Source organism: Devosia sp. CN2-171 (assembly GCF_049354815.1).
GTDB lineage: Bacteria > Pseudomonadota > Alphaproteobacteria > Rhizobiales > Devosiaceae > Devosia_A.
Genome location: NZ_CP186479.1, coordinates 3,255,366 through 3,368,257, shown reverse-complemented (window position 1 = coordinate 3,368,257; position 112,892 = coordinate 3,255,366). Strand labels below are relative to the sequence as shown.

General features: G+C 65.2%; 110 protein-coding genes, 1 tRNA gene, 2 pseudogenes and 1 riboswitch (2 of these 114 cut by a window edge). Of the genes and pseudogenes, 61 read left to right on the top strand and 52 right to left on the bottom strand.

Features of this window, described 5'->3' with window-relative positions:
- The 4 genes from ACOYW5_RS16715 to ACOYW5_RS16700 form a co-directional block, all read left to right on the top strand.
- A protein-coding gene (locus ACOYW5_RS16715) for a S41 family peptidase (protein WP_423066024.1) crosses the window boundary here: on the top strand, positions 1-591 show its 3' end. It extends 756 nt beyond the left edge of the window; 591 of the gene's 1,347 nt are visible here — the last part of the coding sequence; the start codon falls outside the window, past its left edge; the stop codon is at positions 589-591.
- 106 nt (positions 592-697) lie between these two features.
- Positions 698-1,822, top strand: coding sequence for a divergent polysaccharide deacetylase family protein (locus ACOYW5_RS16710; RefSeq protein WP_423066023.1), 1,125 nt, complete (start codon positions 698-700; stop codon positions 1,820-1,822).
- The gene (locus ACOYW5_RS16705) at positions 1,822-2,346 is read left to right on the top strand and encodes an RNA pyrophosphohydrolase (protein ID WP_423066022.1); all 525 of its coding nucleotides are present in this window, start codon (positions 1,822-1,824) and stop codon (positions 2,344-2,346) included. Before ACOYW5_RS16710 ends, ACOYW5_RS16705 begins: the two co-directional genes overlap by 1 nt.
- Positions 2,347-2,412: 66 nt before the next feature.
- Positions 2,413-3,102 (top strand): aspartate/glutamate racemase family protein, encoded by a 690-nt coding sequence (locus ACOYW5_RS16700; RefSeq protein ID WP_423066021.1) that lies wholly within the window; start codon positions 2,413-2,415, stop codon positions 3,100-3,102.
- A gap of 43 nt (positions 3,103-3,145) precedes the next feature.
- Here ACOYW5_RS16700 and ACOYW5_RS16695 read toward each other — a convergent pair whose 3' ends face one another.
- From ACOYW5_RS16695 to ACOYW5_RS16645, 11 genes are all read right to left on the bottom strand, one after another.
- Positions 3,146-5,455: a methyl-accepting chemotaxis protein gene (locus ACOYW5_RS16695; RefSeq protein ID WP_423066020.1), complete on the bottom strand. Its 2,310-nt coding sequence runs from the start codon at positions 5,453-5,455 to the stop codon at positions 3,146-3,148.
- A 167-nt stretch (positions 5,456-5,622) separates the two neighbouring features.
- Positions 5,623-7,431, bottom strand: coding sequence for a methyl-accepting chemotaxis protein (locus tag ACOYW5_RS16690; protein WP_423066019.1), 1,809 nt, complete (start codon positions 7,429-7,431; stop codon positions 5,623-5,625).
- A 253-nt stretch (positions 7,432-7,684) separates the two neighbouring features.
- Positions 7,685-9,706: a methyl-accepting chemotaxis protein gene (locus ACOYW5_RS16685; RefSeq protein ID WP_423066018.1), complete on the bottom strand. Its 2,022-nt coding sequence runs from the start codon at positions 9,704-9,706 to the stop codon at positions 7,685-7,687.
- 95 nt (positions 9,707-9,801) lie between these two features.
- Positions 9,802-11,775 carry a methyl-accepting chemotaxis protein gene (locus ACOYW5_RS16680; protein ID WP_423066017.1) on the bottom strand — a complete coding sequence of 658 codons (1,974 nt, stop codon included), beginning with the start codon at positions 11,773-11,775 and terminating at the stop codon, positions 9,802-9,804.
- Between the two features lie 16 nt (positions 11,776-11,791).
- Complete coding sequence (locus tag ACOYW5_RS16675) at positions 11,792-12,388, bottom strand: hypothetical protein (protein ID WP_423066016.1); 597 nt, start codon at positions 12,386-12,388, stop codon at positions 11,792-11,794.
- Between the two features lie 361 nt (positions 12,389-12,749).
- The gene (locus ACOYW5_RS16670; RefSeq protein WP_423066015.1) at positions 12,750-13,172 is read right to left on the bottom strand and encodes a F0F1 ATP synthase subunit epsilon; all 423 of its coding nucleotides are present in this window, start codon (positions 13,170-13,172) and stop codon (positions 12,750-12,752) included.
- A gap of 65 nt (positions 13,173-13,237) precedes the next feature.
- Positions 13,238-14,779: a F0F1 ATP synthase subunit beta gene (atpD, locus tag ACOYW5_RS16665; protein ID WP_423066014.1), complete on the bottom strand. Its 1,542-nt coding sequence runs from the start codon at positions 14,777-14,779 to the stop codon at positions 13,238-13,240.
- Between the two features lie 18 nt (positions 14,780-14,797).
- Positions 14,798-15,673 (bottom strand): F0F1 ATP synthase subunit gamma, encoded by an 876-nt coding sequence (locus tag ACOYW5_RS16660; protein ID WP_423066013.1) that lies wholly within the window; start codon positions 15,671-15,673, stop codon positions 14,798-14,800.
- A 56-nt stretch (positions 15,674-15,729) separates the two neighbouring features.
- Positions 15,730-17,262 carry a F0F1 ATP synthase subunit alpha gene (gene atpA, locus ACOYW5_RS16655; RefSeq protein WP_423066012.1) on the bottom strand — a complete coding sequence of 511 codons (1,533 nt, stop codon included), beginning with the start codon at positions 17,260-17,262 and terminating at the stop codon, positions 15,730-15,732.
- Positions 17,262-17,822: a F0F1 ATP synthase subunit delta gene (locus tag ACOYW5_RS16650; RefSeq protein WP_423066011.1), complete on the bottom strand. Its 561-nt coding sequence runs from the start codon at positions 17,820-17,822 to the stop codon at positions 17,262-17,264. The genes atpA and ACOYW5_RS16650 overlap by 1 nt, the downstream gene beginning before the upstream one ends.
- 260 nt (positions 17,823-18,082) lie before the next feature.
- The gene (locus tag ACOYW5_RS16645; RefSeq protein WP_423066010.1) at positions 18,083-20,251 is read right to left on the bottom strand and encodes a primosomal protein N'; all 2,169 of its coding nucleotides are present in this window, start codon (positions 20,249-20,251) and stop codon (positions 18,083-18,085) included.
- 125 nt (positions 20,252-20,376) lie between these two features.
- On the opposite strand from ACOYW5_RS16645, the gene ACOYW5_RS16640 reads away from it, so the two are divergent.
- The 3 genes from ACOYW5_RS16640 to lpdA all read left to right on the top strand — a co-directional run bounded on the left by ACOYW5_RS16640 (position 20,377) and on the right by lpdA (position 23,247).
- Positions 20,377-20,859 (top strand): VOC family protein, encoded by a 483-nt coding sequence (locus ACOYW5_RS16640; RefSeq protein ID WP_423066009.1) that lies wholly within the window; start codon positions 20,377-20,379, stop codon positions 20,857-20,859.
- A 60-nt stretch (positions 20,860-20,919) separates the two neighbouring features.
- Entirely contained in the window at positions 20,920-21,678 is a 759-nt protein-coding gene (locus ACOYW5_RS16635) for an SDR family oxidoreductase (RefSeq protein ID WP_423066008.1), read from the top strand.
- Between the two features lie 162 nt (positions 21,679-21,840).
- Positions 21,841-23,247, top strand: coding sequence for a dihydrolipoyl dehydrogenase (gene lpdA / locus ACOYW5_RS16630; protein WP_423066007.1), 1,407 nt, complete (start codon positions 21,841-21,843; stop codon positions 23,245-23,247).
- A 64-nt stretch (positions 23,248-23,311) separates the two neighbouring features.
- Here lpdA and ACOYW5_RS16625 read toward each other — a convergent pair whose 3' ends face one another.
- On the bottom strand, positions 23,312-24,196 hold the full coding sequence (locus ACOYW5_RS16625) for a LysR family transcriptional regulator (RefSeq protein ID WP_423066006.1): 885 nt from the start codon (positions 24,194-24,196) through the stop codon (positions 23,312-23,314).
- A 94-nt stretch (positions 24,197-24,290) separates the two neighbouring features.
- On the opposite strand from ACOYW5_RS16625, the gene ACOYW5_RS16620 reads away from it, so the two are divergent.
- The gene (locus ACOYW5_RS16620; protein ID WP_423066005.1) at positions 24,291-24,581 is read left to right on the top strand and encodes a hypothetical protein; all 291 of its coding nucleotides are present in this window, start codon (positions 24,291-24,293) and stop codon (positions 24,579-24,581) included.
- Here the strand turns inward: ACOYW5_RS16620 and ACOYW5_RS16615 are convergent.
- Entirely contained in the window at positions 24,578-25,558 is a 981-nt protein-coding gene (locus ACOYW5_RS16615) for a DMT family transporter (protein ID WP_423066004.1), read from the bottom strand. The two genes, ACOYW5_RS16620 and ACOYW5_RS16615, sit on opposite strands and share 4 nt — an antisense overlap.
- Positions 25,559-25,784: 226 nt before the next feature.
- Positions 25,785-26,711 carry a tyrosine recombinase XerC gene (locus tag ACOYW5_RS16610; protein ID WP_423066003.1) on the bottom strand — a complete coding sequence of 309 codons (927 nt, stop codon included), beginning with the start codon at positions 26,709-26,711 and terminating at the stop codon, positions 25,785-25,787.
- A gap of 222 nt (positions 26,712-26,933) precedes the next feature.
- Between ACOYW5_RS16610 and ACOYW5_RS16605 the strand changes: the two genes are divergently transcribed.
- The 4 genes from ACOYW5_RS16605 to ACOYW5_RS16590 all read left to right on the top strand — a co-directional run bounded on the left by ACOYW5_RS16605 (position 26,934) and on the right by ACOYW5_RS16590 (position 28,566).
- Positions 26,934-27,251: a hypothetical protein gene (locus ACOYW5_RS16605; RefSeq protein WP_423066002.1), complete on the top strand. Its 318-nt coding sequence runs from the start codon at positions 26,934-26,936 to the stop codon at positions 27,249-27,251.
- A 70-nt stretch (positions 27,252-27,321) separates the two neighbouring features.
- Complete coding sequence (locus tag ACOYW5_RS16600; protein ID WP_423066001.1) at positions 27,322-27,987, top strand: L,D-transpeptidase; 666 nt, start codon at positions 27,322-27,324, stop codon at positions 27,985-27,987.
- A 132-nt stretch (positions 27,988-28,119) separates the two neighbouring features.
- Positions 28,120-28,326 carry an acid shock protein gene (locus ACOYW5_RS16595; protein ID WP_423066000.1) on the top strand — a complete coding sequence of 69 codons (207 nt, stop codon included), beginning with the start codon at positions 28,120-28,122 and terminating at the stop codon, positions 28,324-28,326.
- Positions 28,327-28,359: 33 nt separating this feature from the next.
- Positions 28,360-28,566, top strand: a complete 207-nt coding sequence (locus tag ACOYW5_RS16590; RefSeq protein WP_423065999.1) for a hypothetical protein — start codon at positions 28,360-28,362, stop codon at positions 28,564-28,566.
- Between the two features lie 78 nt (positions 28,567-28,644).
- Here ACOYW5_RS16590 and odhB read toward each other — a convergent pair whose 3' ends face one another.
- The 9 genes from odhB to ACOYW5_RS16545 all read right to left on the bottom strand — a co-directional run bounded on the left by odhB (position 28,645) and on the right by ACOYW5_RS16545 (position 40,128).
- Positions 28,645-29,994, bottom strand: a complete 1,350-nt coding sequence (gene odhB, locus ACOYW5_RS16585) for a 2-oxoglutarate dehydrogenase complex dihydrolipoyllysine-residue succinyltransferase (RefSeq protein ID WP_423065998.1) — start codon at positions 29,992-29,994, stop codon at positions 28,645-28,647.
- Between the two features lie 148 nt (positions 29,995-30,142).
- Positions 30,143-33,139: a 2-oxoglutarate dehydrogenase E1 component gene (locus tag ACOYW5_RS16580; protein WP_423065997.1), complete on the bottom strand. Its 2,997-nt coding sequence runs from the start codon at positions 33,137-33,139 to the stop codon at positions 30,143-30,145.
- 157 nt (positions 33,140-33,296) lie between these two features.
- Positions 33,297-34,205, bottom strand: coding sequence for a succinate--CoA ligase subunit alpha (gene sucD / locus ACOYW5_RS16575; RefSeq protein WP_423065996.1), 909 nt, complete (start codon positions 34,203-34,205; stop codon positions 33,297-33,299).
- 15 nt (positions 34,206-34,220) lie between these two features.
- Complete coding sequence (gene sucC, locus ACOYW5_RS16570; protein WP_423065995.1) at positions 34,221-35,417, bottom strand: ADP-forming succinate--CoA ligase subunit beta; 1,197 nt, start codon at positions 35,415-35,417, stop codon at positions 34,221-34,223.
- A 27-nt stretch (positions 35,418-35,444) separates the two neighbouring features.
- Positions 35,445-35,996: a hypothetical protein gene (locus ACOYW5_RS16565; protein WP_423065994.1), complete on the bottom strand. Its 552-nt coding sequence runs from the start codon at positions 35,994-35,996 to the stop codon at positions 35,445-35,447.
- Positions 35,997-36,024: 28 nt separating this feature from the next.
- Positions 36,025-36,987 carry a malate dehydrogenase gene (mdh, locus tag ACOYW5_RS16560; protein ID WP_423065993.1) on the bottom strand — a complete coding sequence of 321 codons (963 nt, stop codon included), beginning with the start codon at positions 36,985-36,987 and terminating at the stop codon, positions 36,025-36,027.
- A 100-nt stretch (positions 36,988-37,087) separates the two neighbouring features.
- On the bottom strand, positions 37,088-38,236 hold the full coding sequence (gene zapE / locus ACOYW5_RS16555; RefSeq protein ID WP_423065992.1) for a cell division protein ZapE: 1,149 nt from the start codon (positions 38,234-38,236) through the stop codon (positions 37,088-37,090).
- Positions 38,237-38,304: 68 nt separating this feature from the next.
- Positions 38,305-38,916, bottom strand: a complete 612-nt coding sequence (locus ACOYW5_RS16550; RefSeq protein ID WP_423065991.1) for an AprI/Inh family metalloprotease inhibitor — start codon at positions 38,914-38,916, stop codon at positions 38,305-38,307.
- Between the two features lie 126 nt (positions 38,917-39,042).
- The gene (locus ACOYW5_RS16545; RefSeq protein WP_423065990.1) at positions 39,043-40,128 is read right to left on the bottom strand and encodes an acyltransferase family protein; all 1,086 of its coding nucleotides are present in this window, start codon (positions 40,126-40,128) and stop codon (positions 39,043-39,045) included.
- Between the two features lie 98 nt (positions 40,129-40,226).
- On the opposite strand from ACOYW5_RS16545, the gene ACOYW5_RS16540 reads away from it, so the two are divergent.
- Genes ACOYW5_RS16540 through ACOYW5_RS16530 form a run of 3 tightly spaced genes read left to right on the top strand, consistent with a single transcriptional unit; the run spans position 40,227 to position 44,129 of the window.
- Positions 40,227-40,952, top strand: a complete 726-nt coding sequence (locus ACOYW5_RS16540; RefSeq protein ID WP_423065989.1) for an ABC transporter ATP-binding protein — start codon at positions 40,227-40,229, stop codon at positions 40,950-40,952.
- Positions 40,949-43,489, top strand: coding sequence for an ABC transporter permease (locus tag ACOYW5_RS16535; RefSeq protein WP_423065988.1), 2,541 nt, complete (start codon positions 40,949-40,951; stop codon positions 43,487-43,489). The genes ACOYW5_RS16540 and ACOYW5_RS16535 overlap by 4 nt, the downstream gene beginning before the upstream one ends.
- Positions 43,490-43,523: 34 nt before the next feature.
- The gene (locus tag ACOYW5_RS16530) at positions 43,524-44,129 is read left to right on the top strand and encodes a hypothetical protein (protein ID WP_423065987.1); all 606 of its coding nucleotides are present in this window, start codon (positions 43,524-43,526) and stop codon (positions 44,127-44,129) included.
- A gap of 75 nt (positions 44,130-44,204) precedes the next feature.
- Here ACOYW5_RS16530 and ACOYW5_RS16525 read toward each other — a convergent pair whose 3' ends face one another.
- Complete coding sequence (locus ACOYW5_RS16525) at positions 44,205-44,993, bottom strand: outer membrane protein (RefSeq protein ID WP_423065986.1); 789 nt, start codon at positions 44,991-44,993, stop codon at positions 44,205-44,207.
- A gap of 213 nt (positions 44,994-45,206) precedes the next feature.
- Here ACOYW5_RS16525 and ACOYW5_RS16520 point away from each other — a divergent pair, with 213 nt between their 5' ends.
- Positions 45,207-45,494 carry a DUF6471 domain-containing protein gene (locus tag ACOYW5_RS16520; protein WP_423065985.1) on the top strand — a complete coding sequence of 96 codons (288 nt, stop codon included), beginning with the start codon at positions 45,207-45,209 and terminating at the stop codon, positions 45,492-45,494.
- 32 nt (positions 45,495-45,526) lie between these two features.
- Here ACOYW5_RS16520 and ACOYW5_RS16515 read toward each other — a convergent pair.
- Positions 45,527-45,602, bottom strand: a tRNA-Ala gene (locus ACOYW5_RS16515).
- 127 nt (positions 45,603-45,729) lie between these two features.
- Complete coding sequence (locus ACOYW5_RS16510) at positions 45,730-46,767, bottom strand: SDR family oxidoreductase (protein WP_423065984.1); 1,038 nt, start codon at positions 46,765-46,767, stop codon at positions 45,730-45,732.
- A gap of 92 nt (positions 46,768-46,859) precedes the next feature.
- Between ACOYW5_RS16510 and ACOYW5_RS16505 the strand changes: the two genes are divergently transcribed.
- A complete protein-coding gene (locus ACOYW5_RS16505; RefSeq protein ID WP_423065983.1) occupies positions 46,860-47,399 on the top strand; it encodes a TetR/AcrR family transcriptional regulator in 540 nt (179 codons plus the stop codon).
- Between the two features lie 19 nt (positions 47,400-47,418).
- Here ACOYW5_RS16505 and ACOYW5_RS16500 read toward each other — a convergent pair whose 3' ends face one another.
- Positions 47,419-48,432, bottom strand: coding sequence for a Gfo/Idh/MocA family protein (locus ACOYW5_RS16500; protein ID WP_423065982.1), 1,014 nt, complete (start codon positions 48,430-48,432; stop codon positions 47,419-47,421).
- 204 nt (positions 48,433-48,636) lie between these two features.
- Between ACOYW5_RS16500 and ACOYW5_RS16495 the strand changes: the two genes are divergently transcribed.
- Both ACOYW5_RS16495 and ACOYW5_RS16490 read left to right on the top strand, forming a co-directional pair.
- Positions 48,637-49,014: a DUF6152 family protein gene (locus tag ACOYW5_RS16495; protein ID WP_423065981.1), complete on the top strand. Its 378-nt coding sequence runs from the start codon at positions 48,637-48,639 to the stop codon at positions 49,012-49,014.
- 3 nt (positions 49,015-49,017) lie between these two features.
- On the top strand, positions 49,018-49,458 hold the full coding sequence (locus ACOYW5_RS16490; RefSeq protein ID WP_423065980.1) for a hypothetical protein: 441 nt from the start codon (positions 49,018-49,020) through the stop codon (positions 49,456-49,458).
- A gap of 3 nt (positions 49,459-49,461) precedes the next feature.
- On the opposite strand, the gene ACOYW5_RS16485 is transcribed toward ACOYW5_RS16490, so the two are convergent.
- Entirely contained in the window at positions 49,462-50,655 is a 1,194-nt protein-coding gene (locus ACOYW5_RS16485; protein ID WP_423065979.1) for an NAD(P)/FAD-dependent oxidoreductase, read from the bottom strand.
- Between the two features lie 197 nt (positions 50,656-50,852).
- On the opposite strand from ACOYW5_RS16485, the gene ACOYW5_RS16480 reads away from it, so the two are divergent.
- From ACOYW5_RS16480 to ACOYW5_RS16465, 4 genes are all read left to right on the top strand, one after another.
- The gene (locus ACOYW5_RS16480; RefSeq protein ID WP_423065978.1) at positions 50,853-52,148 is read left to right on the top strand and encodes a phenylacetate--CoA ligase family protein; all 1,296 of its coding nucleotides are present in this window, start codon (positions 50,853-50,855) and stop codon (positions 52,146-52,148) included.
- Positions 52,149-52,482: 334 nt separating this feature from the next.
- Positions 52,483-53,523 (top strand): aspartate-semialdehyde dehydrogenase, encoded by a 1,041-nt coding sequence (locus ACOYW5_RS16475; protein ID WP_423065977.1) that lies wholly within the window; start codon positions 52,483-52,485, stop codon positions 53,521-53,523.
- A 381-nt stretch (positions 53,524-53,904) separates the two neighbouring features.
- Complete coding sequence (locus ACOYW5_RS16470; RefSeq protein ID WP_423065976.1) at positions 53,905-54,777, top strand: EamA family transporter; 873 nt, start codon at positions 53,905-53,907, stop codon at positions 54,775-54,777.
- Positions 54,774-55,226, top strand: coding sequence for a GNAT family N-acetyltransferase (locus ACOYW5_RS16465; protein WP_423065975.1), 453 nt, complete (start codon positions 54,774-54,776; stop codon positions 55,224-55,226). The genes ACOYW5_RS16470 and ACOYW5_RS16465 overlap by 4 nt, the downstream gene beginning before the upstream one ends.
- 11 nt (positions 55,227-55,237) lie before the next feature.
- On the opposite strand, the gene ACOYW5_RS16460 is transcribed toward ACOYW5_RS16465, so the two are convergent.
- Positions 55,238-55,870 (bottom strand): carbonic anhydrase, encoded by a 633-nt coding sequence (locus ACOYW5_RS16460; protein WP_423065974.1) that lies wholly within the window; start codon positions 55,868-55,870, stop codon positions 55,238-55,240.
- 74 nt (positions 55,871-55,944) lie between these two features.
- Between ACOYW5_RS16460 and ACOYW5_RS16455 the strand changes: the two genes are divergently transcribed.
- On the top strand, positions 55,945-56,154 hold the full coding sequence (locus tag ACOYW5_RS16455) for a DUF1737 domain-containing protein (protein WP_423065973.1): 210 nt from the start codon (positions 55,945-55,947) through the stop codon (positions 56,152-56,154).
- 138 nt (positions 56,155-56,292) lie between these two features.
- Positions 56,293-56,514, top strand: coding sequence for a hypothetical protein (locus tag ACOYW5_RS16450; protein WP_423065972.1), 222 nt, complete (start codon positions 56,293-56,295; stop codon positions 56,512-56,514).
- A 188-nt stretch (positions 56,515-56,702) separates the two neighbouring features.
- Here ACOYW5_RS16450 and ACOYW5_RS16445 read toward each other — a convergent pair whose 3' ends face one another.
- Entirely contained in the window at positions 56,703-57,278 is a 576-nt protein-coding gene (locus ACOYW5_RS16445) for an NUDIX domain-containing protein (protein ID WP_423065971.1), read from the bottom strand.
- Positions 57,279-57,439: 161 nt separating this feature from the next.
- Between ACOYW5_RS16445 and ACOYW5_RS16440 the strand changes: the two genes are divergently transcribed.
- From ACOYW5_RS16440 to ACOYW5_RS16395, 10 genes and pseudogenes are all read left to right on the top strand, one after another.
- Positions 57,440-57,652 carry a hypothetical protein gene (locus tag ACOYW5_RS16440; RefSeq protein ID WP_423065970.1) on the top strand — a complete coding sequence of 71 codons (213 nt, stop codon included), beginning with the start codon at positions 57,440-57,442 and terminating at the stop codon, positions 57,650-57,652.
- A gap of 148 nt (positions 57,653-57,800) precedes the next feature.
- A complete protein-coding gene (gene sdhC / locus ACOYW5_RS16435) occupies positions 57,801-58,187 on the top strand; it encodes a succinate dehydrogenase, cytochrome b556 subunit (protein ID WP_423065969.1) in 387 nt (128 codons plus the stop codon).
- A 5-nt stretch (positions 58,188-58,192) separates the two neighbouring features.
- Entirely contained in the window at positions 58,193-58,576 is a 384-nt protein-coding gene (sdhD, locus tag ACOYW5_RS16430; RefSeq protein ID WP_423065968.1) for a succinate dehydrogenase, hydrophobic membrane anchor protein, read from the top strand.
- Positions 58,577-58,580: 4 nt separating this feature from the next.
- Complete coding sequence (sdhA, locus tag ACOYW5_RS16425; protein WP_423065967.1) at positions 58,581-60,389, top strand: succinate dehydrogenase flavoprotein subunit; 1,809 nt, start codon at positions 58,581-58,583, stop codon at positions 60,387-60,389.
- 1 nt (position 60,390) lies between these two features.
- Positions 60,391-61,065, top strand: coding sequence for a hypothetical protein (locus tag ACOYW5_RS16420; RefSeq protein WP_423065966.1), 675 nt, complete (start codon positions 60,391-60,393; stop codon positions 61,063-61,065).
- Positions 61,062-61,491, top strand: a pseudogene (locus ACOYW5_RS16415) (DUF3052 domain-containing protein). Before ACOYW5_RS16420 ends, ACOYW5_RS16415 begins: the two are co-directional and overlap by 4 nt.
- 14 nt (positions 61,492-61,505) lie before the next feature.
- A complete protein-coding gene (locus ACOYW5_RS16410; RefSeq protein WP_423065965.1) occupies positions 61,506-61,796 on the top strand; it encodes a hypothetical protein in 291 nt (96 codons plus the stop codon).
- A gap of 8 nt (positions 61,797-61,804) precedes the next feature.
- On the top strand, positions 61,805-62,131 hold the full coding sequence (locus ACOYW5_RS16405; RefSeq protein ID WP_423065964.1) for a hypothetical protein: 327 nt from the start codon (positions 61,805-61,807) through the stop codon (positions 62,129-62,131).
- Positions 62,132-62,140: 9 nt separating this feature from the next.
- Positions 62,141-62,923: a succinate dehydrogenase iron-sulfur subunit gene (locus tag ACOYW5_RS16400; protein WP_423065963.1), complete on the top strand. Its 783-nt coding sequence runs from the start codon at positions 62,141-62,143 to the stop codon at positions 62,921-62,923.
- The gene (locus ACOYW5_RS16395; protein ID WP_423065962.1) at positions 62,920-63,144 is read left to right on the top strand and encodes a hypothetical protein; all 225 of its coding nucleotides are present in this window, start codon (positions 62,920-62,922) and stop codon (positions 63,142-63,144) included. Before ACOYW5_RS16400 ends, ACOYW5_RS16395 begins: the two co-directional genes overlap by 4 nt.
- Before the next feature lie 4 nt (positions 63,145-63,148).
- Here ACOYW5_RS16395 and ACOYW5_RS16390 read toward each other — a convergent pair whose 3' ends face one another.
- Complete coding sequence (locus ACOYW5_RS16390) at positions 63,149-64,039, bottom strand: carbohydrate kinase family protein (RefSeq protein WP_423065961.1); 891 nt, start codon at positions 64,037-64,039, stop codon at positions 63,149-63,151.
- Positions 64,039-64,956 carry a pseudouridine-5'-phosphate glycosidase gene (locus ACOYW5_RS16385; protein ID WP_423065960.1) on the bottom strand — a complete coding sequence of 306 codons (918 nt, stop codon included), beginning with the start codon at positions 64,954-64,956 and terminating at the stop codon, positions 64,039-64,041. The genes ACOYW5_RS16390 and ACOYW5_RS16385 overlap by 1 nt, the downstream gene beginning before the upstream one ends.
- 618 nt (positions 64,957-65,574) lie before the next feature.
- On the opposite strand from ACOYW5_RS16385, the gene ACOYW5_RS16380 reads away from it, so the two are divergent.
- From ACOYW5_RS16380 to ACOYW5_RS16360, 5 genes are all read left to right on the top strand, one after another.
- Positions 65,575-66,675 (top strand): polyamine ABC transporter substrate-binding protein, encoded by a 1,101-nt coding sequence (locus tag ACOYW5_RS16380; protein WP_423065959.1) that lies wholly within the window; start codon positions 65,575-65,577, stop codon positions 66,673-66,675.
- Positions 66,676-66,798: 123 nt separating this feature from the next.
- Positions 66,799-67,941 (top strand): ABC transporter ATP-binding protein, encoded by a 1,143-nt coding sequence (locus tag ACOYW5_RS16375; protein WP_423065958.1) that lies wholly within the window; start codon positions 66,799-66,801, stop codon positions 67,939-67,941.
- Complete coding sequence (locus ACOYW5_RS16370; RefSeq protein WP_423065957.1) at positions 67,938-68,900, top strand: ABC transporter permease subunit; 963 nt, start codon at positions 67,938-67,940, stop codon at positions 68,898-68,900. Before ACOYW5_RS16375 ends, ACOYW5_RS16370 begins: the two co-directional genes overlap by 4 nt.
- Complete coding sequence (locus tag ACOYW5_RS16365) at positions 68,900-69,712, top strand: ABC transporter permease subunit (RefSeq protein WP_423065956.1); 813 nt, start codon at positions 68,900-68,902, stop codon at positions 69,710-69,712. Before ACOYW5_RS16370 ends, ACOYW5_RS16365 begins: the two co-directional genes overlap by 1 nt.
- Positions 69,713-69,832: 120 nt before the next feature.
- Positions 69,833-69,981, top strand: a riboswitch (FMN riboswitch).
- Positions 69,982-70,139: 158 nt separating this feature from the next.
- Positions 70,140-71,117: a DMT family transporter gene (locus tag ACOYW5_RS16360; protein ID WP_423065955.1), complete on the top strand. Its 978-nt coding sequence runs from the start codon at positions 70,140-70,142 to the stop codon at positions 71,115-71,117.
- 193 nt (positions 71,118-71,310) lie between these two features.
- Here ACOYW5_RS16360 and ACOYW5_RS16355 read toward each other — a convergent pair whose 3' ends face one another.
- From ACOYW5_RS16355 to ACOYW5_RS16340, 4 genes are all read right to left on the bottom strand, one after another.
- Positions 71,311-72,420: a Gfo/Idh/MocA family protein gene (locus tag ACOYW5_RS16355; protein ID WP_423065954.1), complete on the bottom strand. Its 1,110-nt coding sequence runs from the start codon at positions 72,418-72,420 to the stop codon at positions 71,311-71,313.
- A gap of 120 nt (positions 72,421-72,540) precedes the next feature.
- Positions 72,541-73,449: a sugar ABC transporter substrate-binding protein gene (locus ACOYW5_RS16350; RefSeq protein WP_423065953.1), complete on the bottom strand. Its 909-nt coding sequence runs from the start codon at positions 73,447-73,449 to the stop codon at positions 72,541-72,543.
- A gap of 83 nt (positions 73,450-73,532) precedes the next feature.
- Complete coding sequence (locus ACOYW5_RS16345; protein ID WP_423065952.1) at positions 73,533-74,546, bottom strand: ABC transporter permease; 1,014 nt, start codon at positions 74,544-74,546, stop codon at positions 73,533-73,535.
- Positions 74,547-74,554: 8 nt separating this feature from the next.
- The gene (locus ACOYW5_RS16340; protein ID WP_423065951.1) at positions 74,555-75,331 is read right to left on the bottom strand and encodes an ATP-binding cassette domain-containing protein; all 777 of its coding nucleotides are present in this window, start codon (positions 75,329-75,331) and stop codon (positions 74,555-74,557) included.
- Between the two features lie 233 nt (positions 75,332-75,564).
- Here ACOYW5_RS16340 and ACOYW5_RS16335 point away from each other — a divergent pair, with 233 nt between their 5' ends.
- A complete protein-coding gene (locus ACOYW5_RS16335; protein ID WP_423065950.1) occupies positions 75,565-76,410 on the top strand; it encodes a MurR/RpiR family transcriptional regulator in 846 nt (281 codons plus the stop codon).
- 157 nt (positions 76,411-76,567) lie between these two features.
- Here the strand turns inward: ACOYW5_RS16335 and ACOYW5_RS16330 are convergent, their stop codons facing one another.
- Both ACOYW5_RS16330 and iolG read right to left on the bottom strand, forming a co-directional pair.
- Entirely contained in the window at positions 76,568-77,392 is an 825-nt protein-coding gene (locus tag ACOYW5_RS16330) for an SDR family oxidoreductase (protein ID WP_423065949.1), read from the bottom strand.
- Between the two features lie 224 nt (positions 77,393-77,616).
- Entirely contained in the window at positions 77,617-78,603 is a 987-nt protein-coding gene (gene iolG / locus ACOYW5_RS16325; protein ID WP_423065948.1) for an inositol 2-dehydrogenase, read from the bottom strand.
- Between the two features lie 155 nt (positions 78,604-78,758).
- On the opposite strand from iolG, the gene ACOYW5_RS16320 reads away from it, so the two are divergent.
- The 6 genes from ACOYW5_RS16320 (at position 78,759) to purU (ending at position 85,578) form a co-directional block, all read left to right on the top strand.
- Positions 78,759-80,639, top strand: a complete 1,881-nt coding sequence (locus tag ACOYW5_RS16320) for a bifunctional 5-dehydro-2-deoxygluconokinase/5-dehydro-2-deoxyphosphogluconate aldolase (RefSeq protein ID WP_423065947.1) — start codon at positions 78,759-78,761, stop codon at positions 80,637-80,639.
- A gap of 35 nt (positions 80,640-80,674) precedes the next feature.
- Entirely contained in the window at positions 80,675-82,519 is a 1,845-nt protein-coding gene (iolD, locus tag ACOYW5_RS16315; RefSeq protein ID WP_423065946.1) for a 3D-(3,5/4)-trihydroxycyclohexane-1,2-dione acylhydrolase (decyclizing), read from the top strand.
- 33 nt (positions 82,520-82,552) lie between these two features.
- The gene (gene iolE, locus ACOYW5_RS16310; protein ID WP_423069482.1) at positions 82,553-83,470 is read left to right on the top strand and encodes a myo-inosose-2 dehydratase; all 918 of its coding nucleotides are present in this window, start codon (positions 82,553-82,555) and stop codon (positions 83,468-83,470) included.
- Between the two features lie 14 nt (positions 83,471-83,484).
- Positions 83,485-83,721 (top strand): hypothetical protein, encoded by a 237-nt coding sequence (locus ACOYW5_RS16305; protein ID WP_423065945.1) that lies wholly within the window; start codon positions 83,485-83,487, stop codon positions 83,719-83,721.
- Positions 83,702-84,499: a 5-deoxy-glucuronate isomerase gene (gene iolB / locus ACOYW5_RS16300; RefSeq protein ID WP_423065944.1), complete on the top strand. Its 798-nt coding sequence runs from the start codon at positions 83,702-83,704 to the stop codon at positions 84,497-84,499. The genes ACOYW5_RS16305 and iolB overlap by 20 nt, the downstream gene beginning before the upstream one ends.
- A gap of 227 nt (positions 84,500-84,726) precedes the next feature.
- Positions 84,727-85,578: a formyltetrahydrofolate deformylase gene (purU, locus tag ACOYW5_RS16295; protein ID WP_423065943.1), complete on the top strand. Its 852-nt coding sequence runs from the start codon at positions 84,727-84,729 to the stop codon at positions 85,576-85,578.
- Between the two features lie 127 nt (positions 85,579-85,705).
- Here purU and ACOYW5_RS16290 read toward each other — a convergent pair whose 3' ends face one another.
- The gene (locus tag ACOYW5_RS16290) at positions 85,706-86,584 is read right to left on the bottom strand and encodes an SDR family oxidoreductase (protein ID WP_423065942.1); all 879 of its coding nucleotides are present in this window, start codon (positions 86,582-86,584) and stop codon (positions 85,706-85,708) included.
- Between the two features lie 121 nt (positions 86,585-86,705).
- On the opposite strand from ACOYW5_RS16290, the gene ACOYW5_RS16285 reads away from it, so the two are divergent.
- Together ACOYW5_RS16285 and ACOYW5_RS16280 are read left to right on the top strand one after the other, a co-directional pair.
- Positions 86,706-87,101, top strand: coding sequence for a winged helix-turn-helix transcriptional regulator (locus ACOYW5_RS16285; protein ID WP_423065941.1), 396 nt, complete (start codon positions 86,706-86,708; stop codon positions 87,099-87,101).
- A gap of 181 nt (positions 87,102-87,282) precedes the next feature.
- A complete protein-coding gene (locus ACOYW5_RS16280; RefSeq protein ID WP_423065940.1) occupies positions 87,283-88,224 on the top strand; it encodes a DMT family transporter in 942 nt (313 codons plus the stop codon).
- 13 nt (positions 88,225-88,237) lie between these two features.
- Here the strand turns inward: ACOYW5_RS16280 and ACOYW5_RS16275 are convergent, their stop codons facing one another.
- The 4 genes from ACOYW5_RS16275 to ACOYW5_RS16260 are packed head-to-tail and all read right to left on the bottom strand — an operon-like array spanning position 88,238 to position 92,168.
- Positions 88,238-89,278: a sulfate/molybdate ABC transporter ATP-binding protein gene (locus tag ACOYW5_RS16275; protein WP_423065939.1), complete on the bottom strand. Its 1,041-nt coding sequence runs from the start codon at positions 89,276-89,278 to the stop codon at positions 88,238-88,240.
- Positions 89,279-89,292: 14 nt separating this feature from the next.
- The gene (gene cysW, locus ACOYW5_RS16270; RefSeq protein ID WP_423065938.1) at positions 89,293-90,186 is read right to left on the bottom strand and encodes a sulfate ABC transporter permease subunit CysW; all 894 of its coding nucleotides are present in this window, start codon (positions 90,184-90,186) and stop codon (positions 89,293-89,295) included.
- Positions 90,179-91,132, bottom strand: a complete 954-nt coding sequence (gene cysT, locus ACOYW5_RS16265) for a sulfate ABC transporter permease subunit CysT (RefSeq protein ID WP_423065937.1) — start codon at positions 91,130-91,132, stop codon at positions 90,179-90,181. The genes cysW and cysT overlap by 8 nt, the downstream gene beginning before the upstream one ends.
- Positions 91,133-91,136: 4 nt before the next feature.
- Positions 91,137-92,168, bottom strand: coding sequence for a sulfate ABC transporter substrate-binding protein (locus ACOYW5_RS16260; RefSeq protein ID WP_423065936.1), 1,032 nt, complete (start codon positions 92,166-92,168; stop codon positions 91,137-91,139).
- A gap of 518 nt (positions 92,169-92,686) precedes the next feature.
- Here ACOYW5_RS16260 and ACOYW5_RS16255 point away from each other — a divergent pair.
- From ACOYW5_RS16255 to ACOYW5_RS16235, 5 genes are all read left to right on the top strand, one after another.
- The gene (locus ACOYW5_RS16255; RefSeq protein ID WP_423065935.1) at positions 92,687-93,937 is read left to right on the top strand and encodes an ABC transporter substrate-binding protein; all 1,251 of its coding nucleotides are present in this window, start codon (positions 92,687-92,689) and stop codon (positions 93,935-93,937) included.
- A gap of 74 nt (positions 93,938-94,011) precedes the next feature.
- The gene (locus tag ACOYW5_RS16250; protein ID WP_423065934.1) at positions 94,012-94,887 is read left to right on the top strand and encodes a carbohydrate ABC transporter permease; all 876 of its coding nucleotides are present in this window, start codon (positions 94,012-94,014) and stop codon (positions 94,885-94,887) included.
- Positions 94,884-95,780 carry a carbohydrate ABC transporter permease gene (locus tag ACOYW5_RS16245; protein ID WP_423065933.1) on the top strand — a complete coding sequence of 299 codons (897 nt, stop codon included), beginning with the start codon at positions 94,884-94,886 and terminating at the stop codon, positions 95,778-95,780. The genes ACOYW5_RS16250 and ACOYW5_RS16245 overlap by 4 nt, the downstream gene beginning before the upstream one ends.
- Positions 95,781-95,787: 7 nt before the next feature.
- Positions 95,788-96,828 carry a LacI family DNA-binding transcriptional regulator gene (locus tag ACOYW5_RS16240; protein ID WP_423065932.1) on the top strand — a complete coding sequence of 347 codons (1,041 nt, stop codon included), beginning with the start codon at positions 95,788-95,790 and terminating at the stop codon, positions 96,826-96,828.
- Positions 96,829-96,882: 54 nt separating this feature from the next.
- The gene (locus tag ACOYW5_RS16235; RefSeq protein WP_423065931.1) at positions 96,883-98,787 is read left to right on the top strand and encodes a glycoside hydrolase family 127 protein; all 1,905 of its coding nucleotides are present in this window, start codon (positions 96,883-96,885) and stop codon (positions 98,785-98,787) included.
- Between the two features lie 154 nt (positions 98,788-98,941).
- Here the strand turns inward: ACOYW5_RS16235 and ACOYW5_RS16230 are convergent, their stop codons facing one another.
- The gene (locus ACOYW5_RS16230; protein WP_423065930.1) at positions 98,942-99,742 is read right to left on the bottom strand and encodes an N-acyl amino acid synthase FeeM domain-containing protein; all 801 of its coding nucleotides are present in this window, start codon (positions 99,740-99,742) and stop codon (positions 98,942-98,944) included.
- A gap of 152 nt (positions 99,743-99,894) precedes the next feature.
- Positions 99,895-102,225, bottom strand: a complete 2,331-nt coding sequence (locus ACOYW5_RS16225) for a putative bifunctional diguanylate cyclase/phosphodiesterase (protein WP_423065929.1) — start codon at positions 102,223-102,225, stop codon at positions 99,895-99,897.
- A 284-nt stretch (positions 102,226-102,509) separates the two neighbouring features.
- Between ACOYW5_RS16225 and ACOYW5_RS16220 the strand changes: the two genes are divergently transcribed.
- Positions 102,510-102,800, top strand: coding sequence for a 4a-hydroxytetrahydrobiopterin dehydratase (locus tag ACOYW5_RS16220; protein WP_423065928.1), 291 nt, complete (start codon positions 102,510-102,512; stop codon positions 102,798-102,800).
- A 49-nt stretch (positions 102,801-102,849) separates the two neighbouring features.
- Here the strand turns inward: ACOYW5_RS16220 and ACOYW5_RS16215 are convergent, their stop codons facing one another.
- Positions 102,850-103,179, bottom strand: a complete 330-nt coding sequence (locus tag ACOYW5_RS16215) for a nuclear transport factor 2 family protein (RefSeq protein WP_423065927.1) — start codon at positions 103,177-103,179, stop codon at positions 102,850-102,852.
- Positions 103,180-103,239: 60 nt separating this feature from the next.
- Here ACOYW5_RS16215 and ACOYW5_RS16210 point away from each other — a divergent pair, with 60 nt between their 5' ends.
- The 3 genes and pseudogenes from ACOYW5_RS16210 (at position 103,240) to ACOYW5_RS16200 (ending at position 107,200) form a co-directional block, all read left to right on the top strand.
- Positions 103,240-104,244 carry a zinc-dependent alcohol dehydrogenase family protein gene (locus ACOYW5_RS16210; protein ID WP_423065926.1) on the top strand — a complete coding sequence of 335 codons (1,005 nt, stop codon included), beginning with the start codon at positions 103,240-103,242 and terminating at the stop codon, positions 104,242-104,244.
- Positions 104,245-104,405: 161 nt separating this feature from the next.
- Positions 104,406-106,229, top strand: a pseudogene (locus ACOYW5_RS16205) (cation:proton antiporter); the annotation flags it as partial.
- Positions 106,230-106,771: 542 nt separating this feature from the next.
- Entirely contained in the window at positions 106,772-107,200 is a 429-nt protein-coding gene (locus ACOYW5_RS16200) for an RrF2 family transcriptional regulator (RefSeq protein WP_423065925.1), read from the top strand.
- Here ACOYW5_RS16200 and ACOYW5_RS16195 read toward each other — a convergent pair.
- Both ACOYW5_RS16195 and ACOYW5_RS16190 read right to left on the bottom strand, forming a co-directional pair.
- Entirely contained in the window at positions 107,197-108,081 is an 885-nt protein-coding gene (locus ACOYW5_RS16195; RefSeq protein WP_423065924.1) for a phosphotransferase family protein, read from the bottom strand. The two genes, ACOYW5_RS16200 and ACOYW5_RS16195, sit on opposite strands and share 4 nt — an antisense overlap.
- Positions 108,082-108,138: 57 nt before the next feature.
- Entirely contained in the window at positions 108,139-108,300 is a 162-nt protein-coding gene (locus tag ACOYW5_RS16190; RefSeq protein ID WP_423065923.1) for a hypothetical protein, read from the bottom strand.
- 410 nt (positions 108,301-108,710) lie between these two features.
- On the opposite strand from ACOYW5_RS16190, the gene ACOYW5_RS16185 reads away from it, so the two are divergent.
- A complete protein-coding gene (locus ACOYW5_RS16185) occupies positions 108,711-108,881 on the top strand; it encodes a hypothetical protein (RefSeq protein WP_423065922.1) in 171 nt (56 codons plus the stop codon).
- Here ACOYW5_RS16185 and ACOYW5_RS16180 read toward each other — a convergent pair.
- Positions 108,878-109,456, bottom strand: coding sequence for a hypothetical protein (locus tag ACOYW5_RS16180; protein WP_423065921.1), 579 nt, complete (start codon positions 109,454-109,456; stop codon positions 108,878-108,880). The genes ACOYW5_RS16185 and ACOYW5_RS16180 overlap by 4 nt on opposite strands.
- A gap of 105 nt (positions 109,457-109,561) precedes the next feature.
- Between ACOYW5_RS16180 and ACOYW5_RS16175 the strand changes: the two genes are divergently transcribed.
- Positions 109,562-110,305, top strand: a complete 744-nt coding sequence (locus tag ACOYW5_RS16175; RefSeq protein WP_423065920.1) for a GntR family transcriptional regulator — start codon at positions 109,562-109,564, stop codon at positions 110,303-110,305.
- Between the two features lie 2 nt (positions 110,306-110,307).
- On the opposite strand, the gene ACOYW5_RS16170 is transcribed toward ACOYW5_RS16175, so the two are convergent.
- From ACOYW5_RS16170 to ACOYW5_RS16160, 3 genes are all read right to left on the bottom strand, one after another.
- Positions 110,308-110,478 (bottom strand): hypothetical protein, encoded by a 171-nt coding sequence (locus ACOYW5_RS16170; protein WP_423065919.1) that lies wholly within the window; start codon positions 110,476-110,478, stop codon positions 110,308-110,310.
- An 83-nt stretch (positions 110,479-110,561) separates the two neighbouring features.
- Positions 110,562-112,004, bottom strand: a complete 1,443-nt coding sequence (locus tag ACOYW5_RS16165; protein ID WP_423065918.1) for a class I adenylate-forming enzyme family protein — start codon at positions 112,002-112,004, stop codon at positions 110,562-110,564.
- 151 nt (positions 112,005-112,155) lie between these two features.
- Complete coding sequence (locus tag ACOYW5_RS16160) at positions 112,156-112,485, bottom strand: hypothetical protein (protein WP_423065917.1); 330 nt, start codon at positions 112,483-112,485, stop codon at positions 112,156-112,158.
- 313 nt (positions 112,486-112,798) lie between these two features.
- Between ACOYW5_RS16160 and ACOYW5_RS16155 the strand changes: the two genes are divergently transcribed.
- Positions 112,799-112,892: the start of a SulP family inorganic anion transporter gene (locus tag ACOYW5_RS16155; protein WP_423065916.1), read on the top strand. 2,015 nt of this gene lie beyond the right edge of the window; the window shows 94 of its 2,109 coding nt (coding positions 1-94); it begins with the start codon at positions 112,799-112,801; its stop codon lies beyond the right edge, outside the window.

Below are 112,892 nucleotides of genomic sequence, written 5' to 3'. Positions count from 1 at the left end.
CTCGTCGACCAGGCTGTGTCGGTGTCCGATGCGTTCCTCCACCAGGGCGCGGTGGTCCTGACCCGCGGCCGTATCGAGAGCGAAAGCTCGCGCTACGACGCCCGGCCCGACGCGCTCGACGAAAAGCTCGCCGCCGTTCCGCTGATCGTCTTGATCAATGGCGGCTCGGCCTCGGCGGCCGAAATCGTCGCTGGCGCGCTGCAGGACCACAAGCGCGCGACGCTCGTCGGCACGCGCTCCTTCGGCAAGGGTTCGGTGCAGTCGATCATCCCGCTCGGCGCCGACGGTGCCATGCGCCTGACCACCGCCCGCTACTACACGCCGAACAACCGCTCCATCCAGGCCTCCGGCATCCAGCCCGACATCGTCATCACCCAGGACGTGCCGGACGAATTCAAGGGCCGCGACGAGATCATCGGCGAAGCTGCGCTTCCCGGCGAAATCGGCGGCGGCACCGAGGAGAAGGCCACCGTCGGCTCGTCGGTCTATGTCCCGGCCGAGGCCGACAAGGACAACCAGCTGCAGTTCGCCATCAAGCTGATCGAAGGCACCGAGACCAACGCGGCCTTCCCGCCCAAGGCGGCCGGCTGACCAATCAGGGTTAACGCTTCGTTACCCTTTGCCGGTCACACAATGGATGAGGACAGGGCGGCCGATTCGCCGCCCTGTTTGATTCCGGGAACAGGCACCCTCCGCGATGACCGACCTCAGCGCCCCCCTGACCCGCCGTGGCGCCCGCAAGGATAAGGCCGGCGACGCTTCTAGCCATGGCCCGAGGCACATCCCCGTCACCCGCATCGCCCTCGGCCTCGTCGCGCTGATCGCCGTCGGCGTCGCCGCCCGCGTCATGCTGATCGATGATCCCGAAGGTGGCCGGCCCGCCGCCAGCGTGGCCATCGCCTCGACCAGCGCCAACAGCGTCGCGGGAGCCGTCACCGGTCCGAGCGAAGTCACCATTTCCGCCGATCCCGAGATGTTCCCGGCCGGGGTGCCAATCGGCGACGCTTCCGTGGACATCGCCGCGATCGATCCCGCTGCGACTGATCCGGACCTCGTCGAGGAAACCGAGTTCGGCGCCATCCCGCGCATGTCGAGCACTGGCGTCACGCCTTTCGCGGCCTATTCGCGCCCGGCCGTCTCGGGCAGCGGCAAGCCCCGCATAGCCATTGTCGTCTCGGGTCTCGGCCTCAACCAGGAGGGCACGCTCGAAGCTATCGACAAGCTGCCTGAGGAGGTGACCCTCTCCTTCGCACCCTATGGCAAGACGCTCGACCGCACCGTCAGCGTGGCGCGCGCCTCGGGCCACGAGGTCTTCCTCGAAGTGCCGCTCGAACCCTTCGACTATCCCGACAACGATCCTGGCCCGGACACCCTGCTCACCGGCCAGGCGCCGCGCGACAACCTGCAGAAGCTGTTCAACATCATGAGCAGCTTCTCGGGCTATGCCGGCATCATCAACAACATGGGCGCGCGCTTCACCGCCTCGGGCGCCGATTTCGGCCCGGTGATGGAGGAGCTCGGCGCGCGCGGCCTCGGCTATATCGACGACGGCTCCTCCAACCGCTCACTGGCGCCGCAGCTGGCGCAGGCCAACCGCGTGCCCTTCGCCCGCGTCGACGCCATGGTCGATGCCAATCCAGCGCGCGAACCGATCATGAAGGCGCTGGCTGAGCTCGAGAAAAAGGCGAAGCAATCGGGCTCCGCCATCGGCATCGTTTCGGCCTTGCCGGTCTCCATCGAAGCCGTTACCGACTGGGCGGCAAAGCTCGCCGACAAGGACATCGAGATCGTCCCCGCGAGCGCTCTGATGGGAGCCAATTGATGCCCAAGCGCGAGGAAATGCCGTACCGCGATTGCGTGGGCGTCGCTGTGTTCAACGCTCAGGGGCTGGTCTTCGCCGGCCGCCGCAAGCCCGAAGGCAATCCCGAGCACGTGACGGTCAACGATTCCCCCTGGCAGATGCCGCAGGGCGGCATCGACAAGGGCGAGACGCCGGTCGAAGCGGCCTGGCGCGAGCTGTTCGAGGAAACCTCGATCCAGACCGCCGAGTTGATCGCCGAAGCGCCCGAGTGGATCTATTACGACCTGCCCGACGAGGCGCTGGGTATCGCCCTCAAGGGAAAATACCGCGGGCAGCGCCAGCGCTGGTTCGCCTTCCGCTTCACTGGCAATGACAGCGAGATCAACGTCACCTCACCCGGCGGCGGTGCCCACCCCGCCGAGTTCGACAAATGGCGCTGGGAGGAGCTGACGAAGCTCCCCGACCTGATCGTGCCGTTCAAGCGGCAGGCGTATCTCGAGGTGGTGAAGACGTTCGCGCACGTGCCGGCTGGGGTACGGGGCTGAGTTTGCCCGACTGAGGCAGACGGCCAACCCCTTGCCTCCCTCCCCAATCCACGCCAAACCAATCCCATGAAAACCATCGGCCTCATCGGCGGCATGAGCTGGGAATCGACCGCCCACTACTACACCATCCTCAACCGCGAGACCGCCGCCCGCCTCGGCGGCCTGCACTCGGCGCCGGTGATCGTGCACTCGGTCGACTTCGCCCCGATCGAACAGATGCAGCGTGCTGGTGACTGGGACGGCGCCGGTGCCATCCTCGCCGGCATCGCCCGCTCGCTCGAAGCGCAGGGCGCCGGCGTCATCGGTCTCGCCACCAACACCATGCATATCTGCGCGCCGCAGATCGTCGCGGCGCTCGGCGTGCCCTTCGTCCACATCTCGCAGCCCACGGCGGATGCGCTGCTTGCCGACGGCATCGGGAAGGTCGGCCTGCTCGGCACGCGCTTCACCATGGAGAAGCGCTTCTATATCGAGGGGCTGGAGGCGCGTGGGCTTGAGGTGCTGGTGCCCGATGTCGGCATCACCAACCTCAACGGCATCATCTACGAAGAGCTGTGCCTCGGCATCGTGCGCGAGGAATCGCGCCGCACCTATGTCGACGCCATCACCCGGCTCGCCGGCCGCGGCGCCGAAGCGGTGATCCTCGGCTGCACCGAGATCTGCATGCTGATCGACGACAGCGTCAGCCCGCTGCCGACCTATGACACGACGGATTTGCACGCCAAGGCACTGGTGGCGGCGGCTCTGGCAGACTGACTGATAGCGAGGGGGCCGTCTGCATCGGCGATATCTTGGCGGCCTAAGCCGCCCGCTGCATCCCCGCTGCCCCATCCACCTGGAACACATCGACGATCCGGTCGAGCTCACTGGCCTGCGCCTCGGTCTGCTCGATCGCCGCATTGGTCTCTTCGACCAGCGCGGCGTTGTGCTGGGTCATCTCGTCCATCTGGCGGACCGCGGTGTTGACCTCTTCGATCGCCGCTGCCTGCTCCTGGCTGTCGCGGGCGATCCGTTCCATCAGCTGGTTCGACGACCGTGCTGCGCCGAGGATCGCCTCGAGCTTTTCCGCCGCCTCGGCCACCAGCCGCGAGCCGGAATTGACCTCGGCGCCTGACTGCTCGATCAGCGCCTTCACCTCGGACGATGCGCTGGCCGCCGACTGCGCCAGCCGCCGCACTTCCACCGCGACCACCGCAAAGCCCTTGCCGGCATCGCCCGCCCGTGCCGCCTCGACCGAGGCGTTGAGCGCCAACAGGTTCGTCTGGAAGGCAATGTCGTCGATCATCCCGATAATGTTGGAGATCTTCGACGACGAACTGGTGATCCGCTCCATCGCCGCGTTGGCCTGCTGCATGACGGCACCGCCCTGCTCGGCCGCGGCCGTAACGTGCCCGGCCGCCTCGCTGGCCTGGAAGGCGTTCTGAGCGTTCGAGCCGACGGTCGTCGCCAGTTGCTCCATCGCCGCCGAGGTCTCCTCGATCGTCGCTGCCTGCTTGGTGGTGCGTTCGCTGAGATCATTGGCGCCCGACAGGATTTCGCCCGTCGCCGTCTTCAGCCCGCGCGAGGTCTGCTTGAGCTGGCCGACGATCTCGGTCAGGCGCTCGGCCACGGCATTGGTGTCGTTCTTCAATCGCGCGAAGGCACCGCCATATTGGCCATGGACGCGCAGGGTGAGGTCGGTCTGCGCCAGCGCTGCCAGCACTTCACCGGTCTCGCTCAGCCCGCGATCGACAGTTCCGACCAGCGAGTTGACGCTGCCGGCGAGCGCATTGAGCTCCTGATCCGGGAACTCCGCCGCGACCCGGCGCGAAAAGTCGCCCTCGATGGCCGCATCGACCACGTCGCCGAAGGCGCGCTGCAGCTCGGCCATCATTTGGGCCCGCGCGTCCTGGTCGCGAATGATGCGCACGGCTTCCGCTTCGGTCATCGCCGCGACCTGCTTGCCGTTCTGGCGGAACACTTCGACGGCGCGGGCGAGGCTGCCCATCTCATCGACGCGCGCCGTACCGGCGACGGTCACGTCGTAGTTGCCCTCGGCCATGGTGGTGACCGTACGGCTCATCGCCCCGAGCGGCCCGCCGACAAAGGCGCGGATCAGGAGGAACAGTATGCCGCAGGCGACGAGCACGCAGATCGCCGAGAGTGCGAGGATGGTGTTACGGCCTTCCGTGACAGCGGCTTCGAGCGTCGCCACCGGCACCGAGGCGACCACGACCCAACGATCTTCGGTGCCCGCGACATTGAACGGCATCGCCGTCTGTCGCAGCGCCGTGCCATCGGCACCCGTCGTACCGGCGTCAGTCGCCACATTGTCGGCCAGTGCACTGGTGAATACCGCGCTCACCGGATCGGCCGGATCGAGCATCTTGCCGATCATCGCCGGATCGGGATGGGCGACGACGATACCGGTCGCCGACACGATGGTGATGCTGCCGGTGCCGAACGGCTTGATCTCGGCGATGCGCTGGTTGATGTCGTCGAGTGCCAGGTCGACGCCGCCGGTGCCGAGATAGGTGTCGCCGGCCTTGATCGGCTGGCCGAACGACATGATCAGCATGTCCTTGCCGGCAATGGTGTAGCGATAGGGCTCGATCGCGACGACACGGCCCAGTTCCTTGGGCTTCAGATAATAGTCGCCCGTGCCCGGCTGGTCGTAGCCGGTCAGCGGCTCGAGCACGATCTGCCCCGAGCCCCGGTTCCAGTACGGGATGTAGCGACCCGAGGCATCCGTGCCGGGCTTGCCGACCGCCGCAGCGTCGTTGCCGTCGAGCGCGTTGGGCTCCCAGCCCGACCAGGTGCCGATCAGGTTTGTGTTCTTTTCGAGGAACTGCCGGATCGTCGCGTCATAGACGGCGCGATCCTTGATTCCGGCCGCATGCAGCCCCTCGAGCGCCGACACGATCCCCTCGGCAGCGCGCTCACCCTTCAGCAACTCGGCCGAGACTTCGTTGGCGATGCCGCTGGTGGTCTGGGACTGCAGCTCCCGCGTCTGCGTTGCGATGGTGCTGCCGACCTGCTGCACCAGGACAGTCATGCCGACTGCGAAGACCGCCGCCAACGCGGCGCCCCCCAACAGTGCCACCTTGAGGGACAAAGAACGGATGCGCATGCGGGCGACGGCTCCTGCCGAAAAATGTTCTACGGCATAGAACGTGGCCGGCCGTTAAAGAACGGCTAACCACGCCGTCGCCCTGCCAAAAGTTTGTGCAGCCAACCAACCAACGGAAAGCCCGGCTACCTTCCGGCAGCCGGGCTCCGGCAGGAGTTACTCGTCCACTAGAACTCCGCCCAGTCCTGCGCCACGGCGGCGTTGCCGTTGCTCAGATAGCTCTTGGCCGCCACCTTGACCTTTTGCTGCAGCCCCCGCACCGAGCCGGGCTTACCCGTGTCCGGCATCGCCATGTCGGCCTCGCCATCGATCGAGAACACATCGACGATCCGGTCGAGTTCGTTCGCCTGGCCCTCCGTCTGCTCGATTGCTGCATTGGTCTGTTCGACCAGCGCTGCGTTCTGCTGGGTCATCTCGTCGAGTACCCGCACCGCTGAGCTGACTTCCTCGATCGCCGCCGCCTGCTCCTTGCTGGCATCGGCGATGGCCTCGATCAGGCTCGAGCTCTCGCGTGCCGTTTCCAGCATTGCGTTGAGCTTGCTCGCAGCTTCGGAGACCAATTTGGATCCCCCCGCAACTTCGGTGCCCGACTGCTCGATCAGTGCCTTCACCTCGCTCGAGGCGCTGGCTGCCGACTGCGCCAGCCGGCGCACCTCCACCGCAACCACGGCAAATCCCTTGCCGGCATCGCCGGCCCGGGCGGCCTCGACCGAGGCGTTGAGTGCCAAGAGGTTGGTCTGGAAGGCGATGTCGTCGATCATGCCGATAATGTTGGAGATCTTGCCCGACGACGAGGTGATCCGCTCCATCGCCGCGGTGGCCTTCTCCATCACGGCGCCGCCGTCGGTCGCCGTGCGGCTCACTTCCTGCGCCTTATTCGAGGCTTCGGCGGCGCGCGTCGCATTCTCGGCCACGGTTGCCGCCAGTTCTTCCATCGAGGCCGACGTCTCCTCGATCGTCGCCGCCTGCCTGGTGGTGCGCTCGCTCAGATCGTTGGCCCCAGACAGTATCTCGCCGGTTGCCGTCTTCAGCGCCCGCGACGTGGTCTGTAGCGACGTGACGATCTGGGTGATCCGCTCGAGCGAGGAGTTGAACGCCATGCGCAAGCCTTCGTACTGGCCGGTGAACGGGGTATCCACCCGCCCGCCCAGGTCGCCTTCCGCCATGCGCGCCAGCGAGGTTTTGAGCAGGTCGATGATCGCCTCGCTGCGCTTGCGCTCGGTGATGTCGGCGGCAAATTTCACCACCTTCACCGGCCTGCCGGCCGCATCGAACACCGGGTTGTACGAGGCCATGATCCAGACCTCCTTGCCGCCCTTGCCGACGCGCTTGAACTCGGCTGCGATGAACTCGCCGCCACGCAGCCGCGCCCAGAACTGCTCGTATTCGGCACTGGCGCCATAGCCCGGTTCGACGAACATGCGGTGATGCCGGCCCTGGATCTCGTCGAGCCGGTAGCCCAGCGTGTTGAGGAAGTTCTCGTTGGCCGTAACGATCGTCCCGTCGAGTTTGAACTCGATCACCGCCTGCGCCCGGCTGATCGCGGCGACCTGCCCGGCAAGATCGGCCGACCGGTTCTTCTGCTCGGTGATATCGGAGGCAAACTTGATGACTTTGACGGGCTTGCCCGCCTTGTCGAGGATCGGGTTATAGGTCGCCTGCAGCCAGATCTCCCGGCCACCTTTGCCGAACCGGCGATACTCGCCCGACTGGAACTGCCCGGCGCCCAGCGCGCGCCAGAACTCCGCATATTCCGCCGAGCCCGCAAGCTCGGGATCGACGAACATGCGGTGGTGCTTACCCTGGATCTCCTCGAGCGTGTAACCCACGGCGCCAACGAAATTGGCGTTGGCCGCAATGATCGTGCCGTCGAGCTTGAACTCGATCACCGCCTGGCTGCGGTTGATGGCATCGACCTTGCCGCGATCTTCAGAATGCGTACCGCCGGCAAGGCCGGCAAAAATAGAACGTCCCATGGCTTTCTGCCCCCAAAATCGCTTCTGCGAACTAACCGCGCAAAAATCGCACCGCGCCGCTTGCAGAACCCCCAATCCCGGCATGCGCATTAACGCGCGGTACACCATTACTTTCCTGCCCACGCATCCGTGAACAGTTACGACCCGCATAAGCAGAGACGCGTACTCCCGGGATATGGGATCAGGTTTTTCGTTGCGGGAATGGAAAGGGCGCCCGCAGGCGCCCTGGCAACGAACAGAGGCGATGAGTTCCCTAGAACTCGTTCCAGTCGGTGCTGATCGCGGCGTTGCCCTGTGCCAGGTACACCTGCCGGGCGCCGGCCCTGCCGGCAACTGGAGCAGCCGCCGCCCCACCCTCGACGGTGAAGACATCGACGATCCGGTCAAGCTCGGCCGCGCGTGCCTCAGTCTGCTCGATCGCGGCATTGGTCTCCTCGACCAGCGCCGCATTGTGCTGGGTCATCTCGTCGAGCGTACGCACCGCCACATTGACCTCCTCGATCGAAGAGGCCTGCGCCCGGCTCTCGCTGGCGATGCCCTGCAGGAGACCGTAATTGGTGCGCGCGCCCTCGAGCATGGCGCCGAGCTTGCCCGCCGCTTCCGCCACAAGGCGCGATCCGCCCGCCACTTCCGTACCCGACTGTTCGATCAGTGCCTTGACCTCAGACGAGGCGCTGGCCGCCGATTGCGCCAGCCGCCGCACTTCCACCGCAACCACCGCAAACCCCTTGCCGGCATCGCCGGCTCGCGCCGCTTCGACCGAGGCGTTCAGCGCGAGGAGGTTGGTCTGGAAGGCGATATCGTCGATCAGCCCGATGATGTTGGAGATCTTGGACGACGACTGGGTGATTCGCTCCATCGCCTCGGTCGCCGCGCGCATCACCTCGCCGCCCTGCTCGGCCGTCTTCGACACGTCGGCCGCATTGGTACTGGCCGACTCGGCGCGCTTGGCATTCTCGGTGACGGTGGCAGCCAGTTGCTCCATTGCCGCCGACGTCTCTTCGATTGTCGCCGCCTGCTTGGTGGTGCGTTCGCTGAGGTCGTTAGCGCCGGAGAGGATTTCGCCCGTCGCCGTCTTCAGCCCGCGCGACGTGGCGCGCAACTTCGTCACCACCTCGGTCAGCCGGTCGCCGACGGCGTTGGTGTCGTCCTTGAGACGCAGGAAAGCACCCTCGTAGTCGCCCTCCACGCGTTGTGTCAGGTCGGTGTTGGCCAGCGCGGTGAGCACGCCGCCTGTCTCGGTGAGGCCGCGCTCGACGGTTTCGAACAGCCCGTTGAACACCTGGGCGATGCCATCGAGGCTCGGATCGCCGAACATCGGAAGCCGTCCGGTGAAGTCGCCGCGCATGGCGGCACCGGTGTACTGGGTGAGCAACGCGCCCAGCTCGTTGCCGCGCTCGGTCCGCACGCGTTCCTCGGCGGCCGCGGCGTCGCTCTGCGCCGTCATCTGGGCCCGGCCGACGAGAGCGGCGCGGAAATCCGCCAGCACGTCGCCGAGCATCGCCATCTCGGTAACGATGCCGCCATGCTTCGCTTCGACCTCAAGGTCACCGGCAGACAGCCGCTTGAAGCCCGTCGTCATGCCGGCCAGCGGCTTGAGAAACAGGATGTTGGAGAAGATCAGCGTCGCGGCTGCGAGAAGGATGATCATGCCCAGACCGACCAGACTTGCGATGTCGCTCAGGTGGGCGGTCTGCTCGGCGTGCCCCATGAGTTCGGCGTTCGATGCCTCGATCGCATCGGATACCGCGCTCATCTTGCCTTCGAGTGCCTTGAATGCGTCGTTAAAGGCGGGCAACTCCGCCTTTGCTCCGCCCAAATTGCCATCGGCGACGGCGCCGACGACGTGCTCGGCCGAAGCGAGGTAGGCATTGAGCGGCTCGGTTACCGATGCGGCAGCTTCAATCACCGATTGCGGAACGTTGAGGCCGGCCTGCGCCATAACCGCTTCCCGCATGGCGTCGCCGTATTCGGCGATCTCGGCCTTACCCTCGGCAACGCCGTCGGTATTATAGGTGATGCCGGAATACATGGCGCGATAGACCACGCCGCGCAGCCCGTCATGCAGCATATCCGCCGTCATGTGGTGCCGTAGCGAACTCATCATCGCTCCCGACCCGCGCGAGGCCTCCTGGAAGCTCTGCGACACCATGAAGGTCATCGCCGAATAGATGCCGCCGATGAGAACGATCACCACGCCCAGTGCAACGACCACGACCCTCGTGGGGATGCCCTTGCCGAGCATCTTGCGCAAATGACCCAACCCGAACGCCATCTCGAACCTCCTGGTTCTCTGCGCGCCACCGACCGACCCGATAGGCAACGCTTAGGCGCTTATGGTTAATGCGCAGTTGCCAAGTGAGGCCTGGTTCAGAATTCCGCCCATTCGTCGGACTTGATCGCGGTGTTGCCGCGGCTGAGATAAGTCTTCGCGGCAGCCGCGACCTTCTGCTGGATCGCCTTGATCCCCTTGGGCTGCACGATGTCGGGCCCCGGCACGACCTCCGCCTGCGCCCCGAGCGTGAACACTGCAACAATCCGGTCGAGTTCGCTGGCCTGCGATTCCGTCTGTTCGATCGCTGCATTGGTCTCTTCCACCAGTGCCGCATTGTGCTGGGTCATCTCGTCCATCTGCCGGACGGCCGTATTGACCTCCTCGATGGCCGAAGCCTGCTCGCGACTGTCACGGGCAATGCCCTCGAGCAATTCGCGATTGCCACGTACCGCGACCAGCATGGCCTCGAGCTTTGCCGCCGCGTCGGCGACGAGCTTGGAGCCGGTCCGCACCTCGCCCGACGACTGCTCGATCAGCGCCTTGACCTCGGACGACGCACTCGCTGCCGATTGCGCCAACCGCCGCACTTCCACCGCGACCACGGCAAAACCCTTGCCGGCATCGCCGGCCCGCGCCGCTTCGACCGAGGCGTTGAGCGCGAGGAGGTTAGTCTGGAAGGCGATATCGTCGATCAGCCCGATGATGTTCGAAATCTTGGCCGAGCTCTCGGTGATCCGCCCCATCGCATCGTTGGCGCTGAGCATCACCGCCCCGCCCTCTTCGGCCACGAGGGTCACCTGCCCGGCATTGTCCGAAGCGCCGGCAGCCCGCTGCGCATTGGCGAGCACGGTAGTCGCCAGCTGCTCCATTGCCGCCGAGGTCTCTTCGATCGTCGCCGCCTGCTTGGTTGTGCGCTCGGATAGGTCATTGGCACCCGAGAGGATTTCGCCGGTGGCGGTCTTCAGATCGAACGAGGTCTTCTTGAGCTGGCCGATGATACCGGTCAGCTTCTCAGCGACGGTGTTGGTATTGTCCTTGAGCCGGGCGAACTCGCCCTGATACTCGCCCTCGATGCGCCGGCTGAGGTCGGCTCCTGCCAGCGCGGCAAGGACCGAGCCCGTCTCGCCAATCGACCGGTCCATGGTCTCGAGCAGAAGGTTAACCGACCCCGCCAGGCCGTTCAGCTCGGCATCGGCGAAGTCCGAGGCGACGCGCGCCGAGAAATCGCCGGCGACGGCTGCGCCGACGACGGCGCCGAACGAGCCCTGCAGCTCCTGCATCATCTTACGGCGTCTCTCCTCGTCGGCGAGAACCCGCTGGACGTCCGCGTCGGTCATCTCCCGCACCTTGAGCGAGTTTGCCCGGAACACCTCGACGGCGCGGGCCATGTCGCCCAGCTCGTCACGTCGCCCTGCGCCGTCCACCGACACCTCGAGGTTACCCTCCGCCAGCGCCGAGGCAGCACGCGTCAGCCGCGTCATCGGCGCCGTGACGTGACGCATCAGGAACAGCCCCAGCGATGCGATGGCTGCAGCGGCGATACCAATCCCGATCAGTCCATTGACCGCCTGCTGCGACAGGATATCGTCACGATGGACCGTCAGGTCCCATGCCATGGCGAAGCCGCCGATCAGCGCATGTTCCTTGCCAAAATAGGCGGGAAAGGCTGCATAGTGCACGCCGTCCGCAACCCGCGACACCAACTTGGCTCCGGTCACCGCCTCAGCGGCTGCAGCGGCTGCAAGCTCGGACCGCGCCGGGTCGGCGCCGAACAGCAGCAGCGACGTGCCCTGCGCATCCACCGCGCTCGCACCGACCAGCCCGAAGTCCGAGTCCGCTTCGTAGCCTGCCAGCGCTTCGCTGACCGGCTCGAGCTTGGCGAACCGGATGCTGCCGGCAAACTGCTCCGCCAGCACCGCGATCATCTTGTCCTGCTGACCGCTCAGCGTGTTCTCGACGCTTTGCAGGTTGCTCAGCGAACTGAGGAACATGGTCAGGCCGACGACCCCCAGCAGCGTTGCCGCCATGGGGACCAGAATCGCCGGGGCGAGATTGATGCGTATCGCCATCGTCGGCCTCCCCGCGCTAGAGCATCGACAGGTCGACGCCTGCCGTAATCGACCCGATGGGGGCGCCGGTGGCAGGGTCGGTGATGGTGATCGAAACCTGGCTTTGGAACGTCTGGGTCGACTCGTCCTGCTCGACCTCGCCCAGGGCCACCGCGTCGGCGCCCGCGCCGAAGCTCAGCGTGAACTTGTCTTCGTCGCCCTGCCAGTAGTCCGACGTGACGGTCGACTGCGCAGCATTGAGCCCCATTGCATCGGTCGCGAAGATCTCGGTGAACAGGCCGGCGCTCTCGGCCTGGACGCCGGCAAGGTACTTCGAGGCCTCATTGCCGAGCGTCGCATCGATCATCGGCTTGGACGCAGCATCGACCTCAGCACGCCACTGCTTGTCGAGCTCGTCGATCTTGGCGGCGTCGTAGCCGGCCGAAACCTGATTCTGCGCCGAGATGGCTGCGACGAGGACGGGGTTCTGGGCGATCTCGCGCAACTTGCCCTGGGCCAGCGCCGTCAGCGGCTCGGCGAATTCATTGTCCTGCGCGAGGCTCGGGGCCATAAGGCCGAGCGTGCTCATCCCCAACAGGATCGCGGTCGTCAATTTGAGCAGGTTGCGGGTCATCGTGGTCTTTCCTTCTGGAGAGCGGCCTGGGGCCGAGCGAGTGCGTGCTACGGCTCGCTTCGCGAGCCGTGTCGAAAGCTGTGGTCCGGGTTTCACTTTTGGAAGCAGTTCCCCCCGAGCACTGCGGTCGTCCGGCCGCGGCGCAAATCGTCTTCGGTATCTGCATTCCCGATATGGAGAATTACGCAGTTTGCCTTAAAGGATCGTGAATAGCTTCTGGACACGAATTTAGGACATGGGGAGTCAGATTTTGGAGGAGCGCGCTCAACCTCCCTCTCATCGGATGGTGTCGTTGCGGCCACCCAAAGCAAAACGGGCGCCCAAAGGGACGCCCGTCTGAATTCAGTATCTGCAGTCCGCGTCAGTGCGCAGTGCCGGTTCCGACGGAAGCATCGAGCAGCAGGTTGCGCCAGCCGTCGATCTCTTCCTGGAGCCGCATCTCGTCGTCGGCGGTCGAGGCCGCCTGCTGGGCGGTGAGGCCCGCAGCGATCAGGCCCTCGATCTTGGCCTTGTCGAACTCGGCGATGTCCTGCGCTTCCTCTGCGAGGATCGTCAGGCCCTCGGGCGAGACGTCGGCGAAGCCGCCGCGCACATAGTAGACATGGCTGATGCCGGCATTGTTCACCACCGTGACGAAGCCCGGCTTCATCGTGGTCATGAACGGCGCGTGGTCGCCCAGAACGGTGAAGTAGCCGTCGGTGCCCGGCACGGTGACCGACTTCACCGTCTCCGAAAGCAGCAGCTTTTCAGGCGAGACGATCTCGAGTTTGGTGCCTTCAGCCATTGTCCTGCCTCTGGATCGGAACGGAGCCCGCCCTGTAGGGGCGAGCCCGGATGGGGTCGTGAAGCTTAGGCCGCAGCCGCGAGCTTCTGGGCCTTCTTGACCGCGTCTTCCATGGTGCCGACCATGTAGAAGGCGGCTTCCGGTAGGTGGTCGTACTTGCCATCGACGAGGTCACGGAACCCCTTGATGGTGTCTTCGAGCTGCACGAACACGCCCGGCGTACCGGTGAAGGCCTCGGCCACGTGGAACGGCTGGCTCATGAAGCGCTCGACCTTGCGGGCGCGGGCCACGGTGAGCTTGTCCTCTTCCGAGAGCTCGTCCATGCCCAGGATCGCAATGATGTCCTGGAGCGCCTTGTAGCGCTGCAGGATCTGCTGCACTTCGCGCGCCGTGTTGTAGTGCTCTTCGCCAACGATGTTCGCCGACAGCATGCGCGAGGTGGAGTCCAGCGGATCCACGGCCGGGTAGATGCCCTTCTCGGAGATGGCGCGGTTCAGCGTCGTCGTCGAGTCGAGGTGCGCGAACGAGGTCGCCGGAGCCGGGTCGGTCAGGTCGTCGGCGGGCACGTAGATGGCCTGCACCGAGGTGATCGAGCCCTTGTCGGTGGTGGTGATGCGTTCCTGTAGCGCGCCCATGTCGGTGGCGAGCGTGGGCTGGTAACCCACGGCCGAGGGAATACGGCCGAGCAGAGCCGACATTTCGGCGCCCGCCTGGGTGAAGCGGAAGATGTTGTCCACGAAGAACAGCACGTCCTGGCCCTGGTCGCGGAAGTGCTCGGCGACGGTGAGGCCCGACAGAGCCACGCGGGCACGGGCCCCCGGGGGCTCGTTCATCTGGCCGAACACCAAGGCGCACTTCGAACCGGCGGTCGAGCCGTTGTTCTCATGCGGGTCCTTGTTCACGCCCGATTCGATCATTTCGTGGTAGAGGTCGTTACCCTCGCGGGTGCGCTCGCCGACGCCGGCGAACACCGAGTAACCACCGTGGGCCTTGGCGACGTTGTTGATCAGTTCCTGGATCAGCACGGTCTTGCCCACGCCGGCCCCGCCGAAGAGGCCGATCTTGCCGCCACGTGCGTAGGGGGCGATGAGGTCCACGACCTTGATGCCGGTGACGAGAATCTGGGCTTCCGATGCCTGCTCGGTGAAGCTCGGCGCATCCTGGTGGATGCCGCGGCGGGTCTTGGTGACCACCGGGCCGGCTTCGTCCACGGGCTCGCCGATCACGTTCATGATGCGGCCGAGCGTCTCGTCGCCGACCGGCACCGAGATCGAACCGCCGGTATCGACCACGATGGCGCCACGAACCAGACCTTCGGTCGTATCCATCGCGATGGTGCGCACGGCGTTCTCGCCGAGGTGCTGCGCAACCTCGAGCACGAGGCGGCTGCCGTTGTTCTCGGTCTCGAGCGCGTTCAGGATCGCCGGCAGGTGACCGTCGAACACCACGTCGACCACGGCGCCGATGACCTGCGACACCTTACCGGTGACCTTGCCCTCGGTGACAATGGCGGGAGTGCTCGAAGCGGCCTTGCGGGCCGGGGCCTTCTTGGCGACGGGAGCCTTCTCGGTCGCCGGGGCTTTTGCTGCAGTTGCTGCGCGTGCCATCTGTTACCTCGTTCCTGCTTAGAGCGCTTCCGCGCCCGAAATGATTTCGATGAGTTCTTTGGTGATCTGCGCCTGGCGCTGACGGTTGTAGTTCAGCGTCAGCTTCTTGATCATCTCGCCGGCATTGCGCGTGGCGTTGTCCATGGCGCTCATCTGCGCACCGAAGAACGACGCGTTGTTCTCAAGCAGCGCGCGGAACACCTGCACCGAGATATTGCGCGGCAAGAGATCGGCGAGGATCGCTTCCTCGTCCGGCTCGTATTCGTAGTTGAGCGTGTCAACCGAGGCTGTCGCCGCGTCGAACTTGGCGGGGATCAGCTGCTGCGCGGTCGGGATCTGGCTGATCACCGACTTGAAGCGGGCGTAGAACAGCGTTGCGACGTCGAACTCGCCCGCCGCGTACATGGCGAGGATCTTCTCGCCCACCTGCGCGGCGTTGACGTAGCCGATCTGGCGCACTTCGCGGAACGAGATCGTCTCGATGATCTTGTCGCCGAGCGTGCGCTTCAGGATGTCGTTGCCCTTGCGGCCGACGGTGAGGATCTTCACCGTCTTGCCTTCGCCGATCAGCCGCAGCGCCGTTTCGCGAGCGAGACGGGCGATCGAGGAGTTGAAGCCGCCGGCGAGACCACGCTCGCCCGTCGCGACGACGAGCAGGTGCACCTGATCACGACCGTTGCCGGCGAGCAGCGCCGGAGCGTCCTGGCGACCGGCATAGGCTGCGCCGAGTGCGGCCAGCACGTTGCCCATGCGTTCGGCATACGGACGCGCCGCTACGGCCGCATCCTGGGCGCGACGGAGCTTGGCCGCCGCGACCATCTGCATGGCCTTGGTGATCTTCTGGGTCGATTTGACCGAGGCGATCCGGTTCTTGAGGTCCTTTAGCGAGGGCATCGGGCCGCTCTACTCCTGTTGCGAGGCCCCGCGGGACCCCGCCCAATCCTAAGGGCTTACGAGAACGTCTTCTTGAAAGCGTCGATGGCAGCCTTGAGCTTGGCGCGGAGGTCATCCGACAGCGCCTTCTCCTTGGCGATCGCGTTGAGTACATCGGCGTTCTTCGAACGGAGAGCGCTCAAGAGGCCCGCTTCGAACTCGCCGACCTTGTTGACCGGCAGGTCGTCGAGGTAGCCCTGGCCACCGGCGAAGATCACGGCCACTTCCTCTTCCGGCTTCAGCGGCGCGAACTGCGGCTGCTTCAGGAGTTCGGTGAGGCGCGCGCCGCGGTTGAGCAGGCGCTGGGTCGCGGCATCGAGGTCCGAACCAAACTGCGCGAAGGCGGCCATTTCGCGGTACTGCGACAGCTCACCCTTGAGCGAGCCGGCAACCTGCTTCATCGCCTTGATCTGGGCGTTGCCACCCACGCGGGAAACCGAGATACCGACGTTCACGGCCGGACGGATGCCCTGGAAGAAGAGGTTCGTCTCGAGGAAGATCTGGCCGTCGGTGATCGAAATCACGTTGGTCGGGATGTAGGCCGACACGTCGTTGGCCTGCGTCTCGATGACGGGGAGCGCGGTGAGCGAACCCGAACCGTGCTCTTCGTTGAGCTTGGCAGCGCGCTCGAGCAGGCGCGAGTGCAGGTAGAACACGTCGCCCGGATAGGCCTCGCGGCCCGGCGGACGGCGCAGCAACAGCGACATCTGGCGGTAGGCAACGGCCTGCTTGGTGAGATCGTCGAAGGCGATCACGGCGTGCATGCCGTTGTCGCGGAAATACTCGCCGATGGCGGCGCCGGTCATCGGCGCGAGGAACTGCATCGGCGCCGGATCGGAAGCGGTCGCCGCGACGACGATCGAGTATTCCATGGCGCCGGCGTCTTCCAGCACCTTGACGAACTGCGCTACGGTCGAGCGCTTCTGGCCGACGGCGACGTAGATACAGTAGAGCTTCTCGCTCTCGGGCGCGTTGGCCGCGTGCGCCGGCTTCTGGTTGAGGAAGGTGTCGAGAATGACGGCGGTCTTGCCGGTCTGGCGGTCGCCAATGATCAGCTCGCGCTGGCCGCGGCCGATCGGGATCAGCGCATCGATGGCCTTGAGGCCGGTCGACATCGGCTCATGCACCGACTTACGCGGCAGGATGCCCGGGGCCTTCACGTCGACGCGGCGGCGCTCCTTAGCCTTCAGCGGGCCCTTGCCGTCGATAGGGTTGCCGAGCGCGTCGACCACGCGGCCGAGCAGCTCCTTGCCCACCGGTGTATCGACGATGGCGCCGGTACGCTTGGCGACGTCGCCTTCCTTGATGCCGCGGTCATTGCCGAACAGCACGACGCCAACATTGTCGGTTTCGAGGTTCAGGGCCATGCCCTTGATGCCGCCCGGGAACTCGACGAGCTCACCGGCCTGCACGTTGTCGAGGCCGTAGACGCGGGCGATACCGTCACCGACGGACAGCACCTGGCCGACTTCGGACACCTCGGCTTCCTGGCCGAAATTCTGAATCTGCTCCTTGAGGATCGCAGAGATTTCCGCAGCTTTGATATCCATTATCCGACCTCTTTCATCGCGATCTTCATCGCCGTGAGCTTGGTTTTGAGTGATGAGTCGATCATCTGGCTGCCGACCTTGACCACGAGGCCACCGATCAGGCTGGGATCGACGTGTTGGGTAAGCGTGACCGACTTGCCGATCTTCGCTTTGAGGGTATCGGCCAGCGACTTGACCTGCGCGGCCGTCAGCGGCGCGGCGGAGGTCACATCGGCGGCAACTTCACCGCGATGGCCGGCTGCGCGTTCCTTGAACGCCGCGACGATCGCCGGCAGCGCGAACAGGCGCCCGTTGCGGGCAACGACCTTGACGAAATTGCCGACGGTCGTGTGCGCCTTGGCCTTTTCGAGCAGCGCATGCATGGCCTGCGCCTTTTCCTCGGTGTTGATCACCGGGGAGCGGAGGAACCGCGCAAAATCCTGGTTTTCACTGGCAAGAGCAGTGAGCTTGTCCAGCCCCTGCTCGACTGCGGCGACCGAATTGTCGGCCTTGGCGAGATCGAAGAGCGCCGACGCATATGGCCGCGCGATCTGGGAAAGCACTGAATCCTGCGCTGCCAATGCCCCGTCACCCTCGTGCTGCGCAACCCTTGTTCCGGCCAGTTAAGGTCGCCGGAGGCTGCTGTCGCTTATGATTGTTACCCGGAAAAGGCCGAAGGCCCCCGGAATTCGCGCCCCCTCTAACATGCGATGTTGGGCATCGCAAGGCACCGGGACACGAGTCTTTCTGGGAGATTTGTCGCAGGGGAAAAGGGTGGACGGCCATTGCCGTGTTCGACGTCGACTGTCCCACCCGCCGCGTGGGCTTGGAACCACCGTGACTAAAGAAAACTCTGCGGATCGATATCGACCTGGACACGCAGGTTGCCGGTGACTTTCGGGCCCTGATCGAGCCAGAACCGGACATAGCCCGAGAGGTCGAAATCCTTGCCCGATTGGGCCAGGAGACGCACCCGGTGGCGACCGCGGATCATCGAGATCGGTGCGTCCGCCGGGCCGAACAGTTTCAACCCATCCGCCATCGGCGCCGCCGACAGCAGCTGTTTGGCGAAGGCGAACGCTACCGCCTGCTCGTTGGCCGAGACGATCAATGCAGCGAGCCGCCCGAACGGCGGTAGCTGACCCGCCTCGCGCGCCAGCAGCTCATGCCGGTAGAACGCCTCCCGGTCGCCCTTCACCATTGCCTGCATTACGGGATGGCTCGGATGATAGGTCTGGAGGAAGGCCTTGCCGGTCCGGTTGGCCCGCCCGGCGCGGCCGGTGACCTGGGTGAGAATCTGGAACGTCCGCTCCGCCGCGCGCGGATCGCCGCGATCGAGCCCGAGGTCCGCGTCGAGCACGCCGACCAGCGTCAGCTTCTCGAAATGGTGCCCCTTGGCGACGAGCTGCGTGCCGATGATCAGATCGTGCTCGCCGCGCTCGATCTCGTCGAAGCGCTGCTTGAGCTCGTGGTTCGAGCCCATGTCCGACGACAGCACCACCATCCGCGCGCCCGGAAAGCGCGCCGCCGCTTCCTCGGCCACGCGCTCGATCCCCGGCCCGATCGGGGTCAGCGAATCGTCGGTGCCGCATTCGGTGCAGACTTTCGGCGTCCGCATGGTGAAGCCGCAGTGATGGCACATCAGCACGCCGCGGAAGCGGTGCTCGACCAGCCAGGCCGAACAATCCGGACATTGGTACTGGTGCCCGCACGACTTGCAGAGCGTCAGCGGCGCGTACCCCCGTCGGTTGAGAAACAGCAGCGCCTGCTCACCTCGGTCGAGCGTCGCGAACACTTCGCGCGCCAGCTGCGGCGCGATCCACTGCCCCTTCTCCGGCGGCTCCTCGCGCATGTCGATCGCCGTGATGTCGGGCATGCCCGCATCGGCGAAACGCGCGGTCAGCAGCACGTGCTTGTAGCGCCCGATATTGGCGTTGTTCCGGCTCTCGACCGACGGCGTCGCCGACGACAGGATCACCCGCGCCTCGGCAAACTTGGCCCGCACCACCGCCATGTCGCGGGCATGGTAGTTGACCCCGTCCGACTGCTTGAACGCCCCGTCATGCTCCTCGTCGAGGACGATCAGTCCCAGTTCGCGAAACGGCAGGAACAATGCCGAGCGCGCGCCCAGCACCACGCGCACGTCGCCGTTCAGCACGGAGCGCCAGGTCCGCGTCCGTTGCGCCGGCGTCATGTCCGAATGCCATTCGGCCGGCCGCGTGCCGAAGCGCTTGGTGAAGCGCTGCACAAAGGTCGATGTCAGCGCGATCTCGGGCAGCAGAACCAATGCCTGACGCCCGGCGCGGAGGGTATCGGCCACCGCCTCGAAGAACACTTCGGTCTTGCCCCCGCCGGTGACGCCATCGAGCAGCGCCACGCCGAACTGGTCGACCAGCAGCTCGCGAATCTGCGCCAGCGCCACCGCCTGCTCCCCGCTCAATACTGGCGGATCGGCGTCGGGGTTCGGCGGCAGCGCTACCGGTGGCGGCAGTCGCTCGGTTCGCTCGATCGCCCCCGCCTTCTCCAGCCCCTCGATCACCGAAGCGGAAACCCCGGCGGCGCCGACGATCGCCGACTTGGCCCAGGCCTCGCCGTCCATCAGCAGCTCAAGCACCTTTTCGCGCGACTTGGTCAGCTTGTCCGGCGCCGCCCCGGTCGCGCGAAACGCCAAAATCGTCCGCTCCGGCTCAAGCGCCTCGGTCGAGCGCAGCACCGACCGCAGCACCAGGCCCGGCGGCGCGAGGGTGTATTTCGACACCCAGTCGATCGTCTTCAGCAGCTCTTCCGACAGCGGCGGCACATCGTAAATCTGCGCGATGTCCTTGAGCCGGTTATGGGCGTAATTGTCCTTGGGCACGCCCCAGACGACGCCGAGTGTCAGCCGCCCGACCAGCGGCACGGCGACGATCGAGCCGCGCTCGACGCTCATCCCATATGGCACGCGATAGCTGTACGGCCCATCGACCGATACGCTCACCATCACCGCCACGATGTCCGGAAGCTCTGCCATCTGTGCCCGCTTTGTTCACGCTAGGGGCTACAATTGCAAGCGGCAATTGCGACCGGCGGGCTGCTGACGCGTTGTGTCAGCAGCCCCAGCGCAATCTCGACCGGTCAGCATGAAGGAGCTTTGCCATGCCCCACACGATTCCCGCCGGCTATACCACCGTGACGCCGTGGATCATCTCCTCCGATACCGGGCGGCTGTTCGACTTCATCACGGCCGCCTTCGATGGCGAGGAACTCGCGCGAATGAAGAACGACGCCGGCGCCGTAGAGCACGCGGAGATTCGGATCGGCGACGCCGTGGTGATGGCCTTCGACGCGCCGGAGGGCGTCGCGCCGCAACCGGCCTTCATCCGGCTGTACCTGCCCGACGCCCGTGTTGCCTTCGCCAAGGCGATCGGGGCCGGGGCCGTTGAGGTCACCAAGCCCACGCTGCTGGCTTTCGGCGATCGCGTCGCGCGCGTCCGCGATCCGCTCGGCAATATCTGGTGGCTGCAGCAGCATGTCGAGGACGTCTCGGAGGCAGAGATGCAGCAGCGCTGGACCGATCCGAACTGGTCGGCGCCGATGGAATATGTGCAGCACTCGCTGGCCCAGGCACTGCGCACCTGACCAGCGCCTCTATCGACCAACGCTCCTCCCGTGTAGTTTCGGCCTAATGGGAGGAAAATCATGGCCGAACAGGTCCTTGTCGTCACCGGCGGCAGCCGGGGCATCGGCGCGGCAGTCGCCAAGCTCGCGGCTGCGCGAGGCTACGGCGTCGTCGTGAACTATCTCGGCAATGTCGCCGCCGCCGAAGCCGTCTGCGCCACCATCCACGCGACCGGCGGCGAGGCCGTAGCGGTGCGAGGTGATGTCGGACGCGAGGAAGACATCGAGCACATCTTCCTGGCCGCCGACCGCATGGGGCCGCTCAAGGCCCTCGTCAACAATGCCGGCATGATCGCGCCAGTCTCGCGCCTCGACGCCATGCCGGCAGAGCGGATTGCCGAGGTCCTGCGCGTCAATGTACTCGGTACCCTGCTCTGCTCCGCCGCCGCTGTCCGCCGCATGTCGACGAAACACGGCGGATCCGGTGGTGGCATCGTCAATCTCAGTTCCGCCGCCGCCAAGCTCGGTGCCGCTGGCTCCTATCTCGACTACGCTACGTCGAAGGGCGCCATCGACACGTTCACCCTCGGCCTCGCCCTCGAAGTCGCCGGCGAAGGCATCCGGGTCAATGGCGTGCGTCCCGGCATCATTGATACCGATTTCCACGCCCAGGGCGGCGAGCCGGATCGAGCGAAAAAGCTCGCCTCCAGCATCCCCGTCGGCCGCGCCGGCACGGCGGAGGAAGTCGCGCGCTCGATCATGTGGCTATTGTCCGACGATGCCGCCTACGTCACCGGCACGACGCTAGCCGTAACCGGAGGACGGGCTCTCGTTCCGTGACGCACACCGCCGTCGACGACCTACAATTCATGCGGATTTCGCATGCCTCGTGGCAGCTACGGGGTTTCCACCGAAAGCCGGGTAGTCTAACCCGTTTGTCAGCCTTATATCGGCAGCGCTGAGCGCCTCCCACGGCGCCGAACGGAGCTTCTCGGAGACATCATGGCGGACACTTTCGACCTCACGGTAATCGGCAGCGGCCCCGGCGGCTATGTGGCGGCGATCCGCGCGGCGCAGCTCGGGATGAAAGTGGCCGTGGTCGAGAAATGGCCGACCTTCGGCGGCACCTGCCTCAACATCGGCTGCATTCCGAGCAAAGCCCTGCTGCACGCCTCGGAGCTGTTCGAGGAAGCCGGCCACCAGTTCCGCCAGTTCGGCATCGACGTGACGCCGCAGCTGAACCTGAAGCAGATGCTGCAGCACAAGGACGATACCGTCGTCGCCAATGTCGGCGGCATCGAATTCCTGTTCAAGAAGAACAAGATCACCACCTTCCGCGGCTCAGGCTCGATCCCGGCCGCCGGCAAGGTGCTTGTGACGCCGGACAGCGGCGCACCGACGACGATCGAGAGCAAGAACATCATCATCGCTACCGGTTCGGTTCCGGTCAGCCTGCCCGGCATCACTATCGACGAGAACAAGGTCGTCTCCTCGACCGGCGCCCTCGCCTTCCAGGAAGTGCCCAAGCGCCTCCTCGTCATCGGTGGCGGCATCATCGGGCTCGAGCTCGGCTCGGTCTGGGGCCGACTCGGCGCCAAGATACAGGTGGTGGAATTCCTCGACCGGATCCTCCCCGGTCTCGACAGCGAGGCCGCCCGCCAGATGCAGCGCTCGCTGCAGAAGCAGGGCATGGAGTTCAAGCTCTCGACCAAGGTCACGGCCATCGAAAAGCAGGGTGACGGTTCGCTGCGCGCCAAACTCGAACCGGCAGCCGGCGGCGAGGCCACCTGGGCCGAAGCCGATGCGGTGCTGGTTGCCGTCGGCCGCAAGCCCTTCACCGACGGCCTCGGTCTCGACGGCGCCGGCGTGGCGCTCGACGAGCGCGGCCGCGTCCGCATCGACGCGCAGTTCAAGACCAACATCCCCGGCATCTACGCTATCGGCGACGTCGTCGCCGGTCCGATGCTGGCACACAAAGCCATGGACGAGGGCCATGCCGTCGCCGAGATCATCGCCGGCCAGAAGCCGCACATCAACTACGGCACTATCCCCTCGGTGATGTACACGAGCCCGGAAGTCGCCTGGATCGGCAAGTCCGAGGACGAGCTGAAGGCCGCCGGGATCGAGTACAAGACCGGCAAGTTCCCCTTCACCGCCAACGGCCGCGCCAAGGCGATGCTAGCGACGCAGGGCTATGTGAAGATCCTCGCCGACGTCACTACCGACCGCGTGCTCGGCGCCCAGATCATTAGTAAGAACGCCGGCGAGATGATCCACGAGATCGCCGTGCTGATGGAGTTCTCCGGCTCCGCCGAAGACCTCGGCCGCATCACCCACGCCCACCCGACGCTCTCGGAAGCCGTGAAGGAAGCGGCCCTGATGTGCGGCGATGGGGCGATCCACATCTAGTCGCCGACCGCCGGCAGCGTGAGCAACCGATCACCCCCGCGACTGCGGGGGTTTTCTTTTAGCGTCACGCAGACGCCTCCCACGCCCTGGGCGTGTCGCCCCGCAGCAGCGGCGCGCTGGCGATCAGCACCTCCGCCAGCCGAGCGCTCACCCGCCGGATCGGGAGTTCATGCCGCCGGTCGGCATGGGTCACCTGCCACAGCTCGCAACCGAGTTCCGGAATCGGCGCGCCCAGCCGCGCCAGTCGATTGTCGCGATCACCGATGAAGCACGGCAGCACCGTCAACCCGGCACCCGCCGCGACGAAGTCCCGACAGGCCTGCACGTCGTTGGCGCGCACGCCGATCCGGTCGCCGTGATGCGCCTCGAGCCAGCGCGCAGCCGGCGTCCGACCGGCATCCCCGGACATCCCGACGAAAAACCCCGCTTCCACCCCGTTGATGCGCTTGCGGCCGGAGTAGATTGCATGCGCCGCATGACCAAGGTTGCGCTGCGCAAGGTTCGGCTCCAGCGGCCGCTGCATCCTGAGGTCGATATCGGCGGCCCGTCGCCCGACATCCACGTCGTCGAACGTGATGACGAATTCCAGTCGCGCCCTATCCTCGACCTGCCATAGCTCGCCGATCCGGTCGGCAAGGAACGACGCCATCCACGCCCCGACCGAGAGCCGCACTACCGGACCTGACGATGTCCCCTCGCTCCACCCCACGACCCCGCGCATCGCCGCCTCGACTTCCTCGGCCCGCGCCAGCAGATCGCTGCCCGCCTCGGTGAGCGCATAGCCCGCGACCGAGCGTACGAACAGCACCTGCCCGACCTGTTTCTCGAGTGCCGCGATCCGCCTGCCGAGGGTTGGCGCACTTGTGCCCGTCGCCTCCGCCGACGCCCTCAGGCCGCCGAGCCGCGCCACGGTGAGAAACAGCCGAAGGTCGTCCCAGTCGATCTTCATTTCATAAATGAAACATGCGTGCTGATCGTTCTTCTATCGCACATCCAGAGACCTCGCGCAAATGGACATACCTAGGATCAGTGGGAGTGCCAAAATGTCGATCACATGTACCGAAATCGAAACGGACTCTCGTCCCCGCCTGCTGGCCGCCTTGATCGCAGGTATCAGGAACCGGATCGAATACGCTCTGCTCGTCAGCGAACTGCGCGCCTTGAGCCCGCCCCTGCTTGCCGACGTCGGGATCGCCCGCTGGCAGATCCCGGCCTTTGCCCGATCAGCGATCTGGGGCGACCCGCTCGATCGCAGCCTGCCGGTCGACCAGCCGGCGACAACCATTGGCTCCGATACCTGGTGCCGGGCCTACATGATCCGCCTCGGCGGCTAGGCCGTGCTCTCCTCGAGCACCTTCACCTTCGGCTTTTCCTTCCGGGTGAAAAGCCACACCCCGCCCAGCACCAGTGCCGTACCCAGCGCATGATAGACGGTGAATGCCTCGCCGAGGATGAAGATGGCCAACCCCACCGTCACCAGCGGCGAGATATTGCCGATGATCGCCGTGCGCTCCGGTCCGATCAGCCCGATGGCGCCCGAGATGCAATAGGCCGGCACCACCGTCGAGATCGTCCCGATCGCCAGCATCAGCAGAAACCCGTTGCCGGTCACCGCCAGCGCCCCGACGGGGTGAGTAGCGAGGAAATGCGCGATCACCGCCGGCCCGGCCGCGCTCATTGCGATCGAGGTGAACAGCTCAGCCCCAAGCCGGTCGATCAGGGGCTTGGCCATGATCTGGTAGGCCGCATAGGCAACGGCCGACCCGAACACCAGCGCCACGCCGAGCAGCACGTCGTCGCCCTCGATCGCCATGTCATGCGCAAAGATCATCGCGATGCCGGCGTAGCTGACCACCAGCGCGGCTGCCATCGGCCCGGTGATCTTGCGCTTGAAGAACACCGCGCCGAACAGCACGACGAAGAACGGATAGGTGAGGAGGATCAGCCGGTCGAGCTGGGCCGAGATGTAGCCGAGCGCCGAAAAATCGAGATAGCTCGCCACATAGTAGCCGATCACGCCGACGCCCAGCGTCTGCAGCAGCACCGCAGCGGTCAGCACCGGCGGCGCGCCGGCCGGCGTCGCGGCCAGCTTCCGCCGATAAGTGATGATGCCGACGGTGAGAAAGATCGGCACGGCGACGATCATGCGCCAGGTCAGCGTCGTCACCGGATCGATGCCCTCGGCAAGCGCGAGCTTGATGACGATGCCCTTGGTGGCAAAGAACGCCGCGCCGGCAAGTGCCAGCACGAAGCCGGCCCAGGCGTAGTTGCGGTAGTCGAAACGGGCGGAAGGCGCAGTCTCGGAAGACATCTTGGCGGGTCCAGTTTGGGCCCTGCCATCAGATCACCGGTTCATCCCGCGCCTGATGGCGGGGCCGGTGAGCGTCGAAGGGTCAGATACGAGCCGTCGCGTCCCGGTCCCCGAGGGGCCGAAGGCAGATTTTGCCAATAATTAGGATGCAAGCGGACATGACCGGATAGGTACGCTCACGACCATCGGCTGTAAAGTGCGGCGAACGGTGAACGCTCTGTTCGGACTAAGCCCGTGGATGCGCCGCCCGATAGGCATCGAGCAGCCGCTCGGTATCGACCGCCGTGTAGATCTGCGTCGTCGACAGCGACGCATGGCCGAGCAGTTCCTGGATCGTCCTTAGATCTCCGCCTTTGCCCAGGAGGTGCGTGGCAAAGCTGTGCCGCAGCGCGTGGGGCGTCGCCGACGGCGGCAGCCCGAGCGCCCCGCGCAGCTGCTGCATCCGCAACTGGATCAGCCGCGGCGACAGCACCCCGCCCTTCTTGCCGCGGAACACCGCCTCGTCTACGCCCGGCTTGTAGGGCGCGAGCCCGAGATAGCGGTCGATCGCCTGCCGCACTGGTGCGATCAGCGGCACGATCCGCGTCCGACCGCCCTTGCCGGTGACCCGCAGCGCGCTCGCCTCGAGATCGGCGCGCGTCACCGCCAGCGCCTCCGAGATACGTAAGCCCGCCCCATAGCACAGCGAGATCACCGCCATGTCGCGCGCGGCGACCCAGGGCGTGTCCTCGAGCTCGTCCGTCGCCGTGATCGTCGCCTTCGCTTCCAGTACCGTCAGCGCCTTGGGCAGGCCCCGGGTCTGCTTCGGTGTGCGAATGGTATTGAGCGCTTCTGTCGCCAGCACGCCTTCGCGTTCGAGAAAGCCGAAGAAGCTCTTGATCGCCGACAGTTCCCGCGCCAGCGAGCGCGACCCCAGTCCTTCGTTGCGCCGGGCCGCGAGAAAGGCGCGCACATCGGCCGCCCGCAACTCGCCGAGCATGCCGAGCGATGCTTCTCCGCCCATGTGGCCCGCCAGGAACTGCACGAACTGGCCGAGGTCAGAGAGATACGCCTCAAGCGTTTTAGGCGCCAGCCGCCGCACCGCTCCCAGCTCGCGCTGCCAATTGGCGATCTGGGCCGCAAGCCCGGCATCGGGGAACATGGCGTAGGTCATTTCCCGATCCTAGGCCGCGGCACTTAGCACTTTGCTAACCTCTGACGGCATGTGGCGACCTCTTCGCCGCCAGCCTGTCCGTCGGCCTCAAGGGCGCGTTCTAGTCCGGCATTCCGGCCGGTGTTGCCGATCTGCATCACCGGCCGACCACCTCTGCCTCGGCCGCACACACGCGCGTGAGCCGCCCTTTGCCTGCCGCATTCGCGGGCTTATCCGCGATGCATGCATCGGCTGCTCTCCATCCTCACCATCTGCGTCGCGCTTCTGGCTCTCGTCAGCCCGAGCCTTGCGACCGGCCTCTGCGTCGCCCATGGTACGCCGAGCGTCGTCGCTTCGGCGGATGGCAGTTCGGTGCCCCTGCCGAACCCCTGTGAGATGCAGGGCGGCAAGCGCGTGCTCCCGGCCCGGCCGGAGTTTGCCCGCGTCGCGGTTGAGTTGCCGCGCGCCACCCTCGCCCAATGGGCTCGCGGCCTTGCCGACCAGCCCATGCACGACGGGCAGATGCCCGCAGCGGAACTCCCCCCGCCCCGGCTCGGCTGACAGCCGGCCTCACGATCCGCCACTCCTCCCAAGACCCACGCGGCCCCAAGCCGCATATGAGACATTTGCCATGACTGAATTCCTGATCGGCCGCCGCGCGCTGCTCGCCGGCGCCGCCAGCCTCGCCGCCCTTTCGCTCGCCGGTTGCGCCACCAGCGGCACCGCCACCGTCGCCACCGAAACGCCGCGCATCCCCGACGATGTGCTGTCGATGTACGCCGCGCTGCCCAACGAGCGCTTCCCCATCCCGGCCGCACGCATCGACCTCGTCGACCCGCAATACTGGCGCCAGATCGTTTCCGATCCGACCGGTGAACGTCCCGGCACCATTGTCATCGACACCGCCAACCGCTTCCTCTACCTGGTGCGCGACGGCGGCCAGGCCATGCGCTACGGCGTCGGCATCGGCCGCGACGGCTTTGCCTGGTCGGGTCGTGGCGTCATCCAGTACAAGCGCGAATGGCCGACCTGGACTCCGCCGAGTGAGATGATCGACCGGCAGCCGGAGCTGGAACCCTATCGTCAAGGCATGCCGCCGAGCCTCGAGAACCCGCTCGGCGCGCGCGCCCTCTACATCTTCAAGGACGGCCGCGACACCATCTACCGGCTGCACGGGGCAACCGACGCGCGCACCATCGGCAAGGCGATTTCATCGGGCTGCGTGCGCCTCTTGAACCAGGACGTGATCGATCTGTTCGAACGCGTGCCGAGCGGCACGCCCATCGTCGTCGCATGAAGAATCGCGAGCAAAAGCAGCGGCATAGGTGAACCGCAACTGAATGTGCCGGTCGGGCTGGGTTCAAAACCGCCCGACTAGAAGCCGCGTCACACAACGCCGGCTCGGCCGGCCTTTCAGGAACTGAACAGAATGAACAAGCTCATTGCTCTGGTGCTCGTCGGCGCCACTCTCTTCGTCTCGGCTCCGGCTTTTGCCGTCGACACCTCCATCTCGGCCCTCTGCGGCCCGGATGGTCCGGAATCCTACAAGCGCCCCGGCGGCTATTGCGAACAGATCGGCGCCAACCAGTCGCTGCTCGAGAACAAGCGCGAATACAATCCGTACCTCTACATCTGATCGCCTGAGCCACAGGCATAAAGGATCAAGCACATGAACAAGATCATCGCCCTGGTGCTCGTCAGCGCCACTCTCCTCGCTTCGGCTCCGGCTTTCGCCGTCGACACGTCCATTTCCACCCTTTGCGGTCCGGATGCACCCGAGGCCTACAAGCGCCCCGGCGGCTATTGCGAACAGATCGGCAAGAACGAGTCTGAAGCCGCAAAGAGCGAGCATCCGTGGTGGTGGGGCCTGAAGTAAGGCTCTTCCACGAGCCAACGCCTTGAATCAAAAGGGCCCGCAATAAGGGCCCTTCTTTTGTTTGCGTGCAGCACGACCTCAGAGATCGAGCACCAGGCGTTCCGGCGCCTCGAGGCTTTCTTTGACCCGCACGAGGAAGGTTACTGCTTCCTTGCCGTCGACGATGCGGTGATCGTAGCTCAGCGCCAGGTACATCATCGGACGGATGACGATCTGGCCGGCGACCACGACCGGACGCTCCTGGATCTTGTGCATGCCGAGGATGCCCGACTGCGGCGCATTGAGGATCGGTGTCGACATCAGCGAGCCGTAGACGCCACCGTTCGAGATGGTGAAGGTGCCACCCTGCATGTCGGCCATCGACAGCTGCCCGTCGCGCGCAAGCTTGCCAAGCCGGGCAATATCCTTCTCGATCTCGGCGATCGACATCTGGTCGGCATCGCGCACCACCGGCACGACGAGGCCCTTCTCGGTGCCCACGGCCACGCCGATATGGGCGTAGTTCTTGTAGATCAGGTCGTCGCCGTCGATCTCGGCATTGACCGCCGGAATCTCCTTCAGCGCATGCGTCACGGCCTTGGTGAAAAAGCCCATGAAGCCGAGCTTCACGCCGTGCTTTTTCTCGAACAGTTCCTTGTAGGAATTCCTGAGGTCCATCACCGGCTTCATGTCCACCTCGTTGAAGGTGGTAAGCATGGCGGCGGAGTTCTGTGCCTCCTTGAGCCGGCGCGCGATGGTCTGGCGCAGGCGGGTCATCTTCACGCGCTCTTCGCGCACGTCGTCGGCGGCATTCACCGGACCACGCGGCTGGGCCGGAACCGGTGCCGGTTCAGGCGACTTCGCGGACGGAGCAGGAGCCGGCTTGGCGGCGGGTGCAGGAGCAACGGGTGCGGGTGCGGGCGCAGCAGCCACGGCAACCGCCGGCGCTGCAACCGAGGCAGTAGCGGCGACGCCAGCCGGCTTCGCAATCGCCGCCAGCACGTCTTCCTTGAGGATCTGGCCGCGCTTGCCCGAGCCGTTGATGTCGGCCTCGTTGACGCCGCTCTCGGAGATCAGCTTGGCGGCGCTCGGCGCTGGCGCCATGCCGTTGCCGGTCGCCGGCTTGGGCGCAGGCTCCGCGGCGACAGCAGCCGGCTGCGGAACTTCGACAGGCTTGGCGGCAGGAGCGGGGCCCGCCGCGGTAACCGAGCCAGCCGCGCCGATCGCGCCGATCAGCGCGCCGACATTGACCGTGTCACCGGGATTGGCGGCGATCGATTCGAGCACGCCCGCGGCCGGAGCCGGGACCTCGATCGTCACCTTGTCGGTCTCGAGCTCGACCACTGGCTCATCCGCCGCGACTGTGTCGCCGACCTTTTTGAACCACTGGCCGATCGTCGCCTCGGTGACGCTTTCGCCCAGCGTGGGCACCCGGATGTCAGTCGCCATCAGTACGGTCCTTCAACTTGCCGCTTTGGAGCAGGATCGGAAGAGTACGTCCTCTTGCGGTGCGATCCTGCAACCACTTCATTTCGGGTAGCAACTGCGGCCACCCGTGATTCAACAGAATGGCGAGGCCAGCGCCCCGCCACTGTTCTTACTTCGCCAGTGCCTGTTCGAGGAACTGTTGCAGCTCCTGCAGGTGCTTGCGCATCAGGCCGGTCGCCGTCGCCGCCGAAGCCGCGCGGCCCGCATAGATCGGACGCTCGCCGCCACGGCCCATCTGGTCCAGCACCCAGTCGATATAGGGCTGGACGAAGGCCCAGGCGCCCATGTTCTTGGGCTCTTCCTGGCACCAGTAGATCTCGGCGTTCTTGAACCGGTTGAGTTCGTCGAGCAAAGCCTTGGCCGGGAACGGATAGAGCTGCTCGACGCGGAGCAGGTACACATCGTTGATGCCGCGCTTCTCGCGCTCTTCGAGCAGGTCGTAGTAGACCTTGCCCGAGCAGAGGACGACGCGACGGATGTCGCTGTCCGGCGCCAGCTTGACCGAGGTCTTGGGCACGCCCGGAGCTTCAGCATCGTCCCAGAGCAGGCGATGGAAGGTCGAATCCGGCCCGAACTCGATGAGGCCCGACACCGCTTTCTTGTGGCGCAGCAGCGACTTGGGCGTCATCAGGATCAGCGGCTTGCGGAAGTCGCGCTTCATCTGCCGGCGCAGGATGTGGAAGTAGTTGGCCGGCGTCGTGCAGTTGGCAACCTGCATGTTGTCCTCGGCGCAGAGCTGCAGGTAGCGCTCGAGACGCGCCGACGAGTGCTCCGGCCCCTGGCCTTCATAGCCATGCGGCAAGAGCATCACGAGGCCGCTCATGCGGAACCACTTGCGCTCGCCCGACGAGATGAACTGGTCCACCACCACCTGGGCGCCGTTGGCGAAATCGCCGAACTGGGCTTCCCACAACGTCAGCGTGTTCGGCTCGGCCAGCGAGTAGCCATACTCGAAGCCCAGCACCGCTTCTTCCGAGAGCATCGAGTTGATGACCTCGTAGCGCTCCTGGTTTTCAGCCACGTTGTTGAGCGGCGTGTAGGTCTCGTTGTCCTTTTCCTGGTCGTTCAGCACCGAGTGACGCTGGCTGAACGTGCCGCGCTCGACGTCCTGGCCCGAGAGGCGCACCGGGTGCCCTTCGGTGAGGATGGTCGCGAACGCCAGCGCTTCGCCGGTCGCCCAGTCGATGCCTTCACCGCTCTCGATCGCCGCGAGGCGATTGTCCATGAAGCGCTTCACCGTCTTGTGGGCGTTGAAGCTCGCCGGCACCGTGGTCAGGCGCTGCCCGATCTTGGCAAGGTCGATCAGGTCGACGCCGGTATCGCCGCGGCGCGGACCTTCGACGTCGGCGCGCTTCAGGTCCTTCCACACGCCATCGAGCCAGTCAGTCTTGTTGGGGCGGAAATCCTGCCCGGCCTCGAACTCGGTCTCGAGGTTGGCGCGCCAGTCGGCCTTCATCTTGTCGACTTCGTCATTGGTGACGAGGCCTTCGGCGACCAGGCGCTTGGAATAGATGTCGAGCGTCGTCTCGTGGCCGCGGATCTTGGAGTACATCAGCGGCTGGGTGAAGCTCGGCTCGTCGCCTTCGTTATGGCCGAAGCGGCGGTAGCAGAACATGTCGATGACCACCGGCTTGCCGAAGCGCTGCCGGTATTCCGTCGCCACCTTCGAGACGTAAACCACCGCCTCCGGATCGTCGCCGTTCACATGGAACACCGGCGCCTCGATCATCTTGGCCACATCGGTCGGATAGGGCGAAGAGCGCGAATACATCGGCGCCGTGGTGAAGCCGATCTGGTTGTTGATAACGAAGTGGATCGAACCGCCGGTGCGGTGACCCTTGAGGCCAGACAGCCCGAGGCACTCGGCGATCACGCCCTGCCCAGCAAACGCCGCATCGCCATGCAGCAGCAGCGGCAGGACGACCGAACGGTCGGTCTGGCGTGTGTCAGCAATGAACTTGCCATCGACCGCCGAACGCTGGTCCTGCTTGGCGCGGGCCTTCCCCAGCACCACCGGATCGACGATCTCGAGATGGCTCGGGTTGGCGGTCAGCGACAGGTGGACATTGTTGCCATCGAACTCGCGGTCGGCCGAAGCACCGAGATGGTACTTCACGTCGCCCGAACCTTCGACTTCTTCCGGGTAGAAGGCGCCGCCCTTGAACTCGTGGAACAGGGCGCGATGCGGCTTCGCCAGCACCTGGGTCAGGACGTTCAGCCGGCCGCGATGCGCCATGCCGAGCACGATGTCCTTCACGCCCAGCGCGCCGCCGCGCTTGATAATCTGCTCGAGCGCCGGGATCAGCGCTTCCGAGCCATCGAGGCCGAAACGCTTGGTGCCGGTGAACTTGACGTCGAGGAACTTCTCGAAGCCTTCGGCCTCGACCAGCTTGTTGAGGATCGCCTTCTTGCCCTCGGGCGTGAACTTGATCTCCTTGTCCGGCCCTTCCATGCGCTCCTGGATCCACTGCTTGGCTTCCGGATCGGAGATGTGCATGAACTCGACGCCGACCGTGGAGCAGTAGGTCCGCTTCAGGATCTCGAGCATCTGGGGGATGGTCGCGTATTCGAGCCCCAGATAGTTGTCGATGAAGATCTTGCGGCCGTAGTCGGCCTCGGTGAACCCGTAGGCAGCGGGCTCCAGTTCGGGCGCCGGCTCGTCCGCCTTCATCTTCAACGGGTCGAGGTCGGCATGCAGGTGCCCGCGCATGCGGTAGGCGCGGATCATCATGATGGCGTGGATCGAGTCACGCGTCGCCTGCAGCACGTCGATGGCGCTTGGCGCAGGCGCACTCTCGGCCTTGGCCTTCTCGACCACCGCCTTCTGCACCTTGACCTGGATTTCACCCCAGTTGCCGTCGAGTGCTGACACCAGCTCGCCATTGGCGCTCTGTGGCCAGTCGCTGCGGGCCCAGCTCGGGCCCTCGGCATTCTTCTCGATGTCCTGAGGGGTATCTTCAAGCCGCCCGAAATACGAGGCCCAGGTCGGGTCGATCGAATTCGGATCGGTCTTGTAGCGGGCGTATAGCCCTTCGATGTAATCGGCGTTGCCGCCGTAAAGGAAAGAAGAGAGCAAGAACTGTTCGTTCTTTTCTTGTCGGGTCATGTCCGTCGCGGGGCGTTGACCCCGCCATCCTTCTCAAAACGCCCGGGAAGCTGCTCAACCGGGCCAGCATGCACGGGCCTAGATGCCCGTTAAGTCCTTTGTTTGACGTTAAGGCGCGGAACGTTCCCGCGCCTCATCATCGGTTCGTGACCCTCGCTTAGCCTTTTAGGACTTCCGCGAGCGTTTGACCAATCCTTGCAGGTGACTGCGACACCTTTATGCCCGCACGTTCCATCGCGGCGATTTTGTCTTCCGCGCCGCCCTTGCCGCCCGAGATCACGGCGCCGGCATGGCCCATGGTCCGGCCTGCCGGAGCGGTACGACCGGCGATAAAGCCGGCCATCGGCTTCTTGCGGCCGCGCTTGGCTTCGTCGATCAGGAATTGCGCCGCGTCTTCCTCGGCCGAACCGCCGATTTCGCCGATCATGATGATCGACTTGGTCGCTTCGTCCTTGAGGAACAGCTCGAGCACATCGATAAATTCGGTGCCCTTGACCGGGTCGCCGCCGATGCCGACCGCTGTGGTCTGGCCGAGACCGGCATTGGTGGTCTGGAACACCGCCTCATAGGTAAGCGTGCCGGAGCGGGAAACAATGCCCACCGAGCCCTTCGAAAAGATCGAGCCCGGCATGATGCCGATCTTGCACTCTTCCGGCGTCAGGACGCCCGGGCAGTTCGGGCCGAGGAGCCGCGATTTCGACTTCTCGAGCCGGGCCTTCACCCGCACCATGTCGAGCACCGGGATGCCCTCGGTGATGCAGACGATCAGCGGAATTTCCGCATCGATCGCCTCGATGATGGCGTCGGCTGCACCCGGAGGCGGCACATAGACCACCGAGGCATTGGCGTTGGTGCGCTCCTTGCCTTCGGCGACCGAAGCGAACACCGGCAGCGTCGCGCCGCTATCGAGCCCCGACGTCCAGATTTCACCGGCCTTCTTGGGGTTCACACCGCCGACCATCTTGGTGCCGTAGTAGGCGAGGGCCTGCTCGGTATGGAACGTACCGGTCTTGCCGGTCAGCCCCTGTACCAGGACGCGCGTGTCTTTGTTGACGAGAATGGACATTGCTCGGTTCCTGGCTCAGCGGTTCTTCACGGCGGCGACGATCTTCTGCGCCGCGTCGTCGAGGTCGTCGGCGGAAATCACGTCGAGCCCGGACGAGTTGAGGATGGCCTTGCCTTCCTTGACATTGGTGCCCTCGAGGCGAACCACCAGCGGCACCTGCAGTCCGACTTCCTTCACCGCCGCGATCACACCTTCCGCGATGATGTCGCAACGCATGATGCCGCCGAAGATGTTGACCAGGATCCCTTTGACGGCCGGATCGGCGGTGATGATCTTGAACGCCGCCGTCACCTTCTCCTTGGAAGCGCCGCCGCCCACATCGAGGAAGTTGGCGGGCTCCGCGCCGTAGAGCTTGATGATGTCCATCGTCGCCATGGCTAGGCCGGCGCCGTTGACCATGCAGCCGATATTGCCGTCGAGCGCCACATAGGCGAGGTCGAACTTCGACGCCTCGATTTCCTTGGCATCTTCCTCGCTGAGGTCGCGCAGCGGCTTCAGCTCTTCATGGCGGAACGAGGCGTTGTTGTCGAAGCTCATCTTGGCATCGAGCACGCGGATATGCCCGTTGGTCATGACGATCAGCGGGTTCACTTCGAGGAGGCTCATGTCCTTCTCGACGAAGGCCCGGTAGAGGGCGGGGAACACCAGCGCCGCGTCGACACGTGCCGCGCCTTCGAGCTTCAGCGCATCGCTGAGCTTTTCGACATCGTCGGTGGTGACGCCGGTGGCCGGATCGATGGCGACGGTGATGATCTTGTCGGGCGTGTCATGCGCCACGGTCTCGATATCCATGCCACCTTCGGTCGAAACGACGAAGGCCACGCGGCCGACCGAGCGATCGACCAGCAGCGAGCAATAGAGCTCGCGGGCAATGTCGGCGCCATCTTCGATGTAGAGGCGGTTCACCTGCTTGCCGGCCGGGCCGGTCTGCTTGGTGACGAGCGTGTTGCCGAGCATTTCCTTTGCGTTGGACGCAACTTCCGCCGCCGACTTTGCGAGGCGCACGCCGCCCTTGGCGTCGGGCGGAAGTTCCTTGAACTTGCCCTTGCCGCGGCCGCCGGCATGGATCTGGCTCTTCACCACATAGAGCGGGCCCGGCAGTTGCGCCGCCGCGGCCTCGGCTTCACTGGGCGAAAAGATCGCGACGCCCTTGGCCACCGGCAGGCCATAGGTTGCGAGCAGTGCCTTGGCCTGGTGTTCGTGGATGTTCATGCCGCTCCTTTGCCTCCGGTCCGAGGCTTATGAATTTCTTCCGGTGAAGCCCCGGACCAGCTCGCTGGCGCCAGGGGCGATCACCACGGGGTCGATTGCGCAATCGAACGTTGGCGCCATCGCGCCGATGCCGCGGGCGATGCCGTTGGCCTGCTCCAGCTTGGCGTCAACCACGCCGATCACGCAGCCATCCTGCGATTCCGTATTGACGCGCGAGATCACCAGTGCCTGCGCCTCGCGGCCGTCGACGCTGATGTAGTAGCGAATGATCGCCGCCTCCGGGACACCCATCGCATTGGTCAACCACTCGACGGTATCGCCGATACTGTTGAAGGCCGAGAACGTCTCGAAATGCTCGCCCTTGAACCCGAAATCGACATCAAGCCGGGCATCGCCCTCCGACACGAGAACGTCGAGCCCGTCATGTCCGGGACAGACCATGTCGGAACCGCCATCCTCGTAGGTCTGGATCACCTTGCAGCCCGCATCGTCGATCTTGGTGTAGACGCTCGCCGCGCCAGCGTCGCCGCTGATTGCGGCGGCAAATGCGAAGGTCAGCAGGGCGATTGCGAAGCGCATGGTGGCCTCTCGAGCGATCGTTCGGATCTCACGCCAGCTTCGGCGCGATCTTCTTGCATGCCTCGATCAGCCCGGCGACCGCGGCCACCGACTTGTCGAACTGCTTCTGCTCCGAACCCGAGAGCGAAATCTCGACCACCTTCTCGACGCCACCGGCGCCCAAGACGATCGGCACGCCCACATAGGTGCCCTTGACGCCGTATTCGCCCTTGAGGAAGGCGGCGGCCGGCAGGATGCGCTTCTTGTCCTTGAGGTAGCTCTCGGCCATCTCGATGGCCGAAGCCGCCGGGGCGTAGAAGGCCGAGCCGGTCTTCAGCAGCCCCACGATCTCGGCGCCGCCGTCACGGGTGCGCTGGATGATCGCCTCGAGCTTTTCCTTGGTCAGCCAGCCCATCTTGACGAGGTCGGGCAGCGGGATGCCGGCAACGGTCGAGTAGCGCGCCAGCGGCACCATGGTGTCGCCATGTCCGCCGAGGACGAACGCCGTGACGTCCTCAACCGAGACTTTCAGCTCTTCGGCGATGAAGTAGCGGAAGCGGGCGCTATCGAGCACGCCGGCCATGCCGACGACGCGGTTGGCGGGGAGGCCCGAGAACTTCTGCAGCGCCCACACCATCGCATCAAGCGGGTTGGTGATGCAGATGACGAAGGCTTCCGGCGCATACTTGGCGATGCCGGCGCCCACCTGCTCCATCACCTTGAGGTTGATTTCGAGCAGGTCGTCGCGGCTCATGCCGGGCTTGCGCGGAACGCCCGCGGTGACGATGACCACGTCGGCGCCGACGATGTCCTTGTATTCGGAGGTGCCCTTCAGCGAGGAATTGAAGCCTTCAACCGGGCCGGACTGGCTGAGATCGAGGGCCTTGCCCTGCGGCACGCCGTCCATGATGTCGAACAGGATGACGTCGCCCAACTCTTTGGTCGCGGCCAGAAGTGCCAATGTGCCACCAATCTGTCCCGCACCGATCAGAGCGATCTTCTTGCGCGCCATCCACGAACCCCGTTTTGCTTATGCTGGAAATTGCGCGCCCCTATTAACCCTCCCGGGTGACGGGGGCAAGTCAGCCGTTGGGCGGTAACGCGCCTGTTTGTTACGGAACTTGAGGCGCCTCGGTTTCCCGATGCGCCGCCGCGAGATACTCCGCCGACTGCATCTCGATGAGCCGCGACACGCAGCGGGCGAACTCGGCGCGGGTCTTGTCGTCCTGCCCCAGCTCGTCGAGCGGCACCGCGAAGCTGGCGGCGAGTTTCACGCCGCGGTCGTAGAGCGTATCGACGAGCAGGATGAAGCGCTTGGCCGCGTTCGAGCTCAGCCGGTCGAACTTCGGCACATGGTCGATCATCAGCGCCTCGAAGGCATGGCTGATCCGCACATAGTCACGCGCGCCGAGCGGCTTTTCGCAGAGCTCGGCGAAACCGAAGCGCGCCGCTCCCATCGCTGCATGCGGCACGACGATGGTGCGTCCGAGGGAGACGATCGATGTGGGCTCGCCCGCCTCGCCGCCGGTGAGTTTCAGCCACAGCCGGTCCATCGCCGCATCAACCTCGGGCCCGCGGCCGAACTGATAGACGGCCTCGCCCTCGAACTTCAGCCGCCGGTAGTCGGTCGGCCCATCGAGTTCCACCACATCGACATGGCGCTTCAACTCGGCGATGAATGGCAGCACCAGCTGGCGGTTGAGGCCGTTGAGATAGAGGTCGTCCGGCCGCGTGTTGGAGGTCGCAACGATGGTGACGCCAGCCTTGAACAGCCGCTCGAACAAGCGCCCGAGCAGCATGGCATTGGTGATGTCCTGCACCTGGAACTCATCGAGGCAGAGCAGCCGCACCTCATCAATCAGCGGCTTCACCACTGCCGCCACCGGATCGGCATCTTCGGCCTGGCCCTGACGGGACTTGCGGAATGTCGCGATCGCGGCATGCATCTCGTCCATGAATTCATGGAAATGCACACGCCGCTTCTTGCTGGTGGGCGCGAGCGAGAAGAACAGGTCCATCAGCATGGTCTTGCCGCGCCCGACCTGACCGACAAGATAGACCCCGCGCACCGGCGGGGGGCCGCCGAACAATCCCGACAGCAGCCCGCGCGAGCCGTTCTGGCCAAGAAGCTCGGTCGCCACCCGGTCGAGAGCGGAGGCCGCACGCACCTGTAGCGGGTCATGCGAAAGCGCGCCGGCCTTGGTCAGCGCGTTCAACCTGTCGGTGACGGGGGTGCCAACGGGCGCTTTCCGCCGACTCATGCAGGGGGCTCAGCTAGTGGGATCAACGTCTCGCCGTTCGAGCACGCAACCGCCTCGAACGCAACGGCCTACCCGACCAGTGAAATGCCCTGGCCGCCGGCCAGCGTGCCGATGAAGCGGTTGCCCGAGAGGATCAGCGAGGCGACGATGTCGTTGTTCTCGTCGAACAGCTGCACCTGGTTGCCGACCAGCTGCCAGCTGGCAACAACCGTGAGCCCCGCCAGCGAGCAGCCCGGCGTCGAGGCGCGGAACCGCGAGGTACCGGTCTTTGCCGTCTGCGTCAGGTTGAGCTTGCACTGCTCGGTGCCGGAAACGACCGTCCAGCCACCAAGCAGCTTTTCGACCGTCAGCCCGGTGCTGAGATCACGGCTCGACGTGGTCGGAGCCCCGCCCGCGCCACCCAGAGTCGCGAACGAACCGTCGGCCGAGGCGACCAGCGCCGGCTGGCCGATCTGGCCCGGCGCCAGCGGAGCCGGCGCACCGAGCGACGCCTGCTGCACCTGCGTGCCCGGCAGCGCATTGAGATCGGAACTCGCCACCGGCGTATTCTGGATGGGCGTGATGGTCTCGGCCGACGCAATGTTCCTGGTGGTCACCGCACTTGAGGCACAGCCGCTCAGAACCAGCGCCACACCGGCGAAGACCGCAAAGGAAACGCTCGCGCGCTTCGAACTCGTCATCGGCCCTGCTCCGCCAATGGTTAAGAATAGGTGACCGGCGATACAGCCTCGAACCCAAAGCCGTCAACCGCCAAAGCCCCGCTTGTCCTATATCGGCACCAATGTGGCGGAGTTAGGGACGGGCGTCTACTCGGCCGGGGCGAGCGCCGAACGAGCCGGCTTCCGTCGTCGCATCAGGCCGAGCAGCGGCCGTTCCATATAGAGGTGGACGAGCAATCCGAGGCCGGTCGCGAGCACGACAGCGGTACCGACCATGCCGAGATAGCTCACCGTCCCATCCGGCAACAGCCGTGAGCCGAGGCCGACCACGCCGCCGATAACGAACATGTGGGAGAGGTAGGTCGCGTAGGAGGCATCGCCCATCAGTTCGAGCCAGTTCCAGCGCGGCAGCAACCGCTCGAAATGGAGGCCGCCAACCAGCAGTGCCAGCGCGGTCAGCAACAGCCCGACAAAGGACGGCGCTGTTTCGACCGGGTTCTGCTCGAGCCCAAACGCCACGATCGCACCGGCCGCGCCCACGGCAAGAACGGTGTAGGCGGCCCAGCGCCTCAGCTTCGCCAGCCTCCCGTCGATATGCAGCAGCCCAACCCACGCACCCGCCGCGAAGGCCAGGAGCGCATGGCTGGTGTAGAACTGCAGCACCGGGTTGCTGGGGCGGAACAGCGCGCCGAACAGATAGAGCGCGAGGAAGGCCACGGTCAGCACGATGACGCGCTGCCGTGCCGCGACCCCGCAGAGAACCGCGAACACCAGGTAGAACAGCACCTCGTAGTTCAGCGTCCAGCCAAGGCTCAGGATCGGGCTGGTGCCGCCGCGCCCCGGCGCCTCGTGCGGCAGGAACAGCATCGAGAGGATGTAGTGTGGCCAGGTGAATACCGTGCTCTTGAACAGCAACGGCAGGAACAGCGCCAAAGCGGCCGCAAGCGTCGTGAAGATCCAGTAGAGCGGCACGATGCGGGTGGCGCGGCGCTTGAGGAAGTCGAGCGGCGCGAACGTCCCCAGGCCCGAGATCGCCACCATGATGAAGCCACTGATGACGAAGAACAGGTAGACGCCGAACTCACCCAGCCGCGCCTGCACAGCCAGCGGCGTCGCCAGCGGATGCGCCGCCGCATGGGCGATCACGACGAGAAACGCCGCGAGCCCGCGCAGGTACTGTACCGAATAGAGCTTGCCGTCCATGCCGTGGCCCCGGTTTTCGGGACGAGCCATAGCACTGCCGCCCGCTCCCCGGATGCGGACTCCAGCGGTAGGGTTAAAGGCAAAACCCACCGTCTCCATTGAACCTCGGCGCCATTGGACTATTTCCATTGAGACTGCGCACCAACCCCGGCCCCCTCATGCCCGCCCTCGTCGTCGACGCCAAAGCCGTCAACCTCAGCCTCAAGAGCGGCGGCGAACCGCTCCACATCCTCAGGGATGTCGACCTCAGGCTGGCCGCTGGCGAGGTGGCAGCCATCGTCGGCCCCTCCGGCAGCGGCAAGACTTCGCTGCTGATGGTGCTCTCCGGCCTCGAACAGGCGACGGGCGGCTCGATCACCGTCGCCGGGACCGAGATCACCAGGCTCAATGAGGATCAGCTGGCCGTCTTCCGGCGCGATGCGCTCGGCATCCTGTTCCAGAACTTCCACCTCATCCCCTCGCTCACCGCGCTGGAGAACGTCGCCCTGACGCTCGAGATCGCCCATCCGGCCATGCCCTGGGCAACGGTCCGCGACCGGGCCGCGGCGGCCCTGACCGATGTCGGCCTCGGCGCCCGCCTCACCCACCTGCCCAGCGCCCTCTCGGGCGGCGAACAGCAGCGCGTCGGCCTCGCGCGCGCCATGGTCGGCGAGCCCGGCCTGCTGCTGGCCGACGAGCCGACCGGCAATCTCGACCAGGAAACCGGCGCCCATGTCATCGAGCTGATGTTCGGGCTGGCGCGCAAACGCGGCACCTCCATCCTCCTCATCACCCACGACCCGCAACTGGCGATCAAGGCCGATCGGCAGCTACACATGAGCGAAGGCCACCTCACCGAGCGGGTGCCGGCTTGAGCTGGCTTGCCGGCTGGCTGCGCGTCGCCATCCGCGACCTGCGCGGCGACCTTCGCCGCTTCGCCATCCTCCTCGCCTGCCTCGCGCTCGGCGTCGGCACCATCACGCTTGTCGGCTCGGTCGGTGCGGCGCTGCAATCGGCCCTGCTGAGCGATGCCCGCACCCTGCTTGGCGGTGACGTCGAGGCGACGCTCTCCTACCGCGCCGCCGAACCGGACGAACGCACCCTGTTCGAAAGCCTCGGCAAGACCGCCGAAATCATCGAAGTCCAGGGCCGCGCCGATGGCGGCAGCGGGTCCGCTTTCCTCGCAATCCGCGCCGTCGATGCCAACTATCCGCTGCTCGGCGACGTCACCATTGACGACGCCACCGCACCGCTCCCCGAGCTGCTCGCCGAACGTGAGGGCCGCTACGGCCTCGTCGCCGATGGCCTGCTGCTCGACCGGCTCGGCCTGAAGCTGGGCGACGACGTCACCATCGGCGATGCCCCGTTCACCCTCACCGGCATCCTCGGCAAGACCCCCGACCAGGTTACCGCCGGCATGCAGTTCGGCCTTTCCGTGCTGATGTCGGTCGATGCCGTCAACGCCACGGGCATCCTCAAGCCCGGAGTCCTGGCCAGCTGGCGCTACAAGATGCTGCTCGATGGCGGCACCTTCGAAACGGCCAGGGCAACGATCGATGCCCGCTTCCCCGAGGCCGGCTGGAAGGTCAACTCGCCCCGCGACGCCACCGCCGATCTCAGCCGTTTCTTCGATATCTTCGCCCGCTTCCTCACCATCGTCGGCTTGTCCTCGCTCCTCGTCGGCGGCGTCGGCGTCTCCAATGCCATCGCCGCCTATGTCACCGAGCGCCAGCGTTCCATCGCCACCATGAAGGCGCTGGGCGCCACCGGACCGCGCATCCTCTTTCACTTCCTCACCCAGGTGCTGCTGCTGACCCTGGTCGGCATCGTCCTCGGGCTGATCCTCGGCACGTTCCTCGCCATGGTGATCCTGCCGATCCTCGGTGGCCTGCTCGGCATCGCGATCCCTGCCGTCGTCGATGTGCCGACGCTCTGGACCGCCGCCGGCTTCGGCCTCCTCACCGGCTTCGCCTTCGGCTACCTGCCGCTGGTGCGCGCCGAACGGCTGCGGCCGGCCCTGCTGTTCCGCTCGGCCGGCGCCGCCGCCGAAGGGGGCCTCACCCGCCGCGACCTGCTCCGTCCCGAGCTCTGGCTGCCGCTCGGCCTTGCCATCGCCGCCATCTATGCGCTGGCGGCGCTGACCACCAACCGTCCGCTGCTCGTCCTCTGGTACGCCATCGGCGTCCTCGCCGCCTTCGCCATCCTGCGCGGTGCCGCCTGGCTCCTGCAGCGCCTGCTGAAGCTCGTGCCGCCGCTGCCCAACGCCGGGTTGCGCAATGCCATCAAGGCCATCCACCGCCCCGGCGCCCCGGCCCCCGTGGTGATCCTGTCGCTCGGCCTCGGCCTTGCACTCCTGCTGCTGATCGCCCTGATCGACGGCAACCTCCGTCACCAGCTCGACCGCGAGTCGATCCCCAACGCCCCGAGCTTCATCTTCATGGACCTCTTCGACGACGAGGTCGCGGCGCTCAAGGACTTCACCATCAACGACAAAGGCGTCGAGCTCTTCTCCGATCTCCCCATGGTCACCGGCGCGATCGAGGCGATCAACGATGTGCCGGTAAAGGAGCTGAACCGCACCCCGCCGCCCGAATTCGCCTTCGTGCTCGACGGCGAAATCCCGCTCACCGCATCGGAAGCGCTGCCCGACAACTCATCGATCACCGAAGGCAGCTGGTGGCCGCCCAATATGACCGGCGACTCGCAAGTCTCGGTGTTCCAGCGTTTGAAGGAACCGCTGGGTTTGAAGCTCGGCGACACCCTTACCTTCCGCATCTTCGGCGAACCGGTTACGGCGAAGATCGGCAGCTTCCGCGACTATGCCTGGCGCTCGGGCAGCGTGAATTTCGGCTTCGTCCTCTCTCCCAACGCCCTCGAAGCCTTCCCGCTCAGCTATCTCGGCCTGCTCAAGGCCGCCCCCGGCCAGGAGCGCGACGTAGGACAGCGGCTGGTCGCGGCATTCCCCGACCTCCTCTTCATCCCGGTCGGCGAAGCGCTCGAAACCTTCACCGCCATTCTCGCCAACGTGACGACTGCGGTCGAAGTGATCGGCGGCCTCGCCGTGGTATCCGGCGTGCTGGTCCTCGCCGGCGCCATGGCCGCGGGCCGCCGCCAGCGCGAGTCCGACGCTGTGGTGATGAAGGTCCTCGGCGCCACCCGTGGCGACGTGCTCCGCGCCTTCCTCGTCGAGTACGGCATGCTGGGCCTCTTGTCCGCCGTGCTCGCCTCGCTCCTCGGCCTCGCCGGCACCTGGGCCTTCGTCGAGTATGTGCTGGAGATCGACTTCTGGGTCGACCCCATGCTGATCATCTGGGTTGCGGCGGGGACGATCGCACTGGCCATTATCGTCGGTATGGCGACCACCTGGTCGGCTCTATCGACAAGGCCGGCGACCTTCCTGCGTGAGGAGTGATGAGTTAGTTTCCGCGGCAGACCGGAGTCCGACTATGCGCCGAATTCTCCTTGCCGCCTGCCTCCTCGCCACCCCCACCCTCGCGCAGGAACCGCAGATCGAGGAAGTCCGCGCCGCCTGGGCCGCCTGCACAACCCTGCTCGAAGCCGCCCCCAATGACTGGACCGGCTGGCGCCGCAACTTCGACGGCGGCTATGCCGATCATTTCGAGTTCCACGATGGCGGCGAGGGCGCCGCCTCGGTGCTCGTCCAGACCTGGCTGATTGACGCCATCGCGACGCAGAAGGATACCTCCTGCTACCGACCCGACGGCACCCTCGCCTTCCTCTATTCCGAGCTGACCTCGCCCAACATGGCGGAAGGTGCCACCGGCCCCGCCATCACTCGCGAAGGCCGGCTGTATTTCTCCGATGATGGGCGCCTGCTCGGCATTTTGAAACGCATCACCGAGAACGGCGCTGAAGTCGCCTCCTTCGACAACGACCGCTACCAACTCGCCCGCGGCTGTGGTCTCACCACGCCGCACGCGACCACCGCCGACGTGCGCGCCCGCCTCGTCTCCGAACTCGGCGACATCGAAGGCACCCGTGGCAAATTCGAACTCGAACCGCTCGACTGGTGCGAGCTGGAAGTGGAGTGACGCCACAAAGCATAACCCCGCCACGTTCCCGTGACGGGGTTTTGCCAACTCCCTCGGGGAGGCCTCCCGCGGAAATCAGAACTTGAACGAGATACCGCCCTGCACGCTGAACAGCTTGGGACCGGTCACGATGATATTTTCGCCGTCATTGGGCACCTGGTCGGTCGAGCGCGTTTCCCCGAATTCGGTGTACCGGGCTTCCGCCCTGACGATCACGTCGTCCGTTACGGCGTAGGCGCCGCCGATACCGACGGTGTAGCCGATCAGATTCAGCGGATGGCTGAAATCGAACTCGCGGTAGGGATCTTCTTGATTGCCCTCTTCCCCGTAGATGCGATGGGTGTCGAGTTGCGCCTGGCCGTAGGCGATACCGCCGGTAACGTATGGCATGAAGCGGTCCACGGCGAAGCCGACCTTCAGGCGTGTCGAGCCTTCCCAGAGCAGGTCGAAACTTGTCGTCTCGCCTTCGCGGCCATCGTACACTTCGTCATCGAAGGCATCATAGTAGTTGAAGCCCGCGCTACCCTCGACGCCGCTCCAGTTGATGTCCGATTCCGCGCCAAGCACGAACGCGCCGAACTGGTGATTGTAGCCGATATGGCCGCCGATCTCCCAGCCGGAGATATCGGGCTCCGAATAGTACCGGCTGCCGGGAAAGCCGCAGTCGTCGACGATGACGCAGAAGGCTTCATCGGTCCGCACCGTGCCCCAGGCCATGCTGCCCTGTGCGCCGATATAGAGGCCGGTCCAGTCGAACAGGTCCTCCTCGACGACAACGGCCGGAATTTCTTCGATCAGATCGGCCGCATAGACCGGACCGGCGAATGCTGCGATCAAAGCCGCGGCCAGGACAGTTTGCTTCATGACAAGAACCCCCTTCAAAGGCTGTTGAACGCAATCTAGTCGCAGATTCGCGGGATTCCTGTCACATTTTTGCAACCAATACAGTAATCATTGGAACTTAGTCAGTTTTGACTATGTACTTAGAGCAGAACAATCCACCATCATGTTTGAATACTTTGGCACCTCTATTGGCGACAAACCTCATCAATTACGATGACATGCCGGGAGAGGTGCGTGAGGAGGCGAAAGGACAATCCCATTGCAGTGACATGGGAGGGGAGAGCCAAGAACCTGTTGAAGGGAGAGCTCAAGCGGCGCGGCATCTTCTACGCCGAACTGGCACATCGACTCGAAGCGCTCGGCATCCACGAGACCGAGCGGAACCTCACCAACAAGATCAGCCGCGGCGGCTTCAGCGCCGCCTTCCTGCTTCAATGCCTCGATGCCATCGGAGCGCGGGACCTGCACCTCGACGCCACAAGCCAGCGCGACCTCGAGGACACACCTGGCGCCCGCGACTGACTAAATCACAACCGATGCTGGAAAGATCGAAGTGGTGGAGCTGAGCGGAATCGAACCGCTGGCCTCATCATTGCGAACGATGCGCTCTCCCAACTGAGCTACAGCCCCGCTTCGATGCGGCGGTTATTAGCCAATCCGGAAGCGTTGGGCTAGTGGTTTTTTCTGATCCGCCTGACGCCTCCGACCTGCTCTGACCATCACTCTACGCGCTGTGCGCTCGAGGGGGGATAGGGCGTCAGGCCTTGACCAGCCCCTGGGCGAAAAGGCTCTGCGCCGTGGCCACCGTGGCATCGGCCCCGGCGATGGTAGGACGCCCGATCAGGGCGCGGCCTGGGTCGCCGTTGACCCGGCGAACGCTGCCGAGCTCGATCGTGTTGTCGCGGATTTGTCGGTCGAACAGGGCGACGAGGCGCACTAGCCAGTTGGGCAGCTCGAAGCGCGGGGTGCGGAGGCCGGGACGGTCGAGCCCGGTGCGGATCGCCTCCGCCATCTCGAACAGGCTCATCTCGCGGTCGGCGAGGATGAAGCGGTGGCCGCCGGCGGCGGGGTGGGTCATCGCCGCCACCTGCGCCGCAGCGACGTCGCGGACGTCGATGACCGAGAAGCTCATCTTCGGGGTGCCCGGCATGGAGCCGTCGAGCAGCCGGATGGCGAGCTGCGCCGAGGTGCCCGGGTCCTCGTCGAGCAGCGGCCCCATGATGGCGCCGGGATTGATCACCGCCAGCCGCTCGCGCGCCCCAAAACCTTCGGCGATGCGCCAGGCCTCCTGCTCGGCGCGGGTCTTAGATTCCTGGTACGGGGTGAGATGCGGGCTCTTGAGATTGCTCCAGTCGGCCTCGGTGAAGGTGCGCGCCGGCTCGCCTTCGTGGCCGTAGATGATCGCCGCGATCGAGGAGGTGAGCACTACACGCTCCACCCCTGCAGTAAGCGCGGACTGCGTCGCGCGGCGCGTCCCCTCGACCGCCGGGCGGATCAAGTCGTTCTTGTCCTTCGGCTGCTCGATGACGAAGGGCGAGGCGACGTGCTGGACATAGCGGCAGCCCTCGACGGCCCTCTCCCAGCCCTTGTCCGACAGCAGGTCGAGCTCGACCAGTTCGAGCCGTGTGAGGTCGGCGCCATGGGACGCGAGCGTCTGGCGCACCTTGTCGGCTTTGCCGAGGTTGCGCACCGAGCCGCGGACAAAATAGCCTTGCCGCAGCAGTTCGAGAGCGACATGGCCGCCGAGAAAACCGGAAATGCCGGTGAGAAGAACGCGGTCAGATGTGGTAGGCATCGGATATCCCTCCGTGCTAGAACTGAACGAAATGTACGTACTTCGTTCAGTTCGTTCAATAGCTGGGCGGGTTTTTCTTTTCGGGGGCCGGATTGGCGGAAAGCGGAAAGCGGGCGGAGATCCTCGGGGCGGCGAGACAGCTGGCACTGCGGCACGGGCTGGCCGGCGTGACGATGGAGGCTATCGCAAGGGAGGCCCGCGTCGCCAAGCCTACACTCTATAAGTACTACGGGGACAAGTCGGCGGTGTTCGCGGCGATCGTCACCGAATTGCTGGTCGACCTGCACGGGCTATTTGCCACGGCGCTTGCCGGCCCGGGCAGCGTCAGCGATCGCATCGCCGCGGCGCTGACGGCCAAATACGCCGCCGTCACTGACTTCATGGCCGGCTCTTCGCATGCCGACGAGCTCTACAACGAGCACGACCGGCTATCGGCGCCGCAGCTCGAGGTCGCCGAGAGCGCAATGGATGCGGCGGTGGTGCAGGAGCTCGAGGCCGCGGGCGTGAAAGATGCCGCAGCCGTGGCCCGCGTGGTGATCGGCGGCGCCTACGGGATCTTCCGGCGGGCCCGGCCAGGCGAAGAGATCGGGCCGGCGATCAGGCTATTGGTGGAGCGGGTGGTAGGGAAGTAGGGCGCGGCCCGCTTGGCGCTCAAACCTCGGCCCACCCACCAACCTTCTCGCTGGCGAAAACGGCGTCGATCACCTTCATCGACTTGATCGCGTCCTCGACGCCCCACTCCATCGGCTTGCCCTCGAGCACGGCGCGGCAGAAGGCGTTGGCCTGCTCGGTATACTGGTCGCAGGGCGCGATGATTTCGCGACGGGAGAGGCTCCCGTCCTGGGCATAGCCGGTGTCGACGAGGATGGCGGTCGCCTTGTCCTCGGGCGCGTTGAACGGGATCAGGATTTCGATCCGCCCCTTGGTGCCGATCAGTTCGACCGACTGGCTGCCGACCGACTGGGTCGAGCAGATGAAGCTCGCCTGTTTGCCGCCGCCGAAATCGAGGATCACCGAGGCCAGCCGGTCGGTCTTCATCACCGGGTCGCGGTCGATCAGCGATACGGCGCGCTTGGGCTCGGCCTCGAACAGGAAACGCGACGCCGTGATCGGGTAGCAGCCGATATCGTAGACCCCGCCGCCGCCGATATCGGCCTGGTTGCGCACGTTCGTCGGGTCGGTGAGGAAATAGGTGAAGATGCCGCGCACGGCGCGCAATTCGCCCAGCTCGCCCGACCGCGCGATCTCGCGGGCCCGGTGCCATTGCGGGTGGTGGCGTACCATGAAGGCCTCGTAGAACACGATGTTCTTCGGGATCTGCCGCAACTGCTCCGCCTCCTTGGCGTTGAGCGCGATCGGTTTTTCGCAGAGCACATGCTTGCCGGCCTTGGCGGCGGCGAGCGTCATCGGCACGTGCAGGTGATTGGGCAGCGGGTTGTAGATGGCATCGACATCGGGGTCGGCGAGCAGTGCTTCGTAGGAGCCATGGGCCTTGGCCCTGCCGGTCAAACCGAGCCCGGCGATATACTCCTCGGCCTTCGCCACATCGCGCGACGCGACCGCCACCACATCGCTCAGCGGCGACTTCAGGATCGCCGGCGTCACCTTCTTGAGCCCGATATTGGCCGTGCTGAGAATGCCCCAGCGCACCTTCTTCAGTGCCATGATTTTCTCCCTCATTTTGGGCGAACCTAGCGGATGGTCAGCGGCGCTGCCATACTACTTACGCAACTCCACCACGCCGATGAACGGCTTCTGAACGGCAGAAACGTCGTGGGTTCCCTCGATCAGGCGATTGTGACTCCCCCCGCCTTGGCCAGGCCGGCCATCGCGCCTAGTCTTCGCTCTCTCAAACGGCAGGAGGACCCGATGCGGCTTCGCACACTGCTCCTCGGCATGGCGCTCGGTCTCGCGGCCCCGGCGCTCCCCGCCCTCGCCCATCACGGCTGGGCCTGGACCGAGAATGGCCTCTTCGAGCTCACCGGCATCATCAAGGCGGTCTATGTCGGCAATCCGCATGCGAGCCTCGACGTCGACGTCGAGGGCGAGACCTGGCGGGTCGAGCTCGCGCCGCCCGGCCCCACCATGCCCGCCGGCTTTACGGAGACCAGCGCCAAGCCCGGCGATGAAGTCGTAGCGCTCGGCAACCGCTCGATCGACCCCAACGAAAAGCGCATGAAGGCGGTGCGCATCACCGTGGATGGCAAAGTCTTCGACGTCTATCCCGCGCGCGTGCCGGCCAACTAGCCGATGGAGGCAGCGCTTGTCGCCATCGAGCGATCTCCGCTGGTCGCAGCGTTGCGCACCTCCTTCTTCGTCTACCCCGCGATCAGTGCGCTGCACATCCTCGCCGTCGGTGTGCTTCTGACCACCGTGCTGCTGATGGATTTTCGCGTGCTCGGCGCAATCCGGAGCCTGCCCGAGGCAGCCTTTGTCCGCCTGCTGCGGCGGGTCGCGCTCACGGCATTCGCCGTCGCGATCCTCAGCGGCATCGCCCTGTTCTCGGTGCGCGCCAGCGAATATGCGGCCATGCCGCTTTTCCTCGCCAAGCTGGGGCTTATCGTGCTGGCCGGCGCTAATTCCGTCGCCTTCGGCCTTGGCGGAGGACCGCTGCGAAAGCCGCTGGCCGCCTTCTCGTTCCTGCTCTGGCTCTCTGTCCTGATCGCCGGCCGCTTCCTCGGTTTTGTATAGGCCCTAGGCCGCCTGTCCCGCTGCCCAGCCGCTGGCCCAGGCCCACTGGAAGTTGTAGCCGCCGAGCCACCCGGTGACATCGACCGCTTCGCCGATGAAATAGAGCCCGGGCACGGTGCGCGCCGCCATGGTGGTCGAGTCGAGCCCGTCGGTGTCGATGCCGCCCAGCGTCACTTCCGCCGTGCGATAGCCTTCCGAGCCTGTCGGCTTGATGGTCCAGCGCCGCAAAGCGTCCTCGATCTTTTGGAACGACTTGTCGGAAATGTCGCCCATCATCGTGGTGATGCCGATATCCTCGGCGAGGATCTGCGCCAGGCGCTTGGCGAAGTGCTGCGACAAGACGGTCTGCAGTTGGACCTTCGGCGTATTGGCTCGGGCCGCGCGCAGGATCTCGCCGAGATCGCCATTGGGGAAGAGATCGATGACAATGGCGTCGCCCTCGCGCCAGTAGCTCGAGATTTGCAGGATCGCCGGCCCGGAAAGTCCGCGATGCGTGAACAGAAGCGCCTCCTCGAAACCCTTCTTGCCGACCGAGATGCGGGTCGGATCGACGGCGATGCCGCTCAGTTGCGCCATCCACTCGAGCACACGCGGCTCGAACGTCAGCGGCACCAGCGCCGGCCGCGTTTCCGTGACCTTCAGCCCGAACTGCGTCGCCAGCTGATAGGCGAGGCCGGTCGCCCCCATCTTGGGGATCGACTTGCCGCCGGTGGCAACGATCAGGTTCGGCGCGGTGAACGACGCATCCTCGGCATTGACCGTGAACACCCCATCGGCGTGGGTGACACCCGCGATCACCGTTTCGAGCCGCAGCACGGCGCCGGCCTTGCGCAGCTCGGCCAGCAGCAGGTTGACGATCTGCCGACTCGACCCGTCGCAAAACAGCTGGCCCAGCGTCTTTTCGTGGAACGGGATCGAATAGGCGTCGACCAGTTCGATGAACTTGTCGGGCGTGTAGCGGGCGAGTGCCGAGAGTGCGAAGCGCGGGTTCTGCGACAGGAACCGGTCGCGGCCGGCCTTCACCGTGGCGTTGATATTGGTGAAGTTGCAGCGCCCGCCGCCCGAGATGCGGATCTTCTCGCCGGCATCCTTGGCATGATCGAGCACGATCACCTTGCGGCCGCGCTTGCCAGCCTCGATCGCCGCCATAAGCCCCGCCGCGCCGGCGCCGAGGACGATGATGTCGTATTGGGTCATGGCGTGGGGGAATACACGGGCCGGGCGATGGTGGATAGTATGCAAGGTACTGACGATTTCCACTGCCTCGTTCTCTTAGTCGGATGACGGAAGAAGGAAGCACCGCTCACCACACACATAGGCAATCTCCTACCCGTCATTGACACTTTTCGACTTCGGCGTAGAAAAATGCCTTGTGCTGAGAGTGCGGAGTGTCCGTGCAGACTCTCCGTCAGTTCTACGAGATGCTCGACGAGAGCCAGTGGTGGCCCCCGTCGCGAATGACGGAATGGCAGCAAGGTCTGCTGAGGCCGCTCCTCAATCACGCCCGCGCCACAACGCCTTTTTATCGCTTTCGCCTGGAAAAGCTGTTCCGGTCCAACGGTGCCATCGACTGGGCGCGATGGTCGGAAATCCCCATCCTCACCCGCAGCGACGTGTCGCGGCATTTCGCGAGCCTGCTGTCGCGCGCCCCGGTGGAGCAGCACGGCCCTTTCTCCGATGTCAGCACCTCGGGGTCCACGGGCCACCCGGTAACGGTGCGGACCACCCGATGGCTCAACGGCATGGCCCTGGCCTGCAGCTGGCGCGGCCACCGCTGGGCCGGCCTGGATTGGTCGAAGCCCCTTCTCTCACGGGGAGAGACCCTTCCCGGAAAGGCCATCGGCGCCGCGCTCGGACCTTGGGGACCGCCATGGCTGCCCGAGGCGGCGAGCGGACAACACCTCCACACCAACTATTCCAATCCCTATTGGTCCGACCTCGAAGTCATCCAGCGCCAGGCGGTCTACGCCTATGCCGCGACCACGAACCAGCTCGAGATCTTCTTTGATGATCCTGCATTGCCCGGGCTGCCCGACCTCAAGGTGGTGATGGTGCGCGGCGGTGCCGTGACCGACTATCTGAGGACGCAGGTGGCGCGGGTCAGCGCGGCACAGATCGTCGAGGCCTACAGTTCCAAGGAGGGCGGGGCACTGGCGCGCCCCTGCCCCGCTGGGCATGGCTTCCACACCAATGCCGAGGCGGTGCTGGTGGAAATTGTCGACGCCGCCGGGCAGCCTGTCGCCGCGGGCGAAAAGGGTCGGGTGGTGATCACCCCCTTCGGCTCGACCGCCATGCCGCTGATCCGCTACGATCAGGGCGACGAGGCGATCGCCGGCGAGACGTGCGGCTGCGGCCGCCCGCTGCCGTTCATAAGGCGGCTCGAAGGACGTACCAACGCGGTCTTCGAGCACCCCGACGGCAGGCGATCGCGGGAAATGATGCCGATCGAGGGACGCCGGCTGCTCGGGGCAGGCCGCTGGCAGGTCCGGCAGGTAGGGCCGACGGATTTCGAAGTCGACTATGTCAGGCACGACTGGGGCACGGCCCCCGACCTCGATGCGTTTTCCGCGCTGTTCCGGACCGTATTCTTCGACGACGCTGTGGTCACTGTGCGCGAGGTCAAGGAACTGCAGCTCGGTGCGACGGGGAAGTACCGCGAATACGAGAACCGGTGGCGCCGCGACGGCTGAACCGGGCCTGCCAAAGAGGCCCCGGCCGGGAAGCAAACCACCGGACGGCCCGAAGTAGGTCATCTCCTATTCCCGTTGACTCCTCTGCATTTCGGCGTAAAAGGCCTGCACGCTTGCGTGAGGTTCGGTCGCCATGGGCGCCATTGTCTCAAATCGCGGAATTGCCCTTGGCCGGATCGTCGATCCGGCGGGCGTCGCGCTGCCGGCGACCAAAACCACCAAAACCCCCTGAGCCGACCCCCCGGGCCTCTCCCGCCGGGGAGCGGCCGGAGCTGTTAGCCGCCGGGCGTCCGTGACGCCGGCGCGGGGGACTTGAGGCAAGAGGATTTCGAAAATGGGTTATCGCGTCGCCGTCGTCGGGGCCACAGGCAATGTGGGCCGGGAAATGCTCAACATCCTCGATGAGCGGAAGTTTCCCGCCTCCGAGGTTATCGCCCTTGCGTCCTCGCGCAGCCAGGGCCAGGAAATCAGCTTCGGCGACAAGCGCCTGAAGGTGCAGAACCTCGAGAATTTCGACTTCCACGGGGTCGATTTCGCCCTGATGAGCGCCGGCTCCGCGGTCGCCAAGGAATATGGCGAAAAGATCGGCGCCACCGGCTGCATCGTCGTCGATAATTCGAGCTTTTGGCGCTACCACGGCGATGTGCCGCTGGTCGTCCCGGAGGTCAACGCCCACGTGCTCGATGCCTATATGGCGCGCAATGATAGGAAGAACATCATCGCCAACCCCAACTGCTCGACCGCGCAGATGGTGGTGGCGCTGAAGCCGCTGCACGACCTCGCCAGGATCAAGCGCGTCGTCGTCGCGACCTATCAGTCGGTTTCCGGTGCCGGCAAGGAAGGCGTCGACGAGCTCTGGGCCCAGACCAAGGGCATCTTTGTCAACGACAGCCCGACCCCGAAGAAGTTCACCAAGCAGATCGCCTTCAACGTCATCCCGCACATCGATGTGTTCATGGAGGACGGCTACACCAAGGAAGAGTGGAAGATGGTCGCCGAGACCAAGAAGATCCTCGATCCCAAGATCAAGGTGACCGCGACCTGCGTGCGCGTGCCGGTGTTCGTCGGCCACTCCGAAGCCATCAACCTCGAGTTCGAGAACCCGATCTCCGCCGACGAAGCGCGCGACGCGTTGCGCGAGGCCGATGGCGTCTCGGTGATCGACAAGCGGGAAGCCGGCGGCTACGCCACCCCGATCGAGGCCGTGGGCGAGTACGATACCTATGTCAGCCGCATCCGCGAGGACGTGACGGTCGAGAACGGGCTCAGCATCTGGGTGGTCTCGGACAATTTGCGCAAGGGCGCGGCCCTCAACACGGTGCAGATCCTCGAAACGCTGATCGAGCGGCGGCTGGTGGAACAGAAGGCGGCTTAAGGGCTGGCGAGCAAAGACGAGCTGAGGGCGAAAGTCGATCTCGACTTGGCGGCGGGTGCAGGTTGCGGGAGCGATCTGTCGCGTTTGTCGGAACGCTTGCCTTTCCGCGGCTTGTTGGCCTGCTCATGCCGATCTGGATGATTGGTGGCCTATTTGCGGGCGGCTCGCTGATGTCACGGGCCTGTACAAGGCCGAAAGCCGGCATGGCGACCGGAGCGCAATCGTTGATCGGCCGAATCCGCTGAAGCGGTTGATCGTTCGGGAAGAGATCAGGTAGCACCGCGGTCTTGGCCGACCCCTCCACCAGCTTCGCAGGTCCCCCTCCCCGCCCCGCGGGGAGGATATGGAGAGGCCGGCGCGGTCATGCACAAGAGAAATCCCATGTCCCCCCGCGATCTTATCCTCGCCCTGTTCGTCGTCACCGTCTGGGGCGTCAACTTCGTCGCCATCCGCTGGGGCGTCGATGAGGTGGCCCCGCTCCTGATGACCGGGCTGCGCTACCTGCTGGCAGCGCTGCCGGCGGTGTTCTTCATCCGCCGCCCCGCCGTGTCGTGGCGCGTGCTGATCCTCTACGGCCTCGCCATCGGCGTGGCGCAGTTCGGCCTCCTGTTCATGGCGATCAAGCTCGGCATGCCGGCGGGGCTGTCCTCGCTGGTGATGCAGCTCCAGGCCTTCTTCACCATCGCGCTGGCGGTGATCTTTCTCGGCGAACGGCCAAGCCCGCTGCAATGGCTCGGCGCCGCCATCGCCTTTTTCGGCATCGGGCTCATCGGCTCGGAGCGGCTCGAGGGCGCCGCGCTGGTGCCGCTGCTGATGACCATCGCGGCTGCGTTCTTCTGGGGCGTCGGCAATATCATCACCAAGAAGGCCGGCAAGGTCGACATGCTTGCCTTCGTCGTCTGGTCCTCGCTGATCCCACCCGTCCCCATGCTGGCCCTGTCGCTGATCTTCGAGCCGGGCGCCATTCCGGCCGCGGCGCAGAACCTCACCTGGTACGGCGGCGGCGCGCTGCTGTTCATCGCCTATGCTTCGACATTATTCGGGTATGGGGTATGGAGCATGCTGCTGTCGCGCTATCCCGCCGGCCTCGTCGCCCCGTTCTCGCTGCTGGTGCCGATCGCCGGCATGGGCAGCGCCGCGCTGCTGCTCAATGAACGCATCACCCCGATCGAAATCGCCGGTAGCCTCCTGGTCTTTGCCGGCCTCTTGGTCAACGTCTTCGGCCCACGCCTCTTGAAACGGGCGGCGGAGTGATCGCTCTGCGGACAGCGACCCGGGCCGATTCCGGGCAGATCGCCGAACTCTTCGCGGTATCGCGGCGGCTGCTGACCTTCCTGCCCGATCTCCACACCATCGAGGAGGACCGGCATTTCGTCCGCGATCACATTCTCAACGACTACCGGGTGACGGTGGCCGAGCGCGATGGCCGCATCGTCGGCTTCATGGCCGAGCTCGAAGGCTGGATCGAGCATCTCTACATCGATGCGACCGAGCTGCGTTCGGGCGTAGGCAGGGTGCTGATCGAGGCCGCCCAATCGCGCAACGAGACGCTGCAGCTCTGGTGCTTTGCCGACAACCTGCGCGGCCGGGCCTTCTATGAGCGCATGGGCTTCGAGGCGGTGAAATTCACCGACGGGGCCAGCAACGAGGCCAAGGCGCCCGACATCATGTACCTGTGGGAGCGCGACGCGATCAGCGGCTGAACGCGACCGCATTACTCCGGTCGGTAAAAATCCCCGTCGTCGTTCATCACCCAGAGTTCGCCGGTCGAGATGTCGAACCAGGCGCCATGGACGGCGAGCTTGCCCTCTTCCTCGAGCTTTTTGACGTACGGGAAGGTACGCAGGTTGGCGATCGAGTTGCGGATCGAGAAGCGCTCCAGCATGGTCTGGCGCTCTTTGTCGGTCAGCAGCGAGTATTTCGACACCGCCTCCGACACCGGCGCCAGCATGGCCATCCACTTGCCGATGAAATCGCCCTGCGCCAGCGGACTGGCGGGGGCCAGCGCCGCCTTGATGCCGCCGCAGCGGCCATGGCCCATCACCACGATGTTGGAAATCTCGAGCGCGTTGACCGCGAATTCGATCGCCGCCGAGGTGCCGTGCTGGCCGCCATCGGGCTGGAAGGTCGGCACGAGATTGGCGACGTTGCGGAGCACGAACAGCTCGCCTGGCCCGGCGCTGAAAATCGTCTCGGGCGCCGCGCGACTGTCGCAGCAGGCAATGATCATGGTGGTCGGGGACTGCCCCCGATCGGCCAATTCCCGATAGCGACCCTGCTCGGGGTCGTAGCGGTCGGACATGAACGACTTGTAGCCGTCGAGCAAAAATGCTGGAAACCGATCCATGCCGCAGCGATTAGCGGTTAGTGGACGTAATTTCAATTGCCCGCATTGGGCGTGCGCGGGGGCGCAACAACAAGATGTTGATTTACAGGTTCCTCTCTGGCGAGGACGACTCGGCCTTTTGTCACAAGGTGACCAAGGCGCTCAGCGAAGGCTGGGTGCTTCACGGTTCTGCCAGCTATGCGTATGACGCATTGAACAAGAAGATGAAATGCGGCCAGGCGGTGACCAAGGTGGTCTCCGACCAGCCCTATGATCCGGACAAGAAGCTGATCGACTACGTCTAGGACCATGCGTCCCGCGGAGGTCGCAGACCGCGGGACGCCATAAACCGAAAATGAACGCCCGGTTCAACGCCGGTTCCGGCCGCCGGGCGTAGACCGACCTCAACAACGCGCAGGGATGCGCCACGCTTGAGGTTCGAAATGCAGATCAAAGCCATCATCGCCGTCGCCACCCTCGCCGCACTCGCGCTGCCGATCGCGGTGTTTGCGAGCCAGCCGCGCGTACCGGCAAAGCCCTCGCTCGACGCCGCCAAGGTGCTGTCGCTGCTGGTGCTCGACCCATATGAGGAAAGCGACCTGCGCGTGGAGCTGCCGCGCAGCTTTGCGACGCTCGACGTAGACGCCGACCCGTTCAAGGGTTGAGCTGGCGCACCGCCAACTCGACGTCATCCCGGTGCGTGAGGTGGCTGGAATTTGCCCCTTTCTCACACACCCATTGTTGTCATCCCAGCGTGGGCTGGGATCCATTTCACCGCCCGCGCCAGCTGAGAGTTGGATCCCTGCTTTCGCAGGGATGACAGCTGGTGGCTTGGGGCGTGGGGCGCCCTACGCTACAATATCCCCTTCAGCCGAACATACTGCAGCAGCATGATTGTCTTCGCGTCCGCGATCTCGCCGGTCTCGATCATGCCGAGCGCTGCGTCGATCCCGACCTCCATCACCTCGATATCCTCACCCTCATGCGCTAGCCCGCCGCCATCCGAGATGCGTGAGCCCGCGTCGTATTCGGCGAGGAACAGCGACAGCTTTTCGGTCACCGAGCCCGGGCTCATGTAGGCGCTCATCACCAGCTCGACGTCGTGGACGCGATAGCCGGATTCCTCCTCGGCTTCCTTCTTGGCCGTCACGGTCGGCGTATCGCCCTCGAGCTTGCCCGCCACTACTTCCACCAACCAACCCGGTTCCCCATGCGAAAAGACCGGGAAGCGGAACTGCCGGGTCAGGATCACGCTGCGCTGGTCGCGGTTGTAGAGCAGGATTCCCGCGCCATCGCCGCGGTCATAGGTCTCGCGCACCTGGCGCTGCCATTCGCCGGAGCGGCGTTTCAGCTCGAGCGTGGTCTTCTTCACCAGCCCCCAATTGTCGGAAAGCACCGCCTCGTCGAGGATTCTGACCCTGTCGTTCACGCCATAACTCCACCTTCGGAACCCGCAGCTGATGCCACGCGTTGCTGAACCCAATGTGAACACCGGCTTCACGGCAGGGCCAACAAGCCGGACCTATATAAAACGCCAAGCAGCGGAACCCGGAGGTCGACCTCCGCCGGGCGCCCGCAACAGGACGAAAGATGAGCCATCTCGCAGCACGACTTTTCAAGCAGCTCTTTGAAAGGGCGACGCGGGACAAGTCCGAGCGGGTGGTTCGTGCCGAGGCCAGCGCGCCGCCTGCACTTTCGTCCGCCACAGTCGTGACCGGCCACCGCAGCGCGCGGGTCGTGAGCCTCCTGCTCACCCTCGAAGCGCTGCGGGCCGCGCCGGAGCTGATCGACGGAACCCGATAACTGGACCGTCCCCTCGGCTAGAACGAAAGCCCAATCACGCGCATAAGCTGAGCCTTTGACCTAGAGGCAAACCGCCGCTAGAAGTCTCGAACCATTCCAAACTGGAACGCCCGCCATCTCCCTCCGGCGGGCGAGGCGCGAGACAAGTATGGCTCCCTCTACACGGCCGCTTTCGCCGCATCTGTCGATCTACCGCTTCACCCTCACCATGACCATGTCGATCGTGCACCGCGCGACCGGCATCGCGCTCTATGGCGGCACGCTGCTGCTGGTGCTGTGGCTGGTGGCGGCGGGCTTCGGCGGCGGCTTCTTCGATTTTGTTGCATGGCTGTTCGGCACCTGGTTCGGCCAGCTTGTCCTCTTCGGCTACACCTGGGTGCTGTTCCATCACATGCTCGGCGGCGTCAGACACTTCATCTGGGACTTCACGCAAGGGATGGACGCGACCGGCCGCGAACTGCTGGTCCGGCTGCAGCTCGGCGCCTCGATCCTTCTCACCCTCGTCGTCTGGTCCATCTTCGTGTGGTTCAAATGAGTGCATTGAAGCCGACCCAGGCCCAGATCCAGAACCCCACGACCCACTACGGCAATGCCAAGGCCTCGACGCGCCACTTCATCACCCAGCGCGTCACCGGCGCGTTGAACATCCTCTTCGCCGTGTTCATGGTGTGGTTCGTCGTCAGTCTCGCCGGCCGGGCGCCCGCCGAGATGATCGAACTGGCGCGCAACCCTTTCGTCGCACTCGGCCTCGCCGTGATGGTCGTCAACGTCGCGATCCACATGCGCAACGGCATGCGCGACACCATCGAGGACTATTTCGACAAGGGCGAGCACGGGCTCGCCATGCTGGCGAACAACGCCTTCGTCCTGTTCTTCCTCGTGGTCGCGCTCGGCGCCATCGCGAAAATCGTCTTCTGGGGTTAGCCGCATGGCCGCTTACGAGATCATCGACCACGAATTCGACGTGGTCATCGTCGGCGCCGGCGGCGCGGGCCTGCGGGCCACGCTCGGCATGGCCGAGCAGGGGCTCAACACCGCCTGCATCACCAAGGTCTTTCCCACCCGCTCGCATACGGTCGCAGCGCAGGGCGGCATCGCCGCGTCGCTGAGCAATATGGGCCCCGACAACTGGCAGTGGCACATGTACGATACCGTCAAGGGGTCGGACTGGCTCGGCGACAACGACGCCATGGAATACCTCGCCCGCGAGGCCCCGGCGGCGATCTACGAACTCGAGCACTACGGCGTGCCCTTCTCGCGCACCGAGGAGGGCAAGATCTACCAGCGCCCGTTCGGCGGGCACATGACCGAATTCGGCGATGGCCCGCCGGTGCAGCGCACCTGCGCCGCCGCCGACCGCACCGGCCACGCCATCCTCCACACGCTCTACGGCCAGTCGCTCAGGAACAACGCACAGTTCTTCATCGAGTACTTCGCGCTCGATTTGATCATGGGTGCCGATGGCTCGTGCCAGGGCGTGATGGCCTGGAAGCTCGATGACGGCACGCTGCACCGCTTCCGGGCGAAGCTCGTGGTGCTCGCCACCGGCGGCTATGGCCGCGCCTATTTCTCGGCGACCTCGGCCCATACCTGTACCGGCGACGGCAACGGCATGGTGGCCCGTGCCGGCCTGCCGCTGCAGGACATGGAGTTCGTCCAGTTCCACCCCACCGGCATCTACGGCGCCGGTTGCCTGATCACCGAGGGTGCGCGCGGCGAAGGCGGCTATCTCGTCAATTCCGAGGGCGAGCGCTTCATGGAGCGCTATGCGCCCAACGCCAAGGACCTCGCCAGCCGCGACGTGGTTTCGCGCTGCATGACCATCGAGATCCGCGAAGGGCGCGGCGTGGGCAAGAACAAGGACCACATCTTCCTCCACCTCGATCATCTCGACCCCAAGGTGCTGCACGAGCGCCTGCCGGGCATTTCTGAATCGGCCAAGATCTTCGCTGGCGTCGATCTGACCCGCGAGCCGATCCCGGTGCTGCCGACCGTGCATTACAACATGGGCGGCATCCCCGCGAACTATCACGGCGAGGTGCTGAACCCGACCGCTGATGATCCCGACCGCATTGTCCACGGCCTGATGGCCGCCGGGGAGGCCGCCTGCGCCTCGGTGCACGGCGCCAATCGCCTCGGCTCGAACTCGCTGACCGACCTCGTCGTCTTCGGCCGCGCCGCAGCCCTCCGCGCCGCCAAGACCGTCGACAAGGGCGCCATGGTGCCGGCCGCGATCGCATCCGAGGACGAGCGCATCCTCTCCCGCTTCGATCGCCTGCGGAACGCCAATGGCGGCTCGCCCACCGCCGTGGTGCGCGAAAAGATGCAGAAGATCATGCAGGAAGACGCCGCCGTTTTCCGCGATTCGAAGTCGCTGTCGTCGGGTGTCGAGCGCATCACCGCCCTCTACGGCTCGCTCGATGACCTGAAGGTCTCGGACCGTTCGATGATCTGGAACTCCGACCTCGTCGAAACCCTCGAACTCGAAAACCTCATGGCCTGCGCCGCCACCACCGTCGTCTCCGCCGAAGCCCGCCACGAAAGTCGCGGCGCCCACGCCCACGAGGACTACCCGAACCGCGACGACGTCGAATGGCGCAAGCACACGCTGAGCTGGATCGACGACAAGGGCAACGTGACGCTCGGCTATCGCCCGGTGCATGTGGACCCGCTGACCCCGGAAAGCGAAGGCGGCATCAGCCTCAAGAAGATCGCCCCGAAGGCTCGGGTGTACTGAATTGAAGGGCGCTGAGTTCGTCGACCTGTTGGCAGCACAACTGCAGGCGAAAAGTGACTCCGACTTGGCCAAGAAGCTTGGGTTCACTCCCGCTCATGTGTCGTCGACACGAAAGATGGACGAGCTATCTGCCCGACGATTATCATCGTTTCTAGAACGGCTGAGAAACCACAGCGTCGGCGCATTGCTCAGAGAGGCTGTCCACCCGATCGTTGAGTTCTTCTTCATTGAGTACAATGAAAGTCGTTCGGGGAAGAATATGGAGATCATTGGCCGAAGCGAGCATCCCGAGCTCGCAGACGTCCTGTCGAACGCCCGGGGTATATACGCCTTCTACAACTCCGAAGGCGAGATCGTTTACATCGGAAAGGCCGAGAAGCAGAGCCTTCTGAAAGAAATGAAACTTGCCTTCAACAGAGAGAGACCGTCCTACAATCTAATGGCCGTCGGACACCCGAGGGGAAAGTGGAAGCCGAATACTCCCAGCAGCATTCGCCAGATCAGGCCGACCAATTTCCGACTGTACGACACGTGCTCTTACTTTTCCGCCTACAGCGTGTCGGGCGACCTGATAACAGCTCTGGAGTCGTTCCTCATCCGCGTTGTCCCGAATGACGTTGTAAACGTTCGAATGGAGAAGGGCCGCTCCAAGACGGCAATTGATGAGTGGCAATAGTGAAGTCCACCCCCGGCTATTCCGGCACCCCCCTCCCGCAAAAGCTCGGCCTCAAGGATGGGCAGCGCGCCCTCTTCCTCGGCCTGCCGGATGACCTTGCCGAGCTCAAGACCTCCCGAACCTTCGCCGAACTCCGGGAGACCACTTGGGACGGTTGGCGCAACTCCTCCGGCTGGGACTTCGTCCATGGCTTCACCGCCTCGCGGTGTGCTGACGGACAATGCGAAGCCGTTGATGGATGCCATCGATCGCAACGGGATGATCTGGATTTCGTGGCCGAAGAAGGCGAGCAAGGTCCCCACCGACATCACGGAAGATGTGATCCGGGAGGTGGTGCTGCCGATCGGGTTGGTCGATATCAAGGTGGCCGCGGTCAGCGAAATCTGGTCGGGCTTGAAACTGATGATCCGCAAGGAACTGCGGTGAGAAACGGGGCAGGAATGAAGACGTTCGTGGTGGCGCTCGCAGCGCTGGGGCTGATGATCGGCGGGGCTCAGGCGGCAGCGCCGAGCGCCGAGCAGAAGGCCGATTTCTACAAGACCTGCATGGGTATCGCGCAGGACGATGCACTCTGCTCGTGCAAGGCCGATGCGGCGATGACGCTGATCGATGCCGAGTTCATGGCCATGGTCATCGCCTCGATGAAGGGCAAGTCGCCGCCGGAAGGCCAGTACTCGGCCTATAACACCTACGTCGCCAAATCGAACCAGATCTGCAAGCCGAACTACTGAGGCCCAACGTGTCGAACCGCCTGCCCAAAGCCGTGGGACTGATCGCCGGAGCCGTCGCAACGCTGCTGCTGGGCGCCTGCGGCCTGTCGCCCGAAGCGCAGCAGGTGGCCGATGCCTGTGCCAAGATTCCGCGCACCACGGTCGAAAGCTGTCAGTGCTACGCCAAGGAATTGCAGAGTAAGCTCAAGCCGGAACTGATGCGGCTCGCAACCTATGCGCAGACCGACCCGGGCAAGCTCTTCGACCCGGCCGTGATCGGCAATGTGAGCGCCAACGACGTGATGACGGTGACCAATGTCTCGGCCACCGCCCTTCAGACGTGCAAGATCGTTTAGGATAGTCCCATGGCTGAACTGACCCTCCCGAAGAACTCCAAGATCGTGCCCGGTAAGACCTGGGCGAAACCGGCGGGGGCGACGCGGCTCAAGGAATATCGCGTCTATCGCTACGACCCGGACTCGGGGAAGAACCCGCAGCTCGATACCTATTTCGTCGATCTCGACGATTGCGGCCCGATGATCCTCGACGGCCTGCTGTGGATCAAGAACAAGGTCGACCCGACCCTGACGCTCCGCCGTTCCTGCCGCGAAGGCATCTGCGGCTCGTGCTCGATGAATATCGGCGGCGCCAACACGCTCGCCTGCACCAAGGGCATGGACGAGTATCCGGGCCACATCAGCGTCTATCCGCTGCCGCACATGCCGGTGGTGAAGGACCTCGTCACCGACCTCACCACCTTCTACGACCAGCATCGCTCGATCCAGCCGTGGCTGAAGACCACGACGCCGACGCCCGAAAAGGAATGGCTGCAGACGCGCGACGATCGCGCCAAGCTCGATGGCCTCTACGAGTGCATCCTCTGCGCCTGCTGCTCGACCTCGTGCCCCTCCTACTGGTGGAACGGCGAGAAGTATCTCGGCCCCGCCGTCCTGCTGCAGGCCTATCGCTGGCTGATCGACAGCCGCGACGAGGCGACGACCGAGCGTCTCGACAACCTCGAGGACCCGTTCAAGCTATACCGCTGCCACACCATCATGAACTGCGCCAAGGTCTGTCCCAAGGGCCTCAACCCGGCCAAGGCCATCGCCGAGATCAAGCAGATGATGGTCACGCGGGAGTTCGCGTGACCTACGTCACCATCGCCGAGATCGAGGACCCCTCCGTCGCCCGCGTACTGATCACGGCGCTCAAGGCGCACGGCTTTCACCCCCGCGAGGGGGGCGATAGCGGGCTGCCGGGATTGCCGGGCGTCTATGGCCCGAAGGGCATCCCGATCGAGCTGCCGGAAGAGGAAGCCGAGGACGGCAGGGTGCTGGCAGAGGCGCTGATCAAGGACATGCAGGGCTAGTGCCCTACTCCGGCTGCCCGCCGATCTTGGTCACCGCCGCCGAGCCCGCCTCGACGCCGCGCTTGAGGCAGGCCTCGATATCGGCGCCCGCGAGTTCCGCCGAGATGAACGCTGCCGCGAACGCATCGCCTGCCCCGGTCGTATCGACCACGTTCACCTTGGGCGCGGGCACGCGCAGCTTCACCCCACTCGCATCGCCCACCGCCGCGCCGGCTGCCCCGAGCTTGATCACCACGCGCCCGTAGTTCGGCCCGAGCGCCCGCATCTGGCCTTCGAGATCGCCGCGGCCGGACAGCGCCACCGCCTCGTCCTCATTGGCGAACAGCGTCGAAAATCCGCGCGTCCATTCGAGGAACTGGCTTGGCCCGACCTCGTTGACGAAGCCGACCGATGCGGCGTCGACGAAGACCGGTATCCCCCGCTCGCGCGCCTCGCCCGCCATCCATTGCACCGCCCCGCGCGGCTGTTCGGCGAACAGCGAGTAGCCTGAGACCAGCACGCAGCGCGTCTCTTCGAGCAGCCACACCGGCATGTCGCTCAAGCTCAGCAACAGGTTCGCGCCGCGATCGGTGAGAAAGCTCCGCTCCCCGTCGGGATCGACGATGATGACGAGGATGCCCGAGGGTTTTGCCGGATCGGCGATCAGCACCGGATCGACGTGGAAACCGCGCAGATACGCCTCGAGATGCGGCTTGTCGCTCGCCCCCACACGGGCGACGAAGCTGACGGGCGTACCCATGGCACCCAGCCACACCGCCTGGTTGGCGCCCGAGCCGCCCGGCCGCTGCGTGATCTGCGCGCGCCGGTCCGACCCGCGCACCAGCGGCCCCTCGGGGATCACGATGACGTCGGTCATCACATCGCCGATAACGATGACGCGGCCGGTTTCACTCATCAAAGCTTGCTCAGCGCCACGGCGATTTCCGAGGCGACGCGCGCATTGTTCTCGACCAGCGCAATGTTGGCGACGAGGCTCTTGCCATCCGTGAGCTCGAAGATGCGCTTCAAGAGGAACGGCGTCAGCTCCTTGCGGCCGACGCCCTGCGCTTCGGCATCCTTGATCGCCGCCGCGATGCGCGTCTCGATTTCGCCCGCATCGAGCGCCGCGCTCTCGGGGATCGGATTGGCGACGAGCACGCCGCCGAGCCCGAGCGCAAACTGCAGCGCGATCACCTTGGCCGCGGCCGTGCCGTCCGCCACGCGATGATCCACCTTGCCGCCGCTCTTCCGGGCCCAGAAGGCCGGAAAATCATCGGTGTCGAAACCGAGCACCGGCACGCCCTTGCTCTCCAGCACCTCGAGCGTCTTCGGAATATCGAGGATCGACTTGGCGCCGGCGCAGACCACCGCCACCTGCGTCCGACCGAGCTCGTCGAGATCGGCCGAGATATCGAAGGTCGACTCGGCGCCGCGATGCACGCCGCCAATGCCGCCGGTGGCAAACACACGAATGCCCGCTGCTTCCGCCGCCATCATCGTCGTGGCGACGGTCGTCCCCGCCACCTCGCCCGAGGCGAGCAGCGCCGCCACGTCGCGCCGCGAGGCCTTGGCCGCCTTGCCACCGGTCTGCGCCAGCCGCTCGAGATCCTCGGCGGTGACGCCTACCTTGAACTTGCCGTCCATGATGGCGATCGTCGCCGGCACCGCGCCATTGGCTTCGATCACCTTCTCGACGTTCTGCGCCATCGTGAGGTTCTGCGGATACGGCATGCCATGCGTGATGATGGTCGATTCCAGCGCCACCACGGGCTTGTTGGCAGCCAGCGCTGCCTCGACGACGGGGGAGATGGAGAGATGGGTCGAAAGGCTCAAGGAATGCCCCTGAAAGTGTGATCGTGGCTGTTCGTTTGGACCGAAAACGCGGTGAGTTCAACTAGGGTGAAAGACCGCAGCACCCCGCCTGCCGCCCACCCCTCCCAACCTCCCCCATCAAGGGGGAGGTGCCCGCTGGTGATCGCGGCAACATCCAGCCAAGATCACCGGCCCCACCTCCCCCTTGATGGCCGGCAACCGAAGCTCGTGAGCGCAGCGAACTAGCGCAGGTCGGAGGGGGTGGAGCCACCAGCACCTGACTGTCCAAAACCAGCCCCAAAATCCTCACCCCTCCCATCCCCCAAATCCCTTGCCCGGCAGCACGTTTGCCTCTAGGTTTTGCCCGTCTGCGGGTGCTTGGCGCGGGGATACTTCACTGCACACAGTCACTGTTGATCCCCCTCCGGATCGATGCTCGCCCGGCTCCGGGGTCATTGCTGACCGACGCTTTCCCGGCGCGATATCCGCGCTGCTTGGCCTTCCCTCCCGCGCACCCGCTTCACGTCATCACCTGCTTTGCCGCCGCTCACCCGGGCCGTCGGTATCCGCCAACCGGCCCCCTGCGTGGCCGGGCCAACGGCCATTGGCCGTTCGCTATTCGAACAAGGAGACTCCGTCATGCTGAAACCGATGATGATTGCCAAGGTTGCCGTCGCCCTGGGCGCGCTGCTCGCCGCAGCGCCCGCTCTCGCCCAGGAGAACGTGGTCAACGTCTACAACTGGTCCGACTATATCGCCGAAGACACGGTGGCCAAGTTCGAGGCCGAGACCGGCATCAAGGTCAATTACGACGTGTTCGATTCGAACGAACTGGTCGAGGCCAAGCTCCTCGCCGGCGCCTCGGGCTATGATGTGGTCGTCCCCTCGGGCTTCTTCCTCGAGCGCCAGGTCGCTGCCGGCCTGTTCCTGCCCCTCGACAAGAGCAAGCTCCCGAACCTCGTGAACATGGATCCCGAAGTGATGGCGGCCACCGCCGCGCACGACCCGGACAATGCCCATTCCGTCGATTACATGTGGGGCACCACCGCCATCGGCTACAATGTCGGCAAGTTAAAGGAACGCCTCGGCGACCAGCCGATCGATACCTGGGACGTGGTGTTCAAGCCCGAGCTGGTGAGCAAGCTCGCCGATTGCGGCGTCACCTTGCTCGATGCGCCGGCCGAGATCATGGCCTCGGCTCTCAACTATCTCGGCCTCGATCCGAACTCGGAGAGCCCGGACGACCTGAAGAAGGCCGAGGAGCTGCTGCTCTCGATCCGGCCGCATGTGCGCTACTTCAACTCGTCCCAGTACATCGACGATCTCGGCAATGGCGAAGTCTGCCTCTCGGTCGGCTATTCGGGTGACGTGTTCATCGCCCGCGACGCCGCCGCCGAAGCGGCTGCCGGCGTGGAAGTGGCCTATGTCATCCCCAAGGAAGGCGCGCTGAAGTGGTTCGACCTCTTCGCCATCCCGGCCGATGCGCCCCATGTCGATAACGCCTACAAGTTCATCGACTTCATGCTGCGCCCCGATATCGCGGCGGCGAACACGAATTACGTGTTCTATGCCTCGGGCAACAAGGCAGCACTTGACCTGATCGATCCCGAGGTGAAGGACGATCCGGCGATCTACCCGACTGCCGAAATCTCGGCCAAGCTGTTCCCGCTCAAGGCCCATACGCCGGACTACGACGAGCTACTCACCGAGACCTGGCAGCGCATCAAGGCCGGGTCATAATCCAGGGCGGGCTCTTGCCCGTCCCTCCAATCCGTGACGGGTTTCGGCCCCGTCCATCGACTCGAACACGATAGACGGGGCTTCGGCCCCGTCTTCTGCCTCTTACTGGACATCAGAAGCCCGATGGCGAAGAAACCACAGCTCGCAGCAGACACCCGCCCCTGGCGCGATCCTGGCAAAAAGCCGTTCGTGCGCATCCGCAACGTCACCAAGAAATTCGGTGACGTCGCGGCGGTGAACGACCTGTCGCTCGATATCTACAAGGGCGAGCTGTTCTGCCTGCTCGGCGGGTCGGGCTCGGGCAAATCGACGTTGCTGCGCATGCTGGCGGGGTTCGAGCTGCCCACCTCCGGCACCATCGAGATCGATGGCCAGGATATGTCGCAGGTGCCGCCCTACAACCGGCCCGTGAACATGATGTTCCAGTCCTATGCGCTGTTCCCGCACATGAATGTCTGGGACAACATAGCCTATGGCCTGAAGCGCGACCACCTGCCCAAGGACGAGATCGCCGCCCGCGTCGCCGAACTGTTGAAGCTGGTCAAGCTTGACGATTATGCCGCGCGCCGGCCGCACCAGCTGTCCGGCGGCCAGCGCCAGCGCGTCGCCCTCGCCCGCGCCCTCGCCAAGCGCCCGAAACTGCTGCTGCTCGACGAACCGCTCGGCGCCCTCGACAAAAAGCTGCGCGAGGAGACCCAGTTCGAGCTGGTGAAGATCCAGGAGACGCTCGGCGTCACCTTCGTCGTCGTCACCCACGACCAGGAAGAGGCGATGAGCCTCGCCACCCGCATCGGCGTGATGAACCAGGGCGAAATCGCCATGGTGGGCGAACCGACCGAGATTTACGAGTTCCCCAACTCGCGCTTCGTCGCCAACTTCATCGGCTCGGCCAACATGTTCGAGGGCGTCGTCACCGAGGACGAGCCCGACCATGTCCGCATCCGCTCGGCGGAACTCGGCAGCGACATCTATGTCGGCCACGGCGTCGATTGCGCCCCCGACCAGGTGCTCTGGTACGCAATCCGGCCCGAAAAGATCAACCTGACGCGCGAGCGCCCCGAGGGCGAGGCCAACGTCGTCCACGGCATGGTAGAGGACATCGGCTATCTCGGCGACATGAGCGTCTACCAGGTCATCCTCGACAACGGCCGGCGCATCCGCGTCACCAAGACCAATGTCCGCCGCGGCGATCCCGACGCCATCAAATGGGACGAGCCGGTCTGGTGCCAGTGGGGCGATACCTCGGGCTCGGTGCTGACCAATTGACCGACACCACCGAACACGCACCCGCCCGTCCGCCCTCCCGGTTCCTGACCTGGCTCAGGCGCCTGCCCGCGGCCGTCGGCATTTCCGGGCGCGCGCTGGTCATCGCAGCCCCGGCGGCCTGGCTGACGCTGTTCTTCCTCGTGCCGCTCGCCGTGGTATTCGGCATCTCGCTGGCGACCAAGCAGTTCGGCCAGCCGCCCTACTCGGATCTGCTGACGACCGAAGGCGGCACGGTGCAGCTGACGCTGCATCTGAGCAATTACATCCGCGTCTTCACCGACCCCTCGGGCATCTATCTCAACGCCTTCCTCTCTTCGATCCGCATCGCCGCCATCTCGACCATCTTCGCCATCCTCATCGGTTACCCCATGGCCTATGCCATCGCGCGGGCGCCGGAGAAGTGGCGCAACGTGCTGTTGATGCTGGTGATCCTGCCGTTCTGGACCTCGTTCCTGCTGCGCGTCTATGCGCTGAGCGGGTTCCTGCGCGGCGAGGGCGTCATCAACAACACGCTCGCCATCTTCGGCATCGCGCCGCTGACGATGATGCAGACCGATTTCGCAGTCTATGTCGGCATCACCTATTCCTATCTGCCCTTCTTCATCCTGCCGCTCTACACTAACCTCGTGAAGCTCGATCCGGCGCTGCTCGAGGCCTCCGCCGATCTCGGCGCCCGCCCGATCCGCACTTTCTTCTCAATCACGCTGCCGCTCTCCATGCCCGGCGTCGTCGCGGGCGCCATGCTGGTGTTCATCCCGGCTATCGGCGAGTTCGTCATCCCCTCGCTCCTCGGTGGCCCCGGCACGCAGATGATTGGCCGCATCCTCTGGGACGAGTTCTTCGCCAAGACCAACTGGCCGCGCGCCGCCGCGCTCGCCATCACGATGCTGGTCATCGTCGTCATCCCGATCATGCTGATGCAGCGGGCGCAGAACGCCGTGGTGGAGGGCCGCCGCTGATGGGAAAGAACCGCTGGTTCCTGCCGATCGCCTCGGTGCTGGGCTTCGCCTTCCTCTACGCGCCGATCGTCTCGCTGGTGATCTTCTCGTTCAACGCCAACCGGCTGGTGACGGTGTGGTCGGGCTTCTCGCTGCAGTCCTACACCAACCTGTGGAACGATCCGCAGCTCCTCCCCGCCGCCTGGCTGAGCCTCCAGATCGCCGCTGTCGCTGCTTCGATCGCGCTGGTCCTCGGCACGCTCTGCGCCGTGGCGCTGGTGCGCTTCCGCCGTTTCCGCGGCAAGACCGTGCTGCAGGCAACCGTCTCGGCCCCGCTGGTCATGCCCGACGTCATCACCGGCCTCGCGCTGCTGCTGCTGTTCATCGCCATGCAGTCGCTGATCGGCTGGCCCTCGGGCCGCGGCATCCTCACCATCATCATCGCCCATGCCACCTTCTGCACCGCCTATGTGACGGTGGTGGTCCAGTCGCGCCTCGTCGACATGGACCACTCGATCGAAGAAGCGGCGATGGACCTGGGTGCGACGCCGGTGCGCGTCTTCTTCGATATCACCCTGCCGGTGATCGCCCCCGCCCTCGTGTCGGGCTGGCTGCTGGCCTTCACCCTGTCGCTCGATGACCTCGTGATCGCGAGTTTCGTCTCCGGCCCGGGCTCGTCGACCCTGCCGATGATCATCTTCAGTAAGGTCCGCCTCGGCGTCTCGCCCGAGGTCAATGCCCTCGCGACAATCATCATCGGCGTCGTGGCGCTGGCCGTGGTGATCGCGACGCTCATCGGCTTCCGCTCGAGCGGGCGGGAGCGGCGGGCTTAGCCCGACTTACCCCACGCAAATCCGATCCACTGTTCGCCCAATCGACGACACTGCGTTCTCACAACCGCCCTTGCCAGGTCAGGCGCACTGGCCTAAATCTCCATCGTCATCTTGCGATGACATTGTTCTCAGGGCGGGGTGCGATTCCCCACCGGCGGTAAACGGGACAAATCCCGAAGCCCGCGAGCGCCTTTCACTTGCGTGGAGGGGTCAGCAGATCCGGTGTAATTCCGGGGCCGACGGTATAGTCCGGATGAAAGAGAACGGGTTCATGCGCTGGCCTCTGGCCGCGCGGACTGTCCTCATCCTCCCCTGCGCAGCGGGGGAGGGGGACCAGCGAAGCTGGTGGAGGGGGCGAGCCGCGCATCCGGGTCCGCGCCGATCCCCGTAACTCCCTGAGGGAACTGGTTACGGAAAGGATCGACCCATGAGCCAGATTTCCTCGTCTACCAACACTGCCGCCACCGGCGCCGCCTTCATGCTGGTGGCCGCTGTCGCCTTCGCCGGTACCAACCTGCTGCAATCCGCGCTGCCGACGCCCGTCGAATATGGCGGCTACGGCATGAGCTCGACCGGCATGGCCTTCTGGCAATATGTGATTGCCGCCATCCTCAGCCTGCCGCTGATCCTCCGCATCGGCGTCGACAAGCTCCGCACCGGCCACCCGCTGGCCCACGAAATCCGCGCCTTCGTCTCGGCGCTTGGCGTCCACGTCTTCGTCTACGGTTTTGCCACGGGCGTGCCGATCTGGCAGATGGTGACCCTGCTCGCCACCGGCCCGCTCTTCATCATCCTCGGTTCGACCATCTTCCTCGGCGAACGCGCCTCGCCGGCCCGTATCGCCGCGGCGATCGTCGGCTTCGTCGGCGCCATCATCATCTCCGGCGTCGGCACCGAAAGCCTCGGCTGGCAGACGCTCGTCCCCATCGCCGCAGCGGCCCTGTGGGCGACGACGGACGTCTTGACCAAGTATCTCGCGCTGAAGGGCGAAAGCCCCGAGACGCTGACCATCTCGCTGCTCGTTCTCGTGACGCCGAACCACTTGATGATCCTTCTCGCCGTCTGGGCCCTCGGCTTTGCCGCCCCAGGCCTCTTGCCGTCCGGCCTCACGGACAACGTCTTCGCCATCCCCGGCGGCACGGCGCTGTGGCTGCTGGTCCTGCTCGGCGTCCTGACCGCTGTCGCGCAGTACCTGCTCGCCTATGCCTACAAGGTGGCCGACGCGACTTACCTCCAGCCCTTCGGCGACAGCAAGGTGCCGCTGAGCGGGCTGCTCGGCTGGATCATCCTCGGCCAGATTCCGTCGGTCTGGTTCTGGCCCGGCGCGGCGCTGATCGTCCTCGCCTCGGTGTTCATCTACTGGGTCGAAAGCCGCGGCCGCACCGGCACCCTGGCAACCGCCTGATCCCGCTGCACGGCTCAGGCGCCCGGGGTCGAGGTGACAGCGACCTCGGGATTAATGGACAGAGACGGCCACCTCCCATCCTCCCCCATAAAGGGGGAGGTGCTCTTTCGGCGTACTTAGCACGATCGAGCCACAGCCTCTTCTCTTCACCCCCCCTTTATGGGGGAGGCCGGGAGGGGGCCGTCTACTTCAGTCAGACGCTGACCCACCGCCCCTCGCGATGGCTTTGTGCCATCGCATGCACGGCGCGCTCGATCTCGAGGCCCCTGTCGAACCCGACGATCTGCGCCGCCTCGCCCCGGATCGCGCGCAGCAATTCGTGGCACTCGATGATCTTGAGCTCGTTGAACCCCAGCCCATGCCCCGGCGCCGGGATGAATCGCTCGTAGGGCGCATGCACCGGCGCGGTGAGGATGGTGCGGAAGCCCTGCTCGGCCGCGTGGTCGCTGGCTGTATAGAGCTGGAACTCGTTCATCCGCTCCTGGTCGTAGGCGATCGTGCCCTTCGAGCCGAACACCTGCACCGCGATCCGCCCCTTGCGCCCCCAGGCTGAGCGATCGAGCGCCATCACCCCGGTCTCCCCATTCGAGAGCTCCAGCAGCACCGAGGCGATGTCCCAGGTCTCGACCGCACGCCGCCCTCCATCGCGGCTCGGCCGATCGGCATAGGGCATACTGAGCTGCGCCATCACCCGGCGCACGCCGCCGAACAGGAACTGCACCAGGCTCAGCGGGTGGACGCCGAAATCGTCGAGCGCGCCATAGCCGGATGAGGCCTCGCTCTTCCAGTAGAACAACGCCTCGGGGTCGGCCATGAAGTCCTCGTCCATCTCGAAGCGGACGTGGTTCACCGTGCCGATTGCCCCCTCGTCAATGAGCCGCTTGATGTGCCGGATCACCGGGTTCTGGATGTAATTGTAGCCGAGCGCCGTCACCTTGCCCGAAGCCCGGGCCGCCGCCGCCATCCGCTCGGCCTCGGAAAACCCCACCGCCATCGGCTTCTCGCACCAGACATGCTTGCCGGCTTCGAGCGCCGCGATTGCCATCTCGGCATGGAAGGCATTGGGCGTCGTCACCGACACCACTTCCACCGCCGGATCGGCGATCAGCTCGCGCCAGTCCGAGGTCCATTTCTCGAACCCGAACTCATCGGCCCGCCGGTGCGCCAGCTCCGGCGACACTTCGGCGAGGTGCACAAGCGCCGGCTCCGGCCCATCACCAAACACCGGCTTCACCGCATTCCACGCCAGCGCGTGGCACTTGCCCATGTATCCCGTGCCGATCAGGCCGACGCCGATGGTCATTCGTTCGCTCCGTCGCGAGGAGGTAGAAAAGCAGAAGGTAGGAAGTAGCGAGTAGCGACTGCCGCACCGGCCGCCCACTACCGACTACCTCCTACCTTCTAGCGTCCTACCTTCTAGGTCTTACTTATACTGCTCGGCGTTTTCCTTGGTCACCAGCACCGTGCCGGTGTCGATCCACGGCTCGAGCGTCTTGCCGGCCTTGAGATCGACCAGCGCCTGGATGCCGAAGCCGCCCATGTTGGCCGGCGCCTGCGCCACCGAAGCCGTCATCTCGCCCGCAAGGATCGAGGCCGCCGCGTCGGGGTTGGCGTCGAACCCGACCACCATCACGTCGGCGAGCTTGGCCGCCGCCTTCAGCGCTTCCACGGCGCCGAGCGCCATGTTGTCGTTGGAGCCGAAGATGCCCTTGATGTTGGGGTTGCCGGCGAGGATGTTCTCGGTCACCGACAGGCCCTTGGCCCGGTCCCACTCGGCGGTCTGCTCGGCCACCACCTTGAGGCCGCAGCCTTCGAGACCCTTCTTGGAACCATCGGCACGCGCCTGCCCGGTCGACTGGGAGATCAGGCCCTGCAGGATTGCCACTTCCGAACCGGCGGGCAGATTCTTGCACATGAAGTCGGCGGCGAGTGCGGCGCCCACTTCGTTGTTGGTGCCGATGAAGGTGACACCATCATTGATGCCGCGGGTATCGACGAACACCACCGGGATGCCGGCGGCCTTGGCCGCGTCCACCACCGGAGCGAGCGCGTTGGGGTCGGTCGGCGCCAGCGCGATGCCGTCGACCTTCTGTGCGATCAGGTCTTCGATCTGGGTGATCTGGGCCTGCACGTCCGACTCCGCGGGCGGTGCGACGACGATCACTTCGACGCCGAGCTCGGCGCCCTTGGCCTTGGCGCCGGCCTCGACCGCCGCCCAGAACGGATTGCCGGCGCCCGGGCCCTTCATGCCCAGCACGTAGGCAGCGTTGGCCGATCCGGCCATGGCGAGCAGCGCGCTGAGCGCAACGCCCGTAAGAAGCAGTTTCTTCATGGGTTTTGGTCCTCCCTGAACCATCTTGTGTCCCCGTTCCCTCGAAGCCCCGGCCGGGAGACACGGCCTGGGCCAATTTGCTCCTAGCGACGCACCGCCGCCCTCCGCCGCAGCACGTCGATGTACACGGCGACGATGATGACAAGACCGATCAGGATCTGCTGCCAGAACGCCGAGACATTGTTGATGTTGAGCCCGTTGCGCAGGATGCCCATGATCAGCACCCCTGCCAGCACCCCGAGCACCGTGCCGCGGCCGCCGAAGAACGAAGCGCCGCCGATGATCACCGCCGCGATCGCATCGAGCTCGATGCCGATGCCGGCGTTCGGAAAGCCACTGTCGGTGCGCCCGGCGAGCAAGAGGCCCGAGAGCCCGGCCATGAAGCCCGAGATCATGTAGACCACCACCAGCGTCCGATCGACATTGATGCCCGAGACCCGCGCCGCATGCGGATTACCGCCGATGGCGAAGATGTGCCGCCCCATATTGGTCTTCTCGAGGAAGAACCACAGCCCGACGGCGCACACGGCGACGAGGAGCATGCTGGCCGGAATGCCGGCCGGCGCCGGCAGCCCGAAGCTGAAATAGGCCTGCCCGATATAGCGCACTTCCGGCTGCAGCCCGGAGATCGGTGCGCCGTTGGAGATCAGGTAGGTGAGCCCGCGGGCCACGTTCAACGTGCCCAGCGTCATGATGAACGGGTGCGGCAGTCGCAGCACAGTCAGCCCGACGCCGTTGACCCAGCCCACCGCAAGCCCGATCGCCGGCCCGATCAGCAGGACGACCGGCCAGGGCACCCCGGCCTTCGAGGCGACCGCGAGGCTGACCATGGACAGGCCCATGATCGAGCCGACGCTCAGATCGATGCCGGCGGTGACGATCACCACGTACATGCCGAGCGCCAGCAGCGCCAGCGAGGCGTTCTGCTTCAGGATATTGGTGAGGTTCTGCGCCGAAAGGAACACGTCCGGCTTGATCGCCGCCAGCACCGCCATCATCACCACGACGACGAGGATGATGCCGTAGACCTCGAGGAATTTCGACATGCCCGGGCCGCGGAGCGAGAACCCGGATTTGGTGGCGGGGGTATCAGACATCGTGCCCCTCAATGCATGTTGTCATGGGCGAGGCCACTGGTGTGCCCCTTGGTCCCCATGATCCAGCCGATAACCTCGTTGCGCGAGGTCTTGGGCAGCTCGGACTCGGCGAAATTGGTGCCCTGGTAGAGCGCCATCACCCGGTCGCAGCAGTAGAAGATATCGTCCATACGGTGCGAAATAATGATCACCGCGACGCCATGATCCTTGAGCGAGCGCACGAGGTCGAGCACCTTGCCGACCTCCTTGATGGCGAGTGCTGCCGTCGGCTCGTCCATGATCACGAGCTTGCCGTCGAAGGCGGTGGCGCGCGCGATGGCCACGGCCTGCCGCTGCCCGCCCGAGAGGTCCTCGGTGTTCTGGTCGACCGATTTCACGTGGATATGCAACCGGTCGAGATGGTCGGTCGCCATCTGCCGGGCCCGCTTGTGGTCGACGATGGTCAGCGGCCCAAACTTGGTCCCCGGCTCGCGGCCGAGATAGATGTTCTCGTAGATCGGCATATTCCCGGCGAGCGCAAAGTCCTGGTAGACCATCTCGATGCCGAGCTTCTGCGCGTCCTTGGGACTCTGGAAGCTGACCGGGGCGCCGTTGAAGATGAGCTCCCCCTCGCTCGGCCGGAACAGGCCCGAGAGGATCTTCATCAGCGTCGACTTGCCGGCGCCGTTGTCACCCACCACGCCCAGCACCTCGCCCTGCCCGACATGAAAGTTGACGTCGCGCAGCGCGGTGATCGCGCCGAAGAATTTTGATATGCCTCGGGCCTCGAGCAGCGGTGCCGCCATGTGAGTCCGGTCCTCCCCGACCTTTCGCGGCACCGTTCTCTTTGAATGGAACGTATGGTGCCGTATTCCCCATTGATGGAATGTTTATTCCATTCTACGTTGAGCCGTCAAGCGAAGACGTTCCCTTTCCGGAACGTGGAAAACACCGGCACGACTGGCAGAAGTTCATGGACTTGGCGTGAGCTTCTGTCGGACATAGTGCAGTCGAGGCAGCGGAGTTCCGGCACGGTCCAATGGACGAGGCAGATATCAAGCTCGAAGCCGGTGCGCCGCGCGACTTTGCGGCGCTGCGTGCGCTGATCGCGGCCCGGGCCCCTAGCCTGCCTCGCCGGCTGACCCAGGTCGCCACCTACGCGCTCAACCATCCGGACGAAATCGCATTCGGTACCGCCGCGAGCGTGGCGCAGCATTCGGGCGTCCAGCCCTCGACGCTGGTCCGCTTCAGCCAGGCCCTCGGCTACCAGGGTTTTTCTGACCTGCAGGACGTGTTCCGCGCCCGCCTGCGCGATCGCGTGCCGAGCTACGAAGAGCGACTGAAGCAACTGAGGCAGCATGGCGGCGCCAGCAAATCCGGGCTGCTGCTCGAAGGCTTCGCCGACGCCGCCGAGCGCTCCGTCGCCGACCTCAGAGTAAAGCTCGACCCGGCAACCCTCGAATCAGCCGTCGACATCCTCGCCGGGGCCGAAACGATCTATCTCGTCGGCCTCCGCCGCTCCTTCCCGATCACCAGCTACATGGCCTATGCCATGGGCAAGCTCGGCGTTCGCAACGTACTGGTCGACGGCATTGCCGGGCTCGGCGCCGAGCAGATCGGCTTCATCGGCCCATCCGACGCAGTGCTCGCCATCAGCTTCACCCCCTATGCCAGCGAAACGGTGGAGCTGGTGCGCTCGGCCAAGGGCCGGCAGGCTCGCGTGGTCTCGATCACCGACTCGGTCTTCTCGCCGATCGCCCCGGTTGCCGATGCCTGGCTCGAAGTGGTGGAAGCCGACTTCGAGGGCTTCCGCTCAATGGCGGCCACCATGGCACTGGCCATGACGCTGACCGTCGCAGTCGCGGGTCGGCGGGGGGAGAGGTAGGTACAGGTTCGGTGCTTGCGGCCCACCCTCATCCGGGCTTCGCCCACCTTCTCTCATCAAGGGAGAAGGCCACCCCGCTGAGATCTCAGTCAGGCCTTCTCCCCTGTGGGAGAAGGTGCCCGAAGGGCGGATGAGGGGTGGGCCGCAAGTGCCCAGCCTACCCCTTCTTCACCGGGTACCCCAGCCCGCCGCCGCCGGCGCCCACCACCGTCTGCTCGAAATCGACGCACGAGCCGGTCATCGGCGCCGATTCCGGGCCGCCGAGGAACGCAACCAGCCGGGCTACGTCCTCAGGCTTGATCAGGCGGCCGAACGGGCGGCTCGCCTCGGCCTTCTCCAGCCAGTCCGGCGCGGCATCGTGGAAGGTCTTCAGTGTCATGTGCTCGCCCGGCGTATCGGCCCAGCCGAGGATGATGCCGTTGACGCGGATGCGGAGCATGTTCACCGCGTTGGCGGTGTTCTTGGTCAGCGTCATCAGCGCGCCCTTGCTCGCACTGTACGCGGCGAGGTTGGGCGAGCCCACATAGGAATTGACCGAGAGGATATTGACGATCGTCCCCTCGGTGCGCTCGCGCTGCATCAGCTTGATCGCATCCTGCATCAGGAAGAACGGCGCCCGCACGTTGATGGCGAACATCTTGTCGAACAGGTCATGGTCGGTATCGACGATGGTGCCGCGATCGGTGAGGCCGGCAATATTGGCCAGCACATCGACCCGACCGAACGCCTTGTCGGCAGCCGGGATAACCGTCGCCACCGCGTCGGGGTCGGCGAGATCCGCCGCAACGAAGATGGCTTTGGTGCCCGCATCGGTGAGCGACCTTGCCACCGCCTCGCCCTTGTCGGCCTGCCGGTCGGTGAGCACGATACCCGCGGCGCCCCGCGCCGCCAGCAGCCGCGCCGTCGCCTCGCCGAGGCCCTGCGCCCCTCCGGTGACAACGGCAATCTTGCCGGCAAACTGGGCGGAGGACGTCTCGGTCATTTATGGGGACTCAGGGCTAGTATGGTGCGCCGGAGACTAGGGATTTTGATGGTACGGTGCAAGCAGACGAGGCTTGTTCGTTCGACGTAACCGGGCCACCTCCGCCGGCGTCATCCCCGCGAAAGCGGAGACCCAGTGGGATGCTTCAACAAATGCGGGCGCTGATCGTCCGCACCAGGTCCCCGCTTTCGCGGGAATGACGGCGATGGGTGTGGCTGGCCTAATCACCCCACCCGCACCACCTGCCCGGTCTGCGAACTCTTCGTCGCCGCTTCCGCCAGCTTCTGCGCCATGAGCCCGTCGTGCCCCGACGGCGTCGGCACCGTGCCATTGGCCATGGCGTCGATGAACGTATTCACCTCGGCCGCATAAGCCGCCACATAGCGATCGATGAAGAAATTCTGGATCACGTCCTGGGTGAAGCCGGCCCCATCGGCGCGCTCGAGCGTCGTCATGTGCACATTGCCGGCGCGCAGCATGCCCTTGCTCCCATGCACCTCGACCCGCTGGTCGTAGCCATAGGTGGCGCGGCGCGAATTGGTGATCACCGCGATCTTGCCCGAAGCGGTCTGCATCTGCACGGCGGCGGTATCGACATCGCCGGCCGTCCCGATCGCCTTGTCCACCAGCGCTCCGCCGATGGCCGACACTGAAACGAACTCCTCGCCCACGAGAAAGCGCGCCATGTCGAAATCGTGGATCATCATGTCGCGATAGAGCCCGCCCGAGCGTGCGATATAGCTGACCGGCGGCGGCGCCGGATCGCGCGAGATGATGGTGACGATTTCGACCTCGCCGACATCGCCCTCACGCAGCCGCTTCTGCAGGCCCGCGAAGTTCGGGTCGAACCGGCGGTTGAAGCCGATCATCAGCGGCACGCCCGCCTTCTCCACCACCGGCAGCAGCGCCTCGATGCGCTCGACCGACAGCGACACCGGCTTTTCGCAGAGGATCGCCTTGCCCGAACGCGCCGCCGCCTCGATCAGGTCGGCATGCGTGTCCGTTGGCGTCGCGATCAGGATCGCATCGACATCCGACGCGATGATCTCGTCGACACCGGCAACTTGTGCCCCCACGCTCGCGGCGAGCGATACTGCCGCGTCGTGAATCGCATCGGCCACATAGGCAATGCTGGCTCGCGGCGAGTTCGCGATCGTGTTCGCATGCACCTTGCCGATCCGCCCGGCGCCCAGAATTCCGAATTTGACCAAGTTCCGCTCTCCCACCGGCGAATCCACACGCGATTCGCCCGATCCATAATTGGAACGTTTATTCCGAACTTCACAATTTCAGAATTGACGTTTCATCGGCGCCAGCGATACAACGACGCCAAGACGCTGTCCAGACGACAAGAACGGGGAAGATCATGCCGGAGCCAAGGCTCGATGTCATTACCATCGGGCGCTCATCGGTCGATCTCTACGGCCAGCAGATCGGCAGCCGGCTGGAAGACATCGGCAGCTTCACCAAGGCCGTGGGCGGCTGCCCCACCAATATCGCCGTGGGTACGGCCCGTCTCGGGCTGAAATCGGCGCTGATCACGCGCGTCGGCGCCGAACAGATGGGCGGCTTCATCAAGGAGCAGCTGCGGCGTGAGGGCGTCGACACCGCCGGCATCGCCACCGACAATAACCGTCTGACAGCGCTAGTACTTTTGGCTGTTGAGGCCGAGGGCGTCTCGCCCATGATCTTCGTGCGCACCGACTGCGCCGACATGGCGCTCAGCGAAGCCGACATCGATGCGGACTTCGTCGCCTCGGCCGCGGCGATCGTTGTCACCGGCACGCATTTCTCCACCCCGAACGCCGAAGCGGCGCAGCTGAAGGCCATCCGCACCGCCCGCGAGGCCGGGCGCAAGGTGGTGTTCGACATCGACTACCGGCCCAATCTCTGGGGCCTCGCCGGCCACGCCGCCGGCTTCGAACGCTACGTGAAATCGGACTTCGTCACCGGCAAGATCAAGCCGATCCTCAGGGATTGCGACCTGATCGTCGGCACCGAGGAAGAGGTGCTGATCGCAGCGGGCGAGAGCGACCTGCTCGCGGCTCTCAAGGCCATCCGCGCCGTCTCGGATGCGACGGTGGTGCTGAAGCGCGGCGCCAAGGGCTGCATCGTCTATGACGGCGAGATCGGTGACGACCTCGAGCATGGCATCGTCGGCCAGGGCTTCCCGATCGAAATCTACAACGTGCTGGGTGCCGGCGACGCCTTCATGTCGGGGTTCCTGCGCGGCTGGCTGCGCGGCGAGGACCACGCCACCAGCGCCACCTGGGCCAATGCCTGCGGCGCCTTCGCGGTATCGCGCCTGCTCTGTGCACCGGAATATCCGAGCTGGGCCGAGCTCGAGCATTTCCTTCAGCACGGCAGCAAATTCAAGGCCCTGCGCAAGGACGAAGAGCTCAATCACCTCCATTGGGCGACGACGCGTCGGCAGCACTGGCCGCGCCTCACGGCCTTTGCCATCGATCATCGGAAGCAGATCGAGGACATTGCCGGCGCAGAGACTGATCGCATCCCGGCCTTCAAGGTGCTGGCGGTGAAGGCAGCGGTGCAGGTTGCCAACGGCCGGCCCGGCTTCGGCATGCTGCTCGACGACAAATGGGGCCGCGACGCGCTGTTCGAGGTGCCCAAGACCTTCTGGGTCGCGCGTCCGGTGGAGCTGCCCGGCTCGATACCGCTGGAATTCGAATTCTCGCAGGATATCGGCAGCCGGCTGGTCGAATGGCCGGTAGACCACTGCCTCAAAGTGCTGTGCTTCTGGCACCCCGATGACGCGCAGGGCATCAACGCCCGGCAGCTCGAGACGCTGCGCACGGCCTATGATGCCTGTCGCAAGGTGGGCCGCGACATCCTGATCGAGATCATCCCGTCCAAGGTCGGACGGGTAGACGAAACGACCACGGCGCGGGCGCTGGAGCAGCTTTACGCCGCCGGGCTGAAGCCCGACTGGTGGAAGCTCGAGTCGCAGCCGAGCGCGGCAGCGTGGGCGGCGATCGACATGGTGATAGAGACGAGCGACCCGTTCTGCCGAGGCGTCGTGCTGCTGGGGCTCGATGCCCCACAGGACGAACTGGCCCGTGGCTTTGCCGTGGCCAAAAGCGCCCGCACCGTGCGCGGCTTTGCGGTGGGGCGTACTATATTTGGCGAGGCCGCCAAGGCGTGGTTTGCTGGCCGGATGAGCGACGAGGAAGCGGTGGCGGATATGGCCGCGCGCTTTGCTGCCCTGGTAGGGATCTGGGGCGACTGAGGGGCGGCGAACGCCTGCGTTCGAGGAGGAGCACTATGACCAACAACACGATCCGCCTCACTATGGCGCAGGCCCTGGCCAAGTTCATGACCCGGCAGATGACGGTGATCGACGGCAAGACCGTGCCGATCTTCGGTGGCGTGTTCGCAATTTTCGGGCACGGCAATGTCGCGGGTCTGGGCGAGGCGCTGTACCAGGTGCGGGACGAGCTGCCGACCTACCGCGCCCATAACGAGCAGGGCATGGCGCATGCGGCGATCGCCTTCGCCAAGGCCAGTTTCCGGCGCCGCTTCATGGCTGCAACGTCCTCGATCGGGCCGGGCGCCACCAACATGGTGACCGCCGCGGCGCTGGCGCATGTGAACCGGTTGCCGCTGCTGCTGCTACCCGGCGACGTGTTCGCCAACCGCGCGCCCGACCCGGTGCTGCAGCAGGTGGAGTCGTTCCAGGACGGCACGGTGAGTGCCAATGACGTGTTCCGCCCGGTCAGCCGCTACTTCGACCGCATTACCCGGCCCGAGCAGATCATCCCGGCGCTCAACCGCGCCATGCAGGTGCTGACCGACCCGGCCGAGTGCGGTCCGGTGACACTGAGCCTCTGCCAGGATGTGCAGGCCGAGGCCTACGACTATCCGGAGGCGTTTTTTGCCGAGCGGGTGTGGGTGTCGCGCCGGCCGATGCCGGATACGAACGAGCTGGAGGCCGCAGTGGCGGCGATCCGCGCGGCGCAGAAGCCGGCAATCATCGCGGGCGGTGGCGTGCTCTATTCCGGGGCGGCCGAGGGGCTGCGGGCCTTTGCCGAGCGCCACGGCGTGCCGGTGATGGAAACCAATGCCGGCAAGTCCAGCCTGCCGCACGACCATCCGCTGAACATGGGTTCGGTGGGGGTGACCGGCTCATCGGCCTCGAACCTCCTCGCCGAGCAGGCCGACCTCGTGCTGGCGGTAGGCTCGCGCCTGCAGGACTTCACCACCGGCTCGTGGGCCCTGTTCAAGGCCGACAATGTGCGGATCGTCGGGCTGAACACGCAGGCTTTCGACGCCTATAAGCATCGCGCCATGCCACTGATCGCCGACGCCAAGGTCGGGCTCGACCTGCTCGACGGCAAGCTGGGGCCCTGGCACGCGAGCGATGCCTGGCAGGCGACGGCGAAGGCGGCAAAGACCGATTGGCTGGCGGCGGCGAAGGCCGTGACCGACCCGACCAACGCGCTCCCCTCCGATGCTCAGGTGATCGGCGCCGTGCATCGGGCCCGCGGTTCGGGCGCCACGCTGGTCTGCGCTTCGGGCGGGCTGCCGGGCGAGCTGCACAAGCTCTGGCCGGCCGGCGCGCCGGGCAGCTACCACATGGAATACGGCTACTCGACCATGGGCTACGAGATCGCCGGTGGTCTGGGGGTGAAGCTGGCCAAGCCCGATGACGACGTGATCGTCATGCTCGGCGACGGCAGCTACATGATGATGAATTCCGAGATCGCGAGCTCGGTGCAGCTCGGTGCCAAGCTCACCATCGTTGTCCTCGACAATCGCGGCTTCGGCTGCATCAACCGGCTGCAGATGGCGACCGGTGGGGCCAACTTCAACAATTTGCTCAAGGATACGAAGCACGAAGTGCTGCCCGAGATCGACTTCGCCGCGCATGCCGCGTCGATGGGCGCGTGGGCAAGGAAGGTCTTCTCGGTGGCCGAGCTCGAAAGCGCACTGCGCGAGGCCGAAAAGGTCGAGCGCACCACCGTGCTGGTGATCGACACCGACCCGCTGATCTCGACCGAGGCCGGCGGTCACTGGTGGGATGTGGCGGTGCCGGAAGTCTCCGTGCGGCCGAGCGTGAACGCCGCGCGGAAGGAATATGAGGAAGCGCTGAAGGCGCAGCGGCTTTAGCCGGTGCACTTGGCTCGGAAGGACATGGAATTGCTGAAGGCCAAACTGGGCATGTCGCCCATCGCGTGGTGGAACGACGATCTGCCGGAGCTGAGCGATGACGTGTCGCTCGAGGAATGCCTGCGGCAGTCGCGCTCCGCCGGCTTCACCGGCATGGAGAAGGGCCGGCGCTTTCCCGAAGATCCCGCGGTGATGCTGCCGATCCTGCGCGCGGCGGACGTAACGCTCTGCGGTGGCTGGTTCTCGGGCACGCTGGTGAACGAGGACCTCAAGGCCAACCAGGATCGCATCCTGCCCATGATCGAGCTGTTCAAGGCAGTGGACGCGCCCTGCATCGTCTATGGCGAGGTTGGACGCTCGATCCAGGGGGATCGGAGCAAGCCTTTGGCGACCAAGCCGAAGCTCTCCGACGACGAGATGAAGGCCTATGGCCGGAAGCTCACCCAGTTCGGCGAATGGTGCACGGAACAGGGCATGCCGCTGAGCTACCATCACCACATGGCGGCAGTCGTCGAAACCGAGCCCGAGCTCGATGCCTTCATGCGCGCGTCGGGGCCCGGTATCCCGCTGTTGCTCGATGCCGGCCACCTGGCCTTCGCCGGCGGTGATGTGCTGCGGGCCATCGACAATCACCACGCGCGCATCAACCACGTGCATGTGAAGGACATCCGCCGTGCCGTGGTTGATGGGCTCGACCGCACCAGGCAGAGCTTCCTCGATGCCGTGGCGCTTGGCGCGTTCACGGTACCCGGCGATGGTTCGCTCGATTTCGGCGCCATCGTCCAGCGCTTCGCCGACTATGGCTATGAGGGCTGGTTCGTGGTCGAGGCCGAGCAGGACCCACGCAAGAATCCGCCGCTCAAGATGGCACAGGTGGGATACAAGGAGCTGATGCGGGTGATGACTGCGGCCGGATATACCGTCGAGACGCGAGGCTTTCCCGCCCGATAACGAGAGCGAAGCGCGTGACCGACGAACAAAAGAAGCCCCGGCTTTTCACCCTGCCCTGGTTCAAGCCACTCTACCGGCGGGCCATCCTGATCGGCGTCGTGGCCATCTGGTGCGGCTGGGAATGGCTCTACAACAAGGACCAGATGTGGGGCTACATCACGCTGGCGGCGCTGGCCTATGCGGTCTGGTCGTTCGGCATCAATTTCGACAAGGAACTGAAGAAGTTCGAGGATGCCCAACCTAAGAATTAGACCGGCCGGGCCGTCCGGTCACGTCCACCACATCACGCCGGAAAACGCCGGCTGGACCTATGTCGGCTTCGACCTGCACCGGCTGCCCAATGCCGGGGACGTCGCCCATGGCGGCCTGCCCGATCGCGAGGCCTGCATCGTGCTGATCGCGGGCCGGGCCTCGATCGAGGTCGATGGCCTGACCTTCCTCGCCGGCGAGCGCATGAGCCCGTTCGAAGGGCCGCCGCACTCGGTTTACGTGCCCGCGGGGGCAAAGTGGCGGATCGAGGCGCTGACGCCGCTCGAGGTTGCCGTGTGCACCGCGCCTGGCAAGCCCGGTGCCCGCCCGGCGCGCTCGATCGGGCCGGAACAGGTCGAGAAGCTGACGCGCGGCAAGGGCACCAATACGCGCTACCCGACCAACATCCTGCCCGAGACGGCGGACGCCGATTCGCTGCTGGTGGTGGAAGTGATCACCCCCGGCGGCCACACCTCGAGCTACCCGCCACACCGGCACGACGAGGACGACCTGCCAAGGCAGAGCTTTCTCGAGGAGACCTATTACCACCGGTTTTCGAAGCCGCAGGGTTTTGGCTTCCAGCGGGTCTTTACCGATGACCGGTCGCTGGATGAGACCATGCTGATCGAGGACGGCGACGTGGTGCTGGTGCCGCGCGGCTACCACCCGGTCGCGGCGGTGGCAGGGTATGACATCTATTATCTGAACGTCATGGCCGGGCCGAAGCGGACCTGGAAGTTCTACAACGCGCCCGAGCATGAGTGGATGATCGAGGGCTGACTGACAGAGACGGCCCCCTCCCATCCTCCCCATAAAGGGGGAGGTGCTCCGCCGGTTCACCTGGCACGATTGAAGACAGAGCCTCGACTCTTCACTCCCCCATTTAAGGGGGAAGGCGGGAGGGAGCAGTCTGCTGGTGACCTTCTCCGTAACCGTCCACCCACCTCGGCCCTTGACCCCCTGCCCGCGCGCGTGCATCGCTCCGCGACTTTCGTTTGGAGCCAAAGATGTCTGCCAATTTCATCCTCACCCTCTCCTGCGCCGACCGGCCGGGGATTGTTGCCGCGGTGACGACGGAACTGGCGGGCCTCGGTTGCAACATCGCCGAATCCAACCAGTTCTGGGACAAGGAGACCGGCCAGTTCTTCATGCGGCTGGCCTTCACCGCGCCCGAGGGCGTGGATCGCGATGCGCTCGAGCGCGGACTGAAGCCGGCAACCGAGCGCTTCGGCATGCGCACAACGCTGGTCGACCAGGCCAGGAAAAAGAAGATCCTGGTGATGGTTTCGAAGTTCGACCACACCCTCCTGCACCTGCTCTACCAGATCCGCGTCGGCTGGCTCGATGCCGAGATCGCGGCGATCGTCTCCAACCACGAGGACAGCCGCCGCACGGCCGACTACGAGGGCATCCCGTATCACCTGCTGCCAGTCGGCAAGGACAACAAGGCGGCGCAGGAGGAGCAGGTGATCGCACTGGCGAAAGAGACCGGCGTCGACCTGATCGTGCTGGCCCGCTACATGCAGATCCTCAGCGACAAGTTCGCGACGCGGCTCTACGGGCAGATCATCAACATCCACCACTCGTTCCTGCCCAGCTTCAAGGGCGCCAAACCCTATCACCAGGCGCATGAGCGCGGCGTAAAGCTGATCGGCGCCACGGCGCACTACGTGACGCCGGACCTCGATGAGGGCCCGATCATCGAGCAGGAAACGGCGCGGGTGACGCACGCGATGAGCCCCGACGACCTAGTGGCCGCCGGGCGCGACATCGAGAGCCGGGTGCTGGCCCGAGCCGTAAAACTCCACCTCGAGAACCGGGTGATGCTGAACGGCAAGAAGACGGTGGTGTTCGGGTAGGAACCCAACCACCGTCATCCCCGGGCGAAGACCCGGGGACCCACGGATGCTGCAGAGATCGCCGGGTCCGCGGGTCATGCCCGCGGATGACGACCGAGATATGGGTCGAGCGTTCTTCCGGGGCCGATCAGGCCGCTTGGGTCAGCGCCGCCCGGTTGGTGGCAAGGAATTCGCGCAGCGTCTGCGGCTTCTCACCCCACAGCAGTTCCACCGCGTTGGTGGCCAGCGCCACGCGGCCGAGCCGCGTATTGGCGTCGAACGGCACGATGAAGCCGTGCGCCACCGGAGCCGGTACGCCCGCGGCGATCGCGCCAGCCGCCAGCTGCTCGTCGCTGACGTTGACAACCTGGATGGAACGGCCGGTCACTTCGCTGGCGATGGCCGCGACTTCGCGAGTGGTCAGTGCCTCGGGACCGGTGACGGTGAGCGTCCGGCTTGCATCGCCGGAGAGCAATGCCCCGGCGGCGGCGCGAGCCGTATCCTCGCGCGCGACATGGGCCAGCGTGCCCTCGCCGGCCGACGTGTACCACTTGCCCGAGGCGAGGACGCCCGGCAGCGAGCTCAGCAGGTTCTCGGCGTACCAGTTCATCCTGAGGATCGTGTAGGCGATGCCGGTGGCCCTGATCGCCTCCTCGGTGCCGAAATGCTCGGGCGCGAACGGGATGGGCGAGCTGGGCTCGGGCGCCGGCATGGAGGTATAGACGATATGCTTGACGCCGGCCGCCTTGGCTGCAGCCACCGCGCTGGCCTGCAGCGCCAAGCGGCTCGGGCCCAGCACGTCGATGGAGATCAGCAGCAGCCGGTCGACCCCCTCGAGCGCTTTGATGAAGCCCGGCACGTCGCCATAGTCGGCCTTGCGAGTCTCGACGCCGGCGAAGTTCAGCTTTTCGGGATGGCGCGAGCCAGCAATGATCTTTCCGGCATAGCCGCGTTCGAGCAGCAGCTCGACAACGCGGCGGCCGAGCTTGCCGCCGGCGCCGGCGACGAACAGGGTGGGTTGGGTCACTTGGAGTCTCCGATATTCGTAATGGTTGTCTCTTTTTGAGACTACGTATACATTAGGAACTATCACGAACCCTGCAAGACGGCAGTTTCACCGCCACTGGTTACCTGGAAGGAACCACCCCATGTCCGGCACCACTCCCATCGCCCCGCTCAGCAAGATGATGGCCGAGTACTCGGACCCCTCGCAGTGCCCGGTGCGGAACGTGCTGGACCAGCTCGGCGACAAGTGGAGCGTGCTGATCATCACCGCGCTGGCGCATCGGCCCTACCGCTTCGGCGAGTTGAAGCGCGAGATCCCCGACATTTCGCAGCGCATGCTGACCCAGACGCTGCGCGACCTGCAGGCCGACGGGATGATCGAGCGCACGGTGTTCCCGACGACACCCCCGAGCGTCGAATACAAGCTCTCACCGATGGGCTACAGCATCCTCGTGCCGCTCTCGGCCATGGTGGACTGGGCCTTCGCCCATTTCCCGGCAATCCGCGAAGCGCGGGCGGAGTTCGCCAGGGCGGCGTAGCCCTACTGAAGCAGGCGACCCCCTCCCATCCTCCCCATAAGGGCGAGGTGCCCTGCTGGTGAGTTTGACTGGATCGCAGATGGAGCACTCTTCTCTTCACCTCCCCCTTTATGGGGAGGCCGGGAGGGGGCCCTCTCTCTCCACCTTGCTCCGGAGCCTCATTTGCTGCATCACGCGCAGCGTGACCCAGCCCTCCCCCCTCTCCGATCGCCGCGTCGTCCTCGCCGTCGCCGTCCTCTGCTGTTTCCTGTGGGGGAGCGCGGTGCCGGCGCTGAAGATCGGCTATGGCGTGTTCGGCATCGTGCCGTCCGACACGGCGACGCTGCTGCTGTTCGCCGGTGTGCGCTTCAGCCTCGCCGGGGCGCTGCTGCTGGGCTATGCGCTCGCGACCGGCAAGCCGGTTGGCCTCGATCGGCGGACGCTCGGCCGGGTGTCGCTGCTCGGGCTCGTCTCCACCGCGGGGCAGTATCTCTTCTACTATGTCGGCCTCGCCCACTCGACCGGCGTGAAGACCTCGATCACCACCTCGTCCTCGACCTTCTTTTCGGCCATCCTCGCCCACTGGCTCTACACCAATGACAAGCTGACCGGCCGCCGCCTCGTCGGGTGCCTGCTCGGCTTTGCCGGCGTCGTCGCGGTGAACCTCTCGGGCGCCGGGCTGGATCTGGCTTTCAGCGTGCTCGGCGAGGGCTTCATCCTCATCGCGGCCCTGCTGTTTTCGCTCGGCGGCATCTACGGCAAGCGCGTCAGCGGACAACTCGACGTGATGGTGATGACTGGTTGGCAGCTCGGGCTGGGTGGATTGATGCTGGCTGTCGCGGGCCTCGCGACCGGCGGACATCTCGGCGGCTTCGGCTGGGAAGGCGTGCTGCTGCTGGCTTATCTCGCAGCGCTGTCCTCAGCCGCTTTCGCGCTCTGGGCGCTGCTCTTGAAGCACAACCCGGTGGGCTCGGTGGCGATCTTCAACTGCCTGATCCCGGTCTTTGGCGTAAGCCTGTCGGGGCTGGTGCTGGGCGAGTCCTTCCTCGAGTGGAAGAACCTCGTGGCGCTGGCGCTGGTGAGCGTGGGGATCTGGCTGGCGACGGCGAGGAAAGACTCTGTCGTGGGGCGCCCCTCACCCTAGCCAAGTTGCCCTGTCAGGTCGTCTTCGGAAACACCCGCCAGCGCTTCGGCCTGAACGCAATGCGCGTCTTCTCGCCGGCCGGATGATCGAACGGCAGGTCGATTTCGACTCGTTCCGAATTGCCGCCGATCTCGAGTTCGACGCGGCGCGTGCCGCCGACCCGGCGGGAGGCCGCGACGACGCCGGCAAGGGCGGCGCCGTCTTCGACCAGTTCGACATCGTGCGGGCGGAAGTAGAGGGTTGCCTCGCCGACAGCATCATGCGGCGCCGGCAGGCCGATGGCGCGACCGCCAACCCAGAGTTCGTGGTTTTCGACCGTGACCGGGAGCGCACTCGATTCGCCGATGAAGGAGAAGACGAAGGGCGCGTTCGGGCGATCGTAGACTTCGTCGGGGGTGCCGACCTGCTCGATCTTGCCCTGGCTCATCACCACCAGCCGATCGGCTAGTTCCAGTGCCTCTTCCTGGTCGTGGGTAACGAACACCGTGGTGTGGCCGGTGCGGTCGTGGATCTCGCGTAGCCATTTGCGCAGTTCCTTGCGGACCTGCGCGTCGAGCGCGCCGAAGGGCTCGTCGAGGAGAAGTACCCGCGGCTCGATGGCGAGGGCCCGGGCCAGTGCCACGCGCTGCCGCTGGCCGCCCGAGAGCTGTTGCGGATAACGCTTGTCGAGGCCGGAGAGCTGGACGAGATCGAGCAGTTCCATCGCCCGGCGCCGGATCTCTGCCTTGGGCGGACGGGTGGCGCGCGGCCGGACCGAAAGGCCGAAGGCGATATTGTCGACCACCGTCATGTTGCGGAACAGCGCGTAGGCCTGGAACACGAAGCCGACGTTGCGCTCCTGCACGGTCTTGGACGATGCATCCTCGTCGCCGAAAAAGATCCGGCCGGCGGTCGGCATCTCGAGTCCGGCGATCAGGCGCAGCAAGGTGGTCTTGCCCGAACCGGACGGCCCGAGCAGCGCGATCAGCTCACCCGAGTTGATATCGAGCGACACATTGTTGAGCGCCGGATAATGCGAGAATTCCTTGCGGACGGTGTCGACACGGATATCCAAACTGCTGTGGCCTTTCAGTGACGGCGGGTGCCGGCGAGTTCGGCGCCGAAGCGGAACTCGAGGATGGTCTTGAACACGAGCGTCACCAGCGCCAGCATGGCGAGCAGCGACGCCACCGCGAAGGCGGCGGAGAAGTTGTACTCGTTGTAGAGGATTTCGATGTCGAGCGGCATGGTCGTCGTCTTGCCGCGGATATGACCTGATACCACCGACACTGCCCCGAATTCACCCATGGCGCGGGCGTTACAGAGCAGGACGCCGTAGAGCAAGCCCCATTTGATGTTGGGCAGGGTCACGCGCCAGAAGGCCTGCCACCCGGTGGCGCCCAGCGAAATGGCGGCTTCCTCGTCGGTGTTGCCCTGATCCTGCATCAACGGGATCAGCTCGCGCGCGATGAAGGGGAAGGTGACGAAGATCGTCGCCAGCACAATGCCCGGCACCGCGAAGATGATCTCGATGCCGTTGGCGCGGAGGATCGGTCCGAGCCAGCTCTGCGCGCCGAACAGCAGCACATAGACCATGCCGGAAACGACGGGCGACACCGAGAACGGCAGGTCGATGAGCGTCGTGAGGAAGCTCTTGCCCCAGAACTCGTATTTGGCGACGCACCAGGCGGCGGCGATGCCGAAAACGAGGTTGAGCGGCACGGCGATGGCAGCGACGGTCAGCGTCAGCATGATCGCCGTCTGCGAGTTGCGATCGGCGAACGAGGCGAAATAGGTCTCGGCGCCTTTGCGGAAGGCTTCGAAGAACACCAGCACCAGCGGCAATACCAGCACGGCCAGCATGAAGACGACGGCGATGCCGATCAGCAGGCGCCGCACCCACGGCCGTTCGGTCGTCGGACGCTGGTGGTCCTCGGGCGGGATCAGCCGGCGGCTGTCATAGACGACTTCGGGTTCAAACATTGCCGAACCTCCGCCGTGCCCAGGCCTGGATCAGGTTGATGACGAGCAGCATGACGAAGGAGATGATCAGCATGATGCCGGCGATCACGGCGGCGCCCGCCTGGTCGAATTCCTCGAGCTTGATGACGATCAGCACCGGAGCGATTTCCGAAATGTTGGGCAGGTTGCCGGCGATGAAGATCACTGAGCCGTATTCACCTACGGCGCGCGCAAACGCGAGGGCGAAGCCGGTGAGCAGCGCCGGGGTGAGGCGGGGCAGGATCACCCGCGAGATCGTCTGCCAGCGGTTGGCGCCGAGCGTCGCCGCGGCTTCCTCGAGCTCCTGCTCAAATTCCTCGAGCACAGGCTGCACGGTGCGCACGACGAAGGGTAGGCCGATGAAGATCAGCGCGATGACGATGCCGCTGGGCGTATAGGCAATCTTCCAGTTCGGCAGCTCGATGCCGTTGAGGAAGGGAAACAGCGTCTGGCTGCCGAGCCAGTTGGCAAGCCAGCCGTTCGACGAGAACATGCCGCCGATCCAGCCCTTGGGGGCGTAAAGCGTCGAGAGCGCGATACCCGCGACGGCGGTCGGCAGCGCGAACGGCAGGTCGACGATGGCATCGAGGATGCGGCGGCCGGGGAACTTGTAGCGCACCAGCACCCAGGCAACGATGATGCCGAACACCACGTTCACCAGCGCAGCGATGAGCGACGAGCCGAAGCTGACCTCCAGCGCCCTGAGCGTACGCTGTGCCGTCGCAATCTTGACGATCTGCTCCCACGGCGTCGTCGCTGCCTTGAGGAACAGCGCCGCCAGCGGGATGAGGACGAGCAGGCTCAGGTAGAGCAGCGTATAGCCGAAGGTCAGCCCGAAACCCGGGATGACGCTCGGCTTAACAAAACTCCACCCCGCTTTTGCGGGGTGGGATGGTAGACCCGGGACGCCGCGAGGCGCCCCAGCCACTGCGTTACTGCGCAGGGGTGTAGACCTGGTCAAATATGCCCCCGTCCCCGAAGTGCTTGGGCTGTGCCGTCTTCCAGCCGCCAAAAAGCGGATCATCAATAGAGATCAGCTCGATCTTTGGGAAGGCCGCAACGAGCGCCGGATCGGTCACAACGGACGGATCGGACGGACGGTAGTGGTTCCTGGCGGCGATGGTCTGGCCCTCGGGCGAGTACAGGTACCCGAGGTAAGCCTTTGCCAGATCAACCGTACCATGCGCTTCGACATTCTTGTCGACGATGGCGACTGGCGGCTCGGCAAGGATCGAGGTCGGCGGATAGACGATGTCGAAATTATCGGCGCCGAATTCGTCCTGCACGAGGTAGGCCTCGTTCTCCCAGGCCAGCAGCACGTCGCCCAGTTCCTTCTGCGCGAAGGTCACGGTCGAGCCGCGGGCGCCGGTATCGAGCACCGGGACATGGCTGAACAGTTGCTTGATGAAATCAGCACTCTTGGCTTCGTCGCCGCCGAACGCCTTGTTGGCATAAGCCCAGGCCGCGAGGTAGTTCCAGCGCGCCCCGCCCGAGGTCTTGGGGTTCGGCGTGATCACTTCGACGCCGTCCTTGACGAGGTCACCCCAGTCGGCAATCGCCTTGGGGTTGCCCTTCCTGACGAGGAACACGATGGTCGAGGTGTAGGGGGTCGAGTTGTTGGCGAACTCGGAACGCCAGTTGGCGTCGATCAGGCCCGACTTCTCCACGATGGCATTGATGTCGCCTTCGAGCGCCAGCGTCACGACGTCGGCCGACAGCCCGTCGATCACGCCCTGGGCCTGCTTGCCCGAGCCGCCATGGCTCTGCTCGATGGTGACATTGCCGCCGGAAGTTTCCTTCCAGTGCTTGGCGAAGGCCTCGTTGAACTGCGCGTAGAGTTCACGAGTCGGATCGTACGACACGTTGAGCAGGGTCTGGTCCTGGGCGCGGACAGTCACCGCGCCGGTAAAGGCGAGCGCTACGGCGAGGCCGCCGAGCGCGAGAATTCTGGCCGTTGTCTTCATCATGTCCTCCTGGTGAAGAGTAACTACCGTAACTCTACCGTGTTAGTCGGCATTCTCAAGGAAGGCCCGGATCGCTGCGTGACGAAGAAGCGGAAAAGCTTTCTCTGGGAAGGCTAACAGCAGCATCGCCATTGCGCAAACCTCAACTCCCCGCCTGTGGATGAGCATGGCTTTGCGCATGCGAACACCCGATCCCGACCCATGGCTGGCGCAGTGAACGCTTGGGCGGGTGGAAAGTTGCTGACGAACTGAGGCCGGCCACCCGCACGGGTGTCACCCCGGCGGGTAACAAGGCAATTCGGCGTGCGCCGGTACCGATGTGAGAAAAGCATTTCCCAACCCCTTGCGCGCCGTTTCGAAACATGCGACGAAACTCCGCGAAAACCTTTTCCCAAATTCTCGACTGGCCGTAGAAGCGCCGGCGAGCAGACAGCGGAGAGGCTTTCCAGGCCGTTCACGGGAGGAACCTCGCATTGACGCGGGGCCGGAGGGCGGTTCGGCACATGGGAGGATACCTGATGAGAATGCCAAGCCTTTGGCAGGCAGCGCTTGCTGTTGCCATGTCGGCCACTGCCTTCGTTCCCGGCACGGCCTTTGCGGAAACGCTGAGCCTGTGGGCACGCGCGTCGAGCTCGACCGCTGCGCAGCACATGATCGACCTGTGGAACTCGAACCACGACGACAAGATCGAGCTGACGACCATCCCGGACAACCAGATGGTCACCAAGCTCGCCACCAGCGTGCAGGCCGGCGACGTGCCGGACCTGATCTCGTTCGACCTGATCTTCATGCCCGATTTCATGAAGGCCGGCTTCCTGACTGACCTCACTGCCGAGCTCAGCGCCGACCCGAACCAGGCCAAGGTTGCCCAGGCCTTCCGCGACCTCGCCACCTATGATGGCAAGCTGTACGGCACTGGCTTCACCCCCGACGTCTCGATCCTGCTCTACAATAAGGATCTGTTCGTCAAAGCCGGCCTCGATCCCGAGAGCCCGCCCAAGACGCTGGCCCAGCTGCAAGAATACGCCAAGAAGATCAAGGACACCGTCCCTGACGCCTACGGCTACTACTTCTCGGGCTCGTGCGGCGGCTGCAACATCTTCACCCAGGCACCAATGATGTGGGGCTCGGGTGCAACGCTGCTGCCGACCTCGGGTGACGCCCCTGCCCTCGAAGGCCCGGGCGTGGTCGAAGTGCTGACCATGCTCAAGGACATGTGGGAAGCGGGCATCATCCCCGAGAGCGCCGAAGCCGATACCGGGGCGAACTTCTTCGCCACCTTCGAAACCGGCACCATCGGCATGGTCGGCTCGGGCGGTTTCGCCATCTCCGCGCTGAAGGCCAACCACCCCGACATGAACTTCGGCATCGCCCCGCTGCCGGGCATCAATGAAGGCCAGGCTTCGAGCTTCGTCGGCGGCGACGTGATCGCTATCCCGACTGGCGCCAAGAACGCCGATCTCGCCAAACAGTTCATCGCCTGGCAGCTGACCGACGAAGCCCAGCTCGAGGGCCTCGCCAAGAACCTGATCCTGCCCTCGCGCACGGATCTGGCCGACAACAAGTACTTCCAGGAAGAGCCGCGCTACATCGTGACGGCCCAGGCGGTCGGCATCGGGCAGACGCCCTACGCCTTCCACTTCAACGACATGGTCAATGCCGACCAGTCGCCGTGGCTCACCATGATCCAGACCGCGGTGTTCGACGGCGACGTCGAAGGCGCGATCGAGACCGCGCGCGAGGTTATGCGCTCGATCGCGGCGGAATAAGCCCTCCCGGGCTCGGGCTCGCGGCAGTTCGCTGTCGCGGGCCATTCTCTGGAATTATTGCAAGGAGTGGAAGCGTGGTTCGGGCGCTTCGGAAAAGCGAAGGCTTCCTCTACGTGCTGCCGGCGCTGGCCTTTGTCGGCCTCTTCGTCATCTGGCCGTTAATCCAGCTGGTCGACCTGTCGTTCACCGACACCTCGCTGCTCGGCGGTGGCAAGTACGTCGGCTTCGCCAACTACATCAAGGCGTTCGAGGACAAGTCGTTCTGGCGGGCGCTGTGGTTCACGGTGCGCTACACCGTTTTCATCACCCCATTCCTCATGGGCCTCGGCTTTGCGCTGGCCCTGCTGACCGCGCCGAACCGGCCGCTGCGCCAGATCACGCGCGGCATCATCTTCCTGCCGGTGGTGATCGGCATCGGCTCGTCGAGCCTGCTCTGGTTCTGGCTGTTCGACCAGCAGGTCGGCCTGTTCAATAAGTTTCTCGTCGATGTCGGCATCCTCGCCGAACCCACCGTCTGGTTCACCAAGGTCGACATGGCGCTGACCGCGGTGATCATCTCGATCACCTGGAAGGTCATCGGCTTCGGCATGCTGCTCTTCGTTGCCGGCATCCAGTCGATCAACGGCGAGATCGGCGAGGCCGCACTCATCGACGGCGGCAATTACTGGCAGCGCGTCTGGTACATCCTGTTGCCGCTGAGCCTGCGCGTGATCCTCCTCACTACGCTGATCTCGGTGATCGGCTCGATGCTCGCCTTCGACCAGTTCTACATCATGACCGGCGGCAATCCGCGCGGCCAGACCTTCACCTCGGTTTACTGGATCTACCAGAACAGCTTCATCAGCTTCAAACTCGGCTATGGCGCCGCGCTCTCGATCATCCTGACGCTGATCATCCTGGTGTTCTCGTCCATCCAGGTCTTTCTCTCGAACCGGAGCCCTTCGACATGACCGCCATCGCCGAAGGCACGGTCCGCCCCGCCGTATCCGAACATGTCTCCCGCGCCGCCGGCGAAAGCCGCCCGATCGGCTACATCGTCGGCGCCATCTGCGTCGCCGTCTGCACCATTATGCTGGCGCCGCTGGTGCTGAGCTTCTTCGCCTCGATCAAGGCGCCCGACGAGGCCCGCGCCTCGCCGCCGACCTACCTGCCGCACAGCTTCAGCCTCGAAAGCTACGCCAAGGTGTTCGAGTATCAGGCGGGGCTCTGGACCTATGTCGGCAACTCGCTGCTCGTCGCGACGCTCACCATCCTGATCTGCCTCGCGCTTGCCGTGCCGGCAGGCTATGGCCTCGCGCGGTTCAAGATGCCGTTCAAGGAAGTGTGGTTCATCATCCTGCTGGCGCCGCTGATGATCCCCTACCAGGCGCTGCTGACCCCCCTCTACCTGACCTTCTCCAAGATCGGGCTCGCCAATTCGCATCTCGGCCTCGCCATGGTGCACGCCATTCTGCAACTGCCCTTCTCGATCTACCTGATGCGCAACTCGTTCGAGTCGATCCCGCGCGAGCTCGAGGAAGCCGCCAAGGTCGACGGTTCGAACTCCTGGCAGACGCTGCGCTCGATCTTTTTGCCGCTCGCCGTGCCGGCGATCGTGACGGTGGGGCTGTTCGCTTTCATCGCCAGCTGGAACGAGTTCCTCTCGGCGCTGATCTTCATGAACAAGGAGACGAGCTTCACCGTCCCGATCATGCTGCTCAGCGTGCGCACCGGCCGGTTCGGCTCGGTCGACTGGGGCGCGCTGCAGTCGGGCGTGATCCTCTCCCTGCTGCCGTGTGTGATCATCTATCTGCTCTTGCAGAAGTACTACGTCGCGGGCTTCCTCAACGGAGCCGTGAAGTAGGACAACCATGACCGACGAGCGCTCTACCACCGACCGTACAGGCCGCCACGGCCCCACCATCCGCGATGTTGCGCGGATCGCGGGGGTGTCGATCGGCACGGCATCGAAGGCGCTCAATGCCAATGGTCGGCTAAAGCAGGAGACGCGCGACAAGGTGCGCGAGGTGGCGCGCGAGATCGGCTACCGGCCCAACGACATGGCACAGAGCCTGCACCGCTCGCGCTCGATGACGGTGGGGATCATCTCGACCGATAGCTTCGGCCGCTTCACGCTGCCAATTTTCCAGGCGCTCGAGGAGCAGTTCGCCGACCGGGGCATCGCCATCTTCATGTGCAACGCGACCGACGATCCGGAGCGCGAAAGCCAGCATCTCGACCAGCTGCTCGGCAAGCGCATCGACGGCCTCGTCGTCACCGCCCGCCGCGCCGACAAGCGTCCGCCTGTAGGGCCGCTGCCGCCGGGACTGCCGGTCATCTATGTCTTCACCCAGGCCGACGACGACAGCGCGATGTCGCTGCTGCCCGACGACGAGGGTGGCGCACGCGTCGGCGTCAAGCATCTCGCCGATATCGGCTGCCGACGCATCGCCCATGTCACCGGCCCGCTGCATTTCGAAGCAGTCCTTTTGCGCCATCGCGGCTACCTGTCGGCGCTTGCCGAGGCCGGGCTCATAGCCAATCCTGCGCACTATGTGTCGGGGGCCTGGTCGGAAGCCTGGGGGCGCGACGCCGTTGCGAAACTGTTCGATGGCGCAACCGAGCCGCCGGATGGGATCTTCTGCGGCAACGACCAGATCGCTCGTGGCGTGGTCGACGCCCTGCGAGAGCGCGATATCGCCGTGCCGGGACAAGTCGCCGTAGTCGGCTTCGACAACTGGAATGTCATGACCGACGCCGCGCGTCCGCCGCTCACCAGTGTCGACATGAACCTTTCCGCCCTTGGCCATGAGGCCGGGCGCCTGCTGGTCGAGATGATCGGCGGCGAGAAGATCCGCGGCATCCGCCGCCTGCCCTGCACGCTCGTCGTCCGCGAGTCGACGAAACGCTAGTTCTCATACAAGGGGCCCACCGCTTGCTCGGCGGCCGGGTGAAGAGGAGTTACAATGAGCCAGTACCACCCCGTCCGCTTCGTCGATGTCCGCCTCGAAGGCGATTTCTGGAAGGAGCGGCTCGATACCGTTCTCGCCCGCACCATCCCGAGCCAGCATAAGAAGCTCGGCGAATACGGCATCCTCGACTCGCTGAAGCTGCCCAGCCCGCCTCCGCCGCTGCGTTTCCCGCGCCACGCCAACGGCTTCACCGTGCAGGTGTTCTGGGATTCCGACGTCGGCAAGTGGATCGAGGCTGCGGCTTATGCGCTGAGCCACAAGCGCGACGCCGATATCGAGGCAAAGATCGAGGCCATCGTCGACGACTTCGAGAAGGCACAGGCGCCGGATGGTTATCTCAACTGCTGGTATCTCGGACGCGAGCCGGAAAAGCGCTGGAGTAACCTGCGCGACAACCATGAGCTCTACAATGCCGGCCATATGCTCGAGGGCGCCATCGCCTATTACGAGACGACCGGCCGCCGACGCTGGCTTGATATCATGGAGCGCTATGTCGAGCACATCCGCCAGATGTTCGGCACCGGTCCGGGCCAGAAGCGCGGCTATTGCGGGCATGAGGAGATCGAGCTGGCGCTGGTCAAGCTTTACCACCTCACCAAGGAGAAAAAGCACCTCGACCTCGCCGCCTACTTCGTCAACGAGCGCGGACAGCAGCCGCCGCACTATTTCGACGTCGAGCGCGAGGAGCGCGAAAAGAAGGGCTGGGAGTTCCAGCGCTACGCGCAGTCCAACTACGAATACAGCCAGTCGCACAAGCCGGTGCGCGAGCAGGAGAAGGTCGTCGGCCACGCCGTGCGCGCCATGTACCTCTACACCGCCATGGCTGACCTCGCCGTGGAGCTCAATGATCCGGCGCTGAAGAAGGCGTGCGAGACGCTGTGGAACGACGTGCTGGTCACCAAGATGTACGTCACGGCCGGCCTCGGGCCGTCGGCGCACAACGAGGGCTTCACCTACGACTACGACCTGCCCAACCAGACCGCCTATGCCGAGACCTGTGCCTCGGTAGCGCTGATCTTTTGGGCCCAGCGCATGTTGCACTTCGATCTCGACGGCAAGTATGGCGATGTGCTCGAGACGGCGCTCTATAACGGGGCGCTGTCGGGCCTGAGCCGCGACGGCGAGCACTACTTCTACATGAACCCGCTCGAGAGCAACGGCACGCCGTCGCGCTGGGACTGGCACACCTGCCCGTGCTGCACGATGAACGTGTCGCGCCTCGTCGCCTCGGTCAGCGGCTATTTCGTCTCGACCGCGCCCGACGGACTGGCCTTCCACCTCTATGGCGGCATCTCGTCAACGCTCGACGTGGGTGGCACCAAGGTGGCGGTGAAGGAAGTCTCGAACTATCCGTGGTCGGGTGACATCGCCATCTCGATCGACCCGGCTAGCGAGAAAGCCTTCGATGTGAAGCTGCGCATCCCCGGCTGGTGCCATGGCGCGACAGCCAAGGTGAACGGCGAGACGGTGAAGCTCGAGCCGGTCAATGGCTATGCCACCATCCACCGAACCTGGAAGGCCGGCGACACGATCGCCCTCGACCTGCCCATGCCGGCCGAGCGCATTTTCGCGCATCCGGCCGTGGTGATGGACGCCGGCCGCGTGGCGTTGAAGCGCGGCCCGCTGGTCTACTGCATCGAGGAAGCCGACAATCCGGGCGGCACCGTGCAGCGGCTGAAGCTGCCGCGCGACAGCGAACTGGAGATCGGCAAGTCACGGCTATTCGACGGCATCGTGACGCTAAAGGCCAGGGGCAAGGCGATCGACGAAGGTGAGTGGAAGACGCTCTATCGCACCAGCCCGCCCAAGGAGGGACCGGCAACGCTCACCGCGCTGCCCTATTATCTCTGGGCCAATCGTGGGCAGGGGTCGATGGTGGTGTGGATACCGGAGGCTTGAGGCAAGCCGAACGAGCAATCGTTAGCCGTCATCCGCGGGCTTGACCCGCGGACCCACGCGGTGGTGCTGCGTTCACCGCGAAATCGCTGGGTCCCCGGGTCACGCCCGGGGATGACGATGGATGACATGGCTGGCGGGCGCAGCCAGACCCGCCCTACTCCGCCGCGGCGACCGGACCGAACTGCTCGTTGAGCAGGGCGCGCTCGTAGGCGAGGCGGGGGTTGGCGCGTTGCGGGGTCTCGAAGTTCTCGTCCATGGACCGGGCGAACAGCTTCTCGCGCTCTTCCTCGGTCGACATGAAGAACGGGTAGCGCGAAAAGATCGAGTGGTGCCGCTTTTGCTCGACGCGCGCGCCGAACAGGCTCACCGGGAAAGCGAGGCCCGGATAGGTGCGGACTTCGCCACCGATATCCTCGGACTGGAAGACCCGCCGGTAGAACGCCGTATGCTCCGGCCGCACCAGCGCGAGGCACATCGTGGCCCGGAAATGCACCGTCGCCATCACCGCGATCCGCAACGTCAGGAACGGCAGCGCCGGGTAGGCCAATGACGCTTCGTAATCCGAGGTGAAGCGGCTCGGATCGATGAAGCGGTCCCCCTTGTCCAGCATCGGCCCGAGCAGATCGGGAAACGCCTTCATGCTCGGCGAGTGCCGATGCGTCGGCGTCAGATAGTGCAGCCGGATAGAGCTCACCAGCTCGCCGTCAATATGCACGCCGAAGCTCATGCCATTCGGAGCAGCATCGAGGTCGTCGACCACAGTGCCGGTATCGTTGAACGGCACGGATTCTTCGCGTCTATAGGCCTCGTAACGCAGACGATAGATCGGATTGTCCGCAACATCCATGCGAACGCGCGAATACTCGACCCGATCCAGTATATCCATCAGCGTGCCGGCGAAGCGGGAAACGGGGGCAGCTGACGCGGCTGCCGAAGCTTCAACTTCCGAACGCATAGAGAACTCCGCAACTTTCACACGGAGTTTAACCTTTTATTAGCCATAATAAAATCGGCATTTCGCGCACGGCCGTTCCACCACGCACGCATAGACGCGGAGCCGCCGGCCCGGCGCCGGTTTCCGATGGATTCGGAAGCATTTAGTTGAAATTAACCACGTTTGCGGTTTGCCGCACCAACCGCGACGACGCGCCGCGGCGCGGGGCGAACATCCATCCGCGCAATCAGCTCGGCCACTTCCCGGCGCGGCAACGGTACGCCGAAGAAATAGCCCTGGATCTGGTCGACGCGGGTGTGCTCGGCGATCAGGTTGAGCTGGTCCTCGGTCTCGACGCCTTCTGCGGTCACCGTCAGGTTGATGTCCTTGCCCAGCTGCGCGACGTTCGACAGCAGCTTCAGCGACCGCGGATTGGCCGCGATGTCCATGACGAAGGAGCGGTCGATCTTCAGTTTGCTGAACGGCAGGGCCTGCAGGTAGCTCAGCGACGAATAGCCGGTGCCGAAATCGTCGAGCGCGATACCGATACCCTGCTTCGCGAGCCTGGCCAGAATCTTGGTTGCCGCGTCCCGTTCCTCGATGACCGCCGTCTCGGTGACTTCGATCTCGAGCCGGTGCGGCGCAAGCCCGGAACTGGCGAGCGCGTTCTTGACCATGCCGGCGACGTCGGCATTGCGGAAGTCGCGCGCCGAGATATTGACCGAGACCGAGACGTCCTCGGGCCAGTTGCGGCACTCCGCCGTTGCCGTCGCGAGGACCCAGCGGCTGATCTCGGAGATGAGCCCGGTTTCCTCGGCAATGGGGATGAACAGCGACGGCGGGATCGAGCCGAGCTCCGGATGGTGCCAACGCGCCAGCGCCTCGCAGCTCACCACGCGCCGGGTCTTGAGATCGACGATCGGCTGGAACACCAGCGACAGCCCGCCATCGGCCACGGTCTGCTTGAGTTCGGCCTTGAGCCGCTGGCGATAGCGGTAATCGGTGTCCATCTCGTCGTGGAACACCTGGCTACGGCCCTTGCCCAGCGCCTTGGCCTTGTAGAGCGCCAAGTCCGCCTTGGTCATCAGCCCGTCGAGATCGTCGGCGCCATCGGTGATGGTCACGACGCCAATCGAAACGTTGACCCAGAACACCTCGCCCTCGACCTCGAACGGCCCCTGGAAGCCGGCGAGGATGGACTCGGGGTCGGCGACCGTGTCGGCGACCTGCACGCCGCCGGATCGATAGACCACGTATTCGTCGCCGCCGAGCCGGGCCACGAGGCTATCCTTGCCGAGCACGCGCGTCAGGCGCTCGGAGGTCTCGATCAGCACGCGGTCGCCAATCAGGTGGCCCATGGTGTCGTTGACATGCTTGAAGTCGTCGATGTCGACGATCAGCAGCATGGCCATGTCGTCGGCCTTGTTGCGCTTTGAGCGGCGCCGGCGCTCGAGATCGGCTTCCACCTGCTCGGTGAAATAGGCGCGGTTGGGCAGGCCCGTGAGCGTGTCGTAATGCGCCATGTAGTTGATGCGCTCTTCGGCCTTGACGCGCTCGGTGATGTCTTCGAACAGCAGTACCGTCTTGTCGAGCCGGGACGATACCGTGACTTCACAGAACTGGCCGTCGGCGAGCTTCAGCACCACCTTGCCGCCACTGCCGGCATTGACCGTATCGAGCAGGTGCGTCGCCGAACGCGGCGGAATGGTGCCGCGCTGCGCCGCAGCCGTGATCATTGCCGCAAACGGCCGTCCCGACCAATCGCCGGTCATGAAGCTCGAGAACACCAGCTCCGCCCGGTCATTGGCGACGGCGATCAGCCCGTTTTCGTCGAGCATGCAAAGGCCGTGCTGCATGGTCTCGAGCGCAGTGTCGAGTTCGGAGGCGAGCCGCGTCGCCTCGATGCGGCCGTGCACGGCCCGCAGCAAGATGGCGCGAATGTTGCCGGCGACACGCCGCAGGCTGGCAAAATAGGGCAGGAACACGAAGGAGAGCAGCGCGGTGTAGAAATGCCCATCGAGCAGCATGCCGACCCAGGCCGGGATGCAGACGAGCATCACCTGCACCATCATCACGCGCTCGACCGCGAAGTTCCGTGCGGCAACGCCGACAAGGATCGACATCGAGACGCCTAGGCTGGCGAGTTCGGCGAACGTGGTGTTGACCACGAGGAAGCTGTAAAGCGTCCACGACCCGTAGAGGGCCGCGATGGCGCCGCTGCCGACGGTGGCCCGGAACTCCCAGTGCGCCGCGCCCTCGACATCATCGTCGGCCAGCTGCACGCGGTCAAACTGCTCCATGTCGTGGTTGCGGAGGAACCCGACCACGACGAAAGCGATGGCGATACCAAGCAGCACCAATGAGCCGGATTCGAACCAGGTCAGTGCGACAGCCACGGCAGAGCCATAGGCGCCCAGCACCTGTGAGCGCCGGTCAGCGTAAAGCGACCGGATCATCGACACGTAGTCGACTGGCGGCAATGTCTTGTATGCGGGCTCGAACATGGACCTCACCAAGGTCCGGAGAGTGTGCAAGCCGAGGCGTTAATGCCTGCTTTCGGACAGCCGGTGCCGGTCCGCCGATCCGCACCGCCTGCAGAGTTTGCAGCCTCATTCGCCCCCCATGGTTTATACACTGTTGCAGCGACCGGCCGGATTCGACCTGTCGGACCGGAAAGCTTTGGGGCGTGGCCATTTCCGAGGTGTGGCACTGCCTTCCGCTCTGCCGCCACGGTTCGGGCACTTTGCGCCACGACAGTGCCGGCCCATTGCAGCAGAGGTGACCGATAATGGCGGAAAGACTTGAGCCCGCGCAACGCGAGGCGGCGCTGATGAAGCTCAATGGCTGGATCTACGACCCGGCCGCCGACGCCATCAGTCACGACTTCAAGTTCAAGACCTTTTCGGAGGCCTTCTCCTTCATGACGCGCGTGGCGCTGGCGGCCGAGAAGATGGACCACCATCCCGAATGGTCCAACACTTACAACAAGGTACGCATCACACTGACCACCCACTCGGCGGGCGGACTGACCGCCAAGGACATCGCGCTGGCAGAAAAGATCGACCGGGTCATGATCTGACCGGGGAGCACCGGTCCAGCCTATCCGGGGGGTGAGGCGGACCGGCGGCTTAGCTCTCCGAGATGACCAATTGCCGAATCACCCCGCCCTCGAGCGTGAAGGTGAAGCGGCCCGGCCCGGTGAAGAAGCTCGACGCCCATTCGGTATCGACCACAACCTTCTCGCCCTCGACCCCGACCACGCGGGTGATGGTGAGCGTGCCATGCGCACCGACCAGTTCCTTGTCGCTCCAGCCGCGAATGGCGGCCCGGCCGGCAAAGCGGCGGCCCCAGTCGATGACCGCACCATCAGGCACAAAGAGCGCCAGCACGCCGTCGGTGTCGCCGGCATTGACGCGATCGCGGAACAGCGCGACGGGGGCGGGAAGCGGCGGGCTCATCGGGCACCTATGCAGCGGGGTGAGGCCCGGCCATGATGCCAGCAAAGGGGAGGCAGGCAAATGCAGGCAGCGCGACTTCACGCTCCGGGTCGGATGCTAGTCGAGGATGTTCCGCGGCCGCCGCCGGGCCCGCATGATCTGCTCGTCCGCGTCGAGGCCTGCGGCATCTGCGGTTCCGATCGCCACATGTTTCGGGGCGAGTACCCGACGGCGAAGCCGGTGACGCTGGGGCACGAGTTCTCGGGTCTGGTCGAAGCGATCGGCGACGCGGTCGAGGGTTTCCCGATCGGCACCCGGGTTACCGGCGACCCCAATATTGCCTGTGGCCAGTGCGAGCATTGCCGGGTGGGACGGCCGAACCTTTGCGCGGCGCTGAGCCCGATCGGCGTGATGCGCGACGGCGGCTTTGCCGAGTACGTGCTCGTCCCGGCGGCGCAGGCGGCGGTGTTGCCGCCCGATCTCGACCCGCGTCACGGCGCCTTCTGCGAGCCGGTGTCGTGCTGCCTCCACGCCATCGACGTGGCCCGCATCCCGCCGGGCGGCTCGGTGCTGATCCTCGGCGGCGGCGTGATCGGCCTGCTGATGGTGCAACTGGCGCGCCTTGCCGGGGCCGGAACGGTGGTCCTGTCGACCCGCCAGGCCCCGCGGCGCGCTCTGGCACTCGAGCTCGGTGCAACGGGCGTCGCCGATCCGGCCGGTGGCGACGGGGCCATCTCGGTCATGCTCCCCGCTGGGGCAGATGTGGTGTTCGAATGCGCCGGCCTCGGCGAGACCGTGCTGCAGGCCACCCGGTTGGCCCGGCGCGGAGGCACCGTCGTGCTGTTCGGCGTCGTCCCCGAAGCCGACCGCATCAGCATCTCCCCGTTCGAACTCCTGACCCGCGAGCTCCGCCTCGAAAGTGCCTGGCTCAACCCGCTGACCCATCGGCGCGCCGCCGACCTGATCGCCTCCCGCGCCCTGTCGCTCGATCGGCTGATCACGCGCATGATCGGAATCGACGAGGTGCCCCAGGTCATCGGCGCGGCGCCGGTCTTCGGCGAGATCAAGGTGATCATGACGCGCTGAGCGGCGGGCGCGACGAAAGTCGGTGACGAAAATCGCGCATACCCATGATTTCGCCGCAGTTTTTCGACCTTCATCGGTTGCGGGCGATGGGTTCTTGCCTCATCTTCGTTTTCACACAATTTCCAGTGAATCTTGGGAACGACCCCGCCGGAGGATCGCCAATGCCGCATAGTACCCCCCTGATCTCCACGATCGTCGCGGGTCTAGTGCTGGCGTTTATCCTCGGCACCATCGCCAACAAGCTGCGCCTGCCGCCGCTGGTCGGCTACCTGATCGCCGGCGTGCTCGTCGGTCCCAATACCCCCGGCTTCGTCGGTGACACCGAACTCGCCACCGAGCTCAGCGAGATCGGCGTGATCCTGCTGATGTTCGGCGTCGGCCTCCACTTCTCCTTGAAGGACCTGCTCTCGGTGCGCGCTCTGGCGGTGCCGGGCGCCATCGTCCAGATCGCCGGCGCCACGGTGATGGGCCTCGCGCTCGCGACACTGCTGGGCTGGGGGCTCGGCGCGGGCCTGATCTTCGGCCTCGCCCTGTCGGTCGCCTCGACCGTGGTACTGCTCAAGGCGCTCGAAGACCGCCACATGCTCGACAGCGAGAAGGGCCGCATCGCCGTCGGCTGGCTGATCGTCGAGGACCTCGCCATGGTCCTCGCCCTCGTCCTCATCCCCGCCATCGCTTCGGTCACCGGCAATTCTGCCGCCGAAGTGCATGACCCCTTCATCGATTTCGTCGAACGCTTCACCGGCGATCTTGGCATCGGCGGCATCCTCGGCATCACCGTGCTGAAGCTCGCCGCCTTCGTCGGCTTCATGCTGGTGGTCGGCCGCCGGCTGATCCCCATGCTGCTGCACTACACCGCCCATACCGGCAGCCGCGAGCTGTTCCGCCTCGCCGTGCTCGCCATTGCGCTCGGCGTCGCCGCTGGCGCCGCCTATCTCTTCGGCGTGTCGCTGGCCCTCGGCGCCTTCTTTGCCGGCATGATCCTGAGCGAAAGCGAGCTCAGCCATCGCGCCGCGCAGGAAAGCCTGCCGCTGCGCGACGCTTTCGCCGTGCTGTTCTTCGTCGCTGTCGGCATGCTGTTCGACCCGATGATCCTGTTGAACGACCCACTGCCCGTGCTGGCGACGGTGTTCATCATCCTCGTCGGCAAGTCGGTGCTCGCCTACATCATCGTCACCGCCTTCAAGCGACCGGTGGGCACGGCGCTGATCGTCTCCGCCAGCCTCGCGCAGATCGGCGAATTCTCCTTCATCCTCGCCAGCCTCGGCGTCGGCCTCAACATCCTGCCCGAGGCAGGACGCGACCTGATCCTCGCCGGTGCGATCGTCTCGATCATCCTCAACCCGGTGATCTTCCTTGCCGTCGACGCACTGCGCCCCTGGCTCGAACGGCGCTTCGACCGCCCGGCTGAGGCCGTGGTCGCGGCGCCGGCCGGCATGCGCGTCGAGCCCGATCTCACGACGTCCGTGGCGCGGCCAACCGAGATCGTGCCCGAGCCCGAGCCGACCGAAGTGCCGACCGGCAAGAGCGGACACGTCGTCATCGTCGGCTTCGGCCGCGTCGGCTCGGTGGTGAGCGAGGCGCTGCTCGAATCGAGGACGCCGTTCCTCGTCGTCGAGGATTCCGAGGGCCGTGCCTCGGCGGCCATGGGCAAGGGCATCGAGGTGGTGCTCGGCAATGCCGCCGCCTCGCGCGTCATGAACCTCGCCAATGTCGCCGAAGCCTCGGCCGTGGTGATCGCCATCCCCAACGCCTTCGAGGCCGGACAGGCGACCGAACAGACGCGCAAGCAGAACGCCGATGTCCTGATCGTCGCCCGCGCCCATTCCGATGAGGAAGAAGCGCACCTCAAGAGCCTCGGCGCCAATGTGGTGATCCTCGGCGAGCGCGAGATCGGCCTCGGCATGGTCGACGTGATCAACCGCGACAGCAAGGCAGTGGCCGAGATCGCCGCCTCGGATGCCGTCGAGGCGGTATTGAAGCCGCTGGCTGCAGCCGGTGCGGCAAGGCTGCCGCCCGACCCCAACCTGCTGGCTGAGGCGATCGAAGCAGCGCAGGCCCGCGTGCAGCATGTCGACAGTGGCCCAGCCGAGCCGCCCGCGGCGGTTTCCTCATACGGTGAAGAGCCCGATGCTCCTGCTGCGCGCGAGGAGCTTGACGCTCCCGCAGAGGTGGATGAGTTCGAGTATGTGGAGGACTTCGTGGTCGAGGCCGAGGAGATCGGCGACCTCGCGGCCCTCGATGGCGAGGCCGAAGTGCCGACCGAACTCCTGGAGCCGGTCGAGCCCGAAGTTGTGGCCGAAATGCCCATGGCGACGCCGCGCCCGGCAACGCCCGCGACGATGCCGGGGAGCCCGTTCACCGCCAGGCCGGATGACCCCCGGGCGCCCGCCGTGTTCCACCCCGAAGTGCCCCCGCCGCTGGCTGAAGAGGAGAAAGCCTGAGCTCAACTCAAGGCTTTCTTCACCCCCTCGTTCCTATATCCTAGTCCTGCGGTCGAGTTAGTGCCGCTCTGGATGCCGCCGCGATGATTTCGCAAAAGGCCAAATATGCCCTGCGGGCGCTGGTCGCGCTCACCAAGGTGCCCACCGGCGAGTCGCTGATGATCTCGGAGATTTCGCGCGGCCAGGCGATCCCGAAAAAATTCCTCGAGCAGATCCTGCTCGAGCTGAAGCGCGCCGGCATAGTCATGAGCCGCCGCGGCCGCCTCGGCGGCTACGTGCTCCTGCGGGCGCCCGAAAAGGTGACCTTCGGTGAAGTGCTGCGTCTGATCGACGGACCAATCGCGCCGCTGCCGTGCCTCAGCAAGATTGCCTACCGCCGCTGCGCCGATTGCGCCGAGGAATCGAGCTGCGAAATCCGCCACGTCTTTGCCCGCGTCACCATCGCGACGCGCGAGGTGCTGGACAGCACCACGCTGGCCGACGCCGTGGTCGCGAATGACGTGCTGGTCTAGTAGAGCCCGAGCGCCTTGAGCTCCGCCACCCAGTTGGTGACGCTGGCGATCCCGCGCTCGTCCGGCAGGAAGCCCTCGGCCAGCTCGGCAAGCCTGAGGGCGGAACTGTAGAGCATCACCTGGTGCCGATCGACGCTCACGCGGGCGAGCTGCTCGTAGCGCTCGATGATGCGGAGAGTGAGATCGGCCGAAATCCAGTTGCTGTAGCTCAAGTCGCGATGCCGGGAGCCAAAGCCGGAATCGGCGAAATCGAACACTCCGTTGAGCAGCCCCGTCTCATGGTCGAAGGCCATGTTCCAACCATGGCCGTCGAAATAGCCATAGACCAGCTCGCTGCCGGTGATGGAAAGCTTGCGATAGGCGGCGACGGTCTTGGTGAGAAAGCCCTTGTAGCCATGCGGCAGCTTCGGACCGGCTCCCTCGATGATTTCCTCGGGCGACATCCACGGGTCGACCCCGACTGCACCGAGCTGCTGCATCCGGTTCAGCGGCAGCGCGTGCAGCTCGGCATAGAGCTGGGCCATGCGCAGGGCGAGAGCATCGCGCCGATAGTCGTCGAGCTGCGCGTATTCCGCCGACTCGAGGGCTGAACCGGGAAGCTTGAGATGCTGCGTGAACGGCACCGGCCCCTCATGCAGCACGATCTGCGGTACGGCCATGGTGATGCGCGGTTTGAGGAACTGCAGCAGCGTCACCTCGCGGCGCAACCGTTCCTCGGCATGAGCGTTGCGCGGAAACTTGAAAATCCAGCCGTCGCACTCGAGCGCGACGCTATCAAAACCATCAGTGAGGGTGGTGAAATTGCCGCCGACAAACTGCGGCAACGTACTGACGACGAGCGCGCGATAGCGCGCGATCTCCGCCGCCGGCACCTCCTCCATCCTCACGTCCCCCCGTCAAGCGGGATCGAATCTAGACGAGTGCCGGAGAAAGTCCATTCACGCCGGATGCAATTCCCGGACGGTGTGGCGATGCCGCCGCGGTGCGGCCTTGACCTCGTGCCGCGCGTTGGCGACAGCGGTGCGGCGGTGCGGCAGGCGCACGCCAAGCGCGTCAGCGACGGTCTTTTCGAGCAGGCGATCGAGTTCTATCTTACGCATAGGAACCTCTCGGTGCAGTCGCGTGGAAACCTCCCCACGCCGTTCGAGATAAGAAACGTCCACGCATCGTCAAAGTTGCCGGTCGGCATTCAGATTCTAGTGAACGACCTGCCGGGCTCCGACGCCTCCCACCCTCGCAATCATCGCATGGCGGCACCGCCAGTTCGATCGGAACCGGCTGCACTGGTTAAGAATCGAACTAAATTGCGTCATCGATGACTTTCGCCGGAGGTCAGAATGACTTTTGCGCCAGATAGTTGCTCGCGAATTGCCGCATTTGTGACGCAATCTGATTGGCTTCGATCCGTCGCGACCGACATGACGCGGCAATCGGCGGTTAAGGACCGCGTGGCATGATCGGGAAAACCGGCAGCGTCACCGGCGTTCATCCGCACTGCGGAGGAGGCATAATGCGGTCAGTCGGCCTGGCAGCGCTCCTGTTGAGCGTCCTGCTCTTTCTCTATCCCTGGTACCGGCACTGGGCGCCGGTCCTCGACATTTCCAACAACGACACGCGCATCGTCGGCGGCCTGCTGCTGGCAGTGGGCGCTCTTACCCTCGCGGTCTTCCGCCGGCGCTAACTGGCCTCATCCTTGGTAAGCGGCGCGACGGAGACTTTGTCGAGCGCAAAGGCCTCGGCGAACATATCCTCGACGCTCTGCGGCGGGCGGGGCGGCGAGGCAATGGTAGTGACGGCGGGCGGAGGACTTGGAGGGGTGAAGGGCGTCACCGGAGGCGCCGGGACTTCGGGTTTCACCTCAACAACCACCGCAGGCGCGGCATCGACGGTCGGCGGTGTCTCAGGTTCAGATCGAACTGCTGCGGGGAAAGGGACGGGCAGTACACCGGGCTCCGCTTTCGTCGCCATCGCGACAGCCGGCTCAACGATAGCCGTTGCCCTTTTCGCATCCACAGGACCTGTAGCCGGCATCTCGCGCGGCTCAGCCTTCCGATCCAGCAGGGCCAGCTTGCTGCCGGGGGGAGCGGGCGGCCGCATTTCAGGTGGTGGGGGCACGTCACGCAGCACGCGGACGCGGCGCAGCCGGCGGCCGAGCCGCCAGCGCTCGAGGCCGGCATATAGCATCAGCAGCATGAGGCTGGCGCCGACCCCGATACCGATGCCTGCGATCAGCCAAACGATTGGGTCCAAGCTCATCCGACCCGGCTCCATTGATCACGTGTGCTACGGAAATAGGGCGGACGCTTCCAGCGTGCAACGGACATGCTATGACGATGCGGCGCCAACGCCGAGATCGTGTCCATGCAGCATGTCCGCTCCCGCCCCCTGCTCCCCGACGTCGTGCGGGCTGAGATGCGGCGGCTCATCATCGGCGGGGAGTTCCCGCCCGGCTCTCGCCTCCCCAACGAGGACGCACTCTGCGCCCGCTTCGAGGTGAGCCGCATCACCCTGCGCGAAGCGGTACGCGGCCTTATCGAGGACGGTTATGTCACCCGCCGCCAGGGTTCGGGCACCTTCGTCAATCAGGGCCCGGTGCTGCGCAACTCGCTCGACACCAATTTCAGCTACACTGACTACCTCGAGAGCACCGGCGTCAAGGCGACCAAACTCTTGCTCGATGCGCGCCCGGCCAAGGCCGGCGAGGAGGTCGCCGCTGATCTCGGCCTGGCTCCCGGCGCAGACATCGTGGTGATCCGGCGCGTGCGCAGCGCCGACGGCAAGCCGGCGGTCTATTCGATCGACAGCCTCGCCGCCGACCTTGCCGATGCCACCGCCGATGCCGGAGCATTCACCGGTTCGATCTATCGCCTCCTGTCGCAGCGCGGCCACGATGTGGATCACGCGCGCGCGGTGCTGTCCCCTGTCGTGGCCGACGCGGAACTGGCAAAGATCCTCAAGGTCGCGCCCGGCACGCCGCTGCAGCATCTGAAGCAGGTCGATCACGACACCGCGGGACGCCCGGTGATGCACTCGCTCGAGTGGCACGTGCCCTCGGTGATCGAATTACGCGTCTACCGACGCGGGCCGGGCCGGGTCGAAACCTGAGCTCAGCCGCTGAGCCGGTCGCGCAGTTCCGAAAGTTCGAGGATGCAGCGATCGATCTCGGACTTGAGCGAGCGCTTCTCGGACGCGGTAAGCGGCGGACGCGGGCGCATGACAATCTCGCGCAGCGCTGCGATCTCGCGCTTCAGCTTGCCGATTTCGCTGGTTGTCTGCATCCCGAACCTCCGACCTCGGCCCTTGTGCCCCGCTCGTCTTGCGCCGCGCAAGCCCACATCGGCTGCCAGAGCGTGTCGGCGCGTCAGTCGAACTCTATTCGCGGCAAGTCGCGGACAAGCTCAATGGCCTCGCGGCGTTGCGGCTTGCCGTTCTCGTTGCGCGGCACGGTGGCGGCGATATAGACCCGCTTCAAGATGCGCGCCTTGCCTAGCCTTTTGGCAGCGAACGCGCGTAGTCCCCGCAACTGATTGACCTCGGCACCGGTCTGCGTTGATACGATGGCAGCGAGCCGGTCATGGCCATCCTCGGTGCGGTCGATGAAGCAGAAGCCGTCTGCGATGTCCGGATGGAGCTGGATCAGCTCGTCGAGGTCAGCCGCGTTGAATTTGACGCCGCCCATGTTAATGACGTCGGTCGTGCGGCCGGTGAGGTGAAGGATGCCTGCCGCGTCGAAGTAACCGAGGTCGCCGGGGTGGAACCAGCCACCCCGAAACACCTTCGCGCTCAGTTCGGGCTCGCCAAGGTACTGGGTAACCATTCCATTGGTGCGGACCCGAATCTCTCCCTCCCTCCCAGGCTCTACCGGCAGATCGCTCGGATCGACAATCTCGACTGCGGCACCTCTGGCGAGCGGACCCACCGAACCATCGAACGGAGCTCTGTCTGTGAAGCGGGCCAAGGTCATGATCCCGGCTTCGGTCGAGCCGTAGAGCACCTGCACTTCTTCGAAATGGCGCAGGGCAAGCTCGACGAACTTTGCCGTCACCTGGGCGCCCGTAACTCGGCAGGCCCGTATGCGCGTCTCGGGCACCGGCTGCTTGACCAGCACCCCGGCGATCTGGGCGGGCGATCCCATGACGCGCGTCACCCCCTTCTCGATGGCCTGCGACCAGCGCGCGTTGGCAATATTGGTACCGCCCACAAGCAGATTGGTCAGCCGCGACCGAGCTCCGACATAGCTGGTCGCATCGAACAGGCTATGCGCGACGAGCGGTTGACGATCCTCGAGGTCGGAGACGTTTACGATCCGCTGCCAGGCTGCAGCATAAGTGATCGGCATATGTTTCTGCCGTCCGGTCGTGCCCGATGAGGTGGCGATCAACCAAGTGTCGTCCGCACTTGCATGCCCTGGAAAACCAGCGAGATCGGTGGCTGAAGCCGTTGTCGCCTCGAACCAGCTGCGGGTGAACTCGAAAGCGCCGCCCGCAGAGTCCCCCATGCCGGCGAAGCTGTGGGTGATCGATGGCACACCTGCTGCTGGGGTATCGCCTTCGAGGCGTCGCCACTGTGCCCCGAGCAATGATGTTGCGGTGATGGCGACGCAAGCGATCACCGAGTCGTTCATCACAAAGCTCAGTCGGGAGGAGTGATTTACGCCGAACTCCTGCATCCGTCGGGCAAAGTGCACGACGAGATCGGCGAAGCGCCGATAGGTAACCCGTCCGCCAGCACTGTCGAATGCGACCTGGTCCGGCTGGGCAAACGCCTTCTCCATGATGGCAAAGGCAAAGTTCTCGTCCTGCACGGTGTCTCCTCGACGGAAGTCAGGGTTTACCGAGCACATTGGCGGCAAGAGCGCACCAATTAATTCACAATGTTGCTGTCGGCGCACCGGTAATACTGAGGAAATCCTGCTCAGGTTGCGCGGTTCTCCATCCGCCCGGCATCGCGCTTCGTTACACGGGCGGCCGCGTTCGGCGTAGCGCGCGCCTTCCACGGCGACACAGCAGCAGCGCGATGCCGCTGCCCGTAGTCACCGGCAGCGGGAAGCCGGTCGCGGGGCGCAGCAGGGCCGCGAGCGCGTTGCCGGCGTCGGCCGACTCGCTCTGGATTCCGGTGTCAGCGGTGATCGTGAACGTGACACCACTCGCGGGCCGGACGGATGCGGGCGCCGGCACCACGTTCTGCAGGCTCGGCACGACCGGCCTGATCGCGACGGCCCAGACAACCCCAACGCCCGCGGCAGCAAGGGCCAGCGCGGCGACGAGCAGGGCGGGACGGAGCACGGCGTCCTCCAGCGAAAACTCATTGTAAAGGTTCCTGTTAATGGCGGCTTCCAGCGGCCGACTGTCAAGCGTCTCACTGCAGCGCCGCGAGCCAGGCGCTCCACCTCAATGGCTCGATGCCTGACGAGTCACGAGTTGCAGCCCAGCGGCCCGCTCGCACACCGGGCCTAGCTGCGCACAACACCCCGGCAAGACGCCTTACCGCTTGCAATAGCTGGTGAATATCGGTCACGTACGACCATATTTCCCGAGGGGGACGGCCATCTTTCAGCGTATTGCCAGTATTGCCGGCACGGCATTTCTTTGCGCCCTGATGTCGGTGGCCCTTGCCCTCAGCAATGGCGCGCTGCTCGCTCGCGGTGACCTGCTGCCACTGCTTACGCCGCTTGCCGGCGCCATGCTGGTGG

Coding starts and splice junctions, on each gene's coding strand:
- ACOYW5_RS16285 (WP_423065941.1), top strand. CDS start 86,706: ATGTCCGGCACCACTCCCATCGCCCCGCTCAGCAAGATGATGGCCGAG.
- ACOYW5_RS16510 (WP_423065984.1), bottom strand. CDS start 46,767: ATGCCTACCACATCTGACCGCGTTCTTCTCACCGGCATTTCCGGTTTT.
- ACOYW5_RS16380 (WP_423065959.1), top strand. CDS start 65,575: ATGCTGAAACCGATGATGATTGCCAAGGTTGCCGTCGCCCTGGGCGCG.
- ACOYW5_RS16170 (WP_423065919.1), bottom strand. CDS start 110,478: ATGCAGACAACCAGCGAAATCGGCAAGCTGAAGCGCGAGATCGCAGCG.
- ACOYW5_RS16490 (WP_423065980.1), top strand. CDS start 49,018: ATGGAGGCAGCGCTTGTCGCCATCGAGCGATCTCCGCTGGTCGCAGCG.
- ACOYW5_RS16615 (WP_423066004.1), bottom strand. CDS start 25,558: ATGTCTTCCGAGACTGCGCCTTCCGCCCGTTTCGACTACCGCAACTAC.
- ACOYW5_RS16185 (WP_423065922.1), top strand. CDS start 108,711: ATGCGGTCAGTCGGCCTGGCAGCGCTCCTGTTGAGCGTCCTGCTCTTT.
- zapE (WP_423065992.1), bottom strand. CDS start 38,236: ATGAGTCGGCGGAAAGCGCCCGTTGGCACCCCCGTCACCGACAGGTTG.
- ACOYW5_RS16610 (WP_423066003.1), bottom strand. CDS start 26,711: ATGACCTACGCCATGTTCCCCGATGCCGGGCTTGCGGCCCAGATCGCC.
- ACOYW5_RS16645 (WP_423066010.1), bottom strand. CDS start 20,251: ATGGCAGAGCTTCCGGACATCGTGGCGGTGATGGTGAGCGTATCGGTC.
- atpD (WP_423066014.1), bottom strand. CDS start 14,779: ATGGCACGCGCAGCAACTGCAGCAAAAGCCCCGGCGACCGAGAAGGCT.
- ACOYW5_RS16225 (WP_423065929.1), bottom strand. CDS start 102,225: ATGTTCGAGCCCGCATACAAGACATTGCCGCCAGTCGACTACGTGTCG.
- odhB (WP_423065998.1), bottom strand. CDS start 29,994: ATGGCGACTGACATCCGGGTGCCCACGCTGGGCGAAAGCGTCACCGAG.
- ACOYW5_RS16355 (WP_423065954.1), bottom strand. CDS start 72,420: ATGACCATCGGCGTCGGCCTGATCGGCACGGGATACATGGGCAAGTGC.
- ACOYW5_RS16340 (WP_423065951.1), bottom strand. CDS start 75,331: ATGGCGGCACCGCTGCTCGAGGCCCGAGGCATATCAAAATTCTTCGGC.
- lpdA (WP_423066007.1), top strand. CDS start 21,841: ATGGCGGACACTTTCGACCTCACGGTAATCGGCAGCGGCCCCGGCGGC.
- ACOYW5_RS16675 (WP_423066016.1), bottom strand. CDS start 12,388: ATGACCCGCAACCTGCTCAAATTGACGACCGCGATCCTGTTGGGGATG.
- ACOYW5_RS16195 (WP_423065924.1), bottom strand. CDS start 108,081: ATGGAGGAGGTGCCGGCGGCGGAGATCGCGCGCTATCGCGCGCTCGTC.
- ACOYW5_RS16400 (WP_423065963.1), top strand. CDS start 62,141: ATGGCTGAACTGACCCTCCCGAAGAACTCCAAGATCGTGCCCGGTAAG.
- ACOYW5_RS16255 (WP_423065935.1), top strand. CDS start 92,687: ATGAGAATGCCAAGCCTTTGGCAGGCAGCGCTTGCTGTTGCCATGTCG.
- ACOYW5_RS16190 (WP_423065923.1), bottom strand. CDS start 108,300: ATGCGTAAGATAGAACTCGATCGCCTGCTCGAAAAGACCGTCGCTGAC.
- ACOYW5_RS16590 (WP_423065999.1), top strand. CDS start 28,360: ATGAACAAGATCATCGCCCTGGTGCTCGTCAGCGCCACTCTCCTCGCT.
- sucD (WP_423065996.1), bottom strand. CDS start 34,205: ATGTCCATTCTCGTCAACAAAGACACGCGCGTCCTGGTACAGGGGCTG.
- ACOYW5_RS16695 (WP_423066020.1), bottom strand. CDS start 5,455: ATGCGCATCCGTTCTTTGTCCCTCAAGGTGGCACTGTTGGGGGGCGCC.
- ACOYW5_RS16545 (WP_423065990.1), bottom strand. CDS start 40,128: ATGGCTCGTCCCGAAAACCGGGGCCACGGCATGGACGGCAAGCTCTAT.
- ACOYW5_RS16640 (WP_423066009.1), top strand. CDS start 20,377: ATGCCCCACACGATTCCCGCCGGCTATACCACCGTGACGCCGTGGATC.
- ACOYW5_RS16600 (WP_423066001.1), top strand. CDS start 27,322: ATGACTGAATTCCTGATCGGCCGCCGCGCGCTGCTCGCCGGCGCCGCC.
- ACOYW5_RS16470 (WP_423065976.1), top strand. CDS start 53,905: ATGTCCCCCCGCGATCTTATCCTCGCCCTGTTCGTCGTCACCGTCTGG.
- ACOYW5_RS16220 (WP_423065928.1), top strand. CDS start 102,510: ATGGCGGAAAGACTTGAGCCCGCGCAACGCGAGGCGGCGCTGATGAAG.
- ACOYW5_RS16475 (WP_423065977.1), top strand. CDS start 52,483: ATGGGTTATCGCGTCGCCGTCGTCGGGGCCACAGGCAATGTGGGCCGG.
- iolB (WP_423065944.1), top strand. CDS start 83,702: ATGCCCAACCTAAGAATTAGACCGGCCGGGCCGTCCGGTCACGTCCAC.
- ACOYW5_RS16245 (WP_423065933.1), top strand. CDS start 94,884: ATGACCGCCATCGCCGAAGGCACGGTCCGCCCCGCCGTATCCGAACAT.
- ACOYW5_RS16605 (WP_423066002.1), top strand. CDS start 26,934: ATGCATCGGCTGCTCTCCATCCTCACCATCTGCGTCGCGCTTCTGGCT.
- ACOYW5_RS16690 (WP_423066019.1), bottom strand. CDS start 7,431: ATGGGACGTTCTATTTTTGCCGGCCTTGCCGGCGGTACGCATTCTGAA.
- ACOYW5_RS16390 (WP_423065961.1), bottom strand. CDS start 64,039: ATGAGTGAAACCGGCCGCGTCATCGTTATCGGCGATGTGATGACCGAC.
- ACOYW5_RS16710 (WP_423066023.1), top strand. CDS start 698: ATGACCGACCTCAGCGCCCCCCTGACCCGCCGTGGCGCCCGCAAGGAT.
- ACOYW5_RS16550 (WP_423065991.1), bottom strand. CDS start 38,916: ATGACGAGTTCGAAGCGCGCGAGCGTTTCCTTTGCGGTCTTCGCCGGT.
- cysW (WP_423065938.1), bottom strand. CDS start 90,186: ATGTTTGAACCCGAAGTCGTCTATGACAGCCGCCGGCTGATCCCGCCC.
- ACOYW5_RS16625 (WP_423066006.1), bottom strand. CDS start 24,196: ATGAAGATCGACTGGGACGACCTTCGGCTGTTTCTCACCGTGGCGCGG.
- ACOYW5_RS16495 (WP_423065981.1), top strand. CDS start 48,637: ATGCGGCTTCGCACACTGCTCCTCGGCATGGCGCTCGGTCTCGCGGCC.
- ACOYW5_RS16230 (WP_423065930.1), bottom strand. CDS start 99,742: ATGCGTTCGGAAGTTGAAGCTTCGGCAGCCGCGTCAGCTGCCCCCGTT.
- ACOYW5_RS16485 (WP_423065979.1), bottom strand. CDS start 50,655: ATGACCCAATACGACATCATCGTCCTCGGCGCCGGCGCGGCGGGGCTT.
- ACOYW5_RS16620 (WP_423066005.1), top strand. CDS start 24,291: ATGTCGATCACATGTACCGAAATCGAAACGGACTCTCGTCCCCGCCTG.
- ACOYW5_RS16635 (WP_423066008.1), top strand. CDS start 20,920: ATGGCCGAACAGGTCCTTGTCGTCACCGGCGGCAGCCGGGGCATCGGC.
- ACOYW5_RS16455 (WP_423065973.1), top strand. CDS start 55,945: ATGTTGATTTACAGGTTCCTCTCTGGCGAGGACGACTCGGCCTTTTGT.
- ACOYW5_RS16685 (WP_423066018.1), bottom strand. CDS start 9,706: ATGGCGTTCGGGTTGGGTCATTTGCGCAAGATGCTCGGCAAGGGCATC.
- ACOYW5_RS16700 (WP_423066021.1), top strand. CDS start 2,413: ATGAAAACCATCGGCCTCATCGGCGGCATGAGCTGGGAATCGACCGCC.
- ACOYW5_RS16215 (WP_423065927.1), bottom strand. CDS start 103,179: ATGAGCCCGCCGCTTCCCGCCCCCGTCGCGCTGTTCCGCGATCGCGTC.
- ACOYW5_RS16410 (WP_423065965.1), top strand. CDS start 61,506: ATGAAGACGTTCGTGGTGGCGCTCGCAGCGCTGGGGCTGATGATCGGC.
- ACOYW5_RS16210 (WP_423065926.1), top strand. CDS start 103,240: ATGCAGGCAGCGCGACTTCACGCTCCGGGTCGGATGCTAGTCGAGGAT.
- ACOYW5_RS16500 (WP_423065982.1), bottom strand. CDS start 48,432: ATGGCACTGAAGAAGGTGCGCTGGGGCATTCTCAGCACGGCCAATATC.
- atpA (WP_423066012.1), bottom strand. CDS start 17,262: ATGGATATCAAAGCTGCGGAAATCTCTGCGATCCTCAAGGAGCAGATT.
- ACOYW5_RS16260 (WP_423065936.1), bottom strand. CDS start 92,168: ATGAAGACAACGGCCAGAATTCTCGCGCTCGGCGGCCTCGCCGTAGCG.
- ACOYW5_RS16365 (WP_423065956.1), top strand. CDS start 68,900: ATGGGAAAGAACCGCTGGTTCCTGCCGATCGCCTCGGTGCTGGGCTTC.
- ACOYW5_RS16580 (WP_423065997.1), bottom strand. CDS start 33,139: ATGACCCGACAAGAAAAGAACGAACAGTTCTTGCTCTCTTCTTTCCTT.
- ACOYW5_RS16330 (WP_423065949.1), bottom strand. CDS start 77,392: ATGACCGAGACGTCCTCCGCCCAGTTTGCCGGCAAGATTGCCGTTGTC.
- sdhA (WP_423065967.1), top strand. CDS start 58,581: ATGGCCGCTTACGAGATCATCGACCACGAATTCGACGTGGTCATCGTC.
- sdhC (WP_423065969.1), top strand. CDS start 57,801: ATGGCTCCCTCTACACGGCCGCTTTCGCCGCATCTGTCGATCTACCGC.
- ACOYW5_RS16360 (WP_423065955.1), top strand. CDS start 70,140: ATGAGCCAGATTTCCTCGTCTACCAACACTGCCGCCACCGGCGCCGCC.
- ACOYW5_RS16375 (WP_423065958.1), top strand. CDS start 66,799: ATGGCGAAGAAACCACAGCTCGCAGCAGACACCCGCCCCTGGCGCGAT.
- ACOYW5_RS16680 (WP_423066017.1), bottom strand. CDS start 11,775: ATGGCGATACGCATCAATCTCGCCCCGGCGATTCTGGTCCCCATGGCG.
- ACOYW5_RS16200 (WP_423065925.1), top strand. CDS start 106,772: ATGATTTCGCAAAAGGCCAAATATGCCCTGCGGGCGCTGGTCGCGCTC.
- ACOYW5_RS16235 (WP_423065931.1), top strand. CDS start 96,883: ATGAGCCAGTACCACCCCGTCCGCTTCGTCGATGTCCGCCTCGAAGGC.
- ACOYW5_RS16345 (WP_423065952.1), bottom strand. CDS start 74,546: ATGTCTGATACCCCCGCCACCAAATCCGGGTTCTCGCTCCGCGGCCCG.
- purU (WP_423065943.1), top strand. CDS start 84,727: ATGTCTGCCAATTTCATCCTCACCCTCTCCTGCGCCGACCGGCCGGGG.
- ACOYW5_RS16180 (WP_423065921.1), bottom strand. CDS start 109,456: ATGAGCTTGGACCCAATCGTTTGGCTGATCGCAGGCATCGGTATCGGG.
- ACOYW5_RS16565 (WP_423065994.1), bottom strand. CDS start 35,996: ATGCGCTTCGCAATCGCCCTGCTGACCTTCGCATTTGCCGCCGCAATC.
- ACOYW5_RS16460 (WP_423065974.1), bottom strand. CDS start 55,870: ATGGATCGGTTTCCAGCATTTTTGCTCGACGGCTACAAGTCGTTCATG.
- ACOYW5_RS16240 (WP_423065932.1), top strand. CDS start 95,788: ATGACCGACGAGCGCTCTACCACCGACCGTACAGGCCGCCACGGCCCC.
- sucC (WP_423065995.1), bottom strand. CDS start 35,417: ATGAACATCCACGAACACCAGGCCAAGGCACTGCTCGCAACCTATGGC.
- ACOYW5_RS16320 (WP_423065947.1), top strand. CDS start 78,759: ATGCCGGAGCCAAGGCTCGATGTCATTACCATCGGGCGCTCATCGGTC.
- ACOYW5_RS16530 (WP_423065987.1), top strand. CDS start 43,524: ATGCGCCGAATTCTCCTTGCCGCCTGCCTCCTCGCCACCCCCACCCTC.
- ACOYW5_RS16595 (WP_423066000.1), top strand. CDS start 28,120: ATGAACAAGCTCATTGCTCTGGTGCTCGTCGGCGCCACTCTCTTCGTC.
- ACOYW5_RS16350 (WP_423065953.1), bottom strand. CDS start 73,449: ATGAAGAAACTGCTTCTTACGGGCGTTGCGCTCAGCGCGCTGCTCGCC.
- ACOYW5_RS16175 (WP_423065920.1), top strand. CDS start 109,562: ATGCAGCATGTCCGCTCCCGCCCCCTGCTCCCCGACGTCGTGCGGGCT.
- ACOYW5_RS16705 (WP_423066022.1), top strand. CDS start 1,822: ATGCCCAAGCGCGAGGAAATGCCGTACCGCGATTGCGTGGGCGTCGCT.
- ACOYW5_RS16660 (WP_423066013.1), bottom strand. CDS start 15,673: ATGCCCTCGCTAAAGGACCTCAAGAACCGGATCGCCTCGGTCAAATCG.
- mdh (WP_423065993.1), bottom strand. CDS start 36,987: ATGGCGCGCAAGAAGATCGCTCTGATCGGTGCGGGACAGATTGGTGGC.
- ACOYW5_RS16670 (WP_423066015.1), bottom strand. CDS start 13,172: ATGGCTGAAGGCACCAAACTCGAGATCGTCTCGCCTGAAAAGCTGCTG.
- ACOYW5_RS16440 (WP_423065970.1), top strand. CDS start 57,440: ATGAGCCATCTCGCAGCACGACTTTTCAAGCAGCTCTTTGAAAGGGCG.
- ACOYW5_RS16525 (WP_423065986.1), bottom strand. CDS start 44,993: ATGAAGCAAACTGTCCTGGCCGCGGCTTTGATCGCAGCATTCGCCGGT.
- iolD (WP_423065946.1), top strand. CDS start 80,675: ATGACCAACAACACGATCCGCCTCACTATGGCGCAGGCCCTGGCCAAG.
- ACOYW5_RS16450 (WP_423065972.1), top strand. CDS start 56,293: ATGCAGATCAAAGCCATCATCGCCGTCGCCACCCTCGCCGCACTCGCG.
- ACOYW5_RS16335 (WP_423065950.1), top strand. CDS start 75,565: ATGGACGAGGCAGATATCAAGCTCGAAGCCGGTGCGCCGCGCGACTTT.